Source organism: Lysinibacillus sp. A4, assembly GCF_024919535.1.
Classification (GTDB): domain Bacteria; phylum Bacillota; class Bacilli; order Bacillales_A; family Planococcaceae; genus Lysinibacillus; species Lysinibacillus capsici.
The window spans coordinates 288357-403699 of the sequence record NZ_JANWTB010000005.1; the positions used below are offsets into that span (position 1 = coordinate 288357).

A 115343-nucleotide genomic window follows, 5' to 3' on the forward strand; every position below is an offset into this window, starting at 1 on the left:
ACATTACTGGATGCTAACTATAATGAGATGGTAGGGATTCGTCGCCATTTACATGAATACCCTGAATTATCCTTTGAAGAAGTCGAAACGCCATCCTATATAGCTACTTTTCATAGAGAATTGGGTCATGTGGTTCGAGAAGGAGTGGGAGGACGTGGCGTCGTAGCGATATTACGTGGCAGAAAGCCTGGCAAAACGGTGGCATTACGAGCTGACTTTGATGCATTAGCGATACATGAAGAAAATGATGTACCTTACAAATCTAAAATAGCTGGAAAAATGCATGCATGTGGACATGATGGACATACAGCTACATTGCTTGGGCTAGCTAAGGCATTGAATGCGATGAGGGACCAAATTGAAGGCACTATCGTATTTATTCATCAGCATGCAGAGGAAGTGGCGCCAGGTGGAGCTAAGCCAATGATTGAGGATGGTTGTTTAGAAGGAGTAGATGTTATTTTTGGTACACATTTATGGGCACCTACACCATTAGGAGAAATATTAGTGAAAGATGGAGCCATCATGGCTACCGCGGATAAAGTAGAAATAACGGTTCAAGGAAAGGGTGGTCATGGCGCAGAGCCTCATCATTCTATTGATGCAGTTACCCTAGCCTCCCAATTTGTCGTCAATGCTCAACAGCTTGTTTCAAGACGAATTGACCCATTGAAATCAGCTGTTTTAACAATCGGTCATTTTGAGGCAATTAATCCGTTTAACGTTATAGCTGATCGGGTAGTTTTAGCGGGGACAATTCGTACATTTGAAGAAGAAGTACGCATACAAATGGAGCAAGAGCTAGAAGCAGTATTAAATGCGACTTGTCTGGCATTTGGGGCAAGTTACGAATATCGCTACACAAGGGGTTATCCACCTGTTTATAACCATCAGAGAGAAACTGAGTTTTTGGCACAATTGGCGTCGACTGTACCAGGGGTAGATCAAGTAATAACATGTCCGCCATTTATGATTGGGGAAGATTTTGCGTATTATTTAGAAAAAGTACCAGGCACATTTTTCTTCACAGGAGCTAAAAAGCCAGAATGGGAAACGGCCTATCCGCATCATCATGCACGCTTTGATTTTGATGAACGTGCTATGCTAATTGCAGCAAAAACCTTAGGTAAAGCAACCTTAACGTATTTAAATGAAAATTGAACATAGCGAAGGATAAAAATCCGCATACGCCCATCGACTTTTGGTCAGTGAGTGTATTGCGGATTTTTACTTAGAGATAGAATTATGGATTTTGATTAAAGTAAGCCATTTCCTCATCATACTCTGCAAAATCGAAATAAATCATAGGGAAAAGAAAACGATGATTAGACTTAAGCTCACGAATAATGACATGATCTCGACCAGCTGCTTCTACCACACCCCGAACAGTTTTTGTGTTTTTTCCCTGCTCTACTGCGTGCTCAAAAGAAAAATGGAAGGTAGCTGGTTTTCCACGGTTCAAACGTAAAATATTTTCTATATAGGACTCCTCACGGCCGGGTGGTCGTCCGCTCGGAAGTGTGACTGGGGGAGGAGTCATTTGTTGTTGCGTTGTTGGTGTCCAATAATAAGGCATCATCAATTATCAACCTACTTTCTTTTTAAATTTGAGGACAATCTTGTTCAGTTGGCGAGAAAAAACAATGGGATTTGAACCTGCCAGTATTCCATTGGCCATACCATTGTGCAGGACAATCACCTGCTGGCATGAAAAACCACAAAGAGCGGGTAGCTGGATGAAATCTTTCACCCTGAATCACCCTTTTAGCTAGTCGAATATCTTGATCACGTGCTCGTTGATAAAAATAACCCTTTTGTGTTGCCTCAAAGCCTCCCGGACGCTGATAAACCATTTGTTCAATTGTTCGAATATCACCAAAATCTAAACAATCACCTCTTACACGATTAACGCCAACATTCCCAACCATCAGCATGCCTAACTCTCCTTCGCCTTCTGCTTCGGCACGCATTAGTCTTGCGAGTAGGGCTGTCTGTGCATCATTCGTCTTAATAACAGCGATTTTCATACCTCCTCGCAGACAGTATATGCATGAAGGTATAGTAGTCATGTTCAATTTTGTTAAGAAAGACAATCACATATTAAAGTTACTATGCATATAGTAGTAATAACGACAAGTACGTAGAAAATACTTCAAATCCTGCAAGTCCCGATAGTTTTTATAGCAAAAAGGGTAAATAGAAAAAAATAGATTTAGGGGAACGTGAGATCAATGAATTGCATGTGTATCTAATACATGTGAGGTGATGGCTTATGGAAATTGGCGTTTGGTTTGGGATCTTATTAAGTGCAGTGCTGGCATTTTTATTAGGGGAGTTTTATGGACAGCCGCTCCATTGGTATCTCTTTATTGTTATAATAGTGATTGGTTTTTTTATTCAAACGGTCATCTTAATTTTAAAAGTAAAGAACGAGAGCTCTTAATGAAGTATGTAGAAGAAACGTGTTAGGGGGGAAGAAAGTGTCATCGCTAAAAGATGGCACTTTTTTATATTGTGAGTATAAATTTGCTAGTATGGAAAGCAAAGCATTAGCAAAAATGACTTTACAATGCTTGTTTTAGCTGCTATTCAATAAGACATAATTATTCTTACCTAGTAAGTATATTAAAAATATAGCGTGACATACTAAAAATGACTTTATTTTTGCTTTTATGAAGGAGCGTTTCCATGCGTATTTTTAGTATGTTTGTAGCAATCATCATCAGCGCTTTTCTGGCAGTTGGAATAGCAGAATATTATCATCAACCATATAATTGGTATTTAGTTTTTCTTATGATTCTAACTGGGATTTTTATTCATATTATTATTTTAATATTCGAATCCGAGAATGCAGAAGAAAACGAAATTTAAAAATGCGAGTCCGTCAATATGGACTCGCATTTTTAATTAGATTTTAAACAGTTAAGAATTTAACCAATTTATCTTTATCCAGAAGGTTTCCGACGAAAAATTCCCCGAACTCGCCATAGCGTGCTGACACTTCGTCAAAGCGCATTTCATATACTAATTTTTTGAATTGCAGTACGTCATCAGCAAATAAAGTTACGCCCCATTCGTGATCATCGAAGCCTACAGAGCCAGTGATAATTTGTTTTACTTTACCAGCATAGCCGCGACCAATCATTCCATGTGAACGCATTAATGATTTACGCTCATCCATTGATAGCATGTACCAGTTGTCGTTTCCTTGACGGCGTTTATCCATTGGATAGAAGCATACATATTTAGCGCGCGGAAGTTCAGGATATAGACGCGCACGTACATGCGGATTTTGGTAAGGATCTTCATTTGACTCGCCAGCTAAATAGTTTGAAAGCTCTACAACAGATACATAAGAATATGTAGGAATTGTAAAATCTGCAATAGCTAATTTATTGAATTCTGCTTCAAGCTCTTGTAACTCATCCATTGTTTCACGCAATGTCATAATCATAAAGTCAGCTTTTTGACCAACAATTGCATAGAAAGCATGAGCACCTGTTTTAGCTACGTCTGCTTCGTTCAGTTTTTCTAAATAAGCAATAAATTCCTCTACTGCTGCTTGACGTTCCTCAGCAGAAACAAGTTTCCAAGATGCCCAATCAATTGAGCGGAAATCATGTAAAGCGTACCAACCATCTAACGTAATTGCTGCTTCATTCATTATTGAAAACACTCCTTTATAAGTGAATACCATTCAAAAATAGTTTATCATAGTTTGTACAAAATCCCTAAGTTCATGATAGTAATTCACGAATTTGACACCATCTTAAGATCATGTATTCTAAAGAGAAGAGATGTAATAAGAGGAGTACCAATATGAAACATATTTTACAACAGCCAATTTGGCGTTATTATGATCAATCCATTAGTGCGAAGCAAAGATCACCGCTTGAATCTTTTGCGACGGACGATACATTGTGCCAATTAGTCGGCCAATTGATGTCCCCGCCAACAATTCGTACATGGGTTCATGAGGCATCTGTTGTGCTAGGTATTCAAGACCATCGTTTACCTTATGTTCAGCAAGGTATGGAATTACTAGAATCTAGAGGCTATCATCCTATTGTTCGTAATTCTGGTGGACTAGCGGTTGTGCTAGATGAAGGGATTCTTAATATTTCCATTGTATTGTCTGAACAAAAAGAGTCGCTCAGTATAAATGATGGCTATGATGTAATGGTGGACCTTGTGAAGGGGTTGTTCCCAGAAATAGCTGAAAAAATTGAGGCTTATGAAATAGTGGGCTCTTATTGCCCAGGTTCGTATGATTTAAGTATTGATGGGAAAAAATTTGCAGGTATTTCACAAAGACGCTTACGTCAAGGGGTAGCAGTGCAAATTTATTTATGTATTGAGGGGAGTGGCTCGCAACGCGCGGCACTTATCCGTGACTTTTATGAAGCAAGCTTGCAACAAGAGGAAACAAAATTCGCTTACCCTCAAATCGTGCCTGAAGTCATGGCTTCGCTATCAGAGCTTATAGACCCTCATTTAACAGTAGAAGCAGTTGTTATTCGTCTACAGCAACTACTTAATCAGTGGGCCGAGGAAGTACGTCCACAGTCCTTTTATGACGAAGAATTAACGTTGTATGGTTTTTATTTACAGCGCGTTTTTGAGCGCAACACCAAAATGCTTGAACGTAAGTAAGTTGGTTGATTATATGAAACAGAAAAAGCGATGCGGCTAATTTAGCGCATCGCCATTTTCTGGTTGATAAATAGAACTGCTAGTGACAAGATTTCCGTTCTTCTCCATTTTAAAAACAGGTGCAATTCGCTCTTCCTCTTCATCAAGCGTAACAAGACGTCTAGCACGATTCATAATTTGAACAAATTGCTCGTAATCTTTGCGAATCGCTCGATTTTCCTCTTCTAGTTTTGTAATGGTTTTCTCTAGTTTTTTATTTTTCTCAGATGTTACATGTACAAGTTGTCGCCATTTTGAAGATTCATTTCCTACTTCACCAGAATGCTGTAAACGTAGTAAATAAGCTATGACAATATCAAGAGAAAGGGCAGATAGCGGAATTGATTTTCCTTCTGCAGCACTATTATTTACGGTAAACATACTAGAAGCACGGCGTCTTGCTGGCGCTCCTAACACTCGCATTCTCTCTTTTCTTTCCTTTTTAGCTTCTGCTAATTGTTCCTCGTATTCTTTACGAACAACGGCATTCCAACGAAAACCGCATGCTGCCGCAGTACGATTTAATGCATCGCCCGCTTCCTCAAAGGCATTAAGCTGTGTGCTTCCTTCTGTTACATGACGGATTACAGCCTCTGCTAGTAATTCATCGTTTTCTTTTAACCAAGCATCTTGTCTTACTTTACTCATATTAAAATCCTCCCACCTTTATCTGGAACTTGTTATTTAAGACTAGCATGACCAATCTTTTAACCTTTTATTCATCTATGTAGAAGGAATTATGCTTGAATAGAAGGGGAAAAGTACGATACAATACCCGATGTAGGTTTGTGCACATGCTGCATACTTAAATATGTGAAGGTCATGTGTGCAATAGAGCGAGATTATGTTTGAAAAATACTATATAGAAAGGGTTGTTGACAAAATGGCAAACGAATTTAAAGTTTGCGATGAATGTCAGGCCGTTAACTTAAAGACGTTAATTCCAAAATTAAAGGAAATCGATCCTGATGCAACCATCGAAATTGGCTGTCATTCTTACTGTGGTCCAGGACGCAAAAAGACTTTTACCTTTGTAAATAGCCGACCTGTTGCTGCATTAACAGAAGATGAACTAATGGAAAAGGTTTTAGCAAAATTAAAAAAGTAAAACTAAAAGCTATCTCTACTTGGGGGATAGTTTTTGTTTTGCTTTTTTATATGTTGAGAAATTAGACCAATATAAATATAAAAATAATGATTAAGGTAATTGAAATAGGTTGTTAATATCTATAGAAAAATGGCAATAAGTATGCTAGTCCAAGATTTATCGCATATAATAGAACTATAACAAAATGGGGGTGCTATCAAAATGACATATGCAAACGCTAAATTAGAAGAAGAAAAGGTATTTAAAGATCCAGTACACCGTTATGTGCATGTTCGAGATCAAGTGATATGGGATTTAGTGGGTACAAGAGAATTTCAGCGTTTACGTAGAATTCGTCAACTAGGTACCACATTTTTAGTATTTCATGGAGCAGAACATAGCCGCTTTAGTCATTCTTTGGGGGTTTACGAAATTGTACGTCGCATAGTAGATGATATCTTTGTAGGGCGTCCAGATTGGGATGAAAGTGAAAGATTATTAGTGTTATGTGCAGCCCTTTTACATGATTTAGGTCATGGCCCATTTTCCCATGCCTTTGAAAATGTATTTGAGCTTGATCATGAATATTTTACAAGGCAAATTTTGCTGGGAGATACGGAAGTAAATGCGATCTTAAAAAAAGTGGCAGCTGATTTTCCTGAAAAGGTATCCCAAGTAATTGAAAAGACATATCCAAATAAGCAAGTAATTAGTTTAATTTCGAGCCAAATTGATGCAGATCGTATGGATTACTTACAACGTGATGCTTATTTTACAGGTGTAAGCTACGGTCATTTTGATATGGAACGGATTTTAAGAGTAATGCGTCCAAGAAAAAACCAAGTAGTCATCAAAGCAACAGGCATGCATGCGGTGGAAGACTATATAATGAGTCGCTATCAAATGTACTTACAAATTTATTTCCATCCTGTTTCACGAAGTGCAGAGGTAATTTTAAATAATATATTAAAAAGAGTAAAACAATTAAGCTTAGCGGGCTATACATTTAAGCATGAGCCTACTCATTTCCTAGCATTTTTCCGAAATGTTATTACATTAGAGGATTATCTTGCGTTAGACGAGAGTATACTTTTTACATATTTTCAGTTATGGATGCAAGAGGAGGATGCCATTCTAAGTGATCTAAGCCGTCGCTTTGTGAATCGTAAGCTATTTCAATACATTGATTTAGACCCGGGAGTAGAGCTCAATAAATATCAAAAACTCCAAGAGCTTTTCAAAAAGGCAGGATTAGACCCCGATTATTATCTTATACATGATACAACAGCAGATCTGCCATATGATTTTTACAGACCAGGAGAGGAAGAAGTGCGTGTACCAATTTTTTTAGAAATGAAAAATGGTGAGCTACGGGAGCTTTCACGTGAATCCATTATTGTGGATGCTATCTCAGGGCGTATGAAACGAGATCATAAAATCTATTTCCCATTAGATTTCTTAGAGGACGATTCTTCACATCCAACGATCAAACAGCAAATACTAATGATGTTAGGTAAAGATGAAAAATAAGTTGTGTCTGACAATATTACTCCCATGAAATCTTATAAAATAGGGTAGAGCGCTCTCTTGTGCTCTACCCATCTTACTATTATTTGTCGCTAAAACGAACGCCTGCAACGCCGTAATGGTTTTTAGACATTTCTTCAATAAAAACTGTTACATTTTCTGCAGGTGCATTAACGGTGCGAGATACTGCTTCTGTTACTTCTTTTACAAGAGCACGTTTTTGTTCCTCTGTACGACCTTCAAGCATTTTCACTGTTACGTATGGCATAATATTGCCTCCTTTATAGAATAATGTTGTATAGTTAGTTTATAAGAAAGTATAAACTTCTTACTTGCGTTGAGGCATATACGCAATGGTGAAAATAGTGATTGTTTCGACAAAATATGCGTGGATATGCTTTCCTTTATAATAGCAGAATGGAGGATATTTAAGTATGACAAATGAAGAAAAACCAAAACAAAAAATGGGTTTTACCATTATAAAAAATGATCCAACAGATGGACATAAAGGATTTGGTATCGGTTCACTTTCATTAGAGAATGTATCGCCTGTAATAGTGGATGTAGAAGAGGGGACAGCTTCTGTTGAAATTGGTGCCATGCATGCAAGAAGTGACGTAGAGCGTGGTATTAAATTTACAATGGACCGTGCTGATTCAGAGGGTGGAAAACCGTATTGGCTAGTATGGGTGACTATCGATCATAAAGAGGATGGGCCATATTATGCAGGTGTAACGGCTTGTGAAATGGTCGTTAATCGCGAAAAGCGTCGTGGTTATAAAATTTTAGCTGACCATGTAAACAAAATGGATAAATCTATGAAACGTCATATTATTGTAGAGCATATGGATGCACCCTCTAAAAAAGTGTTAGCTTCTTTCCTTAAGCAACTTAATCCAGAATTGTGGGAACGTAGTGAGGAGCAATTGAGTCAAGACTTATTTGTCGAATAGACTCGTAATGATTGAACAATCTGTGACATTTTGCAATCGCTTTCGATATTAGGTTGAAAGTGTGTTTGAAACAAAGTACACTTGAGGCAGAGCTTACATTTTAGTAAGCTAGGACACTTGGTATCGCGAATGTGATGAGCGCTATGCGGCATTTGAACAACCCAAACCCAAGCCAAATGCCCCATGATGCTCATACTTCGCGGACCATAAAAAAGAAAAGCTTTCTGTTCCCACGGACACGTCTCCGGGGAAGAGAAAGCTTTTCTTATTTTTCGTATATCAGTTACTTTGTCGAGAGCCTTCATTGCTTAAAACGTATTAGGTTTAAAAAGGTTTCCGACATTACTTTGTTTTTTAGTCCTTAAATATAGAGAACGGTAGCATATTCCAAAATTCTCCCCATGTATTACTGTCGAGAATATCGAAGTTTGTACATTTTTCAGTTGGTACATCCTTCGACTCTACATAGACTAGACGCTGTTTAGGACAAGCGTCAGTCGCTAATTTACCTGTTTCAATATCAATGACAACGCCCTCTACACCTTTAGGTTTTTTGAAATCCTCATTTTTTGTACCTTTGTTGACAGTTTCCATAAAGTCAATCCAGATTTGCTTTGTGGCAGCAGTATCTTCCTTCGTGGTAAGGTTTTTACCCTGATCATAGCCATTCCATACACCAGCAGTTAGTTTTGGTGTAAAACCAATTAACCATTGATCACTATTCGTAGAACCTGATTTAGCAGCATATGTGTGTGTCATACGTGAACGAATACTGATTCCTGTAGCGGGTGAATAGTCACTGAAAACCGGATCAAAAATACCTGTCATCATTTCTGTTAAGATGTATGCATTTTCTTTAGAAATGGCTGTTTCAGCTTTGCTTGCTACATCTTTGTTTTCATAGATAACATCTCCATGTGCATTTTTAATGGATACAATGGTTGTTGGTGTTGTTTGCTGTCCTTGCGACGCCAAAATATTATATGCATTTGTCATCTCGTATAATGTCGTTTCAATCGTTCCCAGTGCAATTGATAAATTATCCTTCGCGCCAATTCCTACATTAAAACGGTTTGCCATATCATGAAACTCTTTGAAGCCAATGTCCTCTAAGGTTTTTACTGCGTAAATATTATCTGAGATAGCAATAGCTTGTGCCATCGTCATATCATGATCTGCAAATTGACCGTTGACGTTTTTAGGTGCATAAGTGCCACGTCCATTATCATAAGTAAAAGTTGTTTCACCAACATCTAAAAAAGTTAGTGGCGTGTAACCATTTTCTAGCGCCGCTGCATATAAGATCGGCTTAATTGTAGAGCCTGGTTGACGTTTAGCTTGTGTAACTCGGTTAAATGAGCTTACTGAATAATCACGACCACCGACTAGCGCGGTGACAGCTCCTGTTTTAGATTCCATACTTACAAACGCAGATTGCAGATCATTGGCAGGCATATTTTTGGCTACTGCTTCTTCAGCTGCTTTTTGATGCTCCAGATTAAGCGTTGTTTGAATCGTCCAGCCACCTTCACTAATATCAAGGTTTTTGGATTTTAAGATTTCACTGGCTTCTTGCCAAGCCACATCCAGGAAATAAGGGGCAACAGATTTGGTTGCAACCCAGCTATCATTTTTTAAGACGAGCTGTTCATTTTCAGCGCGCGTTTTTTCTTCTTGTGTAATGGCTCCTTGGTCAGCCATAAGTTTTAAAATAACATGTTGACGATTGGTAGCCTTATCTAAATTGGCAATTGGTGAGTAAATACTTGGTCCTTTTGGTACGCCTGTTAGCATTGCTGCTTCAGCAAGCGTTAAATCACTGGCAGATTTTCCGAAATAAAAACGACTGGCAGCTTCTACTCCATACATGCCATGACCGTAATACACAGTATTTAAATAGCCCTCTAGTATTTCGTCCTTGTCATAAAAAACTTCTAATCTATAAGCATATAGGGCTTCGTTTAATTTACGTGTCCAAGACTTTTCATGGGAAAGATAAAGGTTACGAGCATATTGTTGCGTAATGGTACTAGCGCCTTGAACCTTGCCGCCAGCCTTAATGTCCACTAAAATGGCACCAGCAATACGTGAATAGTCGAAACCGCCATGTTGATAGAAATCTTTATCTTCAACAGCAACAACTGCTTCCTTTAAGTAAGGTGACATCTCATCGAGACCGACCCAATATCGTCGTTGATTTGTAAAGTGATCCCCAATTTGGTTCTCATTTTCATCTAAGAAAATAGAAGCCTTTGGTACGGTTAAAGGCGGTGCACCAGCCACTTGAACATAGATGCGGAGTGCGACAAACGCTACGACAATTGCAGATGTAAAGGCCACAAATAACGTAAGGCTTTTGCGTGTGCGCTTTACACGTTGTTGCTTTCGATGATAGCTTTTTCGTTTCATCCGACTTCACCTCGTTTTCTCACAACTTCGAACTTAGCTTTAGTATGTGTTCGAACATTCATCTTTAATCGAAATTCTAACTAAAAACTATTGCACTTTATTCAAAAACATCTATACTTTTTTTGTACTACTTGAAATGCTGGCATTCGACAAAAAATCGCACCTTGTAGATTTTAATCGAAATTTGCTAGACGTTCCAATAATGTATACGAGGATAAAAGGATACAGGTTTCATTACAATCCTGTAAGCCATAATAGAAGAAGACGAAAAATGATGATTAATTATATGGAGGGCTAGCAATGAGATTTGATGAAGCTTATTCAGGAAATGTTTTTATAAAAAGTCATCCTACATATGACGATGCACAGGCAGTAATTTATGGCATGCCAATGGATTGGACAGTAAGTTACCGTCCAGGATCACGTTTCGGTCCACAGCGCATCCGTGAGGTATCCATTGGTCTTGAAGAGTACAGTCCCTATCTAGATCGTGAGCTTGAGGAAGTAAAGTACTTTGATGCAGGAGATATTCCACTACCATTCGGTAATGCACAGCGTTCTTTAGATGAAATTGAGAAATTTATAGAGAAATTATTAGCGGATGGCAAGATTCCTGTCGGCATGGGTGGCGAGCATCTAGTGTCTTGGCCAGTAATGAAGGCTGTATCAGCTAAATATGATGACCTTGCTATTATTCACTTTGATGCACATACGGATTTACGTGTTGAATATGAGGGAGAGCCACTTTCGCACTCTACCCCAATCCGTAAAATTGCGGAACATATAGGACCTAAAAATGTCTATTCATTTGGAATTCGTTCCGGTATGAAAGAGGAATTTGAATGGGCAAAGGAAAACGGCATGCACATTTCAAAATTTGAAGTGCTTGAACCATTAAAAGAGGTCCTACCAACACTAGCTGGACGCAATGTGTATGTAACAATTGATATCGATGTTTTAGATCCAGCACACGCACCAGGCACTGGTACAGTAGACTGTGGTGGTATTACTTCGAAAGAATTACTCGCTTCCATCCATGCTATTGCAGCAAGTGGTGTAAATGTAGTAGGTTTCGACCTAGTTGAAGTAGCACCGATCTACGATTCTTCAGAAATGACAGCAAACACAGCTTCAAAATTATTACGTGAAATGATTTTAGGCTGGGTAAAATAAATAAGATTGGTTGAATGGGGTTTAGCTATGAGCTAGCCCCATTTTATATTTTTGAAATGAAGAATGAACCTTAGCATAAAATTGAAACTTATTTTACTTTGAAGCGTAAATAAGTTAGGTAAAATGTATGTTTCTTCAATTTTAATAAAGGGAGGAGGGGTATTATGATTTGGTCACTTCTCATGAATGATTTATTTATTTTTGTCAGTACAATGGAATACTTTTGGCTATTAGCATCTTTGGTTTTAACTGTATTAAGTGTTCATTTGCATCTGTATCTCGTCAATAAAATAACCGTTCAAGATGTGAAGGACGAGGAGTTTGAAGTTGACTATACTATCACGAATACTTGGACTCCACCTATGCTAACGTGGTTTGTACTGTGTATTAGAATGTCCGAAGACAATGAGGAAGAAAGTGTATCTCCTAGTTTGATTTAAACTTTAAAACTAGGAGGACAACCATTGTTAACATTTTTAGCACAACCTATTATTAACCTCATTCATTTCATCCATTCTTTTACAGGTAGCTATGCACTTAGTGTCATTGGCATTACGATTGCAGTCAGATTAATTCTTATGCCGTTATTTATTCGTTCAGCTAAGCACCAAAAGCACTCAAAAGAATTAATGACGACCATTAAGCCTGAATTAGATGTGCTTACAGACAAATATAAGAAAAGTCAAAGCGAATCTGAAAAAAGAATGGTACAGCAACAAATCCAAGAGCTAACTTCAGATTCATTGAAAAGCTCTTTACTAGGTTGTTTACCAATCATTATTCAATTACCGATATTATTTTCACTGTACTACGCAATTAAGCTAGATTCAGTGATTGCCAGTGAAAATTTCCTTTGGATGAATTTAGGGACGATTGATATTGGGATTTCGATGATTGCTTGTTTGATTTATTTCATTCAAAGTTGTATAGCCCTAGAGAAAAGTCAACCTTTAAATATGAAGATAATGGTATTTATTAATCCAATCATGATCCTCATTTTTAGTCTGTTCAATCCAGCGATTATCCCGATCTATTGGACTGTCAGTGCTTTATTGTTAATAGTTCAACAATTGATTATAAAAAAATGGTATAGATAAAATAAAAACCTTTCTTTCCGTTATTGGGAGGAGAGGGTTTTTATTTTCTCGAATAAACTTGTTGAGGCGCTTTACATCACTTCTATCTTGAAAAACCATAAGTATTCATCCTATAATAAAAAGGTTATAGTAAAAGACTAAAAAGGGGCATCCGTTATGGCGAACGAAGTAAGATCGCAAGTGAACATAAAGCTCATTTCTACTATTCGTCCAAGTGATGGGGAGTCCGAAAGTTATGAAATGTGGCTCAAAGGGCAGCTACTTGAAAAGGCAGGAAGCTTGTATTTGAAATATGATGAGGTGCAGGAGGATAAAATCGTCCGCACAACGATGAAGTTAGGTCATGAGAAGGCACTAATTATGCGTGCTGGAGCGGTTAATATGCGATTACCGCTGAACATAATCGAACAACAAAAAGGGCATTATGAAAGTGAGTTCGGTTCTATGCCCCTCGTGATTGATACGAAAAATATGACGTTTACAAAACTGGCAACAAGCGGAGATTTCCATGTACAGTACGATTTACTAATGGGTGGGCAATCCGTTGGCAACTATACATTAGATATTACATTTACGGAGGTACAATGATGAACGCAGTAGAACAAGTACAACAGGCTATTAAAGCAGCGATCGTGCAGGCTGTTGAAAAAGCTGGTCTCGTTGAGGCTGGCACAGAATTATCGATTCACCTAGAAACACCAAAGGATAAAGCAAATGGTGACTATGCAACAAACATTGCGATGCAATTAACGAAGTTAGCTAAAAAGCCACCACGTGCTATCGCCGAAGCTATTTTAGAAAATCTTGATACAACAGGCACAGATATTGAAAAGATTGATATTGCTGGCCCAGGCTTCATGAATATCACAGTGCGTAAAGATTTCCTAACAGAGGTAGTGACACAGGTGCTTGAGCAAGGTAAGGACTATGGCCGCTCAAATGCTGGCGCTGGAGAAAAGATTCAAGTAGAGTTCGTTTCAGCAAATCCTACTGGAGATCTTCACCTAGGACATGCTCGTGGCGCTTCTGTTGGTGATTCCTTATGTAATGTGTTGGATATGGCTGGTTACAGTGTCTCTCGTGAATATTATATTAATGATGCAGGCAATCAAATTAATAACTTAGCTTATTCATTAGAAGCGCGTTATAAACAAGCATTAGGAATGGAAGCTGAAATGCCAGAAGACGGCTATCATGGGCAAGATATTATTGATATTGCAGGTAAATTAGCAAAAGAGCATGGTGATGCAATTTTAGCAAAATCAGATGATGAGCGTTTTGCCTTCTTCCGTCAGCACGGTTTAGCTTTAGAATTAGATAAATTAAAAACAGACCTAGCAAACTTCCGTGTAAATTTTGATGTCTGGTATTCTGAAACGTCACTATATGAAAACGGGAAAATCGAAGTAGCTTTAGATAAATTAAAAGCTAATGGACATGTGTTTGAAGAGGATGGTGCTACTTGGTTCCGCTCTACAACATTTGGTGATGATAAAGATCGTGTGCTAATTAAAAATGATGGGTCATTCACATATTTAACACCAGATATTGCTTACCACGAAGACAAAATTGTCCGTGGCTTCGATAAATTAATCAATATTTGGGGAGCTGATCATCACGGATATATTCCACGTATGAAAGCAGCGATTCAAGCACTTGGTTATGATCGAGATACGTTAGAAGTGGAAGTTATTCAAATGGTTCAGCTTTACAAAAACGGTGAAAAATTTAAGATGTCTAAGCGTACAGGGAATGCAGTAACAATGCGTGAGCTTGTAGAAGAGGTTGGCCTTGACGCAGTTCGTTACTTCTTTGTAAAAACAGCTGGCGATTCTCATATGGACTTTGATCTTGACCTTGCAGTATCACAATCTAATGAAAACCCTGTGTACTATGCACAATATGCACATGCACGTATTTCATCTATTTTACGTTCAGCAAATGAACAAGGCTTTGCTGCTACAACAGAACATCTCAATTTGTTAACAGCAGAAAAGGAAATTGATTTACTGAAAAAGATTGGTGATTTTCCGAAAGTGGTAGCGGAAGCAGCGAAACACCGCACACCGCACCGTATTGCAAACTATATTCAAGAAACAGCAGCTGCATTCCACAGCTTCTACAATGCAGAAAAAGTATTAGATGCTTCAAACAAAGAGTTAACAGAGGCTCGTTTAGCATTAATTACGGCTGTCCGCACAACAATTGCGAACGCACTACGCTTAATCGGCGTATCTGCACCTGAAAAAATGTAATTAAACTTTAGGCTCCTAACATGAAAAGTGTTAGGGGCTTTTTTTAATGGATAGAAGGCTGAAGATGAGAGATAAAGTTCCGAATGTGTTGGATAGAAGGTCAAAAGAAACGAATAAACCGTGGGAAATTAGCTGTCCCAAACTTTATTTTTCTGTTAATTCCGAAAATTTTGTTGAAGTTTACGTTAACGTCAATGGTATACTGTTGCCAATTAGGAAAGGGGAGATGGTTTTGAAGACGATTCAGGAGGTAGCAAAGGAGTTTAATGTGTCTACGCGGACAATTCGTTATTATGAGGAACTTGGACTTCTTTGCCCCCATCGTTCATCTACCAACCAACGAACCTTTTCAAAAAAAGAATTAGCGAAACTCAAGCTTATTTTCAGAGGCAAGCGGTACGGATTTTCGTTGGAGGAAATCAAAGAGATGGTTTTACTATTTGATTTTGATCGCTCAGGAATTCAGCAATTAGAGCGAACGGTTGAATACGGGGAACAAAAAATTCAAGAGATTGACAGTAAAATAGCTGAGCTGACGCAGATGAAGCGTGAGTTACAACAAATGCATGGCATGTTTAGCGAAAAATTAGCGACTTTAAAGGGAGAGATGCAAGATGAATAGTTCCAATTTATTAGCACGTAATGCCCGTAAGTATTCGAAAAATGAAGCCGTTATTTGTCATGGCAGAAGAGTAACCTACCAAGATTTAGATAGGCAGGTGACACGTTTTAGTCATGCTTTACTAGAGCAGGGAGTAAAGCAGGGGGATAAGGTTTTAATTTTTATGCCAAACGTTTTAGAGTTTGTTGTCAGTTACTTTGCTATTCAGCGTATTGGAGCGATCGTTGTGCCAGTCAATGCAAAGTTTACATTGCAAGAAGTAGAGTACGTGGCGCAGCATGCCGAAGCGAAGGCAATTGTCGTACATGAGGTTATTTTTGCAGTAGTTGAACAGCTAGCTGGTATTCCGTTGAAAATTAAAACAGGTCAAGAAAAAGTGGGATGGTATCAGTATGAATCAATGCTTCAAAATGCAAGTACACAAACGATTGATTGTCAGTTACAAGAGGATGACCCTTCCACGATTTTATATACATCTGGCACGACAGGAAAACCAAAGGGTGTGTTATTTAGCTACCGTAATATTTTAACAGTGGCGCAAATGATAGCTGTTGAAATGGAGGTAAAGCCTGAGAGCCGTATTTTGCTTATGATGCCATTAACACACTCTGCACCATTACATTTATTTTTAATGGCGGGTGTATTGGTAGGCTCAACAAATGTATTAACACCAACTTTTACACCCGATTTATTCATTGATTCCATTGAAAAGGAGAAAACAACACATTTCTTTGGAGCACCTGTTGCTTATTTATTAACGGCACAGCTGCCAAGGCTACATTCGGCAGATTTGTCTTCTATGAAATGGTGGGTCTATGGTGGAGCACCGTTATCTCAAAGTGAGGTTCGATTCATTCAGCAGGCATTCCGCACAAATAATTTGACTTGTGTATATGGATTAACAGAGGCAGGTCCAAGTGGTTCATTATTATTTGGCAAGGAGCATGAAGCAAAGGCAGGAAGTATTGGCCAGCGGGCGCCACTTGGTACAGAGTTGCGTATTGTGAATGACAGTGGAGAAGATGTAAATGTAGGCGAAGTGGGGGAAATTGTCTTATTAGGTGAGGGTAACATGCTTGGCTACTATAAGGATGAAGTAGCAACTAATGAAGCCTTTATTGACGGTTGGTTAAAAACAGGGGATCTAGCTCGCAAGGATAAAGATGGTTTTATTTGGATTGTAGATCGTAAAAAGGATGTCATTATTTCGGGTGGTGTCAATATTTATCCGAAAGAAATTGAAGATTGTTTATTGAGTTTTGAAGGGATATTCGAGGTTGCAGTAATTGGTGTACCACATCCGCAATGGGGGGAAACTGTAAAGGCTGTGTATTGTGCTAAACAAGATATTGATGAGGAAGCTTTGAAAGCTTATTTAGAGGAACATCTTGCAAAGTTTAAAATACCACGTATTTTTGAAAAAGTGGAAGCGCTCCCACGCAATGCATCAGGCAAAATATTAAAACAAAATTTGAAGGGGCAAGAGGTGAGATAGCATGAAAGTATTACAACAAGAAGCAATGCGTACTACGAACTTTTTTACGGAAGATGACACGCTTCAAAAAATAGTAGAAATGATGTTAGATAAAGAGTTTTTATCCTATGCCCAACGAGAGTTAACAGATTTTGGTGAGCTATGTGCAGGTGATATTGATGCGAGGGCAAAACATACAGATCGACAGGGTGAGCCTCGCCTTCAAAGATATGATGCCTATGGTGAAGAGATATCGGAGGTTTGGGTTAATGATGGCTATAAAAAAACGATTGAAGAGACATATAATACTGGGATTGTAGGCTATGTACACAAGCATATTCCGCAGCTAGGCCACAAGGGGAATTATGTTTATAGCTTTGCACAAGGTTATTTGCTATCCCATGCAGAACCTGGTTTTTATTGTCCCGTAACATTGACGATGGCTACTGCCTATCTATTAGATCATTATGCAGATGAAGAGGTAAAGCAGCGTTTTTTACCACATGTTTGTGCAACAGGTGACACAGATTTATATGAAGGTGCGACCTTTTTAACAGAACGTCAAGGAGGCTCTGACGTTGGTGCAAATGTGGTGGAGGCGAGAAAGGATGGCACTGCGTATCGTCTATATGGTGAAAAATACTTTGCATCCAATGCGGGCATGTGTGGTGTAGCGATGGTATTGGCACGACTAGAAAGTGCACCAGCAGGTTCCAAAGGCTTAACGTTGTTTGCAGTTCCTTGGCGTAAAGAAGATGGAACAACAAATCATCTACGTATTCGCCGACTGAAAGATAAGCTAGGCGTTCGGGCAGTTCCCTCTGGTGAGGTAGAATTTGATGGTGCTCTTGCCTACGTTGTAGGGGAGCAAAATAAAGGGATTTATTATATGCTAGAAGCACTAAATCTCTCCAGAATTTGTAATGCAGTCGCTTCAATTGGTATTATGCGTCGCGGCTTCTTAGAGGCGAAACATTATGTAAGCAATCGACATGCATTTGGCAAGCCCTTAACACAATACCCTATGATTCAGGATACTTTAGGGAAATTTGCAGCTAAGTTGCACGTGGAAGTAGCGACAGTTTTTGATCTTATTCAATTATACGATAAAGTGACAAGTGGACAGGGCACACAGCAAGATCTTATTATGAATCGTTTATATATTGCCATTATGAAAAAGGAAACGGCAGAGCAAGCTGTTCACTATGCTAGTGAGGCAATTGAATTACATGGAGGTAATGGCTATATAGAAGACTTTGTAACGCCTCGCTTATTAAGAGATGCGCAAGTATTGACGGTGTGGGAGGGGACGGCTAATATTTTGGCCTTGGAACTCATTCGTTTAGTAGATAAGTTTCATGCCCATGAACTGTTTGTACAGGAGATGGAGGAACGATTAGACAAATTAGCTAACAGTTCATTAGTACAAATTGTTAAAGAACAATTGGCGAATATGTCTGTGAAACTTCAAATTTTTAGCGCTTTAGACGAAGCAACGAAAACTTTTGAAGCAAAAGGTGTGGCGGAAAAAATGGCGCACCTTTATGAAAGTGTCATAGCGGTTGAGTGGGCACATAAATTTGGTGGGAAATATGAAAAACTAGCGGACATTTATTTAGAGCAGACATGGTCATTAAGAGAAATGGGTGCACAAATGAAAACAGTTCAATACTTTTCTGAAATTGTATAATGGCCGGGGAGTCGTCTTGAATGGAGGCGACTTCTTTCATTTTCATGTATAATGAAATCAACTGAATATTATAAAGGTTCTTTACTTAAGTAAAGTGAAAAGGGAAATCGGTGTAATTCCGATGCGGTCCCGCCACTGTAAGTGTGAGTTTTTTCAAATGATGCCACTGAAGATTTCGGGAAGGCTTGAAAAATCGCAAGTAGCACTAGCCAGGAGACCTGCCTTTATAACGACATGACAACCTACGAGGATAGGGTGGTGGATTTTGTATCAGTTTTTTTGGTGCGATTTTGCCCCCTCATCGATCAAAGATGAGGGGTTTTATTTTGATGTAGAATAAAGCGAAATGTCGCACGGATCAACGAAGGAGGATTCACATGAAGAAATTTTGGAAAATAGGATTATCAGCATTTTTAGCAGTAGGCTTGCTAGCTGCTTGTGGGCAGGAAGCAAAAGATAACAAGCCATCTAACGAGCAGCAAACACAGCAAAAAACAGCCCAGGTGGATGAAGCAACATTCCCAATGACGATAACAGATGCCCTTGGTAAGGACATTACACTTGAAGCACCTCCTGAGAAAATTGTTTCACTTATTCCGAGTAATACGGAAATCCTTTTTGGACTAGGTTTAAATGATGAAATAGTTGGTGTTACGGACAACGACGATTATCCGCCAGAGGCAGCTGAGAAGGATAAGGTTGGCGGTATGGAATACGATATTGAAAAAATTATTGCCTTAAAACCAGATATCGTTTTTTCACACGAATCTAGCATGTCTCTTTCAGAAGAGGCTATTGCACAGCTTGAATCAGCAGGTTTGAAAGTATTTGTTGTAAAAAATGCACAAGACTTTAATGAAACATATACAACAATTGAGCAACTGGGACGTGCTACAGGGAAATTACCAGAGGCAGAAAAAATTGTCGCGAATATGAAGGCAAAAGTAGAAGAAGTTTTGTCTAAAGTCAAGGATGTTGAACCCAAAAAAGTGTTAGTTGAAGCATCAGATGAGCCAGATATTTATACAGCTGGCAATGGTACATTTATGAACGCGATGCTTGAAATGATTAATGCAGAGAATGTAGCTGTAGATGGCGATAATTGGTATAAAATTGATGCAGAACAAATTATCGCAAAAAATCCAGATGTCATCGTGGTGACATATCATTATGTACCAGATATTTTAACGAAAATACCAAAACGTGCGGGCTTTGATACGATTAATGCCGTAAAAAATAATGCGATTGTGCAGGTAGATGAAAGTACGACAAGTCGTCAAGGGCCACGTTTAGCTGAAGGTCTAGAAGAATTAGCAAAAGCAATCTATCCTGAGGTATTTAAGTGAAAAACATAGCACTAGCCTATACATTAACATGTACGCTTCTTCTTATTAGCATCTGGTGTGGCGTAGCGATAGGCTCGGTTCATATTCCATTAGAAGTATTGTGGAATAAGGCGGTTGATGAAACAGCCGCCAATATCTTTTGGAAAATTCGTTTGCCTCGCGTGTTATTAGCGGGACTAGTAGGCGCATCTCTAGCTATTGCTGGAGCAGCTTTCCAAGGTTTATTAAAAAATCCATTAGCAGATCCATATACACTAGGGGTTTCATCAGGGGCTTCTGTTGGTGCTGTTTTAACGATCTTTTTTAGTATTTCTATACCTGTTGTCGGTTTGTATGCGCTGCCAACCTTTAGTATGATTGGTGCTATCATTACGATGGTAGTTGTTATGAGCTTTGCTAGACTCGTAGACCGCTCATTAAAAATGGAAACGTTGATATTAACAGGTGTTATTTTTAGTTCATTTTTAGGTTCCCTCATTTCATTAATGATTGCCTTATCTGGTGAAGAATTACGTCAGGTAATAGGCTGGCTACTTGGTTCTGTTTCGATGCGTGGTTGGCCATATGTCCAAATGATCATTCCATTTGTGATTGTAGGTTCAATAATGCTATGGACACAAAGACGAGAATTAAATGTCTTGTTGTATGGTGAAGAGCGAGCAAAACATTTAGGTGTTAATGTAAAGCGTAGTAAATATTTGATATTAGCAGGTGGCTCCATGCTAACTGGAGCAGCTGTAGCAGTTTCTGGCACAATTGGCTTTGTAGGATTAGTGGTGCCGCATATGACAAGGATGATTTGGGGTTCTGATCATCGCCACTTATTACCATTATCTTTTTTCAATGGTGCAACATTACTCATTATTTGCGACTTAGTAGCACGAACAATCATTGTGCCAAGAGAGCTACCAATTGGTGTCATTACGGCATTTATTGGAGCACCTGTTTTCTCCTATATTTTTTATAAGCAGCGAAGAAGCAAGGGGGTACGGGCATGATTGTTGTTGAACATCTATCAGGTGGCTATGAAGATGTACCAATCGTCAGGGACATTAGTTTTACTGTTGAAAAAGGAAAAATTCTTGGCATTCTAGGGCCGAATGGTAGCGGGAAATCCACATTATTAAAAGTAATGAGTGGTATTTTACCAGCTACTGCTGGAACCGTTTCGATTGATGGACAAAATATTCTTTCTTATCATGCTCGTGCTTTGGCAAAAAAAATGGCTGTATTACCACAGCTTCATGCAAATGCTTTCTCGAACAGTGTGAGAGAGGCAGTTTCACTGGGGCGCTACCCGCATCAAACAGGCTTTTTCTCGAGTTGGTCTGCACAAGATGAGAAGGCAGTTCAACATGCAATGCTTCAAACAGGTGTAAAGCGATATGAGCATACACCGATGGAATTTTTATCTGGCGGTGAACAACAAAGAGTTTTTGTTGCACAGGCATTAGCTCAAACAGCTGAAATCTTACTGCTGGATGAACCAACGAACCATCTTGATATTGCACACCAACGTCAAATTTTAGATATGGTTCGGAAGGAAGCCATGGAGTGTGGTTTAACAGTCGTTATGGTACTACACGATATGAATTTAGCCTCTCTTTATTGTGATGAATTATTGCTGATGGAAAGCGGACAAATGAGAGCACTTGGTGCACCACATGAAGTATTAATTGCCTCCCAAATTGAAGAAGTTTATCAAGCACGGGTGACTACATATGCTCACCCTGAAATACCAAAACCTCAAATTACAATGATGCCCGCAGCTACAGACTATCAGCAGCGAGCTGTCATCAAAAAAGAGCACTTTACGATAACTGAACAATATATCCAACTTCAATCAGAGCTTCCTCTGAAGACCGTATCTTCTGCAGTTCATAACCCAGGTATTGGCTGGCATAATTGCTTATTAAATCGCTCAGTTCCTGGTGATTATGTCATTAGCGATGTGAAACGAGAAGTTAAAGAATTTTTGAAAAGGGAAAATTTTTCATCTACAAATACTGTTGTTATGCTAACAGCAGTACCAACAGCTCTAGTGGCCATCAATGAATTTTCTGCACCTTTTGGCAGTATAATCGTAGCTGTAACAGCTGGCGTAGGCAATGCAGTTGATGTATCTCGAGTACACGAAAGACAAGATGAACCATATATTGGTACTATTAATACATGGGTTATCGTTAATGGTTGTTTATCGGAAGAGGCATTTTTTCAGGCATTGATGACAGCAACTGAGGCAAAAACAAAGGCGTTGCAATCAGAAAATATTCGTGATGAGCGGAGTGGAACAATTGCAACAGGTACTGCTACAGATAGTCTGTTAATTGCTGCAACTCAAAAAGGAGTAGAAATGCTGTATGGTGGCCCAATTACGGAAGTTGGTAAAATGATTGCAAAGGGTGTCTATGAAACAACAGTTCAGGCGATTAGGAATTATAAAAACCATTTTTAGGAGATGAGAGAAATGAAGCTTTACACGAAAACAGGCGATACGGGGAAAACAAGTCTAATTGGAGGACGGGTTGATAAAGATAGTTTACGTGTGGAAACATATGGGGCAATTGATGAATTAAATTCCTTTATTGGAAAGGCTGTAAGTGAATTAGATCAAGCGCTTTTCAAGGATATTTTAACAGACCTAGAGACAATTCAGCATGAGTTGTTCGATGCTGGTGGAGACCTTGCTAATGTGATGAAAGAACGTCATTATAAATTAACAGAACAACCGATTGAAGTACTTGAAGCTCGTATAGATGCTTTATCAGACGAAGCGCCACCTTTACAACGTTTTATTTTACCAGGAGGTGCACCAGCAGCGGCAACTTTACACATTGCACGCACGGTTGCACGTCGAGCAGAACGTGAAATGGTGACACTTATGAAAGAAGTTGAAGATGTACCAAAGGTTGTACAAAAATATTTAAATCGCTTATCGGATTATTTATTTGCAGCTGCACGTGTTGTAAATGCTCGCTTAAACGTAGCAGATGTTGAATATATTCGCAGTGGGAATGTTTTTAAAAAATAAAGTTTGATTTAAAAAATGTTTTTGTACAAAAAGTAAATTGCCAGGTATTAAGCTACGGGGTGGTATAGTTTGTGTGCAATTTTAGCAGATGTTCAAATGTCTACTGAATATGCGACATCCTACTAAGTAAAATAGTTAAGGAAAGTAAAAAAATGCTACTTTGAAAAAATTCAGGGTGGCTTTTTTTCTTGTAAAATGTAAGAATATAAAATTATCAGAAATATTTCCGTTTTATGTTGACTGAATGCTCACTCATTTATTAGAATAGGAATATAATGATAAAGTGAAGTACATTTCTGTATGAACTAGCAAATTCGTCACAAAGAGAGAAAATTACGACAAACTAAAGGGGGGACCAACCATGAGTCCATTATTAATTGCTAACATTGTCTTAACAGTCGTGGTTGTGCTTTATGCAGTAGGATTGTTCTTCTACCTGTTGAAAACACGCTATAAGTATGTGCAATTGGGGAAAAAGGTTGAGTTTGATGAAAGTGTTAAAGAACGACTTCGTTATATTATGGTCAATGTATTTGGTCAAAATAAGCTATTAAAGGATCCAAAGAGTGGTTTAATACATGTTATGTTTTTCTATGGATTTTTGATGGTACAGTTAGGGGCCATTGATTTAATTTGGAAAGGACTAGCACCTGAGTCACATCTGCCACTAGGCATTTTCTATGGTGTCTTTACATTCTTCCAAGAGCTAGTAGTTTTAATGATTTTAATCGCGGTAGTGTGGGCATTTTACCGCCGCTATGTTGAAAAGCTAGTACGTCTAAAACGAGGATGGAAAAACGGCCTTGTATTAATTTTCATTGGTGGCTTAATGGTATCTACATTAATCGCTAATGGTATGGGATTAATTTGGCATGGTGAGGGATTAACTTATACGGAGCCAGTTGCTTCAAGTATAGCTGCCATTTTTGGCTTCCTACCTACATCTGTGGCCGCTGTTGTGTTTTATGTAATGTGGTGGGCACATCTTTTAATTCTATTAACATTCCTGGTATACGTACCGCAGTCTAAACATTTCCACTTAATTGTCAGTCCACTTAATGTTTACATGAATCGTTTAGATCGTACGGGTACATTAACACCAATTGATTTTGAAGCCTTAGAAGAAGCTGGAGAAAATGCTGAAAGCGAAGAGGATATGCCTTCTATTGGGGTAGGACGCATACAGGACTTCACACAAAAGCAAATGCTCGATCTCTATTCTTGTGTAGAATGTGGACGTTGTACAAACATGTGTCCAGCAACAGGAACAGGAAAAATGCTGTCTCCTATGGATTTAATCGTAAAATTGCGTGATCATTTAACATTTACGGGCGCAGTTGTAACAAAACAAAAACCATGGGTGCCTTATCAATTCTTTGCCAATACAAAGGGTAACCAGCTTGCAATGGCAGCTGGTGCTGAAGGTGCTGTAATTGACGATATCTACAGCCCATCTTTAATTGGCGATGTCATTACAGAAGAGGAAATTTGGGCTTGTACGACATGTCGTAACTGTGAGGATCAATGCCCTGTAATGAATGAGCATGTTGATAAAATTATTGATCTACGTCGTTATCTAACAATGACTGAAGGGAAAGTAAATCCCGATGCTCAACGTGCAATGACGAATATCGAACGACAAGGTAATCCTTGGGGCTTGAACCGCAAAGAAAAAGAAAATTGGCGTGATCTAGATCCAACAATCCAAATTCCAACTGTAAAAGAGCTGAAAAAATCTGGCGAGGAAATGGAGTATTTATTCTGGGTTGGTTCGATGGGAGCTTTCGACAACCGCTCTCAAAAAATCGCTTTAGCATTCTGTCGTCTATTAAACGAAGCTGGTGTGAAGTTTGCAATCTTAGGTAATAAAGAGAAAAACTCTGGGGATACACCTCGCCGTTTAGGGAATGAATTCTTATTCCAAGAGCTAGCTACAGCCAATATTGATGAGTTTGAGAAAAATGACGTGAAGAAAATTGTAACAATCGATCCTCACGCCTACAATATCTTTAAAAATGAATATCAAGACTTTGGCTGGAAAGGTGAAGTGTATCATCACACTGAGTTATTAAATCAGTTGATTGAGGAAAATCGTCTAGCGCTAAACTATGAGGTTCATGAAACAATTGTCTTCCATGATTCCTGTTATTTAGGCCGCTACAATGATGTGTACGATGCCCCACGTGAAATTCTTCGAGGAATCCCTGGCGTGAAGCTTGTTGAAATGGAACGTAACCGTGAAACTGCGATGTGCTGTGGAGCTGGTGGTGGATTAATGTGGATGGAAGAACATGTAGGAAATCGCATTAACGTAGCGCGAACAGAACAGGCTCTTGCAACAAATGCATCAGTTATTTCATCAGGCTGTCCTTACTGCCTAACAATGCTAGAGGATGGTACAAAGGCTAAAGAGGTTGAAGACTCTATTGGAACATTTGATGTTGCAGAATTACTAGAACGTTCGGTGTTTGGTGAAAAAGTAAAGGCAGTTAATCCTTCTTCCGAAGAAACAGAAGAAACATACGAAGAAGTGGTGGCGTCTATAGAAAATGTTCAACAAGACGAGAATACGGAAGCGAACGCAGGAAAATGATTGCTATTGCAGAAATATTTTAGTTATCTGAAAAATATAAATTGCACAATAAAAAATTGTTTTGTAGAATAAGATTAAATGGGAATGGGAGTTGAGATAGTAAACTCCCATTTTTCCTCGATAGAAGTCGAGCGAGCGTTCAGTCAATAATGCTTTGCAGCTTCATCGAGAACGTAAAACAAAAGGGGTGTTTTACTTGAATAGAGCTGTAATTTTAGCAGGAGCAAGAACTGCGTTTGGTAAATTTGGCGGTTCATTATCAGCATTACATGCAAGTGATTTAGGTGCGATTGCCATTAAAGGGGCATTAGAGAAGGCAAATCTTGCTCCTGAGCAAGTGGATGAGGTAATTTTAGGTTCTGTTTTACAAGGGGGACAGGGGCAAATTCCTTCTCGACAGGCTGCGCTGAAGGCAAATTTACCAACAGCAGTAAAAACAGAAACAATCAATAAAGTTTGTGCTTCAGGGATGCGTGCGGTGACATTAGCAGATCAATTGATTCGTTTAGGGGACGAAGAAGTGATTATTGCGGGTGGCATGGAATCTATGTCCAATGCACCATATTATCTTCTGAATGGTCGAAATGGGTTGCGTATGGGAGATTCTACAATGGTAGATGGCATGCTATATGACGGCTTAACATGTGCTTTCGATAAAGCAAGACCGCATATGGGTAGCTATGGTAATGCAACAGCTAAAGAGTTCTCGCTAAGTCGAGAAGAACAGGACACTTGGTCAGTACGCAGTCATGAACGCGCGCTAGCCGCAATTGAAGAAGGTTACTTTGCTGAAGAAATCGTACCAGTGGAGATTCCTCAACGAAAAGGTGCACCACTTATTGTTGATACAGATGAGGCACCAAGAGCAGGAACTTCTTTGGAAGTACTGGCGAAGCTAAAACCAGCCTTTGACAAGGATGGCACGATTACAGCAGGTAATGCACCTGGGGTTAACGACGGTGCATGTGCACTTGTCGTCATGAGTGAAGAACGTGCAAAACGTGAAGGTAGAGAACCATTGGCAGTAATCATTGGTCACGAAGAACTTGCGATTGAGCCAGAAAACTTCCCGCAAACACCTGGTCTTGTTATTAATAAATTACTGAAAAAGACTAACAAATCATTAGCAGATGTTGATTTAATTGAAATCAATGAAGCCTTTGCAGCGGTAGCTTTAGTCAGCAAGCAGTTGGCAGATTTAGATGCAGAAAAAGTGAATGTTAATGGCGGTGCAGTTGCATTAGGTCATCCTATTGGGGCATCTGGTGCACGTATAATATTAACACTTGCACAGGAATTGAAGCGTCGTGGCGGTGGCATTGGCATTGCCGCAATTTGTTCAGGTGGCGGCCAAGGTGATGCAATTATGATTGAAGTACCAAAAACAGGGGGACTGAACTAATGGGAATTCAAAAGGTAATGGTCATTGGTGCAGGGCAGATGGGCTCTGGTATTGCCCAAGTTTGTGCACAAGCAGGCTTTGATGTGAAATTGAACGATATCAAACAAGAATTTTTCGAGCGTGGATTAGGGGTTATTACGAAAAATTTATCACGTGATGTAGAAAAGGGTCGTAAAACAGAAGATGAGAAGGCTGCTGTTCTAAGTCGAATTAGTATGTCACTAGATTTACAGGATGCTAGTGATGTAGATATTATCATTGAAGCAGCTGTGGAAAATATGGAAATTAAGCAATCCATCTTTAAGCAACTTGATGGCATTGCGCCAGCACATGCTATTTTAGCTACGAATACATCTTCACTGCCTATTACAGAAATTGCAGCAGTAACAAAGCGTCCAGAGCAAGTAATTGGTATGCATTTTATGAATCCTGTACCAGTTATGAAACTTGTTGAAATCATTCGAGGCCTAGCAACAACAGATGAAGTGTACAAAGCTGTTGAAGAGATGACGGTTAAATTATCGAAAACACCAGTAGAAGTGAATGATTTCCCAGGATTTATTTCAAACCGAATCCTACTACCGATGATTAATGAAGCGATTTATGCACTTTACGAAGGTGTGGCGACAAAAGAAGCAATTGATGATGTGATGAAGCTTGGTATGAATCATCCGATGGGGCCATTAACATTGGCAGACTTCATTGGTTTAGATACTTGTCTTTACATCATGGAAATTTTACATGAGGGTCTTGGAGACAGTAAATATCGCCCTTGCCCACTGCTACGTAAATACGTTGCAGCTGGCTGGCTAGGTAAGAAATCAGGAAGAGGTTTTTACGTTTACGAATAATCCTATGGGGATGGGGTTATTTAGATGTTTCGGGACAACTTAGAGGGGTGACATTATAGATGCATTTGCAATTTACAGATGAGCAAATTATGATGCGCGATATGGTTCGTCAATTTGCTCAGGAAAAAATTCAACCATGGGTGGAGCGAATGGAAGCAGGAGAATTTCCACGTGAGCTTCTACAGCAAATGGGTGAACTTGGCTTAATGGGGATTACGACTCCAGAAGACTTAGGTGGCTCTGGCATGGATTTTACATCTTATATTATTGCGATTAATGAACTATCAAAAGTAAGCGCTGTAATGGGTGTTATTTTATCCGTCCATACTTCAGTTGGAACGAATCCAATTATTTACTTTGGGAATGACGAACAAAAGAAACGTTATGTACCAAAGCTTGCAACAGGCGAATATTTAGGCGCATTTTGTTTAACAGAACCAAGTGCAGGCTCAGACGCTGGCTCTTTACAGTCAAAGGCAGTGCGTGATGGCGATGAATATGTGATTAACGGCTCCAAAGTATTTATTACAAATGGTGGAGAAGCTGATGTGTATATTGTATTCGCATCTACTAACCCAGCTGAAAAAACAAAGGGTATCTCAGCATTTATTGTTGAAAAGGGAACATCTGGTTTAATCATCGGAAAAGATGAGCATAAGATGGGCTTGCACGGCTCACGTACAGTTCAGCTGACATTCGATAATTGTCGCATTCCAGCCGACAACCTACTTGGGGAAGAGGGAGAAGGCTTTAAAATTGCGATGGCCAATTTAGATGTTGGACGAATCGGCATTGCTGCACAGGCGTTAGGAATTGCTGAGGCGGCACTAGAGGCGTCTGCTGCTTATGCTAAAGAACGCATTCAATTTGGCAAGCCGATTGCCGCACAACAAGGTATTGGCTTTAAGCTTGCGGATATGGCAACGGCTGTTGAATCTGCAAAACTGTTAGTCTATCGTGCAGCTGATTTACGTGCAAAAGGTTTACCATGTGGAGCAGAAGCTTCAATGGCTAAACTTTTCTCATCACGAACAGCGGTACAAACGGCAATAGAGGCTGTTCAAATATTTGGCGGCTACGGCTATACGGAGGATTATCCAGTAGAGCGCTATTTCCGCGATGCAAAGGTGACAGAAATCTATGAAGGTACAAGTGAAATTCAACGACTAGTCATTAGTAAACATTTACTGAAATAAAGCCTGATATAAAGCGATGGGAACCGTTCCAGAGTGAGGGGAAAACGTTTCTAGAGGGTGTAGAACTGCTCTGAAATAAGGCAAATCTTCCTAATCCAAACTAACAATAATCAGGTAACACAAAACAGAGTCTAACTAAAAAGGGGAAATGGACAATGAACTTTCAGTTAACAGAAGAGCATGAACAATTACGTGAAATGATTCGTGATTTTGCTATAAATGAAGTGGCGCCAACAGCTGCTGAACGTGACGAAAATGAAGAATTTGACCGTGCGATTTTCGACAAAATGGCGGAGCTTGGGCTTACTGGTATTCCATGGCCTGAGGAATATGGTGGTGCAGGATTTGATTACCTTGCATATGTCATAGCTGTTGAGGAACTTTCACGTGTTTGTGCTTCGACTGGGGTAACTTTATCTGCACATACTTCACTGGCAGGTTGGCCACTCTACAAGTTCGGTACAGAAGAGCAAAAACAAAAATACCTTCGTCCAATGGCTGAAGGCAAACATATTGGTGCATATGGTTTAACAGAACCAGGCTCTGGCTCTGATGCGGGTGGCATGAAAACTTATGCAAAACGTGATGGCGATGATTATATTTTAAATGGCTCAAAAATCTTTATTACGAACGGTGGAGTAGCAGATACATATATTGTATTTGCAGTAACAGATCCAGAAGCAAAACATGGCACATCCGCATTTATCGTGGAAGCTGGATTTGAAGGTTTCTCTGTAGGGAAGAAAGAAAAGAAATTAGGAATTCGTTCATCTCCAACAACAGAGATTATTTTTGATAACTGTCGTGTTCCAAAGGAAAATCTATTAGGGGCTGAAGGAGAAGGCTTTAAGATTGCCATGACGACACTAGATGGTGGACGTAATGGTATTGCGGCTCAAGCAGTAGGAATTGCACAAGGAGCACTCGATGCAGCAGTTGACTATGCCAAAGAACGTGTGCAATTTGGTAAACCGATCACTGCAAATCAAGGCATCTCCTTTAAATTAGCCGATATGGCAACTCAAATTGAGGCTTCTCGACTACTTACATACCAAGCGGCATGGTTAGAATCTAATAACCTACCATATGGTAAGGCATCTGCAATGGCGAAATTAATGGCTGGCGATACAGCGATGAGTGTGACGACAGAGGCGGTTCAAGTATTTGGTGGCTATGGTTATACAAAAGATTACCCTGTAGAGCGCTTTATGCGTGATGCTAAAATTACACAAATTTACGAAGGTACGCAGGAGATTCAACGTCTTGTTATCTCGCGTATGCTAACGAAATAATTGATGACTGATAAAGATAAAAGGCCCCAAGTACAGTCAACCGTAAAAGATGAAAATCTAATCGCCATTCGTCGTGAACAAATGATCCAAGGAGCTATTAAGCTATTTAAAGAAAAGGGCTTTCACCGTGCCACGACGAGAGAGATTGCAAAAGCTGCTGGCTTTAGTATCGGTACTTTGTATGAATACATCCGAACGAAAGAAGATGTTTTATACCTTGTTTGTGACAGTATCTATCACCATGCAATGGAGCGTCTTTCAAGTTATGAGGTTAAAGCAGGAACAATTGATGAGTTAAAAGAAATGATTCGGGAATACTTCCTGCAAATCGATAGTATGGTTGATGAGCTAACAATCATGTATCAAGAAACAAAATCATTGTCAAAAGAAGCACAACGCTATGTTTTTAGTAAAGAGTTTGAAATGGTTGCCACATTTGAACGCTTGTTACAGCGATGTGTGCAGTCTGGCGAACTAACTATGACAGATAAGCAAATCCATTTAGCAGCCAATAACTTAGTTGTTTCAGGACAAAGCTGGGCGTTTCGCAAATGGGCTTTACATCGTCAGCATTCTATTGACGAATTCATTGACATGCAAATCACCTTGTTCATTTCAGGCATAAAGGGGTTTTAATATTTTGTAAGGGGTTTGTCGGCAATTGCATATAGCGATATTGCAATTGCTGGCTTTTTTTATTCAAAAAGGGGAGAAAGTGGGGATTTCATATGACAAAGGTAGAAGTATATCGTCCAAAAAATCACGTACGTTTTGTGACAGCATCGAGTCTTTTTGATGGACATGATGCTTCAGTCAATATTATGCGACGCATTTTACAATCGAGCGGTGTAGAAGTAATACATCTAGGTCATAACCGCTCTGTTGAAGAAGTCGTGAATGCTGCGATACAAGAAGATGCACAAGGGATTGCTGTTTCTTCCTATCAAGGCGGACATATGGAATACTTTAAATATATGTATGATTTACTGCGTGAAAAAGGAGCACCACATATTAAAATTTATGGCGGTGGTGGAGGAGTCATTTTACCTCGTGAAATTAAAGAGCTTCATACGTATGGCATTGCAGGGATATTCTCACCAGAGGATGGCCGTGTTTTAGGGCTACAGGGAATGATTAATGAGCAAATTAAAGGAACAGATTTCCCGACTGCAACAGGTAATTATTTAGAGAAATTAAAGGCTTTAACGACAGAGACACCTGAAATTTTAGCCAATCTAATAACAGCAGCTGAGTCAAATGACGATGAAGCTACGAAAGAAATGCTAGCAGAGGCAAGAAAGCTTTCAAAAGGTACGCCTGTAATGGGGATTACGGGAACAGGTGGTGCAGGGAAATCATCCTTAACGGATGAACTGATTCGCCGCTTCCTAAAAGAATTCCCAGATAAACGTGTAGCCATTCTATCAGTCGATCCAACAAAGCAAAAAACGGGTGGAGCATTGCTTGGGGATCGTATTCGCATGAACGCTATTTTTAATAACCGTGTTTATATGCGTAGTTTAGCAACACGTGGCTCACGTACAGAATTATCTGCATCAATTGGTGATGTGCTAGATGTAGTACGTGTAGCAGGTTATGACTTAATCATCGTAGAAACAAGTGGAATCGGTCAAGGTGATGCCGAAATTACAAAATACACGGATCTATCTATGTATGTCATGACAAGCGAATTCGGTGCACCTACACAACTTGAGAAAATTGATATGATTGACTTTGCAGATGTTATTGCGATCAATAAATTTGAGCGAAAAGGCTCAGAGGACGCCCTTCGACAAGTACAAAAACAATATCAACGTTCCCGCGAGCTTTGGGATGAATCACTTGATAACATGCCAGTCTACGGTACAATAGCTAGCCAATTTAATGACAAAGGCACAAATGCGTTATTCGCCGCCCTCGTTAAAATAATTAACGAAAAAACAGGTTTTAATTGGGAAACAAGCTATGAGCAATTTGCGAAAACGCAAAAGCAAGATGTTATCATTCCAAACGATCGCCGTTATTATTTACGTGAGATTACGGACACTGTCCGTGGCTATCATAAAAAAACTGAGCAGCAGGTGGCATTTGCGCGTCGACTATTCCAATTAGAAGGTGCTATTGCAGCTGTCCAAGAAAAAGCGCCAGATGATGTGCTTGTGGCATCGCTTACTTCTTTAGCAGAAGGTGTTAGAGATGAATTAACAGCAGAATCCAAGCGTATATTGGATAATTGGCAGGCATTAAAAGAAGCGTATGCTGGCGATGAGTTTGTGACTAAAGTTCGCGATAAAGAAATTCGTACCATCTTAAAAACAACTAGTCTTTCTGGCACGAAAATTCCAAAAGTAGCATTACCGAAGTTTGAAGACTATGGGGAAATCTTGCGTTGGGTTTATAAAGAAAATGTTCCTGGCGAATTCCCATATACGGCGGGTGTATTCCAATTCAAACGTGAGGGTGAAGATCCGAAGCGTCAATTTGCTGGCGAAGGCACACCAGAACGTACAAATAAACGCTTCCATTATTTATCCAAAGATGATGATGCAAAACGTTTATCTACAGCATTTGATTCTGTAACCTTGTATGGGGAAGACCCAGATTACCGTCCAGATATTTACGGTAAGGTTGGAGAATCAGGTGTATCGATCTGTACACTAGAAGATATGAAAAAACTTTACGCAGGCTTTGATTTATGTGCACCGTCTACATCTGTATCAATGACTATTAATGGACCAGCACCTATTATTTTAGCAATGTTTATGAATACAGCAATCGATCAACAAGTCCAATTACGTGAGCAAGAGCTAGGACGAACTTTGACAGTTGAAGAGTTTACCGAGACACGTGAAAAAACATTGCAAGTCGTACGTGGAACAGTACAAGCTGATATTTTAAAAGAAGATCAGGGCCAGAATACATGCATTTTCTCAACAGAGTTTGCTTTGCGTATGATGGGCGATATTCAGCAATACTTTATAGACCATAAAGTACGTAACTATTATTCTGTTTCCATTTCTGGTTATCATATTGCGGAAGCTGGAGCAAACCCTATTTCCCAATTAGCCTTCACCTTAGCTAATGGCTTTACGTATGTAGAGTATTATTTAAGTCGTGGCATGAATATTAATGACTTTGCACCAAATTTATCATTCTTCTTCTCAAATGGACTAGATCCAGAGTATACAGTAATCGGCCGTGTGGCACGACGTATTTGGGCTATTGTAATGCGTGATAAATACGGTGCTAATGAGCGCGCTCAAAAGCTAAAGTATCATATTCAAACGTCTGGGCGTAGTTTACATGCACAAGAGATTGATTTTAATGATATTCGTACAACATTACAGGCTTTAATGGCATTACAAGATAACTGTAACTCATTGCATACAAATGCCTACGATGAGGCCATTACTACACCTACGGAGGAATCTGTAAGACGTGCTATGGCAATTCAAATGATTATTACAAAAGAGCATGGTCTAGCAAAAAATGAAAACCCACTACAAGGTGCGTTTATTGTTGAAGAATTAACAGATCTTGTGGAAGAAGCGGTTCTTGAAGAGTTTGATCGTATCAATGATCGTGGCGGTGTGTTAGGTGCTATGGAAACACAATACCAACGTGGTAAAATTCAAGAAGAATCTATGTACTACGAAATGTTAAAACATTCAGGGGAGTTACCAATCATTGGTGTTAATACTTACTTGAACCCAAATCCACCTTCAGATGCTGATATAGATAATATGGAAATTGCACGTGCATCTACAGAAGAAAAAGAGACGCAAATTCAAAATTTACAAGCTTTTTGGAAAGCACATGAAGAGGAAAGTGAAGCTGCAATTGCACGTCTACAAGAAGTGGCTGTCAATAATGGTAATATTTTTGCTGAGCTGATGGAGTCAGTAAAAGTAGCAAGTTTAGGGCAAATTACAAAAGCTTTATATGAAGTTGGCGGACAATATCGACGTAATATGTAAGCAAGGTTGATCAAAACTTCTTGTTTTCTATTTCAAGTATCCTGCTTCTCTAATTTCTAGTGTCTAGTCTTAAGATTAGGCACTTCTTTTTATTTTCGTTATAATAGAAATGTAAAAAAAGGGGAGGCGCAGTAGAGGATGAAATCAGCTATTCACTACATAATTATATTAGCTTTAGTATTGGGAGCCTTTTTCCTGTATAATAAGCAAATTGGCGCTATTCCTTTACTACTATTATCTGTCTATTTGTTTTATCTTGGAATAAAAAAAATGCGTAATATAAAAAACAGTAATTGAAGCTAGCAAAGGGGCTAAAACTTTGTATATAATGGGTATTATGCTTATTGTATGGAAAGAACCTTTTGCGTGGCCTTTTTTGCTGCGCTTGGAGAATAAAGCACCATGTAATTTTAAAACGTCCATTGTGATGAGGGAAAGGAAGTGCACGAATTGAATTTTCGTGAAATGACAAAGGAACAATTAACAGAAGAATCGTTAATTAACTTAGCTTATGCAATTTTAAATGAAAAACGTGCCTCAGTGTCTTTTAATGATTTATTAAAATTAATTCAAGAGCTTGTGGGCTATAGTGATGCAGAAATGAAATCCCGTCTGTTACAATTTTATACAGATATCAATATTGATGGTCGCTTCTTATATAATCAAGAAGCAGGCTGGGGCTTACGTGAATGGTTTAAAGTAGAGCAAATCGAAGAAGAAACAGCTCCTTCTGTTAAGACTCAAAAGAAAAAATCTAAAGCTGCCTTTGATGATGAAGATCTTGATGAAGAGGTAGACTTAGATGAAGAAGATATCGACTTTGATGAAGACTTTGAAGAGTTCATTGATGAAGAAGAACTTGATGAAGAAGAAGATGATAAAGAAGATATTGACTTTGACGATGAAGATTTAGAAGAAATTGATGAAGAAATCGATGAAGAGTTTATTGATGAAGAGGAAGAAGAATTTGAAGAAGAAGAGGAAGAGATTTAATACAGTACTCTTAGAATTTTCTTTCTTTTAAGCTAGAAGCAAAAAATCTTGACTTCTATCACGGTTACGTTTAATCTTTTACTTGGGCTCCTTAAAAGAAGGAGAAAGACCGTGTATATAATACGCTCCCCCTGCAAACCTATGCAGGAGGAGCGTTTTTTTGTTTTTAACTTTAATCATTTTAGTTCTCCCATACTTTTAATATCGATATGAATATAAATGTTTTTAATTATTCATGATGTATAGTAAAAGGTGACTGAATAGTTATTAGAGTTTTATGGTTTAAAGGAAAGTGGAAAAGAGATAGAACCGATTACAGCTTCGAATCGACTACATTGTGTAGACATTCTCGGCTTTTCTTTTTTTAGGGTATTAGAATGTAAATGGTTCTGATCCCCCCTAAACGCACTAATATTTTAGAACATCATAAGGAGGAATTTATTCATGACGAAGTATATTTTTGTAACAGGTGGGGTTGTATCATCACTTGGAAAAGGGATTGTTGCAGCATCTTTAGGCCGTTTATTAAAAAATCGTGGGTTAGAAGTGACGATTCAAAAATTTGACCCATATATCAATATTGACCCAGGTACGATGAGTCCTTATCAACATGGTGAGGTTTTTGTAACAGATGATGGTGCTGAGGCTGATTTAGACTTAGGACACTATGAACGTTTTATTGATATTAACCTAGGGAAACATTCTACAGTAACTTCAGGTCGTGTTTACCAATCTGTATTACAGAAAGAACGTCGTGGAGATTATAATGGTGGAACAGTCCAAGTAATTCCTCATATTACAAACGAAATCAAAGATCGTATCCAACGTGCTGGTCGTGAAACAAATGCAGACGTTGTAATCACAGAAGTTGGTGGAACAGTAGGTGATATTGAATCATTACCATTCCTAGAAGCCATTCGCCAAATGAAAACAAATTTAGGGCATAACAATGTAATGTATATTCACTGTACACTTATTCCCTATATTAAAGCAGCTGGTGAACTTAAAACAAAACCTACACAGCATTCTGTTAAAGAATTACGCTCTTTAGGTATTCAGCCAAATATTATCGTAGTTCGTACTGAACAAGAAGTACCACAAGAGATGAAAGAGAAATTAGCATTATTCTGTGATGTTCAACCACATGAAATTATTGAATCTCGTGATGCTGAGCATTTATATGAAGTACCATTAAACCTACATGCGCAAGATATCGATGATATCGTTTTGGATCATTTTGGTATGGAAGCTCCAGAAGCAGATATGGAAGAATGGCGTGACCTTGTAGAAAAAGTGAAAAACTTACCAAATAAAAGAAAGGTAGCATTAGTAGGGAAATACGTAGAACTACAAGATGCTTACATTTCTGTAGTTGAGGCATTAAAGCATGCTGGATATGCATTTAATTCTGATATTGAAATTGACTGGATTAATGCAGAACACGTTGATGCTAACAATGTGGCCTCTCTATTAAAAGGTGCTGACGCTATTTTAGTACCAGGCGGCTTTGGTGATCGTGGTGTTGAAGGTAAAATCTTAGCAACACAATATGCACGTGAAAATAATGTTCCTTTCCTAGGCATTTGTTTAGGTATGCAATTAGCAACAGTAGAATTTGCACGTAATGTACTTGGCCTAAAAGGTGCTCATTCTACAGAGCTTGATGCAAATACGGAGTATCCAATTATCGACTTCCTACCAGATCAAAATGATACTGTAGATATCGGTGGTACTTTACGTTTAGGTTTATACCCATGTAAATTAAAGGATGGTTCAAAAGCTAGCCAAGCCTATGGTAAAGAGCTTGTTTATGAGCGTCATCGTCACCGCTATGAATTTAACAATGAATATCGTGAGGCAATGGAAGCAGCTGGCCTTGTCTTCTCAGGTACAAGTCCTGATGGCAAATTGGTTGAAATTATTGAGCTACCAGAAAACAATTTCTTTGTAGCATGTCAATTCCACCCAGAGCTAGTGTCACGTCCAAATCGTCCACAACCATTGTTCCGCGATTTTATCGGCTCAACATTTAAATAATTAAAAAGAGTTGTCTCGTTATATACGAGACAACTCTTTTTAATTTGATGACTACAATTCTTCTTCATCCAACCCAAGCATTTCATCATAAGCAATTTTGACAGCTTCATATACAAAGAGTCCTGCAAGTGCATGTGGTACAACAATACGTTGACCTAGATCATTTGGTATTAAACCGCCTTTAATGCGTGTAGAAACATACGTATAGGCTAAATCTGCAAGAGGGTTCTCTACATTAGCTGCTTCACTAGCTATAGCAGCAAAGGGAATAAATTGAGTATTTAATTTTTGTGCTAAGACGAGTGCTTCCTCATCATATGCACTACGAGTAAAAATGCAAACCCGATCAGCTTCTGTTAAGCTTGTGTCTGTAGTCCAAGGTGCTAACTTGCTAAAGGGTTCGATTGCTTGAAGTGCATTTAATGCCACAACCTGCATTTCTCCAAAGCAAGCAAAATAGACATTTCCTTCGCCGATTGCGGCTTGTGCTAATAACCTTGCTGTTTCCTCGATAGCATCTTCTTCATTTTGTATAATTCTTTGTAATAATCCACTTAATTGTGTTGTTAGAATTTTTGACATGTTCCCACCTCTATTCATATTATAGGGGGGTAAAAGGTAGAAAGCAAAAGCAGATAATTTATAATACTAGAAGGTATTAAGCTGAAAAAGGAGAATTATACATAATAAAGAAAGTTTTTGTGTAAGAATAAAACAAAAAAAGGGCGGAATGCGATGTGAAACGATTACTAATTGTCGATGATCAGCAGGGAATTCGTTTACTTTTAAATGAAGTGCTGAAAAAGGAAGGATATATTACATATTTAGCAGCGAATGGTTCAGAAGCATTAAAGTATGCAGACGAACAAGAGATGGATTGTGTTTTACTGGACATGAAAATTCCAGGAATGGATGGTATTGAAATTTTGAGACGTTTAAAAAAGAAGTTTCCGAAGCTGCCTGTTTTTATGATGACAGCATACGGAGAATTGGATGTTGTGCAAGAAGCGTTAGAATTAGGAGCCATTCGTTACTTTACAAAACCGTTTGATATTTTCGAAGTGCGTGATGAAGTAAATAAAGCTTTACAAGTTTAAAAAGCAGGCAGTGGACACACGGCCTGTTTTTTTATGTAGATCAATTTTCAAGTGAGAGGACTTCGTTGCGTTATACTTCACTTCTCGCCCCTGCCGCTACGTTCCACTCCGCTTTCGGGTAGAAAATAATAGCCCCTGCTTTTCAGGGGCTATTATTTTTGCTATGATTGAGGAGCATGTTTATGTAGAAAGAATAGTCCTATGAGGAGGATTTTTAGTATGGCATTAGTATCTATGAAAGAGATGTTAATTAAAGCAAAAGCAGAAGGTTATGCTGTTGGTCAATTCAACATTAATAACCTTGAATGGACTCAAGCAATTTTACAAGCAGCTGAAGAAGAAAAGTCTCCAGTGATTCTTGGTGTTTCTGAAGGTGCAGGTAAATATATGGGCGGATTTATTTCTGTTGTTCATATGGTAAAAGGTTTAATGGAATCTTACGGTACGACAGTTCCTGTAGCAATTCACCTTGACCATGGTTCTAGCTTTGCAAAATGTAAAGAAGCAATTGATGCAGGCTTTACTTCCGTGATGATTGATGCATCACATCACCCATTTGAGGAAAATGTGAAAATTACTTCAGAAGTAGTAGAATACGCACATGCTAAAGGCGTTTCTGTGGAAGCAGAATTAGGAACTGTTGGTGGAGATGAAGATGGCGTAATCGGTGGTATTATTTACGCTGATCCAGAAGAGTGTCGCAAAATGGTTGAACTAACTGACATTGACTGCTTAGCGCCAGCACTTGGCTCTGTACACGGTCCTTACAAAGGAGAGCCAAACTTAGGCTTTAAAGAAATGGAGGAAATCTCTAAATTGGCAGACCTTCCACTTGTTTTACATGGTGGTACTGGTATCCCAACAAAAGATATCCAACGTTCTATTTCATTAGGTACGGCTAAAATCAACGTCAATACTGAAAATCAAATTGAAGCAACAAAAGTAATTCGTGAAATTCTGGACAACGATAAAGTTGTTTACGACCCACGTAAATTCCTTGGTCCAGCACGTGAAGCCATCAAAGCTACGGTTATTGGTAAAATTCGTGAATTTGGAAGTGCACAAAAAGCATAATTTTTGCATTTAATATGTTACAAAAGCATAGATAAATACACATAATAAGAGAAGTGTTGATGCTTTCAATCGACCTTCTCTTGTTTTTGACATAAAGAAATTTTGGAAAATATTTAATAATATAAGAAAAATGATCAGGAGGAAATAATATGAAATTTTTCATTGATACAGCAAACTTTGAAGAGATTAAAGAGGCACATGCATGGGGTATTTTATCAGGAGTGACAACAAACCCATCGTTAGTGGCTAAAGAAGAGAATGTTTCTTTCCATGATCGTCTTCGCGAAATCGCTGAGCTTGTTGATGGCTCTGTAAGTGGGGAAGTTATTGCACTTGATGCAGAAGGTATGATTAAAGAAGGTTTGGAATTAGCTGCGATTGCACCAAACATCACCGTAAAGCTTCCTATGACACCAGCTGGATTAGAGGCATGTCGTTTCTTTGCAAACAAAGGTATTAAAACAAACGTGACATTAATTTTTAGTGCTAACCAAGCATTAATGGCTGCGCGTGCAGGTGCTACATACGTATCACCATTTATCGGCCGTTTAGATGACATTGGTCAAAATGGTGTTGAGTTAATTGAAACAATTGCAGATATTTTTACAATCCATAATATCGATACTCAAATTATTGCTGCCTCTGTCCGTCACCCGCAACACGTTACAGCAGCAGCTTTAGCAGGTGCACATATCTCAACTACTCCGTTTAAAGTATTAAAGCAGCTTTTCCACCATCCATTAACTGAAAAAGGAATTGAAGGATTTTTAGCGGATTGGAATAAGAGAAAAGGCGAATAATAAGATTATAAAGTGTGCAAATTGCAAAAATACTACTTTCCAATCATGAGGGAGAACGCAAAATGGATGTTTATAAAATTACTGGCGAAAATCGTCTACAAGGTACAATTAAAGTTAGTGGTGCAAAAAATAGTGCAGTCGCCTTAATTCCTGCATCAATTTTGGCGAACTCTCCAGTGACTATTGGAGGGATACCCGAAATTTCAGATGCTTGGACGTTAAAGGCTCTACTAGAGGAAATTGGTGGGGAAGTTTCATTTGAGAATGGGAAAATGACAATCGATCCAACAGAGATGATTGCATTGCCCTTACCAAACGGCAACGTTAAAAAGTTACGCGCTTCCTATTATTTAATGGGTGCTATGCTTGGACGTTTCAAAAAAGCAGTTATTGGTTTACCTGGAGGCTGTTTTTTAGGACCTCGACCTATTGATCAACATATAAAGGGCTTTGAGGCTTTAGGAGCCAAAATTACTAATGAACATGGAGCCATTTATTTACGTGCAGATGAGTTGATTGGGGCAAAAATTTATTTAGATGTGGCAAGTGTTGGGGCTACTATTAATATCATGCTTGCTGCTGTCCTTGCTAAGGGACGTACTGTCATTGAAAATGCTGCAAAAGAACCTGAGATTATTGATGTGGCGACACTTCTAACAAATATGGGTGCCAATATTAAAGGTGCAGGTACAAGTGTTATTCGTATCGAAGGAGTAGAAGAGCTACATGGTACTGAACATACGATTATACCTGATCGCATTGAGGCTTCCACATTTTTGATTATGGCTGCAGCAGTCGGTGATGGTATAACAATTGATAACGTTATTCCACTGCATTTAGAAGCAGTTATTGCCAAGCTTCGTGAAATGGGTGTGAAAATTGAGATTGGTGAAGAAAGTATTTATGTACCAAAAACAGACCTCTCAACATTACAGGCAGTGGATGTCAAAACATTGGTATACCCTGGATTCCCAACGGATATTCAACAACCACTTGCTGTGTTAATGTCACAAGCATTCGGTTCCTCAAAAGTAACAGATACTATTTACACAGCTCGTTTCAAGCATATTGATGAGCTTCGTCGTATGAATGCAGATGCTCGTGTAGAAGGAAACACAGCAATTATTAAAGGGCCGAGTAGATTACATGGCTCTACTGTAACAGCTACAGATCTTCGTGCTGGAGCAGCTTTAGTGTTAGCTGGACTCTTAGCAGAAGGAGAAACTGAGATTCAGGATATCTATCATATCGAACGTGGCTATAGCTCACTTATTGAGAAATTACATGATTTAGGCGCTGATATTCGACGTGAAACAATTGTGGCACGTGTAGCTGAGACAAAGGAATAATGAGAGCTAAAAGTTTTCAACCAATTATGTTACAATAGAGGTAATTTGAATGTTTTGGCACGAAAAGGTGCCGATAACGGGAGGCAAAGCAACAATGGAACGTAGTTTATCGATGGAAGTAGTACGAGTAACAGAAGCAGCAGCAATCGCATCCGGGAAATGGATGGGGCGCGGTTTGAAAATTGAGGCAGATGATGCAGCAACAACAGCGATGCGCAAAATGTTCGATACAATTCCAATGCATGCTACAGTAGTAATTGGTGAAGGCGAAATGGATGAAGCACCAATGCTTTATATTGGTGAAGAACTTGGTTTACGAAATGGTGGTCCTAAAGTAGATATTGCAGTGGATCCTTTAGAAGGTACAAATATTGTAGCCAAAGGTACAAATGGTGCTATGACAGTTCTTGCTATTGCAGATAAAGGGAATCTGTTAAATGCACCAGATATGTACATGGAGAAAATTGCTGTAGGACCGGAAGCGGCGGGCAAAGTGGATATCAATGCTTCCGTCACTTATAACTTATTACAAGTAGCAAAAGCTAAAAATAAAGATATTTCTGATGTTGTAGCTACTCTTTTAGATCGACCACGTCACCAAGCGATTGTTGATGAAATTCGTGAGGCTGGTGCACGTATTAAGTTTATCCAAGATGGCGATGTTGGTGCAGCAATCAATACGGCCTTTGATGAAACAGGCATTGATATTATGTTTGGAACAGGCGGTGCACCTGAGGGTGTTATTGCAGCAGTAGCTTTAAAATGCCTTGGTGGTGACTTCCAAGCAAAACTAGTACCAGAAGATGAAGAGCAATTAGAACGCTGCACAAAAATGGGTGTGGATGTTGAAAAAGTTCTTTATTTAGATGACCTAGTAAAAGGTGACGATGCTATTTTTGCAGCGACAGCTGTAACAGATTGTGAGCTTTTAAAGGGTGTTCAATATAAAGGTGCTTATGCCTTAACTCATTCAGTAGTTATGCGTGCTAAATCTGGTACGGTTCGCTTTGTTGAAGGCCGTCACGCTCTTGAGAAAAAACCTAGATATTAATGTTATTTTCTTCTAAAAGATACCTAGTACATCTATTGTGCTAGGTACCTTCTTCTTTAAATAACCATCCCATATTTTTAAGGCAATGTTTAGTTATATGGTGGAAGTATTTCAATAGATATTATTAAAGGCAACCATATAAGCGTTAGCAGAGCCAAGCGTAAACTTCAATGATAACCCCTTTAAATTGAATTATATTTTGAAAAAGACTGGAGTTGTGCATATGTCTGCATTGACAATCGCTCAATTAGAAAACATGACGTTAAAAGAGCTTTACGCCCTTGCACGCCAATATAAAATTTCTTATTATAGCAAGCTAACGAAAAAAGAATTGATATTTGCTATTTTGAAAACGCGTTCAGAGCAAGAGGGCTATTTCTTTATGGAAGGCGTACTAGAAATTGTTTCGCAAGAGGGCTTCGGCTTCCTTCGACCAATCAACTACTCACCAAGTAAAGAAGATATTTATATTTCTGCATCCCAAATCCGTCGCTTTGATTTGCGTAACGGGGACAAGGTGTCAGGAAAGGTGCGTCCACCGAAGGAAAATGAGCGCTATTATGGCCTATTACAAGTAGATGCTGTCAATGGCGAAGATCCTGAAGTAGCGAAAGAACGAGTTCATTTCCCAGCACTAACACCTTTATATCCAAATAGACAAATTAAACTAGAAACAACACAACGCAATTTATCTACACGTATAATGGATTTAGTGGCACCAGTAGGCTTTGGACAACGTGGATTAATTGTAGCTCCGCCAAAGGCAGGGAAAACGTCTTTATTAAAAGAGATTGCGAACGCTATTACAACCAATCATCCGCAAGCGGAGTTAATTGTCCTACTGATTGATGAACGACCTGAGGAAGTGACAGATATTGAACGTTCTGTCAATGCAGATGTTGTCAGCTCCACATTTGATGAAGTACCTGAAAACCACGTAAAAGTGGCTGAAATAGTATTAGAACGCGCACGACGTTTAGTTGAACATAAGCGTGATGTAATTATTTTAATGGACTCTATTACACGTTTAGCTCGTGCTTATAACTTAGTAATTCCACCAAGTGGACGTACACTATCAGGTGGTATTGATCCTGCTGCATTCCATAGACCGAAACGTTTCTTTGGTTCGGCTCGTAATATTGAAGAAGGCGGTAGTTTAACAATTTTAGCGACGGCTTTAGTAGATACAGGTTCTCGTATGGATGAAGTTATCTATGAAGAATTTAAGGGAACAGGGAATCTAGAGCTTCATCTTGATCGTCAGTTAGCAGAACGCCGTATATTCCCTGCGCTTGACATTCGACGTTCGGGTACACGTAAAGAAGAGCTTCTTTTGGAGCCAGAACAACTTGAAAAGCTATGGGCAATTCGTAAAACGTTTTCTGATGCACCGGATTTTGCAGAGCGCTTCCTGAAAAAAATACGTACAACAAAATCAAATGAAGAATTTTTTGAAAAGCTAAACGAAGATATGAAAAAAGCAACAAAGGGTAAGGGGCTTTTATAAATGGCATCACCATTGACAAACAAATTGTCAGTGGTGATTTTTTTTTGTATATGTTTATTTTATAAATGTGTATTGAAATTGATAATCATTATCAATATAATGGTAAGTAAATATATTCTGAAGGAGACGAAGATGAATTATGATGCCTATATGCTTCTTTGGCAAAATGCATTTATCCAGTTGAAGCAAATCGATTACATAAATAAATCAGACATTCATGTGTCAAAGGTTTTAACATATAGCTCGTTACTTATTGTCACAGCAGGCGGTGCACAGATTGTCATTGACGATCAATCTTATCATGTGCAGCGCTTCAGTATTTTTCATATAGGTAAATCTCAATGTCTTCACATTAGGGCACAGCAGAGTGTAAGCTATTTTCTTATTAGCTATAAGGGAGATGTCATATACAAAGACGCCTTTATGCAGCATTTGCACATGCACTATCAACCATTCCAAACACATTTCTCTTGTGTACCCGCAAATCCGATAGTCATTCACAACATCCTTCAAGATATGTTTGGCAAATGGCAATCTGGCTCTATACAAGAGCATTTATCTGTAAGGGCATCCTTCTATGAGCTTATCTATCATGTCTTTCGAGAATTAGCAGAAGGACAAGGGAAACCACATGAAATGGATAAGGCAGAAGCCGCACGATTATTTATAAAGCAACACATTCATCAACCATTATCTATCCAGACATTAGCAGATATGCTTCAGATTAGTACACGACATTTATTACGCATCTTTAAAGCTCGCTATGAAATAGGTCCACAAATATATTTACAACAATTGAGAATAGAGCAGGCTAAGCAGTATTTATTAACCAATCAATATGGCATAAAAGAAATTGCCATATCTCTTGGATTTGAAGATGAATATTATTTTAGTCGTGCTTTTAAAAAAGCAACAAAACTGGCTCCAAGTAGCTTTAGGCTGAAATATGCATCTAATATGTCCGAAATTGCCATTACAAATGAGAATCATTTTCAATACAATAATAATCAGCTCGCGCAAGCAAAACGATTTGAGAATGGAGAAAATGAAATCATGATGAAGAAGAGGATTCACCATATAAAGCTACCTTTTTTATTAAGCCTGTTCGTTTTACTGGCAGCGTGTAATGAAGAGACAAGCCAATCTAAGGTTGATGAACCAACTTCGCCCGAGAAGGCAGAGACTAGAACCGTAACAGATGATAGTGGACGCGAAGTAGAAATTCCAATGCAGGCAGAGAGAGTCGTAACTGATTGGTATCTGGGGCAAATTTTAGCGTTAGATGTTGTACCAGTTGGAGGCGTAACGGCTAACCTTGATTATGCTGCTTTCTTAAAGCAACACTATAAGGATGGTGAAATTACGAATATTGGTACAGATGGTAAGGTGTCATTAGAAAAAGTTTTAGAGTTAAAGCCAGACTTGATTATTACTTGGAATATTGAGGATGTAGCGAAATATGAAAAAATTGCCCCGACAATTGTATTCGCTGAAGATGCACATCAATCAGCGATTGAGGAGATTAAGGCAATGGGGAATTACTTAGGAAGACAAGAAGAGGCTAAGGCTTTTACAAAAGAATTTGAAGATCGGATCGCAAAAGCTAAAGAAAAAATCATGGGTGTGATTCCAGAGGGAGCCACATTTACTATTTATGAAATGTTTGAAAAAAATGCAACGATTGTAGGGCAATCAAGTGTATCGGGCGGTAGAGCGCTCTATCAAATTTTGGGCATGAAACCTCAAGAAAAGGTGCAGGAGATTTTTGATACAAAGGAAGCAAGTAATGGACGCTATGAGATTTCCTATGAGGTAGTAGGTAACTATGTAGGTGACTATAACTTCATGATTAATTTCTTTAACAAAGATGGCCAGTTGCCAGCAACATGGACAAACTTAGATGTCGTTAAAAGTAATCAAGTATTAGTGCTTCCATCTGAATATTATTTTGCTTCTGATCCGCTCTCTGGCTTACACCAAGCTGAAGAACTAGCTGACAAAATAGTTGAATTTACAAAGGCTCATCAACAATAACTGAGATAACAGGAGAGCTATTGTAGATAGCTCATTTATAGATACGTAAAACGAGTTCACGATAGGAGGCTACACCATGTTATTACGGCGATTTTTTTCATATTATAAGCCCTATAAAGGCTTATTTATTTTAGATTTTAGCTGTGCCATATTAGTGGCACTAATAGAGCTTGCGTTTCCGATTGTTTTAAATAAAGTAATTGATGATATTCTGCCAGATGGGGAATTGAAATGGATTATTATGGCGAGTTTATTGCTGTTTGGATTATACATTTTTAACTCCATTCTTCATTTTATCGTTTCATATTGGGGACATATGCTGGGCATTAATATTGAGACGGATATGAGAAAAGAATCCTTCAGCCATGTACAAAAGCTATCCTTTAGATATTTTGATAACAACAAAACAGGGCATCTTGTTTCTCGTTTAACAAATGATTTGATGGATATTGGTGAACTTGCTCACCATGGTCCAGAGGATATCTTTATTGCAGCGATGACGATTATTGGATCATTTGGTGTTATGTACTATATTGATCCAACCTTTACGATTCTTATTTTCTTGCTTGTACCGATTATCTTATTCTTAACTATTATTTTCGGGAAATTAATGTCCAAGGCATTCCGTCAAATGTTTGGAGATATTGCAGATTTCAATGCACGTGTTGAAAACAATGTAAGTGGTATTCGTGTTGTGCAAGCTTTTACAAATGAAGATCATGAGATTAAACGCTTTAAAGTAAATAATGAAAGATTCCGTATGACAAAGCTGTTTTCCTATAAAGTGATGGCTTGGAATGAAGCTATTTCAGGCATACTCACGAAGGTATTATCACTCTTTACTTTATTTGTTGGGGCTTATTTTGTATTAAATGGGCATTTAACAAATGGCGATTTTATCGCATTTATTTTACTTTCAGGTATTCTCTTAGGCCCAATTAACAAAATCAATATGTTTATAGAAAGCTATCCAAAGGGCATGGCAGGATTTAGGCGCTATATTGAATTCCTCGAAACGGAGCCCGAAATTGCGGACCGTTCAGAAGCGAAAACAATCGATGAAATTGATGGTGAAATTACTTTTTCTAATGTATCGTTTGGCTACGCTGCCAATAATCGTGCCTTACATCAAATTAATTTAAAGGTACGTCCTGGTGAAACGGTTGCCTTAGTAGGCCCTTCTGGTGCAGGGAAATCTACGATCTGTAGCCTATTGCCCCGTTTTTATGAGGTGAATGAGGGTTCCATTAAGATTGATGGTGTTGATATACGAGACTTTAAACTGCAATCTTTACGTTCGCATATCGGGATTGTCCAGCAAGATGTCTTTTTATTCGATGGTACCATTCGTGAAAACATAGCCTATGGTGATTTAAATGCCAGTGAAGAAGATATTTGGTATGCCGCACAACGAGCACAACTGACGGATGTAATCAATGCTTTACCAGAGGGCATGGATACACGCATTGGTGAACGTGGTGTCAAATTATCAGGTGGACAAAAACAAAGATTATCAATTGCACGTATTTTCTTGAAAAATCCAAAAATCTTAATACTAGATGAAGCAACATCTGCATTGGATACAGAAACAGAACAAGCTATCCAGCAAGCCTTAAACGAGCTTTCTATCGGTCGTACTACATTAGTAATTGCCCACCGTTTAGCAACGATTAAGGATGCAGACAGAATTGTTGTGGTATCGAAAAAGGGCATTATTGAAGAAGGCACACATGAGCAATTAATGGAACGCCAAAATGCTTACTATGGCTTGTATACAGCCCAATTTGGTTTACAAATTTAAAAGTAATAGCATTCTCAAAAGTGAAAGGAAGTTAAAGATGTCAGTACTTGAAATAGATCATGTTGCGATTGGTTATTCTTCAGCGCTCATCGTCAATGATTTAAGTGTGGAGATTCCAAAAGGGGAGATCTCCACGATTATCGGTCCAAATGGTTGTGGCAAGTCTACTTTATTAAAGGCTGTAGCACGTGTATTACGCACACAAAATGGAGCTGTCTATTTAGATGGCAAAGCTATACATCAATTAAAAACAAAAGAAGTGGCCAAAAGAATGGCTATTTTACCTCAAACAGCAACAGCACCAGGAGGATTAACGGTTTTTGAACTGGTATCCTATGGTCGTTTTCCTCATCAAGTAGGGTTTGGTTCATTGCAAAAGGAAGACTATGAATATATCCATTGGGCTATTGATGTTACGGGGCTAAGAGAATTTAGTGATCGACCAATCGAAGCATTATCAGGTGGGCAGCGTCAGAGAGTATGGATTGCCATGGCATTGGCGCAAGGCACGGATATTTTAGTACTGGATGAACCAACAACTTATTTAGATTTAGCACATCAGCTCGATATTTTATTGTTGCTACAAAAGCTAAATAAGGAAGAAGGACGAACAATTATCATGGTATTACATGATTTAAATCATGCATCACGCTTCTCTCATTTTATGATGGCCATGAGAGACGGCAATTTAATGGTGAATGGCAGTCCAAAAGAAGTGATGACAAAAGAAAATTTACAAAGGGTATTTAATATCGATGCAGAAATGGCTGTATGTCCCTATAGTGAAAATCCAATCTGCCTATCTTATCAGTTGTACGATATGAAAAAATAAAAGCTAGTTGGAAGTTATGAGGAGGAAATAAAATGACTACGTCGACAGGAGTAGGAGAGCTCCACGATTTAGAAGAGCTACAGAAGCGATCTCATCCGATCCGTGGAGTAGTGGCTTTAATCGTAGGAGTAATTGGATTAATAGTTGCCATTGGCTTATCAATTTCTTTTGGTGCAGCAGATATTTCATTGGGTACTGTTTGGACAGCGGTTACCCATTTTTCACCAGAATTAACAACACATCAAATTATCCATGATATTCGCTTACCACGGGTACTTGGAGCAGCATTAGTCGGTGCAAGCTTTGCGGTAGCGGGTGCGATTATGCAGGGGATGACGCGTAACCCTTTAGCAGACTCAGGGTTATTAGGCTTGAACTCAGGAGCTGCCTTTATGTTAGCCGTATGTTTTGCCTTTTTCCCTGGGTTGCCTTATATGTATTTAATTTTATGGTCCTTTGTAGGTGCAGGGCTTGGTGTGGCCATCGTTTATGGTATTGGCTCGCTTTCTAAAGGTGGCTTAACACCTATGCGACTAGTTTTAGCAGGAGCTGCTGTTAGTGCGTTACTTGGGGCGCTCGGAGAAGGAATTGCTCTTTATTTTCGGATCGGACAAGACCTCGCATTTTGGTATGCGGGTGGTGTTTCGGGCACAAAATGGAGCCATCTACAAATCTTATCTCCATGGATACTTGTTGCGATGATAGGAGCTCTTATCCTATCGCGTTCCATCACCGTACTAAGCTTAGGTGAAGAAATTGCAGTTGGGCTAGGGCAACGTACTGCTGTGGTAAAAGTATGGGGAATGATCATTGTTTTAATTCTAGCGGGTGCAGCAGTTTCTGTTGTCGGTGCGGTTGGTTTTGTAGGGTTAATTATCCCTCATTTAACCAGATACATAGTTGGTCATGATTATCGCTGGATCATCGCTTGTTCCTTGGTATATGGAGCATTGCTTGTTGTGTTAGCTGATTTAGTAGCACGTGTTATTAATCCACCTTATGAAACACCCATCGGTGCGCTCATAGCCTTTATTGGAGTACCATTCTTCCTTTATTTAGCGCGAAAAGGAGGGAAAGAACTATGAGTAACAGCTATTTAACACCAAGTCAGCTAAAGGCGAAAAGGAAACATTTTTCCATTCTTGCTACGCTCATTGTGTTAATCGTTATTACCTTTGTCATAAGTATGAATACAGGTGTCATTAAACTGACACCAATGGAGGTTCTTCGGACTCTTTTTGGTCAAGGTGATGCACAACAGCAGCTTATCTTATATGAATTCAGACTTCCAAGAATTGTAATTGCTGTATTAGTAGGTATGGGGTTAGCTATATCAGGCGCTATTTTACAGGGCATTTCTAAAAATGCCTTAGCAGACCCAGGAATCTTAGGGATTAATGCGGGAGCAGGACTAGCGGTTATGCTCTATGTGTCATTTTTTCCAACTACGAAAGCAGCACCTGTTTATTTACTGCCTATACTGGCTTTTGTAGGAGCAGGTTTGACAGCTGTACTGATTTATTCACTTTCTTATCGACGCCATGAGGGGATTACACCAATGCGTTTAATCTTAACTGGGGTAGCTGTGGCAGCAGGGATTAGCTCGGCTATGATTGTGCTAACACTACGTCTATCGCCAGAGAATTATCAATTTGTAGCAACATGGCTAGCAGGTAGCATTTGGGGCTCAAATTGGAGATTTGTTCTGTCGTTATTACCATGGTTAGTTATCTTATTGCCATTCGTCTATTCAAAATCACGTGTATTAAACATATTGAATTTAGGTGAATTAACAGCAGTAGGACTAGGTGCCTCGATAGAAAAAGAGCGACGCTGGTTGTTGGCTGCTGCTGTTGGATTGGCTGGAGCTAGTGTTTCAGTAAGTGGTGGAATTGGTTTCGTTGGCCTTGTTGCGCCACACTTAGCTCGACAGCTTGTTGGGGCTAAACACCAGTTTTTATTGCCAACCGCAGCATTATTAGGAGGTTTTTTAGTGTTAATGGCTGATACAATCGGTCGTTCCATTTTAGAACCTTCAGAAATTCCAGCAGGGATTGTGGTAGCAGTTTTAGGAGCACCTTATTTCTTGTATTTACTAGCACGATTAAAAGAGTAAATGGCACTTTTTCCTTTGTGTGTGAATAGTATTGCCATGAGGGAAAGAATAGACGGTTATTAGATTAATTCTTGTCAAATAATTTACGTTTGAATAGATTAGAAGGGGATGGAGAAGAGGAAATGTCAGAGGAACTATATGATGTAACAATTGTTGGTGGTGGTCCAGCAGGGCTTTATACTGCCTTTTATAGTGGAATGCGAGATTTAAAAACGAAAATTATCGAGTATAGCTCACAGCTAGGTGGTCGTATGCTAATATATCCTGAAAAAATGATATGGGATGTAGGTGGAGTAACACCTATTTTAGGTGGTCAGCTTATTAAACAACTTGTGGAGCAAGCTGAAACCTTTGATCCAACGATTGTCTTAAATCAAAAAGTGGAAAAATTAGATAAGCAACAGGATGGAACATTTATTTTAACATCCTCTACAGGAGAAAAACATTATTCCAAAACGGTTATTTTAGCAGTAGGCTATGGCGTCCTTTCTATGCAAAAGCTTGAAATTGAAGGAGCGGATCGCTACGAAGTAACGAATTTACATTATACAGTTCAGGAATTAGAAATCTTCCGAGACAAGCATGTGTTGATTTCAGGTGGTGGTAATTCTGCGGTTGATTGGGCAAACGAGCTAGAGGCAATTGCCGCAAGTGTCACGATTGTTCATCGTCGAGATGATTTTGGTGGACATGAAAAAAATGTCTTACGTATGAAAGAATCCTCAGTTCATGTAAAAACACCCTATGAAGTCGTTCAATTGCATGGGGACGGAGATTTAATTCAATATGTATCTATTGTCAATAAAGATACCGATGAAATGGAACGAGTGAAGGTAGATGCTGTCATTGTAAATCATGGTTTAAAATGTGATTACGGTGCGCTTGAAGAATGGGGATTAAACATTCAGAATGGCGTAGCGATTGTTAATGAGAATCGGGAAACGAACGTAGCAGGTATCTATGGAGCTGGTGATTTTATTGATCATCCTAGTAAAGTTAGATTAATAGCTGGTGCATTTACCGATGGAATACTAGCATTAAATAGTGCAAAACTATACTTGGAGCCAGATGCACCGAAAGTAGCCTATGTATCTTCACATAATATTCGCTTTAAAGAGCGAAATGAGAAAATTGGGTTAGTAGACAATGATTATCGTGAAGTTCGCGGTTAGGTATTAGGGATGGTTTACTTTTAATATTTTTTACTTGAAAATGATAAAATATCTATGCTATACTTCAAAAGTATGCAACGTGTACATATGTAGCTGACGTTCCACTTCGACACAAATTTTGTAGTCGACATATTCGGGCTATGTAAGGTACAGTTCGATAATACTCTGTTCCAGATGGTTCAGGGCGAGAGGAGAAAACGAATATGAAACAAGGAATTCATCCAGACTACAAAGAAGCAACAGTAACTTGCTCTTGTGGGAACACTTTCAAAACTGGTTCAGTAAAAGAAAACATCGTTGTCGAGTTCTGCAACGAATGTCACCCATTCTACACTGGCCGTCAAAAATTCGCGTCTGCTGATGGTCGCGTGGATCGTTTCAACAAAAAATACGGTCTTAAAAACTAATGTTAGTTTAATACCTGCCAAGCATGCGCTTGGCAGGTATTTTTTTCAGTAAATAATACACGTTGATGCAAGTCTTTTCAAAATCCAGATTGACACAAAGAAAGGGAGAAGACAAAATGGCACAGCTATATTTTAAACATGGTGCAATGAATAGTGGGAAGTCAATAGAAATTCTAAAAGTTGCCCATAATTATGAAGAACAACAAAAACCTGTAATGATGTTTACTTCAGGTCTAGATACGCGTGATGAGGTGGGCTTTGTTTCCAGTCGAGTAGGTTTACGACAACAAGCCATTCCTGTTTATGAAGATACAAATATTTTTGAAATAGTGAAAACTAATGCTGTCAAACCTTATTGTGTGCTTGTGGATGAAGTTCAATTTTTAAAAAAAGCACATGTTTTACAGCTAGCTAACATTGTGGATAAATTGGACATTCCCGTAATGGGCTTTGGTTTAAAAAATGATTTTCAAAATGAGCTATTTGAAGGTAGCCAGTACATGCTTACATATGCAGATAAAATTGAGGAAATGAAAACAATTTGCTGGTTCTGTCATAAAAAAGCAACCATGAATTTGCGCGTAGATGAAAGTGGAAAGCCAGTTTACACAGGAGATCAAATTCAAATCGGTGGCAATGATTCGTATTATCCTGTTTGCCGAAAATGTCATGCAAATCCACCGCTATAAAGCTAAGTAGCTTTGTTACAGCGCTAAGAAAAAGTAGCATACATGTGAAAATTTCCTTATACTAAGTAGTGGAATAAGAAATGAAAAAACCATTACGCCTTAGCGTAATTTTGATGAAAGCGGCTTCTCTGTAAAAAAGGAGCAATTTAAAAAACTAAATAGAGGTGAAATCCATGTTTGATCGATTACAGGCAGTGGAAGATCGTTATGAAAGGCTTACTGAGCTTTTGAGCGATCCGGATATTGTTAATGATAGTAAGAAATTACGCGAATATTCTAAGGAACAATCAGATATCCAAGAGACAGTAGATACTTATCGTGAATATAAAAGTGTGAAAGAACAGCTAGTAGATACACGAGAAATGTTAGATAGCGAAAAAGACCCTGATATGCACGAAATGGTAAAGGAAGAATTTAACCTTTTAAAAGCACAGCAGGAAGAGCTAGAAGAGCGATTACGTATTTTATTAATTCCAAAAGATCCGAATGATAATAAAAACGTTATTATGGAAATCCGTGGGGCAGCTGGTGGTGACGAGGCTAATATTTTTGCAGGTGACTTGTTCCGTATGTATTCTCGCTATGCAGAAACGCAAGGCTGGAAAATTGATATTATGGAAGCTACACCAAACCCAATGGGCGGCTATAAAGAGGTAATCTTTATGATTAATGGACAAGGAGCCTATTCAAAATTCAAATTTGAAAATGGCGCACACCGTGTACAACGTGTCCCTGCTACAGAATCACAAGGTCGAATTCATACATCAACAGCAACAGTTGCTTGCTTACCTGAGGTTGAGGAAGTAGATGTTGAAATCCATGAAAAAGATATCCGTGTAGATACATTTGCATCATCTGGTGCAGGTGGTCAATCTGTAAATACAACGATGTCTGCTGTTCGTATGACCCATTTACCGACAGGTGTTGTGGTTTCGATGCAGGATGAACGTTCACAAATTAAAAACCGTGAAAAAGCAATGAAAATTCTTCGTGCTCGTGTTGCAGATATGTATATGCAGGAAGCACAAAAGGAGATTGATGCTACGCGTAAATCAGCTGTTGGATCTGGTGATCGCTCTGAGCGAATTCGTACTTACAATTATCCACAAAACCGCGTAACCGACCACCGTATCGGTTTAACGATTCAAAAGCTAGATCAAATCGTTGAAGGCAGACTAGACGAGATTATCGATGCTCTTATTTTAGAAGAACAAGCATCGAAGTTAGAGCGTTTAAATGATGACTTATAAAAATGTGATGGAGGCCCTTGAGTGGGCTTCTTCTTTTTTAGTGGATAATGGTTGTGAACAAACAGCAGCGCGGATTGTTATGCAACATGTGCTTGGTACTAGTTATGGAGAAGTTATGTTGCATTTGCAAGATGAATTAACAGCAGCGCAGCAAATGAAATTTAATGAGCTCATAGAAGAACATGCCAATGGTCGACCTGTCCAATATTGTGTTGGGTATGAGGAGTTTTATGGTCGTTCATTCTTAGTCGATGAATCTGTCTTAATTCCACGACCTGAAACAGAGGAATTGGTGCTTGGAACAATTAATCGACTACCTAAAATATTTACAAAGCAAACATTGAAGCTGGCTGATATCGGTACAGGTAGTGGAGCCATTGCTATTTCAATGAAGCTGGAATGTCCAGCATTAACGGTCATAGCTACCGATTTATCAGAAGCTGCACTAGCAACTGCTCAAAAAAATGCAAAGCAATTAGAGGCAGATATTGATTTTAGATTGGGAGATTTAGCTGCTCCACTTGCAGGAGAAAAATTTGATATTGTTTTATCGAACCCGCCGTATATTGCATTTGATGAGGCACAAGCAATGTCAAGCGTTGTGCTAGAGCATGAGCCGCATAGTGCCCTCTTTGCCGAGGAGGATGGTCTTATTTTATATAGAAAATTAGCCGAACAATTACCAGCTTATATGAATAGGCCAGCGTTGATTGGATTAGAAATCGGTTATACACAGGGAGAGAAAGTAGCTAAATTCTTCCAAGATAGTTTTCCACAGGCAACAGTTTCAGTAGAAAAAGATATTAATGGTAAACCTCGAATGATTTTTTGTGAGCTACATGTATAAAGTTTCTTGATCTTGCCAACAATGTTGAGCAAGGAGGGATTTTTATGTTAAACGAATACAAGATTATTAGATTACCTAAACAAAATATCTTTCTAGCTTTTGCTAGACTAGTATTAATTGCGATTGTTTTACAGTTATGTGTTTTATATATTCCAACATTAGTAGGTTTGGCGAAGGAATCTTCCAATGATGTGCAAGAAAAAGATTTTCGTATACGTGTTATTGCAAACAGTAATACAGCACAAGATCAGCTAGAGAAACAGCAGCTTGTTCAAGATTTGAAGCCATACTTTTTACAAGTTGGTACCGCTGGATTTGCTGGGAATGAGCAAATTCTTTTGTTAAAACAACAAATTGAAGCTGAACTGAGCGAAAATTATCCACAATTGGATACACAGGTTGTTGTTGGGGATAATTTATTCCCACCAAAAAGACAAGATGCTGTACTTTATCCTCAAAATGTCTATCAATCAATTGTTGTAAAAATTGGTGATGCACGCGGAGATAACTGGTGGTGCAGTATCTTCCCATCGATCTGTGAACCTGATAAAGAAGAGGTAAAAGAAGAAGTAGAAGTAGAAGTAGAAGAAAAAGAACAAGTTACATTCTTTATATGGGAATGGATTAAAGGACTTTTTGAATGAATTGTGCACAAATTCAGACAACTTATACACATTTTTTAATAAGTTATAAACAATATGTGGATAATTCAGTGAAAACGAATAATTGAAGGTAGGTATTAATCATGAAAACTGTTTGTAAGGTTGTGGACAGTAATGTGAATAGTCAGATTAATTATACACAAGCTGTGGATATCTTAAATGCAGGAGAGGTAGTGGCATTTCCCACAGAGACGGTTTATGGCTTAGGAGCGATTGCCACAAATGATCTGGCTGTTAAAAAGATATTTGAAGCAAAAGGTCGACCTTCAGATAATCCTTTAATTGTCCACGTTGGTACAAAAGAGGAAGTAGCGATCTATATCGACCATATTTCTGACATAGCTAAACAATGCATGGATTTATTTTGGCCAGGACCATTAACACTGGTGATGCCAGCGAAGCCAAATGTATTAGCTAAAAGTGTCACAGCTGGGTTATCAACAGTAGGCATTCGAATGCCTGATCATCCAGTAGCGCTTGCCTTACTACAACAGCTCCAAAAACCGCTTGCTGCACCGAGCGCTAATCGTAGTGGAAAGCCCAGTCCTACAGAAGCCGTTCATGTTTTAGATGATTTAGAAGGGTACATACCTTATATTTTAGATGGAGGTTCTACAGGCATTGGGCTTGAGTCTACTGTACTAGATGTGACACATGAACCTCCAGTAATTTTACGTCCAGGTGGCATTACGAAGGAAATGCTTGAGGCTAAGATTGGCCCCGTGATTCAACCAACTAAAATAGAACAGAAGCTAGACGCAACGCCTAAGGCACCGGGAATGAAATATACGCATTATGCACCAAATGCTCCCGTGTATTTAATAGACTGTGATGTTGAGAAAGTCAACGAAGCTGTTCTACATCTACAAAGACAAGGGCATAGTGTAGCACTACTGGCACCTGAGAACTTTGAGGGAATTAAAGTGGATTTTTACTTCTCTATTGGTGAAGCGGGAAGTAAAGAAGAAATGGGTGCGGCCTTATATAATGCACTTAGAGCATGTGATAAAACTACCGCTACCGTAATATTAGCAACAACTACTTCAATAGAAGGAGTAGGTGCAGCTATTATGAATAGACTTGAAAAAGCCTCTGGAGGTAAATGGTATTCATTATAATAGAATAATTATAGGCAAAAGACATTGAAGAACCACATGTTTTTTGTCTTTTTTTGTCTAATTATTATATGTTAAAAACGAAAAACAAATAGTAAACAGTTATGATAATAATGTATTTTCGAGCATAAAATGATAAAATATTAGGGAGTGAAGGAGTGCGTTCTTGCAGGGAATTCTTGCAGGTATATTAACGTCTGTTGATGTGATTGGTCTATATGTTTTGCTGCCAAATGTTAGATATCGATTATTTTTATCATTATGGACGGCTGCATTACATATGCTTTTTCCTTTATTAGGGTTTGAATTAGGAAGCTATTTAGTTCGATTTCTATTAGAATGGGGACAATGGATTTCAAGTATTTTATTATTTTGTATCGGTATGCATTTATTATTATTTTCTCACAGAGATGAAAAAGTAACGATTTCACCTGTACTTTTAGCAGTGACTGCAAGCCTAGACACCTTTTCAGTTAGTGTTTCTTTTGGTATGCTTAACTTAGAAAAAACGATTTTTATTATGAGTGCAGGCTTAAGTGCATTAATTTGTGCTTATGGGTCATTAGTTATAGCACGTAGGAGCCAAGTCTTTTTTGGCAATAAAATTCAAATCGTTGCCGGCATTATATTTATAATCATGAGTATTCTAGCTATTCAACAATAGATAAAATTGGAGAGTGATAAGTGTGAAAATATTATTTGTTTGTACAGGCAATACTTGTCGCAGTCCGATGGCAGAAGCTATTTTAAAACATAAACAAATAAACAATGTAGAAGTGCGTTCAGCTGGTATTTATGCGATGCCTAATGCACAAATGTCAGCACTTGCACAACAAGTGTTGAATGAAGCCCAAATGTCCCATCAACATTTTGCGACGCAATTATCCCAAGCTGAAATGGCATGGGCAGACTTAATTTTAACAATGACGACTGCTCACAAAGATACCGTCATTTCCAATTATCCAGAAGCTGAGCATAAGGTATTTACCTTGAAAGAGTATACAAATGAGGGCAGTTTAGAAAATGTAGTGGATCCTTATGGTGGTAATAGAGCAATTTATGAAGCAACATTTGCAGAATTAAAAGAACTGGTCAATCAATTAATACAAAAACTCGAAAAGAATTGAGGGGTCCTATGAAAAAACAATTTGGTTTACGCCTAAAGTTGGTGTTATTTGTTAGTGTTCTTGCACTAATCACCTACAGTGTCAGTTTTATATTCATTGAGTTTTTACAACCTACCTTCTTCCCTGACACAAATCGAAAAGTTTTTGAAGTGATTACGTATGCGTTAGGGATAACTTGGTCAGGGATATTAGCTGCCTTTTTAAGTGTAATCCTCATCAAGCCTTTACAGCAGCTTGAGCATTCAGCAACACTTGTGGCGGAAGGAAAAATAGGACAGGATGTACAAATGCCTAATACAAATGATGAGATTCGATCTGTGGCAGAGGCATTCCAACAAATGGTGTTAAATTTACGTCAAATGGTGGAAAGTATTGATCACAACTTCCAACAAACAAATCAATCGATTATCCAGCTTTCAGATGAAGCAGGAGTGGCAACTAGAAAGGCAGAAGGCATTGCGTCTACTGTAAAGCATATTTCTACAGGAGCAGAAGCATCTGCAACAGCTGTACAAGATACTGCTGAAGCGATTGAAGATGTAAGAACGCTTGCAACAGAGGTAAATAGTAGGGCAGAGGCATCAGCATCACAAACTAAAGAGATTCTACATAATTTATCGACAACAACAAAAGCCATTGAAACATTAGTGAATAGTATTCAACAAATTGCGACAGGTAATAATGAGGCATTAAAAAGCATTCATGCGCTAGAAGAGAATGCTGGACAGGTAGAACGAATAATTAGCTTAGTTGGTGACATTGCAGCACAAACCAATCTGTTGGCACTAAACGCCTCTATAGAAGCTGCTCGTGCTGGAGAACATGGAAAGGGCTTTGCAGTAGTAGCTGAAGAAGTTCGTGGTTTGGCTGATGAAAGTGCAAAAGCAGTGCAAGGAATTACTGCTTTAATTCAAACTATGCAGCAAAACGTAGAAGTAGTTGTGAAACAAATGAACGAACAAGTTGCCTTTGCAACAAAGGAGGCCGATCGAGTTTCTGAAACAACGACAGCAGTAGAAAATATGGCTTCTAATGTACATGAAATGGCAACATCAATTGTTGAGATTTCTTCTTTAATCGAACAGCAAATGCATAATATTGAAACGACAGCTCGACAGTCACAGGAAGTTGCTGCCATTGCGGAACAAACGTCAGCAGGTGCACAGGAAGTTCGTAGTGCAGCTGAAGAGCAAGCCTATGCAATTGAACAAGTCGAGCATCTAGCTCAAAGTTTGAAAAAGCAATCGGAAGCATTGCATAAAATGATCCAACAATTTGATAGACAAGCATAGTCCTGAAGGTTATACATAAATCCCATGAAAAATCGGATTTATGTATAACCTTTTTTATTAAAGGACAATTTATGTCCACTGTAAGTAAAAAGCTAAAAAAACTTCAGTAGATGGAATATTACAACAAAAGACCATTATCCGAACTTATTAACATGATATTCACATTATCCACAAAAAATAAGTTTAAAAGTGAATAATTTTGTGTTAACATACAATTAATGTTCGTCTTTCAGGAAAAATCAACGTAAAAACATAAGAAAAATCGTGTTATTCTTCAGAAAGAAGTGGTACACTAAGGTTGACTATAATTCGAAAAGAGGGAACCCAGTGAGAATAGCAATTTCTTCTGATCACGGAGGCAATAACTTACGTCGTGAGATTATGCAGCTATTAGATGAACTTCAAATTAGCTACGAAGATTTTGGTCCACAATCTTCGGATTCAGTAGACTATCCAGACTATGCAAAACCTGTATCTGAGGGTGTTGCTAACGGAGAATTTGATAAAGGCATTTTAATTTGTGGCACAGGAATTGGTATGTCCATTGCCGCTAATAAGGTCAAGGGCATACGTTGTGCATTAGTACATGATGTATTTAGTGCCAAGGCAACGCGTTGCCATAATGATTCAAATATTTTAGCAATGGGCGAACGTGTAATTGGCCCTGGCCTTGCACGTGAAATCGTACAAGCATGGCTAGAAACCGATTTTGAAGGTGGCCGCCATGTACGCCGTATTGAAAAAATTACTGAACTAGAGCAATAATAGTTTTGTTATTCCATATATGGCATTCGTATAGGATGTCATATATGGCATGATTTTAATGGATATAGATGAAGGAGCTGAGCTTAATGGTTGTAAAACAAATACGAACACATTTGACTCAGTTACTCAGTGAATTTGAAGAGCAAGTAACATTACGACCCCATACAATTTTTGTAGTAGGGTGCTCTACATCTGAAGTGATTGGTCAGAAAATTGGCACAGCGGGAGCATTGGAGATAGCAGAAGCCATTTTTGAGCCGTTACAAGAATTTGCAGCAAAGCATCATTTGCTTTTAGCATTCCAAGGTTGTGAGCATATAAATCGCGCCATTACTATGGAAGCATCAACAGCTGAAAAATTTGGCTATGATCCAGTAGCGGTTGTCCCAGTACGTACGGCAGGCGGCTCAATGTCAGCATATGCCTATACGCAATTTGATAATCCAGTGATTGTTGAAACAATACAGGCACATGCAGGTATTGATATTGGACAAACATTAATCGGTATGCATTTGAAAGCAGTAGCTGTACCTGTTCGAACATCGGTAAAAATGGTAGGAGAAGCTGTTGTGACGATTGCAACAACACGTCCTAAGCTAATTGGCGGAGAACGTGCAGTATATAAATAATTACCACCCTATTTAGTGGTAGAGATGAATAACGATACTTTAGGAGGCTTTTTCAAACATGGCATATGAAAAATTAGCAGTACAAGACAAAGCAGTACTAGATGGAATTCTTGCAGAAAAAACACGTCAGCAAGCAAATATTGAATTGATTGCATCAGAAAACTTTGTATCCGAAGCAGTGATGGAAGCGCAAGGATCAGTACTGACAAATAAATACGCTGAAGGTTATCCTGGTAAACGCTATTATGGTGGCTGTGAGCATGTAGACGTAGTAGAGGATATTGCACGTGATCGTGTAAAAGAACTCTTCGGAGCAGAATATGCGAATGTGCAACCACACTCAGGTGCACAAGCAAACATGGCTGTTTACCATACGATTCTAGAACCAGGTGACACAGTTCTGGGTATGAACCTTTCACATGGTGGTCACTTAACACATGGTTCTCCAGTAAACTTCTCTGGTATTCTATATAATTTTGTAGAGTATGGTGTAACACAAGATACACAAGTGATTGATTATGAAGATGTACGACAAAAGGCTTTAGAGCATAAACCGAAACTGATTGTTGCTGGTGCATCTGCTTATCCACGTGAAATTGACTTCTCTAAATTCCGTGAAATTGCAGACGAAGTCGGAGCCTATTTCATGGTGGATATGGCACACATTGCTGGACTTGTAGCTGCTGGCGAACATCAATCACCAGTGCCATATGCTGATTTTGTTACATCAACTACACATAAAACATTACGTGGACCACGTGGTGGATTAATTCTTGCTTCAAAAGAATGGGAGCAAAAACTAAATAAATCTGTATTCCCAGGCATTCAAGGTGGCCCATTAATGCATGTTATCGCTGCAAAAGCTGTAGCATTTGGAGAAGCTTTACAACCAGAATTTAAAGACTATGCAAAACAAATTAAAGCCAATGCAAAGGCTTTAGCAGAAGTATTAATTGCTGAGGGAGTTGAAATTGTTTCTGGTGGTACAGATAATCATTTATTACTGCTAAATGTTAAATCTCTTGGTTTAACTGGTAAAGTAGCAGAGCACGCACTAGATGAAGTGGGTATTACAACAAATAAAAATACAATCCCTTACGATACTGAATCTCCATTTGTCACTTCTGGAATTCGTATTGGTACTCCAGCGGTCACTTCTCGTGGCTTTAAGGAGGAAGATATGAAAGAAGTAGGAGCGATTATAGCAGCTGTTCTTAAAAACCCTGAAGATGAAACAGTTAAAGCAGATGCAAAAGATCGTGTGAAGGCATTAACTGATAAGCATCCACTATATGTATAATCAATAGAATAATAGCTGTGTTTAAAGTACAAAATTTACTTTAAATACAGCTTTTTATTTTGGAAATCGAGGATTAAACTGTAAAAAACATCTTTTTTCTAACAAAGTAGAATAATCCTCTTATTTTTGAATAAATTTACATAAAAACGGTATAAAGGGATATATTATAGAAGGCAGAGGACAGATAGTGTCCTAGAAAAGAAGTTTTTTTAATAAAAGTGAAAATTTAATTAAATTTTATGTACAATGGAAATGAGATGAAGTGATAGAAAAGGAGGGGTTGGATGGTCACTAAATCGTTAAACACAGATTATGATGTATTATTAAACAGCATTCGCAAATTAGGGAATAATTCGAAAGAAAGCTACGTTATTTTTGATGCAACGAAGCATCATTACATAGTAGAGTGTAATGATTCATTTTGTATGCTTACTAATGCTGCACGTTCACAAATCTTAAATACTGAGTATTTTTCATGGCTATCAATGGACGAAAAAAAGACAACCATTGAAATGATGAAAGAAAAAATACATAACGGCATAATGGTGCAGGCGAAGCTATATCATAATGGCATCGATAAACCTCCCTTTTGGGCAGAAATACAAGCATTACCTTTTTGCAATGAGGCAAATATAACGCAATTTGTTTTAGTATTTGTGAAGGATGTTACATATTATCATACGGAAGACTTCTTAATGCGTTTAGAAAATGATATGTATAGGGCGATTGAGAAGGAGTTTTCTTTTGAGCAAAAGATGAAGCTTATTTGTCAAGGACTCGATGAATTTTTTATGCCAAATATTGCAAGTATGGTGCTCATAAAAACAGAAGTAAACCAATTACAAGTTTTCATAGGAGGTAATCAAACAGAGAGCGTACCAAGATGTTGTGCAAACAATGATTTCTTTAAGAAGGTCATGCAATCAGAAACGTCTACTTTCATAGAGAATTTAGATGAAGTGAATATTCCTAAAGAACATAAGCAATATGCTTCGCTAGCTAAAAAGTCACATGGATGGTTTATCCCTATACGTAATCAACAGCGGCAAGTAATAGGTGTTTTTTCGATATTTAGCCAAAAAACACAAAGTGACCAAATGCTTAAAAATATGTTTCGAAAAATGGGTGCTCTTGTTGCATTGGCTTATTCATATGCAAGGACGCAGAAAAAAATTTGGGATTTAGCCTATACAGACATTACAACAGGTCTGCCTAATCGTCACAGCTTTGTTAATACGATTGAAAGGGAAGTCCAGCAGGGGCAAAGCGGCTTTATTAAAATATTAAAACCTAGTGAATTTCATCAAGTAGTTGAATTGTACGGTCGTGAAATTGGTGATGAACTTTTAAGACAACTTGCCAAACGTCTTGAGCAAGACAAGTCAGAAAGTAATGAGTATGTTGCTAGATTTACTAGCTCTAGTTTGATTATGACTACAATGTCACTTCATGAAGATTTGAATGATTATGAGATGAGAATAAAAGAAACGATTCGCCAGCCTTTTATCATAGGAGGAAAGCAAATCTATATTACATTAAAAACAGGAATTGCTTCATATAATGAAGACATAAATATTAATGATGCGATTCGTTTTGCAGATAATGCGTTATCCTTTGCAATCGATAGGCCAGGCACACATACAGAAATATTTACAACAGAGAAAAACGATGTGCTGGTACAGAAGATGACGATCTTAAATCATTTGTCAGAAGCCATCAAAAATAAAGAAATAACAGTCCACTTACAGCCTAAAGTAGATTTACGCAATGGGGAAATTCAAAGTATTGAAGCACTTGCGAGGTGGATTTCTCCAAAATTGGGCTTTGTTTCACCAGCACTCTTTATTCCAGTAGCAGAGAGTGCTGGTAAGGTGCGAGAAATTGATGTGCTTATTTTAGAGACGGTACTCTCATGGCTTTCAGAACGACAACGCCTGGGAAAGAAATTAGTGAAAATTGCTGTCAATATTTCGCCTGATCATTTTTACTACACGCATTTTGTTCAAGATACACTGAAACTTGTACGGAAGTATAATATTGACCCTAGCTATATTATCTTAGAGGTGACAGAAAATATTGGTTTAGTAGATTTTCAATCAGCCTATAAGATCATTCAAGAGCTAAAGAGCTATGGCTTTAAAACATCCGTAGATGATTTTGGAACAGGTTTTTCTTCATTAAGCTATTTGCAACAGCTACCGTTTGCTGAACTAAAGATTGATCGAAGCTTCATCAATGCTATTGAAGATCCAGCAACTCTGGCTATTGTTCGCTCTATCATTCAGTTAGCATTAAATTTAGGAATGATTTCAGTGGCAGAGGGCATAGAGACAGAGGAACAGGTTGAGATTCTACGTGCGCTAGGATGCACAGTAGGACAAGGATATTTCTATTTCAAGCCAATGCCAATTGAACAATTAGATATAATTCTTGATCAATAACTTAGTTTTGACAAAAGAATAGATGATAAAGGGAGTTGTCCTAAATTTATTTTTGAGGCAACTCCTTTTTTCTGTTATACTAGTTGAGATAAAAATGAATCCGAACGGTGAGGAGAGAATCCCTTTGAGCAAAGTCTATGTATTTGATCATCCACTAATCCAACACAAATTAACTTATATTCGCGACAAGAATACAGGAACAAAAGAATTTCGTGAGCTAGTAGACGAAGTGGCAACACTCATGGCATTTGAAATTACACGTGATATGCCAGTAGAGGAAATTGAAATTGAAACACCTGTAACAATTGCAAAAACAAAAGTACTTTCTGGTAAAAAACTTGCAATCGTACCGATTTTACGTGCAGGTATCGGTATGGTAGATGGCGTATTAAAGCTTATCCCTGCTGCAAAAGTTGGTCATATTGGTCTTTACCGTGATCCAGAAACATTAAAACCAGTTGAATATTACGCAAAACTTCCTGCAGATGTTGAAGAACGTGATTTCATCATTGTAGATCCAATGCTTGCAACTGGTGGTTCTGCAGTGGAGGCAATTCATTCACTGAAAAAACGTGGAGCTAAAAACATTAAATTCATGTGCTTAATCGCTGCACCAGAGGGTGTGAAAGCTATTCAAGAAGAACATTCGGATGTAGATATTTATATTGCTGCTCTTGATGAAAAATTAAATGACCATGGTTATATTGTACCGGGCTTAGGTGATGCTGGAGACCGTCTATTCGGTACAAAATAAAAATCCATACATGAAATTTCCTCATTTAGGAAACTAATAACTTGTGAAAGCGTCCTTCAAATTGAAGGGCGTTTCATAGTATGTGTAGGTAAGTAATCCTTCATCAACAGGAGATTGGTCTTACCATACAATAACAAAAAGGACGGTGCAGATCGTTTTGACAAAAAAATGGAAAGTAATGACGATTTTTGGTACAAGACCAGAAGCAATTAAAATGGCTCCTCTTGTTTTGGAGTTACAAAAGTATCCTAAGCAAATAGAATCTATTGTAACTGTAACAGCACAGCATCGCCAAATGCTCGATCAAGTATTAGAAACGTTTAGTATTACACCAAACTATGACTTAAATATAATGAAGGATCGCCAAACATTAATTGATGTAACGACAAACGCATTACAGGGTTTAGATCAAGTAATGAAGGAAGCACAACCAGATATCGTTTTGGTACATGGTGATACAGCAACGACTTTCATTGCAAGTCTCGCTGCGTTCTATAACCAAATCGCTATAGGCCATGTAGAAGCTGGACTTCGAACATGGAACAAATATTCACCATATCCAGAGGAGATGAATCGCCAACTAACAGGTGTGATGGCAGATTTACATTTTGCGCCAACTGAAGTATCTAAAAAGAATCTTTTAGATGAGAATAAAAATCCAGCGACGATTTTTGTTACAGGTAATACAGCAATAGACGCATTAGCAACAACAGTCAGTGAACACTACACACATCCTGTTTTAGATAAAATCGGGAAAGATCGCATGATTTTATTAACAGCACATCGTCGTGAAAATCTTGGTGAACCAATGCGCCATATGTTTAAAGCGATTACTAGAATACTCGCAGAACATGAGGATGTTCAAGTTGTTTATCCTGTTCATATGAATCCGGCTGTAAGAGAAATTGCTAATGAAATTTTAGGGAATAATAAACGAGTGCATTTAATTGAGCCTCTTGAAGTATTTGATTTCCATAACTTTGCGGCTAATTCCTATATGATCTTAACGGATTCAGGCGGTGTACAAGAAGAGGCACCTTCATTAGGAAAGCCAGTGCTTGTTCTTAGAGATACGACAGAACGTCCAGAGGGAATTGCAGCAGGAACATTAAAGCTAGCAGGAACAGAAGAGGAAACAATTTACGCCTTAGCAAAGGAATTACTAACAGATAATAATGCCTATGAAGCAATGGCTAAAGCATCAAATCCATATGGGGATGGACATGCATCTAAGCGTATTGTTGAAGCATTGCTAGGATTTTTACAAAAAACTAATTAATATACTATATTTTATATTAAAAATAAGTCTAATGTACCTGTTGAAATGGGTAAGCTAATTTACGAGCATAATCTTGTCGTAAATTAGCTTTTTTAATGCGTGAGAAGGTTGAGAAATTTTGAAACTATGAAATTTCATACACAAATTTGTCAACAATTTGACAAGAGTATAGAGGCTGTGAAGTTTTTCTCCTTTACCAATTGACTTCAAATATCACCTATTGTATGCTTACAAAGGGTAAGAATGATAAGGGTTTCTGTTCATAAATAGGACGTTGAAACACTTGTTATATCAACTTTCTACTAAATTGACAGTTCAAAATAAGACTGTCGATTTGCAACGTTTTGTGCGTTTCGGTTTTTACCGAGTCGGTAAGGGGTGTAAGTTATTTTTTGGGCATTTACACCTGTAATTGAAATGACTCTCCCATTACTATTCCGCTGTGAGTAGTGCTTTTCACTGCTCTTTTCTGATTTCACATAGTGGTCAGCAAACGTTTTCATTACTCGAAAAAATGATTCAGGAGATTACAACCAATGCTAGATTTGCATCACATTTTTGCTGTGCAGAAGAGGGCGTTATTTTTTTTGCTTGCACTCTGCGCATTAGGCTGGGGATTTACCCCCTATCAAACTGTTTTTGCGGGCATCGCAGTCGGTGCATTCTTTGGTACGTATAATTTTTGGATTTTAGTTCGACGTATGGAGAAGTTTGACAGATCCATTAGTGAAGGGAAGAAAATAGGCTCACTTGGTACAGCGCTTCGCTTTGGATCAGGTGTTGCGGCAGTCGCAATAGCCATTTCGTTGCCAAACTATTTTCACTTAATTAGCACGGTTATAGGGCTAATGATTCCGTACGTTTTTCTCTTTGTCGAGAGAATTGTGTCACATGTAAGGAACCGCTAATGTGCTTTAAATTAGAAAGAGAGGTGAAAAATAACAATGAATCATGAAGCTCCGTTACTAGAAGTCGGTTTTTTAACATTTAACTTATCAACAGTTATGATGTTACTAGTTGCAGCAATTATCGTATTTTTAATTGCCTTTATTTCAACTAGAAGCCTAAAGTTAAAACCTACTGGTATGCAAAACTTTATGGAATGGATTATGGATTTCGTTAAGAATATCATTAAAAGCAACATGGATTGGAAAACTGGTGGTCGATTCCACGTTCTAGGCATCACACTAATTATGTTTATCGCAGTATCTAACTTACTAGGTCTTCCTTTCTCAATTGTCTATGGGCATGAGCTATGGTGGAAATCACCAACAGCTGACCCTACAGTAACGATGACATTAGCAGCAATGATATTAGTCTTAACGCATTTCTATGGTGTAAAAATGAAGGGTACAGGTCATTATGTTGGTACATTCTTCAAACCAATGTCATTCATGTTCCCACTTAAAATAGTAGAAGAATTTGCAAACACATTAACATTAGGTTTACGTCTTTACGGTAACATTTATGCGGGTGAGATTTTACTTGGCTTACTTGCAGGTTTAGCATCATCAGGTGCTGTGGGATTCATCGGGGCAATCGTTCCTATGATGGCATGGCAAGGTTTCTCAATTTTCATCGGCTTTATCCAAGCCTTTATCTTCACAATGTTAACAATGGTTTACATGGCTCATAAAGTGAGCGATGACCATTAATATAAAGCATATACCCTATGCTTGAACAACAAAAACAAACAATTCCAAGGAGGAAATTTTCAAATGACAGGTTCATTAGGTTTATTAGCAGCAGCAATCGCAATCGGTTTAGGTGCACTTGGTGCAGGTATTGGTAACGGTCTTATCGTATCAAAAACAGTAGAAGGTATCGCTCGTCAACCAGAAGCTCGTGGCGTTCTTCAAACTACAATGTTCATCGGGGTTGCATTAGTTGAGGCCCTACCGATCATCGCAGTAGTAGTAGCATTCATCGTAATGAACAAATAATTCAGTTGAACACTGAATTTTACTAGTGGCGAAGCAGGATTCTCCAGATGAAACTTCGCCCTTCATTTTGGAACTGATAAAAGCTATGTGTAAATATAGCTTTTTAAAATAGGTAGTTTTTTAGTCACTAAATTATGTTGAAGTTAAAGCTCTTGAAGGGAGTGAAACAATCGTGTTTTTAGATAATCTTGTACTAGGTGCAGGCGGTGCTTCGTTAAATAGTGGAGATATCATCGCAACATTAGTTATTTTCATCGTATTAATGTTACTACTTAAGAAATTCGCTTGGGGTCCACTTATGGGCATTATGCAACAACGTGAAGAATTAGTAGCGAGTGAAATCGAAGCAGCTGAAAAAGCGCGCAAAGAATCGCACCAATTTTTAGAAGAACAAAAGAGCCTTCTTAAGGAAGCTCGTACAGAAGCACAATCGATTGTTGAGGGCGCTAAGAAGCAAGGCGAATTACAAAAAGAAGAAATTCTTACTGTAGCTCGTAATGAAGCAAATCGCTTAAAAGAATCGGCTTTACGTGAAATTGAGTCTGAAAAAGAAAAAGCTATTGCAGCTGTACGTGATGAAGTCGTTTCATTATCTGTACTTGCAGCATCTAAAGTCCTTAGCAAAGAGATTTCTGAGGCAGACAACCGTGCTCTAATTGAAGAGACGATTGCGAAGGCAGGGGAAGCTCGATGAGTAATTCAACTGTAGCAAAACGTTACGCTCAAGCGCTTTTTGAATTGGCGCAACAAAAAAATATTCTTACTGAAGTTGGAGCAGACTTAAGTGAACTAACAAAAGTAGTAAAAGAATCTCCTGATTTTTTAACGCTTTTAAATGCACCTAAGTTCTCCGTTGAACGAAAAAAACAAATGGTAGCTGATATCTTTAACGGTGCAACACCAGAAGTTTTACACACTGTTCAACTTCTAGTTGAGAAAAAACGTGTAAACGAGATGACACAAATTGCTAAGGCATATGCTGAACTTGCTGCGCAAGCACAAGGCACTGCAGATGCAACAGTATTTTCAACACGTGCACTTTCTGCAGAAGAAAGCGCTAATATTTCAGCAGCGTTCGCGAAACTTGTTGGAAAACAATCATTAAATATTACAAACGAAGTTGATCCATCTTTACTTGGTGGTATTCGTGTTCAAATCGGTAACCATATTTATGATAGCTCAGTAGCAAACAAACTAGAGCGTCTAAAACGTGAATTAATCGGTTAATAATTTAGAAATGTGAGAGGTGACATACATGGGCATCAAGGCTGAAGAAATCAGCAGTCTGATTAAACAACAGATTGAGAATTATGAATCTGAACTTAAAGTAAGCGAAGTTGGTACAGTTATCCGTATTGGTGACGGTATTGCTCTTGCTCATGGCCTCGACAACGCCATGGCTGGAGAACTACTAGAGTTCTCTAATGGTGTTATGGGTATGGCTCAAAACCTAGAAGAAGGTAACGTTGGTATCGTAATCTTAGGTCCATACACTGACATCAAAGAAGGCGATGAAGTTCGTCGTACAGGTCGTATCATGGAAGTACCAGTTGGTGAAGAACTAATTGGTCGTGTTGTAAACCCACTTGGACAACCAGTGGATGGACAAGGTCCAATCAACACTACAAAATCTCGTCCAATCGAAAGTCCAGCTTTCGGTGTAATGGCTCGTAAATCAGTACACGAACCACTACAAACTGGTATTAAAGCGATTGACGCATTAGTGCCAATCGGTCGTGGTCAACGTGAGTTAATCATCGGTGACCGTCAAACTGGTAAAACATCTGTAGCTATCGATACAATTCTTAACCAAAATGACCAAAACATGATTTGTATCTACGTAGCAATCGGTCAAAAAGAATCTACTGTACGTGGTGTTGTAGAAACTCTTCGTAAACATGGCGCTTTAGATTACACAATCGTTGTGACAGCTTCTGCTTCTCAACCAGCTCCATTATTATTCTTAGCACCATTTGCAGGTGTATCTATGGCTGAAGAATTCATGTTACAAGGTAAACACGTATTAATCGTGTATGATGATCTTTCTAAACAAGCATCAGCTTACCGTGAACTTTCACTTCTTCTTCGCCGTCCTCCAGGTCGTGAAGCATATCCTGGTGACGTTTTCTACTTACACAGCCGCTTACTTGAACGTGCTGCGAAGTTAAATGAAACATATCAAAATGGTTCAATTACAGCTCTTCCATTCGTTGAGACACAAGCTGGGGATATCTCTGCATACATCCCAACTAACGTAATCTCAATCACTGATGGACAAATCTTCTTACAATCTGACTTATTCAACTCAGGTGTACGTCCAGCGATTAACGCCGGTCTTTCTGTATCACGTGTAGGTGGATCTGCTCAAATTAAAGCGATGAAAAAAGTTGCGGGTACACTACGTCTTGACTTAGCTGCATTCCGTGAGCTTGAATCATTTGCTCAATTTGGTTCAGATTTAGATAAAGTAACACTTGCTAAACTTGAGCGTGGTAAACGTACGGTTGAAGTTCTTAAACAAGACCTTAACAAACCACTAAAAGTTGAAAAACAAGTTGCAATCCTTTACGCATTAACTAAAGGTCACTTAGATGATATTCCAGTACAAGATATCGTTCGCTTCGAATCAGAATTCTTAAGCTGGTTAGATTCAAACCACACAAACGTTTTAGATCATGTTCGTACTACTAAAGAGCTTGCTCCTGATGCGGATTATGAAGCAGCAATCAATGCATTCAAAAAAACTTTCGCTAAATCAGAATAAGTCTTAGCTAGTCACTTGATTAAAAAACAGAAGGTGGTGAAATACCAGTGGTAAACTTACGCGAAATTAAAGGTCGTATTACTTCAACAAAGAGTACGAAGCAAATTACAAAAGCAATGCAGATGGTTTCTTCTTCTAAGTTACGTCGTGCAGAGCAAAATGCTAAAGCTTACGTTCCTTACATGGAAAAAATTCAGGACGTAGTAGGCGCGATCGCTTCAGGGACAAAAGACAGCGGACATCCAATGTTAACTGCTCGTCCTGTTAAGAAAACGGCTTACTTAGTCATTGGTTCTGACCGTGGTCTTGCAGGTGCTTACAATTCAAGTATCCTGCGTCAAGTACAACGTACGATTAACGAGCGTCATAAATCAAAAGACGAATACGTTATCTTAGCAGTAGGTCGTGTAGTTCGTGACTACTTTGTGAAACGTGATCATAATGTCATCAGTAATGTTGTCGGTCTACCTGACCAACCAACTTTTGCTGATATTAAAGAAATCGCTCGTAATGCTGTTGGTATGTTCATTGATGGTACGTATGACGAACTTTATATGTACTATAATCACTTTGTCAGCGCTATTGCTAGCGAAGTGACAGAGAAAAAACTTCTTCCATTAACAGATATTGCCCCTGCAAGCGGTACTGCTTCTTATGAATTCGAGCCATCTGGCGAAGCAATTCTAGAAGTGTTACTTCCACAATATGCGGAAAGCTTAGTTTATGGCGCATTATTAGATGGAAAAGCAAGTGAACATGCTTCTCGTATGACGGCTATGAAAAATGCAACAGATAACGCAACTGATCTTATTTCAGACCTTTCTTTGCAATATAACCGTGCACGTCAAGCGGCGATTACACAAGAAATTACAGAAATCGTTGGTGGAGCTGCAGCCTTAGAATAGGCAAGCAGCTTCCCAATGTCGTATAAGAATACGATAGGAGGGTACACAGTAATGAATAAAGGACATGTTATTCAAGTAATGGGTCCAGTTGTTGACGTTAAATTCGACAATGGCCAATTACCAGCAATCTATAACGCTTTAACAGTTAAGATTGAACGTCCTAATGAAGAACCAACAATTCTTGCATTAGAAGTTGCGCTTCATTTAGGTGATGATTCTGTTCGTACAATTGCGATGTCATCTACTGATGGCTTACAACGTGGAGCAGAAGTAACAGACTTAGGAAAAGCTATCTCAGTACCAGTTGGTGAAGTTACACTAGGTCGTGTATTCAACGTACTTGGAGAAGTAATTGACTTAGGTGAAGAGATTCCAGCAGACGCACGTCGTGATTCAATTCACCGTGAAGCACCAACTTTCGAGAATCTTTCAACTACAGTTGAAATTCTTGAAACAGGTATCAAAGTAGTAGACTTACTTGCACCATATATCAAAGGTGGTAAAATCGGTCTATTCGGTGGTGCCGGTGTAGGTAAAACTGTATTAATCCAAGAATTAATCAACAATATCGCACAAGAGCACTCTGGTATCTCTGTATTCGCTGGTGTAGGTGAGCGTACTCGTGAAGGGAACGACTTATTCTTCGAAATGAGCGATTCAGGCGTTATCAAGCAAACAGCGATGGTATTCGGTCAAATGAACGAGCCACCTGGTGCACGTATGCGTGTTGCTTTAACTGGTCTTACAATGGCGGAATACTTCCGTGATGAGCAAGGTCAAGACGTACTTTTATTCATCGACAATATCTTCCGTTTCACACAAGCAGGTTCTGAGGTTTCTGCCCTATTAGGTCGTATGCCTTCTGCGGTAGGTTACCAACCAACACTTGCAACTGAAATGGGTAAACTACAAGAGCGTATCACATCTACGAACAAAGGATCTGTAACTTCTATTCAAGCGATTTATGTACCAGCCGATGACTATACTGACCCGGCTCCAGCTACAACTTTCGCTCACTTAGATGCAACAACTAACCTTGAGCGTAAATTATCTGAAATGGGTATCTACCCTGCGGTTGACCCATTAGCTTCGACTTCTCGTGCATTATCACCTGAAATCGTAGGCGCTGAGCACTACGCAATTGCTACTGGTGTACAACGTACAATCCAACGTTACCGTGAATTACAAGATATCATTGCAATCTTAGGTATGGATGAATTATCTGATGAAGATAAACAAACAGTAGAACGTGCTCGTCGTATTCAATTCTTCTTATCACAAAACTTCCACGTAGCGGAACAATTCACTGGTCAAAAAGGTTCTTATGTACCTGTAAAAGAAACTGTTCGTTCATTCAAGGAAATCCTTGATGGCAAATGGGATCACCTACCAGAAGATGCTTTCCGTCTAGTTGGTTCAATTGATGAAGTAGTTGAAAAAGCGAAAAGCATGGGCGTAGAGGTTTAATACTAGGGACGAGGAGGAAAAAATATGAAGACAGTTCTAGTCAATATTGTCACTCCCGACGGCCCAGTATACGATTCTGAAGTATCAATGGTAATCGCTAAAACAACTTCAGGAGAAATCGGTGTTCTTGCAGGCCATATTCCAATGGTGGCTCCACTTGCAATTGGTGCAGTGAAGCTTAAAAAAGAAAACGGTTCGACTGATATTGTTGCTGTAAGCGGTGGTTTCATTGAAGTTCGTCCAGAAAAAATCTCAATTTTAGCGCCGTCTGCTGAAATTGCTGAAAACATCGATGTTCAACGTGCTAAAGAAGCCGTTAAACGTGCTGAAGGACGTCTTCAAAGTAAACAAGACAACATTGATTTCAAACGTGCTGACCTAGCATTAAAACGTGCGTTGAATCGTATCAACGTTCATGAGGGTAATATCTAATTCATTTTTAACGGGCAGATATCGCATCTGCCCGTTTTTTAAGGTGAACAAACATATTGAAGGAGAAATGGAGGATGCTATATGGAGATATATGAAGCAATTGGACAAGAAGCTTTATTGGGTATTTTATCCCACCTATTTTTTATTGCTATTACTTTTTATGCTTTACAAGCTTTTATGATCGAAAAACTCTTTAAAAAGAATCGAGTTTTTCAAATTCAACTCATTTATATTTTACTTAGTATTGCGATAGGCTCAGCAGTATCTAATTTCTTTCTTCAAATATCTAGTTGGTCAGGTAAACTTCCTTATTTATTTTAAAAGAATTCGTTTCTTTCTTTCATAAATTTATAGGTCTACATACTTCAAAGGACTTTATAATACCATTTGTGTGGCCCTTTGAACTATGTAAAAAGACGCTAATACATTAAATTCTTATGAATTTTACGCTATTAGCTATCAAGATACCCATTGATAAATGTACGATAATAGGTACCTTCCACTTCATTTTTTATAGAAAAAAGTGAAAAGTTGTTTTTTATTCATATATCTTTGGGTATGTATTAGAAGCGAACGGGTTATTGGTCATTCACAAAAAAAATTTAGCAGCGTACAATAAATAAATAGCAAAAAATCTAATAATGGCTTAAAATAGTGATTTGGACGCTTGAACGAGCGTTAGAAAAGTTGTACTATAGAGTTGTTTGTTTACTGATTATGACATTATACTTCTTTATTAAAATAAAAATTTGGTAGGTTAATAGATTGAATTCGGAGGGACATAGGGTGGATAAAATAATAGTGACTGGCGGCCAAAAACTACAGGGAAAAGTACGTGTAGAGGGCGCAAAAAATGCAGTGTTACCAATCCTTGCAGCAGCTTTACTTGCTTCAAAAGGAGAAAATGTAATTAAAGAAGTCCCTAATTTAGCAGACGTCTTTACAATAAATGAAGTACTTAAAAGTTTAAACGCAGCAGTTACATATATACCTGAAGATAATGCCGTATATATAGATGCAACAAAAGAACTTTCAAGTGAAGCTCAATTTGAATTTGTTAGTAAAATGCGTGCATCTATTTTAGTAATGGGATCTCTACTTGCTCGTAATGGCTATGCTCGTGTAGCACTTCCTGGAGGCTGTGCAATTGGATCACGTCCGATTGAATTACACTTAAAAGGCTTTGAAGCAATGGGTGCAAAAATTTCATTTGGCCATGGCTATGTTGAGGCGAAGACAGAGGGTCGCTTAAAAGGGGCTAATGTGTATTTGGATTTCCCAAGTGTTGGGGCAACTGAAAATATTATGACAGCGGCATCTTTAGCTGAGGGGACAACTGTAATTGAAAATGCAGCGAAAGAGCCTGAAATCGTGGATCTTGCAAACTTTATTAATAGTATGGGTGGCCGTGTAATTGGTGCGGGGACAAATACGATTCGTATCGAAGGAGTCGATACATTATATGGTGTAGAGCATCATATTATTCCTGACCGTATTGAAGCTGGTACATTTATGGTAGCAGCAGCTATTACGAGAGGAGATGTGGTGATTGAAAACGCAGTTCCTGAGCATATGACTGCTTTAATAGCTAAAATGCGTGAGATGGGCGTAGAAATTACTGAGTTGGATGAAGGAATCCGTGTACGAGTTCCTCAAACACTAAAAGCAGTTGATATCAAAACAATGCCTCATCCTGGTTTCCCAACAGATATGCAATCACAAATGATGGCGTTAATGCTTACTGCTGAAGGTACGAGTATTATTACAGAAACGGTATTCGAAAACCGTTTTATGCATGTTGAGGAGTTCCGTCGCATGAATGCTGGTGCTAAAATAGAGGGACGTTCTGTGTTTATCGAGGGGCCTGTGGATCTTCAGGGAGCTGAGGTAATGGCAACGGATTTACGAGCTGCGGCTGCATTAATTTTAGCGGGTCTTGTATCAGAAGGAATGACACGTGTCACAAAACTTCATCATTTAGATCGTGGTTATGTTGATTTCCATGGAAAATTAGCATCTCTTGGTGCTAATATTGAACGTATTACAGAAGAAGTAGTGACAATTGAAGATGTAACAGTTGAATTGCCTACAAACTAAATAGATTGTAAAACCCTTTGCTTTTTGTGCAGAGGGTTTTTGTTTTCTCATAACTACAAGAAATCTAGCATATTATTTCTTATGAAAAAATGGATGATTAGTATAGGTGTCATTTGCTTGATTGGGGCATTATATATGCTTCCTATAGTAGGGTTCAGTGAAAGACAAGAGGCTATCATACCTCAAGCTAGTGATAAGAATGCTTGTGAAATATTTATAGAAGTGGAGGGGCAAGAAGAAAAAATCCCTTTGGAAACGTATATTACAGGGGTAGTTGCTGCAGAAATGCCCGTTTCTTTTAAAAAAGAGGCACTGAAGGCACAAGCTATTGCAGCCCGCACATATGCGTTGAAAACGACAAATTACGGTAAAATTGCGATTGCTCCAACTGTGGCAAAGCAAGTCTTCTATGATGAAGAACAAAGAAAGGCGAATTGGGCTAGCAATTTCCTGGGAAATGAAAAGAAAATTGTCGAAGCTATCAATGAAACAAAAGGACAAGTTATTCTTTATAATAATGAATTGATTACAGCCATGTTTCATTCAACAAGCAATGGTAAAACAGAAAGTGCTTATGGATATGGTGGAAATGATATTCCATATTTGCAAAGTGTTACAAGTATATCTGATCAAACATCTCCTAAGTTTGAGGCTGAGCAAGAATGGACATTATCTCAATGGAATAAGCTCTGGCCTATACAATGGCAACCTAGTGATTTTAACCGTATCCAGTTATTTTATAATGATTCTGGGCGAGTAGAACGTTTACAGCTAGGGAATAACGTCTGGACAGGGAGAGAGGTAAGAACGCTCCTTGGTATTCCATCAACTGATTTCACAATCATCTTTAATGCCAATAAAAGAAAGGTTCATGTGAAAACCCAAGGCTATGGGCATGGAGTGGGCATGAGTCAGTATGGAGCTGAGGCAATGGCAAATGAAGGGAAAACAGCTGCCGAAATTTTACACTATTATTATCAAGATATTGAAATAAAAAAAATAGATGCATGTTTAAAATAACTTCTAGTTGTTCACACTGCAACTAGAGGTGATGAAAATGAGAGAGGATAAAAATAATAAAGCTTCTCAAAACCAAGATCCAAATCAAAAGGAAAATGGCCAATTACAAAAGAAACCGTGGTTTTGGCCAGTAGTTTACACAGGTGGTGCACTTGTTCTAGCAGGATTGTTATTTGGTTACAATAGTCTCGTATCAAAAGTAGAAGAGGCTCCTTTACCAGATTTAGCTGAAGTAGATCCAGGTCCTGTAGTGGAAACTAATGCACGAACTGAAAACATGAAGTATCCATTCAAAGAAGAGAATTTTAGTAAAGTACAAGTCTTACAAGAATTTTACGAGTTAGAGGCAAATGAAGAGTCTCGTGAAAATGCACTAATGGTATTTAATCAAACATTTACTACATCTTCTGGAATCTCTATTGCTATGAATGGTGAAGAGTTTGAAGTACTAGCTGCTATGAGTGGTAAAGTACTAGAGGTAAAACTAGACGCATTTACAGGCAATAAGATCGTGATCGAGCATCCAAATGGTATGCAGACACATTATAGCTCTGTGAAGGATATCGCTGTTAAAGAAGGCGATGAGGTTACACAAGGTCAAGCATTAGGAAAAGCGACAGACAACGAGTGGAATCAAGCGGCTGGCGTCCACATGCATTTCGAAATTCTTGAAAACGGAAAATATATCAATCCGAAAAAATTACTAGCTTTTTAATGAGAAAAGCTAGTAACGCATAAAAAGTCAGCATTTTATCAAGAAAATGCAAAACGTGTTCTGAATAGCTTTGTCCTAACATAAGGTGAAGAAATGCGCAAATGTGCATCTGATTGCCAAAGCATTTTGTGAAATTGTGTGGAAAGGACGAAGAACGTGCATGAGCACATTCGGAAGCGCTGCATACGCCTCGGTGAATTACTGATTGAGACGCGTGAGACTGTGCGTGTCCTCGCGAAAATGACTGGTTATTCAAAAAGTACGGTGCACAAGGATTTAACAGAGCGATTACCAACAATTCATGAAGGATTAGCTGACCAAGTGAAAGAAATACTCGCCTACCATAAGGCCGTACGTCATATTCGCGGAGGAGAAGCAACGAAAAACAAGTGGAAAGAAAGAGCGAGTCAAGAATGATTCGTTCTTTTTTGTTGTGTTGGACAAGCATAAGTGGTGATTTTCTAAGGAATAGTAATTCTATATTATAGCCGTTCACTGCCTAAAAAGAAAACAGTCTTATTCACTAAATTTAGGTGAAATTACCAATAGAATATGATAAAATATTCTAGATAAAGAGATAAAATGAACGTTATGTAGTTGGAACTGGCGGGAAGGAGAAATTATAAAATGTTTTCGAAAGATATTGGCATTGACTTAGGGACTGCGAACGTATTAATCCACGTTAAAGGAAAAGGGATTGTCCTCAATGAACCATCTGTTGTGGCGATCGATAAAAAGACAAATAAAGTATTAGCGGTAGGGGAAGAAGCCCGCCAAATGGTAGGGAGAACGCCAGGTAATATCACAGCTATTCGTCCACTAAGAGACGGAGTCATTGCAGATTTTGATGTGACAGAGGCGATGTTAAGACATTTCATCAATAAATTAAACGTAAAAGGATTTTTGGCGAAGCCACGCATATTAATTTGTTGTCCAACGAATATTACGAGTGTTGAACAAAAGGCAATTCGTGAAGCTGCTGAAAAATCCGGCGGTAAAAAGGTATATTTAGAGGAAGAGCCAAAAGTAGCAGCAATAGGTGCTGGAATGGATATCTTCCAACCAAGTGGAAATATGGTAGTCGATATCGGGGGCGGAACAACAGATATCGCAGTTTTATCAATGGGTGATATCGTAACAAGTGAATCCATTAAAGTAGCAGGCGATGTGTTTGATAACGATATTTTGCAATATATTAAAAAAGAATATAAATTGCTGATTGGTGAACGTACTGCAGAGGCAATCAAAATGACAATAGGTACAGTTTTCAAAGGTAGTCGCAATGATACAATGGATATTCGTGGCCGTGATATGGTAACAGGTTTACCACGTACAATTACAATTGAGTCTGAAGAAATTGAACGTGCACTACATGAATCAGTAGCCATGATAGTCCAGTCAGCTAAAAATGTCTTAGAAAAAACACCACCTGAACTATCAGCCGATATCATTGATCGTGGAGTGATTATAACTGGTGGCGGGGCATTGTTACATGGAATGGACCAGCTATTAATAGAAGAGTTAAAGGTACCGGTTTTCATTGCAGAGAGACCTATGGATTGTGTAGCCATTGGTACAGGTATCATGCTTGAAAATATTGATCGTGTGCCAGCATCCTTATAAAAATAAAATGAGGTGATTTCTTTGTTTAAAGGATTTTATACAGTTGCAACAGGTATGATCACGCAACAAAGAAGAACAGAATTACTTACCAATAATTTATCAAATGCAAATACACCAGGATTTAAGGCAGATCAATCTACGATTCGCTCATTTCCAGATATGCTAATGTCTAGCATTGGAAAAACAAATGCTCCTGCTCACCAACAAGCTGGCGCTGAATATATGAGTCAAGTAGGAGCTTTAAATACAGGGACATATTTACAAGAAACATTGCCAAATTACATACAAGGCCAAATCTATAACACTGATTTTACAACAGATATGGCATTGATTAATGGAAACTTACCACAAAATGAAGATGGGGTTATGGGTTCAATTTTCTTCCGACTAGAACATCCTGCTGGTGGTGAGGCTTACACACGTAATGGTAATTTCACGTTAGATGGGCAAGGCTATTTAGTTAACGGTCAAGGATTATATGTACTAAATGATGCTGGGCAACGTATCCAGCTACCAAATGATGATTTCCGATTAGATGAAAGTGGCGCTATCTTTGTAAATAATCAGCAAGTGGCTCGTGTTGGTGTATCATTTGCCGCAAACCCGAACATGCTACAAAAACAAGATAATGGTCTTATTCGTACAGAAAATGGTGAGAACTTGCCAACAGCTTATGGAGCGAATGGAGTTTCCTTTACACTACGCCAAAACTTTTTAGAAGGGTCAAACGTAGATTCTAGTCGCACCATGACAGATTTAATGACGGCCTACCGTGCATTTGAAGCAAATCAAAAAGTATTACAAGCTTATGATCGTAGCATGGAAAAGGCTGTGAATGAAATCGGAAAAATTTAATGGGCGAACAGGAGGCTTTTATCAATGCTACGTACAATGATTACAGCTACAAACACAATGGGGCAATTGCAAAACAAACTGGATACAATTAGTAATAACATTGCTAACAGTAATACAACGGGCTATAAAACAAAAGAAGCATCCTTTAATGAATTACTTTATCAGCAATTTAATAATGATAAGCAGGATCGAGCAGAACGTCAAACGCCTGTTGGTATTCGCTATGGATCTGGTGCAATGGTTGGGCAAATTAAATCCAATGAAAAGCAAGGTTCATTACAAACAACTAATCGTGATTTAGACTTAGCTTTCACAAAAGCAAAACAATATTTCAATATTTTGATGCCAGATGGTGAAAATGGAACTAAAACAGTGTATACTCGACAAGGTGACTTTTATTTATCTCCATTGAATAATGGAACAGCTATGCTTGTAACAGCAGAGGGTTATCCAGTAGCGAACGCTGCAGGACAAGCTATTACATTACCAGACACGGTTCAAAAGTTTGCTGTTCGAGATGGTGGCGTATTAGAAGCATCTTATCCAAATGGGGATATTATTCGTACGGATTTAGCTGTAACAGAATTCCAAAAACCGCAATTAATGGAACATGTTGCTGGTTCTTATATGGAATTACCAAATAATTTAGCTGAACTTGGCTATACGCAGGCAGAAGTTTTGACAGAGCTTGTGGGAGCCAACCGTCAGCAAATTGGCATGCAAAGTGGTACACTAGAAATGTCCAATGTTAACCTCTCAAAAGAAATGACAGAACTCATTCAAACACAACGTTCTTATCAATTCAACGCAAGAGCGGTGACATTAGCAGATCAAATGCTTGGACTAATTAATGGCATTCGATAGGAAGTTATCCAAAAACGCATAGTTAGGAATGAAGAGGAGTACAATCTATGACAAACGATTCACGTCGACGTTCTGTGCCGACACAAGAAACCGATACGCAACCGCAACCAGAAAAGAAAGAACGCCGCTCTACTGGAGAGCAACGCGAGGTTCGATGGGTGCAAATCCGACTGATTCCGATTTGGTTACGCATTGTAATTGTTCTCATTTTAGTCGTTGTTGCCGCAGCATTAGGCGCAATGTTTGGCTTTAGCGTTATTGGAGAAGGCAATGCTATGGATATTTTTAAACGAGAAACATGGCAGCATATATTTGATATTATGAATGGTAAAGAATAACATTATTCTTTACCTTACTTTGTGTATACATACTTAATTTTTGAGGGGGAAATGACATGTTAACAGCAGAACAAATTCAAGCAATTTTACCACACCGCTATCCTTTTTTATTCGTAGATCGCATCATTGAATTAGAAGACGGGAAACGTGCAGTAGGATTAAAAAATGTTTCAATTAACGAAGATTTTTTTAATGGGCACTTCCCAGGTTATCCAGTTATGCCAGGTGTATTAATTGTGGAAGCTTTAGCTCAAGTAGGTGGAGTGGCTTTATTAAATGCTGAAGAATTTAAGGGTCGTTTAGCGTTTTTAACGGGTGTTGATAATTGTCGTTTCAAGCGTCAAGTTGTACCTGGCGACCAACTTAAATTGGAAGTAGAATTTGTAAAACTTCGTGGTGCAATGGGGAAAGGTCATGGTGTAGCAACTGTAGATGGAGAACTTGTATGTGAAGCCGATATTCTATTTGCAATTGGGCCTGAACAGCCTAAACAAGCTTAATTTGCATTTGTAGACCAAAAGATATAAAATAGATAAAGTCAAGTCAAAAATTGATTAGTAGGTTCTTAAATTGCGATGGTAAATAAGCGATTGTGAATTGAAATAGATGTAATTTTTAGGTTTTACAAACGTAGGAGGATTATTAAGATGTATAAGGAATTGTCTTCAGGTATTAAAATTAGCATTACTCGTTCGATTTCAACATCTTTTGAAACATACTTAGCAAGTATTGGTTGGGATGAAGAGCGCTTTTCCATGGAAGACTTCATTGCAAGCTGGCAGACTTATTTTCAGGAGAATGCCGCATGGATCGAAAAAATCCCTGCTGATACATTGATGAGTGCACAGTTTCATGAAGAAATGGCACAAAAAATCGATGAGGTTATTGCCAAAATTTTAAATGAAGAACCAACAGCACAGCAAGTCGAAACAATCGAGGCATTGCAAAAAGAGCTAGGCACAAACTATAGCTACGACTGTAAAGCAGAGGCAGCATATATTGAACAGTTATTAAAAGAAAAACAAAAATAGTTTGTACAAAAATCGGATAGTTCCCTCCTTTCTCGGGCAATCTATGTAGGATCACAAATACAGTAGATGTATTTGGTGACATAGTACCCAAGAAAGGAGGTTTTTTACTATGTGGAAAATGTCATTTTTAACCATCATTCTTGCAACTGCATTCCTTGGAGGTTGTAACTGGGGAAATAATGCAGTAGAAGATCACCCTGTTCGAGAAGTCGAGAATGACGTACGTCGAGGAGTCGACGATGTCGAGGACGCATTAGATCCGAATAATCGTGACGATGCATACGATCGCAATAATGTAAATGGGAATGGTGTAGATCGAGGTACTGTTAACGATAATACAACATTACCTGAAGCAACAACACCTGGTTCAAATGCCGATATCAACAGCACAAACGGCTATGACAACACACCAAATGCAAACGGTGTAAATGGTGTTGAACGTAATGACAACATGAACGGTAACAATAATAATGATGTTGTCGACGATAAAGTAAACAACACTGAAAAATACCGTGATGGTATGAATAACCGATAACATAAAAAGAGTGTTTCCTCTGCGGAAAACACTCTTTTTTATACCCATGGAAGCGGGAAATGCCAGAAGCAGAATACTCATGAAGGGTAACTAATCACTAATCAAGCATGGCCCTGAGAAAATTCCTATACTCCTATAATGACAAAACGAACATCTCCAACAGCCTTAAAGGCCTCCCTCTCATAGCAATAACCAAATGTAACCCAGCATCTTTAATTGTATTGTCCAGTAAACATAACAGTTGTCCAACAAAAAAACGATGCAAAAATTCGCATCGCTAGTCATTTTTTAATTTGGGCCGCTTTTTCATATCTTGTGTAAAGCGATCCAGTAAATCCTCTAAAGAAACACCCTCAGCAAGTAGCTCGGAAAGTAATTGTTCTGCATATTTTGATCGTTTAATTTTAAGCGTACCTTTTAATAGGACTGAAACATGATCACCGATTTCTTCAACCGTATGTACGATTACCTGAAAAGGAGCGGGTTCATTATCTGGAAATGAAATAACTGCACGTACATTGAAGACGGTAGCATTCGCTAAGAGCTCATCAAAGGTTGAGCGATATTGTTTTTCCATAAACAATTCAAGTACCCAAGATTGATGGCTATTTTCCTGATTAATAATGATGCCATCGATTAAAGGGAATGGTTGCACGCCATCTTTCGTGACAAGGTCAAAGGAAAGCATTTTAAAAGTTTTCAATATGTATATTCCTCCTAAGTCTGTCATTCTTTTAGTATAACACATGAGGCAGCAGTTGTTTGTGATGCGCACCTGTGACGGTTTTTCAAAAACTGCGAAATTGCAGATTTCATGAAATAGCATTTGCCATTACAGCCTAAAGCATTCAGCTAAAAAATGAACAAAAAATAGAAAAATAAAAATGGTAATTTACCCAATTTATGCACAAAAACTGAAGGAAATTAACAATACTGATTTTTGCGAATGCTGGAATCATTTTGTAAGATGAGAGCAATCAAAAGCAAAGGAGGTGAATGAATGAATCAAGTCGGATTGGTTGGAAGGTTTACAAAAGATCCGGTGTTACGTTACTTATCTGGAAATCGTGTGCAAACTCATTTCTCACTAGCCATTAATCGTAATTTTAAGAACAATCAAGGAGAAGTAGATACAGATTTTGTTTTCTGTACAGCTTGGGGAAGGCTTGCAGAGAATATCGTTAAATATTGCGGTAAAGGTTCATTAGTCGGTGCCACTGGCCGTATTCAAACAAGGTCATTTGTAAATGAGGAAAGCACTAAGATTTTTATGACAGAGATAGTGGTTGAAGATGTTAGATTTTATCAACTTAAACAAAGAGATAGTGACGAAGCAGTTACGGTACCACCGCAGCCACCGAATGAACAGGAACACTTAAAGGATTTTGTTTTACCTTAGCAAGTATAGTTTACATACGGGGCAAGAGAACATTCATTGTCTGATCCGCCATTCTCCTTATATTTCTTGCACCGTAACAAACAGAAAGGAGTGATGTGTAACCCTAATAAAAATTGCTGAAGACCGCACAGCAATGAAATTTTCAACACAACTAAATACGAATAATGAAGTAAGTAGGGAAAAGAAGTAGCAAGTTCCACTAAAAGAGCGCCAAGAACTATTTGCTCTTGGCGCATCTCATTTATTATAGATCTAATGTTATTAAATCGCGGAGTTCTTGATCTTCTAACTCGGTCAACCATTGGCTTGATTGAATAAGCTCCTCAGATAATGCAGATTTCTGCACCAGCATCTTATCAATTTTTTCCTCGATCGTGCCAATTGTCACAAACTTATGGACCTGCACAAATTGTGTCTGTCCTATTCGATATGCTCGATCTGTCGCTTGGTTTTCAACAGCAGGATTCCACCAGCGATCTGCATGTAAAACATGATTAGCTGCTGTTAAATTAAGTCCTGTTCCACCAGCTTTCAAAGAAAGGATAAATATAGGAAAATCTCCTGCCTGGAAAGCCTCTACTAAGCGGTCTCGCTGCTGCTTAGGCATGGCACCAGTTAAAAACGGTGCATCTACATTATATATTTCACTAAAGCAATGTTGTAGCAATTGTCCCATTCCAATATATTGTGTAAAGATGAGGCATTGCTCTCCATTGTCCACAATCTCAGCTGCCATTTGTACAATGCGCTCTAGTTTAGTCGAACGCGCAAGCATTGTTTCGGCATCCTCGAAAGGTTCCTTTAAATATAAGGCAGGATGATTACATAGTTGCTTTAATTTACTGAGCATCTTTAAGACGCGACCCTTTTTTTGAAAGCCTGTTAACTGCTCCAGCTGATCAAGCGTCTCTAAAATATAGCCCTCATAGAGTGAGGCTTGCTCTGTTGTTAATGGACAATATTCATTTGATTCTAGCTTATCTGGTAAGTTCAGCTGTAAATGTGGATCTCGCTTTGTACGACGCAATAAGAATGGCTGAATTTTAGCTCGAAGCTTCTGCTTATGCGACTCTGATTCATCCCGTTCAATAGGCAAAATAAATTCTTCATTAAAGCGACCAAAGCTACCTAGATAGCCCTTATGAATGAAATCAAAAATAGCCCATAACTCAGATAAACGATTTTCTACAGGAGTCCCAGTAAGAGCAATGTGATGGTTACCTAGCAATTTACGAATGGCTTTCGATTGTAAAGTTTGCATATTTTTTATGTTTTGTGCTTCATCAAGTACTACCGTTGCCCATTCGATATCCTGTAAAAATTCAGTATCCTGTGACACAGTACCATAGGTTGATAAAATGACATGTGGCCTTTCTGCAGTCACTAGCTTTTTAAACTCTTCATCCTTTGCTCGATTTGCTTGATAATGTGTATGCACAATCAGGGACGGGGCAAATCGAGCAAGTTCTTTTTGCCAGTTCCCAAGTACTGAAGTGGGACAAATAATGATGGATGGCTTTGTGTAAGTTGATGACTCATAAATATGAAGCAAATAGGTAATCAATTGAACCGTTTTTCCAAGGCCCATATCATCAGCTAGACATGCACCGAAACCTTGTTGGCGCATAAAGACTAACCATTCAAAGCCCTCTAATTGATAAGGGCGTAATTCGGTTTGTAGGGACAATGGAATCGAGACGGCAGGCAAGCCTTTCTTCTCCAAAAGTTGCTCCATGTATGATTTTAATGATTGTTGTATTTCCAATGCAAAGATTGGATCATCTCTCAGTGCATCATCTGCATCTTCTTCCTCAAGAGGGGCAGACAGGTCTTCTGGTAACTCCCTAAATAATAATTCTCGAACAGTCCAACTTTCATCTTCTGCCTGTTGCATCAATTCACGCATTTCTTGCATCCAATTAGCATCTACTCGGAACCATTCAGTGCCAATACGAATAAATTCACGTTTCTCATCCACAAGTTTTTTAAATTGCTCAGCTGAAATCGTTTGTCCGTTCATAGAAAACTGCCATTTAAACGTTAAAATATCATCTAAACCTGCTACCTTCCTTGTAGAAACATTGCTAGTTGTAACGCGTACTCGAATTTTGGATTGTTTTAAATCCTTTAGCCATGCTGGCAGTACAACATCAAAACCAAGTGCCTGCAATCTAGCAAGATCCTCACGTAAAAAAGAGCGAACTTCTAAATCTTCCAGTGTCGCACGAATAAAGATATCACTATTGATTGTATCGGTGGATAGAAGTTCTACAATTTGCTGTTGTTGCTGCGTAATTTCAGTCGCAAACATTCGCCACTTTGTAGGTAGTGCTTCTTCTATAGGTAAGGATTGTTTACGAATAGCAGGTGTCCAGTAGTTTTTTGTTGTAGCAGTGCTTAGGACTGTTTCTAATAACCATACATCGGCATCTTCTTCTGGCTCACTTAACCGTAAAGAAACGGAAACGGCTCCAGCTTGACGAGCTTGATCCAATGGCCAGCCTCCACGTAGGAAAAAGGGAAGTAACTTTGGTAAATCAGCTAGTATTAGCCCAACCTGTGAAAGCTTCTGCTGTACAGCTGTTTCCAATAATGCTGAATCTACATGATCAATAGGGAAAGTTAATGATGAAAAATCATCTGCAATCACAGCATGTGACCAAAGTGATGGCTCTTGCCAGTATGCTTGTAATGCGTAAACTTTTTTTAACCATTCTATACTTTCTTCATTTGCACCACTCCAATTGATGAAAGGGTGCTGGAAGCTTGTTGAAAAAATATCGAGTAACTCAGCTGTAGAAACTTCAATTGTAAAATCAGCTCGATTTGTTAATAATCCATAAACATTTGCCTCATAAGTAAAGAATAGCGAAGAAATTAATGTATCAACATCGATTGTTGTACCATTTGCAGTAAAACCCTGCAACGTAAAATATCCTTCCCGAGCTACTTCAATACGGAGCTGTTGTGTTTTGGAAAAAGGGGAAGGAGCATTTATTGTCATCATACTAAGTTTCCTTTCTCAATTTCTTCTTGTAACGCACGCAGTCGTTTATATTCTGCACGAATGGTTTGCATATATGTTTCAAAATAAGCTGCTTTACCAGCTCGCTTCGCAGCGCTACGCATACTTTTCCAAATACGCACAGCCTGTTTATAATTTAAGCGTGATTTTTGCGCAATTTCAGCCATTGCATAGACATGATATAAAGGTAAAACAGTTGCAGGTTCAACCTGTAATACATCCTTTAATCCACACATTTCTAAGTAGGAGAGGGATGATGGGTTTAGTTGATGTAGAGCTGCCCATTCCCGATAGCGACCTTTTTTAATTAAAAAACTTGAGAACGGCTGTAGTCCATACACACCAAAGGCACTATACAGCATTGCTTCCTCTTCCTCCGAAAGCTGAATCTCGTCAAATAAAAGTTGAAATTGCCTTACGTATTGGGCACGCTGAACGACTGGAACGACCTCCTGTAGAAATACTTCAGTCAAAGGTAAGATTGCTCGTAAAATGACTGCTAATGAATAGAACTCTCCGGCACGCTGAGCAAAAGTAGCTAGTTCAAACAAATCCTGCATTTGTGGTAAATCAATCTGTGCCAAACTTTCAAGCAATAAATCCTCTTTCTGTAATAGCACATAAAATAATAATTTTAGTGATTGTAGAGAAATTTCTGCTGAAGAGTGAACAAGATTATTTATAAATGCCAATTCCTGTTCACGTCGAGGCTTCTCATAAAAAAGCACTGCCCATAGTAGCATGTATAGACGAAGGCGATTCGCGAAAAGCCCTTGTCTTTCTAATAAAAATTCCCTTACTAGCTCTTGGATGGCATCATAAAATGGATCTGTCGCAAATAGTCGTGATCGATTAGAAAGCTCTGTAAGAATGCTCTCAAAAGATTGTGTGCTTTGCTCGATAAAATATTTCATATAAGATGAATCTAACGAATGTCCAGGTGTTTCGTTTAAATGCCGCCATATCGAATTAAAAATGGCTAGCTCCATATAGAGCTTATAAAGAGGTTGCCATTCACGCTCAAAGGGCATATGTCGACGAAGACGATCCAAAGCATCGGTTCTTACAGCGGAAAGCCCATAGCCTTCTAGTATGCGCCCAGGTGGTAATAATCGTTTCATCACCTCATCCACCATCATTGACCAGCTTTGCGGGCTGCGTTCATCTGCTAAAGATTTTAATTGAACTGATTTTTGTGCACGCCAAGCACTCGACCAATTTTGAACCGAGTCAAAATATTGGTAGAGAGCGAGTAAAGCACCTACTTGATGTCGACACCATTTTGCTTGAGGACAGCTACAATGTAGCTCTTCCTTTGAAAAATCAATTTCAACAGAAGCGGGTCTGACATCTTGAACACTTGCATATAATATAGAACTTGCTCCATTAAATCGTTCAAAAACAATGGATTTATTTCTTACTGAAAAGACAGCACGGCGCACTAGTTCCTCATCTTCGGTAGAGGAAGGATGTAACCCTTGTTCAGCTTCTTTTAATTTTGTCAGCACAAATGCTTGATGCTCCTTAGCTAATTGCGATATAGACAATGCCATAACCTCACTCCTTTCATCATGTATGGCTATAGTTAACATTGTTAAATGTAAAAAGGAAAAAAAGACTGTCCTTCCATTATACGATTAAAATGCAGTAATGATAAGCTGAATGATCAGAAAGAAAAAAATGAGGTAAAGATAGTTAACAAGACTTTTAATTTGTGTTAAAATCTGAATAATCAGATAACTAAGGAGGGATGAAGGATGATGCAAGTTCAATACATGAAGCCGTTTTACACAAAAGTTACGGGAGATAAATTACGTCTCGTATTTGCTTATCAATATTTCTCTATTTTAAAAGAGAATGAGATTTTCCATTTCATTCCCATAGAAGGTAAAGAGATGATCATCAACATGAAGACACAGCAGATTGAAAATTTATCTGAGGTTTTTGTTTTCCAAAAAGGAAATCGCTTTATTCGGTTACCACTTTATCAACTATTGCTTATTACCAATGTTCATGAGCATTTAGCACCAATACTTGAAAGCGCTACACCAAAGCAACAAATTCCGATGGTTTCTACTGTGACAGTCGGTGAAATCGATCAGCTTATTGCAGAGCTAGAGGAGAAAAATTTGGATCATTTGATTGATCAGGCATTACTAGAGAATGATAAAGAACTCTTTTTCGAATTGCTACAGCAAAAGAGCCATCAACTTGGGGGTTTCAAAATTGAATAGATGGAATGTCCAGTAAGCACCTACTTATCATAAATGACAAGCAGGTGCTTTTATTTTGTATACGCTGATGTGATTAATCTTACTATAGCTATTAATAGCGAATTGCCAAACAGGACTGGCTAACAGTGTTGAATGCGCCACTTCAGAATGTTTCTTGAGCGAAATGGAAGCAATATATGACGTAATTATCAATGTTCTTGTTAAAACTCAATAATTTTTACTATGGAAATACAATTGTCACAATACAAAAGTTAGTCGCAAAAAAAGATGAAGTATATTGTAAAGCATGTTAACCATTAGGTCTTAACTTTAATAAAAGAAACGAATTAAATTCCCCTTATTATGTTGTCTTACATATTAATACGCTCATTTATTGACTAAGATGTTCCATTTTATAGCGCATAGTAAATTAATATTATAATACATATGTATTATAATATTAATTTACATATGTATTAAAATATGATAGTATGAGAGTATAAAATGATATAGGGGGCTTTAATATGGTTAATTCACTCCAAGAAAGTATAAGAAGGAAATTGAGTGCAGGAAAAGAAGAAGGTGCTAATAAGCAAATTTCTCTTACACTTAATGAACACACACTGCAAAAGGCAGATGCTATTGTGGAACAATTTAAAATATTAACAGACGGTAATGGAGATTTACCTTCTTCTCGTAATCAACTAATTGAAGATGCTATTGAAGAATATGTAAATGCTGCATCAGATGTATTATTAAAAGATTATATGATCAACATAGAGGAAACTATGGATAAAGATGCCGATGATAATGAAGATTCAGCTGTAAGTACAGATTGGGATTTATTCTTTTGCCCAGCAAGAAATGAGGGATTTGAAGAAGTATTTTTAGGAAAAAATCAGTGGTATTCGGTTCGAATTGCATCTTGGCGCATTCCTCAAATAAAATATATTGCTTGTTATCGAGGGGCTCCTTATAGTGCAATCACCCACTATGCGAAAGTAAAAGAAATCAAACTATACGATGATGGAAAGTATATTATTTATTTTGATGGAGAAGCAATCCCTTTGGAAAACCATGTTATTCTTGGGAATAGTAATGTTATGACAGTAAGAAAAACACGATATACAAGTTTGGAAAAACTGAGAAGTGCTACAGAAGTATCTGAACTTTGGTTAGACTAATAAAAACGGTTTAATAATTCAATTGACGAAAAGGCTATCAAAAATTAAGTGATAGTCTTTTTTGCCTTCTAAGAAATATTTAAGGATTTATATAAAATAATTCATTTCAAATTTCCAATTGCCTTAGATTAAAATTCATTTAGTTATATTTTCACTTTCGATTATACCAATTACTCTTTTTTAGAAAAAAATTACAGTCCATTGATTAGAAGAGTAAAGAATAGAATGATATATAAGTCAAGAAGGTGGTGAAATCATGCTTGGTAAGTGGTCGGCAACAGGGATGGCAATCCTGAATAATATGAATCGTCATTATGGGGCGATGAGTAAAGCTATGCTCCGAATTTCTTCTGGATATCGAATTAATAGTGCCGCGGACGATCCAGCTGGACTGGCGATTTCTGAAAAAATGCGTGCTCAAATTCGTGGCTTGAATATGGCAGCTAAGAATATACAGGATGGTATTTCGCTTGTGCAGACGGCAGAGGGGGCACTGAATGAGACACATGCCATGATTCAGCGAATGCGTGAGTTAGCAGTGGAGGCAGCCAAGGATACATTAACCGATGATGATCGTAAAAAATTAGATTTGGAATTTCAGGAATTAAAAAAGGAAATCCAGCGCACATCGACCGATACCGAATTTAATACGAAGACATTACTCGATGGGGATTATGAAACAACTGGCATCAAGATCCAAGCAGACGCCAATGCAGGGCAGAGTATCGAATTATTTATCAACGGGATGGGGTCCGAGGCACTTGGGTTGAAGGATGCTTCCATTACTACTCGTGAGGAAGCGGAAAAAGCCATGTCTTCGATGGATGAAGCCTTAAAACGTGTTTCTAATGAGCGCTCACGTCTTGGGGCCTATCAGAACCGCTTGGAACTATGCCTATAATGCCAATGTGAACACGGCTGAGAATTTACAAGCAGCAGAGTCTCGTATTCGAGATGCAGATATCGCAAAAGAGATGATGAATATGGTGAAGGCGCAAATTTTAATGCAAGCAGGTCAATATGTTTTAGCCATGCATATGCAACAGGCCCAGTCCATTTTAAAATTATTAGAAGTAGGAAAAAAATGATGAATTTCAATTAACATTGAAATTCATCATTTTTTAATATTTATTTTGACAAAGCATCAATTGCTAATTTAGCAGTTGCAGTTGCTTCATCTTGCAATGGGATGACGGCCTGGCGCATTTTTTCTTGAACTGCTGTATAGGATTCAAGAATTGCTACAGCTTGTTCAAACAATGTTACACCATTCCAATCATCAACCTCGACATGACCGATGACAGGCTGATCAACGATATCAGCAAAAGCATCAATTTTCGGATCATACGAAATGGCAATAAACGGTGTTGCATAGATTGCCGAGAAAATTAAGGAATGTAGTCGCATACCTATTAATAGTTGAGATTGACCAATCACTGCGATTTTTTCCTCAATAGATAAATCAGCAGGAGCAATCAAGCTCTTTTCCTTCATAAGTGCTGCTACTTCCTGTGAAGTCATAAAATCATGCTCACCATGCATAGGCAGGAAAACGATTTGCTCACCCTGACGTACTAATTCATCTAGGCTGTGTGCAATTTTTTCCTTATAGGCAACCGCGGAAGGCCAATCTCGAACGCTTACAGAGATATAGCTATCGGCTGACAAAGATACATTTTCTAGCCAATCACAATGAAAGTCATTACCGTTAAGTCCCATAACAGGATCTGGTACGATCTTGGTTTCTTTTCGTACACCGATCTCTGTTAAAAGAGCTAGAGAGGCTCTATCTCTAACTGTAATTTGCTCGACCTTATTAAAGACTGTACGAACAATGAATTTACTAAGCGGGTGATTGATTGGACCCATGCCTTGGGCGTAAACAAATACTGGCTTCTTCAACCATTTTGCGATTTGAATAACGCCCGCATAGTAAGGAATCGTTTTCATGCCTGTTTGATCCTGCATGAGACTACCGCCACCACTAATCAGTCCATCCGCTGTTTTAAGTAATTGACGAATTTCTTTCATTTTCCATCGGTTGATGGCTTTGACACCATATGTTTGCTCAGTAGCTGCTGGGTTATTAGATAGTACCGTGATTTCTATATCACTTTGCCACTTTTTTAAAGATTGGATAATGGACAGTAGAATGGCATCATCTCCGACATTATCAAATCCATAATAGCCAGATAAAACAACGTGCATTATGACCACCTCGCGATTGCCTTAGAAACCCAACGATAACCGATTTTGAAGATTAGGATAAACACAAGTCCTACTACAAGACCTAGAGATACACTGTATAGTGTACGTAATACAGAAACAGCTACTGGGATGTGTAGGTGAGTAAATGTATTCATGATGGATAAGAAACCGATAACACCTGGTACTAGGAGAATACTTCCCCATTTGCGATTAATACCCATTACATACAACGCTAAAATGAAGAATGGGAAACCAATTAAAAATTCCTTTGTTCTTGGTCGAACATACAATGTATTTTCTAGCCATTGTCTAAAGGCTAATTCCATATCACTTACAGAGCCAGAGTTCCCTGTTCGGCTAATGTAAAATAATCCGACACCTGCCAACACAACGAGTAGTAGCACATGCCAATATTTTAACTCTTTATTTAACAATGTTACCGTATTCGATAAAGAGTTCTTAATGTTTTGTTCAGCTAGTCGGTTTACCTCAATCACTGTAAATAGTAAAACACCCATAATTGGAATAAGATAAACAAGCTTAACCCCTTTAAATACAGCAAAGCCTGTCATAAAGGCATTACCATTCAATAAGCCAATGACAATAACAATGCCAATTACACTAATTGCTACTGCCTTTAAGTATTGGACCAATATGTTAGACACCTTCGTAGAACCTTGCGCTGATTTGATGACTGCATAGGTTGGTGCAAGGACTGCAATAATGAGTGCAAATGCTTGTAAGAATAGAGTACTTTTCAGAATAAAGTACGCAATTGCTAGTACAGCCATAAAGCCAGCTGCCGCGATACGAAGAGGCATCCATTTTACTAATTCTGAAATGATAAAGGTAAATAAAATACCTGCTACTAATACGGCTGCTGTGACCCAAGCTGGCACTACTACTTTATCAAATAGCTTTGGTTCACCTGCTTTGAAATGATCTGGCATTGTGTCATGCACACCATTTAAATAATCAATCGTCTCTTCTACATTTTCTTTGGCATTACCTGTTGTTTTAATATGATAGAAGATGGAGCGAATATTACGCTCTTTGACAGCTCGTGTAGTACGATCAATACTTGCATTTAGCTTTAATTTAGTCTCTCTGTTGACATTGATACTATGCAAACGAATCATATTGTAATCCGTCATTTGAGCGATTTTACTTTCGCCCTTAAGTGGGTTACTTTCAATTGTGTAGAAGTAATAGCCAGCCTCATTTAATTTTTCAACTAATTGATGGCCGTCTTCTTGTCCAAAACCAATAGCTTCATCACCTTGACCAAGTAAGCGGCCTGCCGAAGCCTCTTTTAAAGCGACTAATTGATTAACTAACTTTTCATTAGCTACTTCATTATCTGCATTTTCCACCTTAAAGATGTGGGCTAGTCCATGCTTACTAATCATGTCAATAGCAGGCTGATCATAGCCAATTGGTGTTTTTAAATCAAAATTGTGGTTAGAAGTAGGGAGGAAATAAAAAGGCTCTTCTCCTATTTGTACTTCCTCTGGTTCAACGCTCTCCATGATCAGCTTTTGGTAGCTTTCATTTTCAGGCACTCGAATATAATAGCCGCTATTAGAGATATCAACAGCATCTTTATAGGGTGTAAACAATAATTGGGCTGCTAACTCACTTTCTTTATAAACAGTAATTAAGTTTTGCTTTTCCATTTCCTTTAATGTTAAGGGCTCTAGACTCACAGTATTCAGCCCAGCATCCTTTAAGGAGGAAAGAATTTCATCCATTGTTAGGTCGCTATTTTTTTCTGCGGTTTGTATTTCATCATAGGGAATAACAATCTCATAAGCATCATTCGATTGCTCCGCATTCCACCTCTTCATGATACCTGTAGAGGAAACGACGAGTAAAAGAACAATGATTCCCCAAAGCCATTTCTGTTTTGACATAAGTGTCCTACCTCTCTTATTTATGAAAATCTTTTTCCGATAACAGGGATTTTCTTTAAATCTTGTTTATGAATAGCTTTCATCAGCCATAGTAGAAGGAAGTAAAGAGCTCCACCAACTACGATTGCGACAGTAAGATAGCCCATTGCCGACATTCTTGACCAATGTGTAAAGTCAAGCCAAAGTGTTGGTAATCCAACTGCTGCTCCCATTACAATGGAAGACACAATCATTTTCACCGTATCTTTTCCAAGGACAGTAAAGCGAATCATACGATAAATGAAGACAGAATTCACAATAAATAACACAAAATACACTAGTAAGGTTGCATAGGCAGCACCATCTAAACCAAATGCCTGAATGAGGAAGATGTTAGAAAACACCTTAAGGACAACACCGCTCAAAATAATGAGAGCTCCTGTTTTGGCAGCATTCATACCCTGTAGAATACCTGTTCCAAGCAAGGTCAGTGATGTAAAGACAGAGCTTAGATTGATGATGGCTAACATTAAGCTTCCCTCTAAGTCTTTAAAAAGAGCTAGATTTAAAGGCAAGGTTAAGGCTAGTAGCCCAATCGCAGCTGGCCATGAAATAAGGTGTGTCATACGATGAGTTTGCTCAATAATAGTGCGTGTTTCATCCAATTTACGCTCAGCTAGCTTCGTTGTAATCAACGGCACAAGCGGCAAGATAATTGAAGAAGCAAAAACAGTCGTAATTTGAACTAATGTTAGTCCTCGACCATAAATACCATAAAGGTAGCTAATTTCACTCGCATCTGCACCAGCACTTCTTAAGCCATATGTAACCGTAAAGGAATCAACAAAGTTAAAGAGTGCCATTGTCACAGAACCGATCGCAATGGGAATCGAAATTTTTAAAATGGTTTTACTGTATTGAGAGAAATCCTTACCAGAATATTTCTCCTTACTCGTCACTTTTACAGAAGAACGGAAATATTTAAAGAGTAAATAGAAAAGTGATCCGAGGGCTCCTAATACAGAGCCTGCCATAATTCCACCAGCTACGATATCATTTGAATAATCCATTGCTACGAGGAAATACGCTACAATTAAAATTAACGCAACACGTACTAACTGCTCAATCACTTGAGAGATGGCAGTAGGGCGCATATCCCCAAAACCTTGGAAAAATCCACGATAGACAGCCATATAAGGAGCTACCAGTAATGTAAGGGCAACAATAATTAAGGCAATCTCTGTGGAGGGCCCACCAAGTGCATTCGCTATCTGCTCTGAAAAGCCGTAAATGATTGTAAAACTAATGACGCCAAAGGATAATGCAAGGATTCTTGCAGTCACATAAATTTTCTTAATTTTGGCAGTATCATGACTCGTCCTAGCTTCCGCAATCAGCTTAGAAATAGCGATAGGGATACCCGCAACGGATAAATATAGTGCTACCATATAAACAGGATAGACAAGACTAAAAATACCAAGTACTTCATCACCAGCAATATTTTGAAGTGGTATACGGAAGATACTACCGATTACTTTTGAAAGTAAAGTGGCAATCGTTAGGATGAGTGTGCTTTTAACAAATGTTGACTGACTCATTTTGTTTTGCCCTGACCTTTAAGCTTTAATGCAAATACTTTTAAAGCAAAGCGAGGGAGTACAAGCATTCTGCCAAATCGACTTGGCTGGCGTAACAGTCGATAGAGCCATTCAAGATTTAACTTTTGCCAAAGTACTGGTGCACGTTTTACAGTACCAGCGATGACATCGAAGGAGCCGCCTACGCCGATAAATACACCCTTTGAAAATTTTTCAAGGTTTTCGGTTATCCATTTTTCCTGTCTTGGTACACCTAATGCCACAAATACAAGATCAGGCTGTAAAGTTGCAATTTCATTTGCAAAATCATTATTATGCCAGTCGAAGTAGCCATCATGATAGCCAACAACATCAACGTTTGGATAGTTCTTATGAATATTGGCAACCGTCTTTTCGATAGTTTCCTTTTGCGCACCTAATAAATAGATTTTAAAGTGCTTTTGCTGACCAACTTCCAACAGACGTACCATCGTATCATAGCCAGTTACACGCTCAGGAAGTGAATCACCAAGGATTTGTGCAGCCTTAACGACACCAATGCCATCTGCACAAATGTAAGTTGCCTGCTTTAAGTAATTCATGACAGTTGGATTTTCATTTGCCTGCATGACAACTTCAGGATTGGCTGTCACAACGAAAGTTTTTTCTTGCTGTTCAATACGATTAACGAGTAAATCAACAAACCCTTGCTGACCAATATGTAAAAAGGGTACGCCCATAATCGTTACATGCCTCATATAGTGTTCAAACCTTTCTGTAATTCCATTTTCACTGCAATCTATCATACCACAAAAGCAATATTGACAGGAAATTTTCGATAATGGGTTTAACGATGATTACCTAAAGTATAGCTCTGTTCAGTAACGATTTTTACATTGTCCTATTAAGCTTTTTTAGGACACTATTTCGACGCAGAATTTACTAAATTTTAGGGGGATAGTTTGAAAATTATATCCTAAAATTTCGAGTTTCTTCTATTATATAGCGCTTTCATCTCGGTGATAAAAAGAGATGAACAAAAAGAGTGCGAATCATCATCGCACTCTTTTTTTGCGCATCCTATTAAAATCATTTTTTTACAATATAATCACCATGTACCCAGCCTGTTTTTCCATTGTAAAGCACCTGATACCAGGCACCATTTTTTATGAATTCACCTTTATCGTCTACAGCCCCGATAATAAAGCCATTTGGTTTAACAGTACCTAAAATAGCACTTGTCGTAGATGGTTCGCTTCGAACATTAAGTGTAATATTCATATTAACAATTTGTAAGCCATTTTCAAGACTTACATAATCATCAATCACCCAGCCCTCTTGTCCATTGACATTTACTTTCAACCAACCACCATTTTCACCAAGAACTTTAAAGGAGGTATCCTTTGGCAAATTCGTCATAATCGAAGCATTATCTGCTGTATTCGGATACGTTCTCATATTGAGATTAATCGTCGTCTTCCCAGTTGCTCCAGCTAACCCTAAATCCAATGCGTATTGCTTCGATGGACTCGGTAATGAAGGAGCGGAAGATTGGCTTTGATAGGCAGGCACATCAAACACTAGATTTGTTGTCGTATGAGCACCAATTAATTCATAAATATCATAGATCTTTTTCGCTTGAATGACAGCCCACATCACATGTGTTGCATACTGGTGAACTGTCGGATTATCAGGATTCCAACGCATTTTATAGAGCGTATCCTGACCCCTGCTAATATACTGATCCTTGACAAATTGGGCACCTCCGATAATGGCATCCTGAATAGTAAACCAGCCATTTGTATAAGCGCGCTCCGCACCATACTTATTAGCATCTGCATCAATAGCGCCAATACCGTAAGCATTGTAGGTTGTCTTAATAGCAGTTAATTTATCACGATTTTCTGGTGTTGCTACCATCGGCTTGCCATTTGTATCTAAGCCAACCTCGATCCCTTTAATTAGTGCAGAACCACCATTCGCTGTTTCATGTAAGGCATGGGAGACTAAATAAATAGCATTGATCTTATTGTCTACACCAGCTTGAATGAAGGCATCCGCTGTACCTGCTAAGCTTCCTTTATTGGCAAGTACTTTATCATTTAGCTCTTTTGCACTCAGATTATTGACGACAGTAGATAATTTTAGGAATTGATAATAAGATGGGCTATCCTGCATAAAGCTTTTTGGGTGTACATAGTATGACACTAGTGCCTCGCTAGCCGTGAAATTGCCCGCACCATCGACCTTTGGATTATTCATGGTTTGTTTACTCACTACAGAGGAGTAATCATGTGAGTAATTCGTCGTCATATATTGCTTACCACCTGTCCCAGGCGCCTCTAAATGGATTAAACGATAGAGCACGGTAGCTGCCTCAGCGCGAGTTGTTTGAGCAAGAGGTGCAAATTGATTATTTGGCTTCCCAACAAGTAGTCCTGTTGTGACGACAGCTTGTACATCTGCATAGGCCCATTTGGCAATACGCGCACTATCACTAAAAGCAATAGGGGAGGAAGATGTATTGATGTTTTGATAAGTAAGAGCTCTTTTTAACATAGCCGCCATTTCCTGACGATTAATGTGGTTATTCGGATGGAACTTGCCTTGCTCGTCACCTTTAATTAGCCCGTGATAGCTTGCTTGTTCAACTACCCCATAATACCAGTCACCTTTTTTAACATCTGTAAAGGTTGCCTGACTAGAAGCTACTGGCAAGTTCAGTGTTCTAACAAGAAAGGCTGCAAATTCAGCACGAGTGACAGCATCATTCGGACGATAATGGCCGAATTCGTCACCCTTCATTAAATCGTTGGTAATAAGATAGTTCATTTCATGGTAGGCCCAGTGCTTCGAAATATCTTCTGCTGAAGCAGAAGTTGGCGCAAGATATAACATGCCTGCTAGCACGGCCCCGTAAAGAGGAAATTTACGTTTCATTTTTTAAGCTCCCTTCCATAGCTGATATGTTCTATCAAACTATCAAAAGTGTAGCATAAAAAGTGGCAATCTATTATTACAACATGGGGACATTATTTACTTAATAAAGAAGAAACTCATAAAGTTGGTGAGGAAGAGACAGAATTCGCTAAGAAACGCCTTCTATATTTCTGTTTCTTTACAATTATAACTAAAATATTACGGGAGTCTTTAATTTTTGACAATTTAGTAACCATTCCAGAAAATGCTTGGTTATTATTGAGAGTAAGGTATAATAGGTAACGGAACTATATGTTACCAATACATTTTAGACAATAAATAGATGGTAGCTTATTGGTATCTATTATATACCATAATAGGTATGGTAAAATAAGCTTTCATAACTAAATTTATGTCCCAGTGCTTGAATTTAGGAAAAGTTAGTGTTATATTATTGTAGAAAGTGAATAAACTTACTAGAATGGTATTCTACTACTCTTTTTCTAGTAAATTTACTAACAAATTTGCTTTAGTTTTGTATTATTCAAGAAAGCTATAATACATACATTTAGGTAACTAATAAGGCGGTACTATAGTTTTCGTTGGATTAATATCAATTTAAGGAATTTTAGGGAGGAATACATTAATGGCAAAGCAAAACAAAGGCCGTAAGTTTTTCGCGGCATCAGCAACAGCTGCATTAGTTGCATCAGCAATCGTTCCTGTAGCATCTGCTGCTCAATTAAATGACTACAACAAAATCTCAGGTTACGCGAAAGAAGCGGTTCAATCACTAGTTGACAACGGCGTAATCGAAGGTGATGCTAACGGAAACTTCAACCCACTAAAAACTATTTCTCGTGCAGAAGCTGCAACAATCTTCACAAAAGCATTAGAATTAGAAGCTGATGGATCTGTAGATTTCAAAGACGTTAAAACTGGCGCTTGGTACTACGATGCAATCGCAGCAGCTGTATCAAACGGAATTTTTGAAGGTGTTAGTGCAACTGAATTCGCACCTAACAAATCATTAACTCGTTCAGAAGCAGCTAAAATCCTAGTTGACGCTTTCGGTTTAGAAGGTAGCGAAAGCCTAAGCCAATTCGCTGATGCTTCTTCAGTAAAACCATGGGCTAAATCTTACCTAGAAACAGCTGTAGCTAACGGAATCTTCACTGGTTCTGAAACAAACGGTAAATTAAACCTTAACCCTAACGCATCAATCACTCGTCAAGACTTCGCAGTAGTATTCGCTCGTACGCTTGATCTAGCTGTTGAAACAGTTGACGCTTCAATCAAAGCTATCAACAACACAACTGTTGAAGTAACATTCGACGAAGAAGTGAATGTTGATGACGTAAAAGCTTCAAACTTCAAAATCGATGGTTTAGAAGTTAAAAACGCTTCTGTTAAACAAACAAACAAAAAAGTTGTTGTTTTAACTACTGAAGCTCAAACTGCTGACAAAGAATACGTTTTATCTTATAAAGAAGAAGAAATCGGTAAATTCAAAGGTATTGCAGCTGTAATCCCTACGAAAATCGATGTAACAACTACATCAGTACAAGGAGTTATTGGTAAAGAAGTAACTCTTAAAGCTCAAGTTACTGTAGCTGAAGGTCAATCTAAAGCTGGTATCCCAGTAACATTCAACATCGTAAGCGATAACGCTAACGTGAATGCTAAAATCGAAGTTGAAGCTTTAACTGATGAAAACGGTGTTGCTTCTTACTCTTACACTCGTTACTACGAGCACAACGATAACGTAGCAGCTTACGCTACTAGCAAATCTTCAGTTTCTTCTACTGGTAAAGTATACTGGGCTAACAAAATTCAATTAGCAGTTTCTGAAATCACAACTGGTAATGAATTAGCTAACAATACTAAAAAATCATACAAAGTAGTTGGCGCTAAAAACACAACTTACTATGTAGCAATTAAAGAAAACTTAGAAGTAAATCCAGATAAAATTGTTGACGTTAAAGTACAAGATCATAACAACAGTAACTTTGTAACTCCTTATGAGTTAACTACTGGTAAAGATGAATATGCTAAAGTACAAACAAACGCTAACGGTGAAGCAACATTTACTCTTTGGGGTTCTAACTTATCTGCAACACCTATCGTTTACTTACCATCATCAGTTAACAAAACTGTAACTGATTTATCTTACTCTAAACTTGCATTACAATCAGAAGCTCCAACAGTGAAATTCTCAAAAATCGATAAATTAGCGATTACTGTTGCTGCTGAAGGTACTGCAGAATCTGCAGAGTTCCTAGCAGAACCAAAAACTTACGATCAAAACTCTGTAGGTGGCCGTAACTACACTGTTACTGTAACAGACAAAGATGGTAAATTAGCACCTGAAGGTACAGTTGCATATGTAACATTTGAAGATGGTAACTTCAAAGGTGATGTTTACTTCTCAACTGCAAAAGAAAACTTTGTAAAAGTAACAGCAGATACTCCATACAAAGTAACTGTAGGTAAAGAAGGTAAAGCACAATTCCACGTAGCTGGTAAAGGTGCAACTACTTTCGCAAAACCAACTGTATTCCTAAATACATCTGGTGACAAACTAGCACTTGACAAAAACGATGTGCAAGCTGTAGCTGAAGTAACTTACTTCAAAGCACCAGTTGTGAATAATGCAAAATTAAAAGTAACTGATGAGTATGGTCGTACAATTTCATCTACAACTGCTGGTAAAGATGCGTTCTTCACTTACCAATCTGTAGACCAAAATGGATTTGACTACCGTCCAACAGGTTATAAAATTACAGGCGACACAACTCAATTAATTTGGGAAAAAGTAGTAGCTCCAGATGGTACAATTGCTTACATTCCTAAATACGTAACAGTTACAGGAGAAACAGTTTACGAATACAACTTAGCGTTTGATGTAACTTCTACATTTGGTAATGCAACTGTAAAAGATGCTTCTGGTAAAGTATTAGCTGCTTCTCAAAACTTAGGTAATACAAAAACTTACCAAGTAAAATCAGATGCATATGGTCAAGCAATTGTTCGCGTTACAACTGACACTGCTGATACAGTAAGTGTTAACGTAACAGGTGCAAGCAATATTCTTCCAACTCAAACTGCTTCTGTAACATTTACAAATTCATCAGTTGTACCTTCACTTTACACTGGTGTAGTAGATTCTTATGATTCTATTAAACGTACTCTTAAATTTGCAGGAAAAGATGCAGTATCATACGCTGGTGAGAAAGTTTACTACCGTAACCTAAACAACACTCCAATCGCAACTGCTGAAGACTTCGAAAAAGCTTTAGCAAATGCAACTGGTACTGTTCAAGTAACTTATGAAGTAAAAGATGGCGTAACAACATTCTACATCTACAGCGTGGCTACTACTGGTAACAAACCAGTTGATACAGCTGCAGCACAACCAGGTGCAGAAGCTTTAGCAACAGCTATTAAAAATGCAGAAAATGCTAACCTTAAAGAAGCTGATTACACTGCAGAATCTTGGAAAGTATATAACGATGCATTAGTAGCAGCAAAAGCTGTAGCTCCTACAGCAGCTGACTCTGTAAAAGCAGCAGCAGCAAAAGCTTTAAATGATGCTCGTACAGCACTTAAATCAGTTGTACCAGTTGGCGTAACAGCTATTACTTCTGCAACTGCTGTAGCTGACGAAACTTTCTTAGGTCAATTATTAGGAAACTTTGACTACACAGTAGCTGGTACAGTTGCTGACGTAAAAGCTACTTCTATTGAATTAGAACTTACTTTAGCAGACGATTCTGTAGTTGCTCGCACAGTAACTATTACTCCAGATGCAAGTGGTAAATTCACTGTTACATTCAGTGACAATGATTATGACCACAAAGTAAAAGCTATTAAAGCAAAAGGCACTGAAGGCGCAGCAACTAACGTAGAATTTAAATAGTTCATAGAAACTATTAATATCTGTATAGACCTAGATTAGAAAATCTAGGTCTATACTATAAGTTTGGGAGGAAATTATAGATGAAAAAGGGTAAAATTGTGAAATTCTCTGCAGCAACAATGGTTGCACTATCAGCAATCACTCCAGTAGCAGCATTTGCAAACGAAACTGAAACTACGGCTCCAGGTTTTTACACAGGAAGCACTTTTGTTCCAGTAGCTGACTTTGCAAAACTTTCAAAAACAGCTAAGAAAGCATTTTTAGCAGAAAATATTAAAGATAATGCATTAGTACTTGTTCAAAACGGTAAAGTTTATGACATGACTAAAGAAGAAATTCAAAATGCACCAGCTAGCGAAGTTGAAGGCTTGGGTAAAACTGTAGAAGAATACACTGCAGAAACTGGTAAAAAACTTACTCCTAACGGAATCGTTGACAATGAAGCAGGATTAACAGTTTCTTCTGTTAGTGCTATTGAAACAACATATGTTGAAGTTACATTCCCAGCAACAACTGATGAAGTTAAGGGTGCTACTGTTGAAGTTAAAGATAGCAAGGGTAATGTAATTGAAACAAAAGCTACAGATATCGCTAAAGGAGCAACATTTGCTCAATTTGATTTCGTTAAATCAATTACAGCAGATGACCAAAAAGGTGTTTGGACTGTAAACGGTGTTGAATATAGTTTTGTTGCTAAAGAGCAACTAGATAAAATTATTACTACAGCTGGTGGAACAAATAATGTTGCATTCCGAGATGCTCTAGATGCAGCTGCTATTAAAAATGTTGATAATGCATTTTTAGCAGATTATAAAACGGTAATCACTACTCCAGCAACTGCTCCAAAAACACTAGTTGACGTTCAAAAAATCGTTGACGATGTTAATGCTAAAAAAGCAGATTCAGATGCAGTGGTTAAACCTGTTCTAGATGCTAAAAACCAAATCGACCTTCTAAAAGCTTTAGAAGCAAACTTTGACCGTGTCAATAGAGACTGGATTGAATCTTATATTACTGCGGACGGTACAGTAAATCCAGGTATTGAAATTACAGTAGCTAACACACCGAATACTGTTCATCCTACAGCAGCAGCGGCTGTAACTCCAGTTACTGCTGAGGCTATTCAAGCAGCAATTGATGCTGTAAACTTAGTTAATATCGGAACTGCTGATTTAGCTGTTACTGGCGCTAACCTAAAAGCTTCTGAGCAAGCAAAAGTTACTGATTTAATTCAAGCATACCAAAAAGATGATGTAGCTCCAGCAAAAACTAAGGCTATCGCAATTAAAGCTTCTCAAGTTAAAGAAGCAGCATTAAAAGTTAAAGAAGCTGGAACACAAAACGCTGTATATACAGCGTTAGTTAACCTAGCAAATGTTGACTCTGATAACTTAAAAATTTCTGAGTTAAACTCTAAATTAACTTCATTCTATTATGACAAACAAGACACAAATAATGCTTCTTTAGACAAAACTACTGCGAATGTTAAGACACATGTAGTGGTTGCAGCTGACACGGCAGCTCTTTCAGCTGCTATGGGTGATGTTGTAACTGCAACAGGTAAAGTAGTTGGTAGCGATACTGCAGCAAACCTTGCAGAATTGAAAGCAGCATTACAAAAAGTTGCTGATTACACTAGCCATAAAACTGGTACTTCTAAATTTGATGTTAGCATTGTTAAAGAAGCAAACCTTGTGAAATATGCTACAGCATTCGATACTGCGGCAAAGATTACTGCAGCGAGTACAGTTGCTGATCTAGTTGCTAAAATTACACCAGTTAACTCAGCACAAGGTCTAGATGCAGCACTTGATACAATTAACGATACAAAATCTACAGCGGTACAAGTTGTTTCTGCTTTGACTGATATTGCGGTTGGAACTACTCTTACAACTGGTACTACAGATGCTGACTTTATTAATCTTTCTCCGCAAGCTAAGCTAGAAGTAGCAGAGTTTGTAATTGAAGCAAGACCAGCTTCAGGCTATCCTGACCTAGATGCAGTACTTACAGCTGCTGATGGAACAGGTGCACTTGAAACTGCAATTTCTGACCATGCAACTCAAGTTGCTAAATTTAATGCGATTGCAGATTTAGCATCTGCTACAACTTCAGCTACTAAAGGTGAACTTGATAAATATGCTTATGACGCATATATGGCTCTAACTCCATCACAAAAAATTGCTGTAGCTGAGGAAATCAACAAGTTAGTACATGTTGATAAAGATGGTAAAGAAACTTCATATGATTTCTCTGGAGCTGATGCAGTTAAAACATTGAAAGCTGCAAATGATATTATTGATGCTGCAATTGCAAAGATTACTGCTCAATAATCCTGCTTAGAATGTATTAATCTACTGAAGTAGATTATCAGGAAGAAAGGACTAGCCTATGGGTTGGTTCTTTCTTTTTTGCTTAGTAAAATAGATTAGAAAAATATGAAGAATTAATTTAAATAGAAAGTTTATATTATTGAAGAATTATAAATAAAGCCTTGTTTATTTATGTTAGCTCGTTTATTGCTGCAATTTTTAAAATGGTAATATGTTGAAAAATAGCTCGATCTATGTAGATATTTATTTAATCTAGAACAAATTCCTTTATAATAGAAAGGAGCAAGAGGAGGTTTATGAAAATGAAATTTGATGCTCTACCTGGAACAGTTGCAACTAATGAAGAATTCGCTGTACCTGAGATTTTAAACGCAGGACAATTTATTGAAGCTGTAAATGAAATGGCTCTATACCAACAATTATCTAAACAATTAAGTGAATTAGAAGTAGTGGTTGATTATAAGACTTTACAAGTGAAAAGTATTAAAGTACAAGTTGAAAAAATGATAATTAGTTTAGATGAAAAAGAAGAATTATTAATGCGTTGTGATTGGTTGATAACAATGAAGGACATCGAAGGACGTTTAGATCAGCTGACTACACTAGAGGTAATAAAGGCTAATCATGCAAAACTATCACGTGTACAAACTTGTCCGTTGAAAAAGGAATTGCAACAGAAACTAGAAGCACTAGAAGCGCAATTAACACCGGTTGTAAAACAGCTTTCATCGAAGGAAGCACTAGTAGAGGCTATTTTTGCGACAGGAAATGAATCGTTCATTAACCTAGGTAGTGCTGGACGTAACTATGTTGTAGAGGAAGTAGTAAAAGGTGATGGCAAAGTAGAAACAGCGATTGCCAAAGTAAAAGAATTAGAGGCATCTGTACAAGCTGCAAAGCAATCAGGTTCTGTAGTGTTACTTCGCCAAGCTCTGCAAACATTGCCTCTACATAACTTTAAAACTATCCCTGTGGAATATGAAGAAGAGGTGCTTCAAACGCTTCTCAACAATGCCAACTGGAATGGACTATTCCAATTGGATCTTCAAATTAAACATACAGCCGCGCAAGTACATCGTAAGCATAATCCAGTACAAGAAGGTGCGATGACAACGCTTGTGATAGATAAAAAGGTGATGGAACAACTAGGTGTACAACAACTGTAATGGTTGGAAAATCAAATATTTATTATACCCTTGAATAAGCTCAAATGACTAACTGATGGTCATTTGGGCTTTTTGTATTTTTAAACCTTCAAGAAAGTAATTCTCTAAAAAACAGATAAAGCAATGAGTAAGTCTAATGTATTCTCTGATAAATTTGCTAGATTAATTATTATCATCCCAAATAAAAAATTTATACGCTCATTGCCAATGATTTGGATTATAATGAAAATATATACTGTATAGGAGGAATTTAAATTGAAAAATATGTTAAGAATTATAGTGGTTGCTGTACTACTATTTAGTATTTCTTTATCAGCACCTGTAAAAGAAAATGCCTTGGCAAGTGAGAAAAATGTCGTGGCTGGTTTCTATATTAAGAATGAGTTGGTCTATAATTTAAAAGATTTCCAAGCATCTTCTAAAAAGGATAAAAAGAAAATTATCAAAGACGTATTTGGCTATCAAACCTATTTAGTGATGGGTAATCAAGTATATGATTTTCAAGCAGCAGCTAAATTGCCAGCGGGCCAAAATCCTAAAGGTGTTTCTGTTAGTGAGTATGAAAAAGTAAATGGAGAATTAAAGCAACCAAATACTACTACAACGTTTACAATCCTTTCTATTGAGTAGTTAATACTTAAATTATATTGTGCATTATAGCTCTAATAAAATTAATAGAGAAGACCACTGTAGTAAAAAGCGAAAACTCCTCATATGTTTTGTTTGAGCAACAGAACGGTTGAAGTGTTTTCGTCTTTTCTGTCTTAAGACAAGATTTTCAAAAATTTAGTTGAAATAATTAATAGTTCCTGAATTTACTAAACTATTCATAGTAAATCTTTTATTTCTACTTTAAATGAATATAGACTGAATAATATCAATGAATGGAGATGTTTGAGTGAAAAAAACTATTCAATTAATGGGATGCCTACTATTTTTATTATGTTTTACTAAAACCGTTTATGCTAGCGATACAGAATGGATAGCTAAAACAAATATAAATGTCGAAAAAGAATGGACCATTACTTTTAATGAGCCAATTGATGTTTCTACTGTAAGTAATGACACTTTCTATATTGTTGATACGAATGGTAATCGTTATGAAAGCTTAGTAGTATCTTTAGATGAATACCGTGTATTAGTCACACCAATTAATCAAGGCTATAATCCTAATACTACATATTCACTAATTGTTAATAATGTTAAAAATTTTAAAGGTAAATCATTAGAAGGTAAAGTTAAGATGAACTTTACAACGGAATCATTTTTTACAAATGAATTATCCAGTTCAGAGTATCTTCTTCTTGCAAAAGAAGTTCAATTAAAAATTGATAAAATAAAAATTTATTATCCTATTGGAAGATTAAGTGATTATGAATTCAAACGTTCTTATAACAAGCTATTGAAAGAAATTAAACTATTAAAAGAAAATATCGCTTTATATGAATTGGATAATTCATATGAAGGTAAGTTGAATTTAAAAAATGCTAAAGAACAGCTTGGAAAAGTGAAGAGTGAGTTAGATGATTTTCTTATAGCGAGAAGAGCGCAGTTACAACTAAGATCATTGGAAAATATTCTAATCGAATACACTGCAAAATATGATAATGATAATAATCATTCCATTATTGATAAAAAAATAACAGAGATACATAGACAATTTCCAGTAGGTGATTATTCAGATTATGAATATGAAAAACTTATAAAAGAAAAGTCAGCTGAAATTTCGACAACAAATTATAATATTTCTATCTTGGCTCTTGATACATCTGCAAAAGCAGATAAGAAAAGAAAAGAACTACAAGCTCAATTAGCAGAACTTGAGTTAGATTTGGAGGAGATTAGAACTAAGAGAAGTGCACAATTACGAATCCGCTCTCTTGAAAGTCTTAGGGACTAGGGAAGAACTCCAATAATAAAACGAGGTTTAACTTTACAATAACTGTCTATTTTTGGACAGTTATTGTTTTATATGATTTTAAGGAATCTCTAGATTTAAAATCTTACTTATTATATACATACATGAGTGGTAATTATATTCGATTTAATCTTACTTTTTAGCTTTATGAACTATATTATTTTACCGATAAAAATATATAACTGGGATTAGTATATTCATTTTCAATAGATAAAATCAGAAAATTAAGGCATTTGTTTTATAACTTAAAGGAGGATACTTCCATTGAATAAACGAAAATTAGCACTATCTGTCTTTATGGCTGTACCAATTGTAGCAGTATCAGTAGTTCATCCTATAGAGAGTCTTGCCGAAAATCAGGATTGGGTTAGTGAAGAAAGTGGATTAATCGCGAATCCTGACATGAATGGTGTTAACGTTAATGTTTATAGCGATGTACAAGTATTAGCTGAAAGTGTACCAACTTTAACAGCAACGACTGTGCAAGAGCTTGCTGCGCTTATTGAGAGTGAAATGAATCAATTTCAGACAAATGTGTCTATCCAATACACGGGCGATAGCTCAATGATTATGGAACAAATCAATAGCATCATAAAAAACAACTTACATAACAATGATTATTTAAATGGAACAGTTGCAAGTTGGAAATATGGCTATAAGGGTACTGCTAATAATGTTGTCATTAGTATAAATTTCAACTATCATACGACAGCAGAGCAGGAGGCCTTTATTCAGTCAGAGGTGAGACGGATTGTACAAAAAGAAATTAATCCATCAATGTCTGATTTTGAAAAAGTAAAGGCTATCAATGATTATATTGTATTAAATTCAACATACTCCTATAATTCATCGACAACACCCCATGCAGCCTATGCCATTCTTAATGAAGGGAAAGGGGTATGTCAGGCATACGCACTACTAGCCTATCGTTTATTGCAAGAGGCTGGAATGGAAGTACGCTATGTTACGGGCTGGGCTGGTGAGGCACATGCATGGAATATCGTAAAGGTAGATGGTCAATGGTATCATCTAGATACAACTTGGAATGATCCAGTATTCTCCACAAGTGCGGGAGATATGTCTGATTATGTTAGCTATAAATACTTTTTAATCTCAGATAATGCTATTTTCCAAGACCATCAAATTGATGATTTAGGCTATCCAAGTGCAACAAGTGAGCGTTTTGTGGCAATGAGAAATGTAGAAAGCCCAATACAAATTAATAAAGTTTTATATTATCCAAATGGCGCTGACAACCAAAAATTATATAAGATCGATTTAGGGAATATGAATTTACAAGAAGAGAAGGTATCTGATACCCGTGTACAACATTTGTTTTATGCAAATGATTGGTTATATTTTAGTAACTATTCAAATGGTGGATATCTCTATAAAATGAAGGCTAATGGCTTAAATAGTACGATGCTTGCAAACAAACGAGTGACAAAGATAACACGTGAGGATAGCGATTTAGTAGCTTATAATAACAATGTTGAAATCTATCGTGAAAGACTACAAGAGAATCCTATTGATGATACGAAAATCAACCAAGTTACAGAATTGACGAATCAAATCGTATTTCTCAGCAAAGATTTTAAAATGAAGGCAGAGCAATTATTTTCATTATTTGGTGATCTCTCGCAATCTGAGCAATCCCGACTTTCAGATGGAGTACAGCAGCGCATTAAGCTCATACAAGAGAAGTATCAAAAAATGGAGTCACTTACCTTTAATGATACAACAGCTTGGATATCTGTGCCGAAGGTGAATGATGTAAAGAAGCCTTGGACAATTCAGTTAAGCCAAGAAGTGTTAAACACACCTGAAAACTTAAAGCACATTGTATTACTTGATATGTTTGGCGACCCAATAGATATTTCTGTTCGAATAGATGGCAAAAAAATTACGGTGACGCCAACAAACAATTATATAGAAGGTATCCCCTACACGCTTGTCATCAATTCCAAATTAAAAAACGCAAATAATCAAACGTTAGATAAAGGCATCCATTTACAATTTAACTATCAAAAATGATTGAATTAAGAGAGAACAAAAATAAGAGCTCCGTAGACCAATAAGTCACGAAGCTCTTATTTTTAATGAAACTATTGTAAAGTTACTCAATTCTGTTTCAAAGGAAATTAGTCCAATATCTTTGACTAATATTAGATAAGTGGATGAAGCGAAGTAAAATTTAATATTTTTATAATTATTAACCTTTTAATATTTTGTACCGTTTGTTCTTTGTGCTAAAAAGTGCATCCCTAATTTAGAGGCTCAGTTGTATAAGTTGTAACCTTCGTATCCTTCATTAATCAGATAGTAATAACCGATATATCCCAAAGTATGGAGCATATCGATTATTTTTTTAAAACGATTGGTTTCCTCATAATATACGACTTTAGAATGTGTTTGAGTGTTTTTATTCCAACTTTTCAATAGTTACTGTACTTGATTTTTTTGATTAGATGCCATTTTATTCATTACATTACTGAATCATATATCATTTCTGTACTTCGAATTCTTTAGACGAAACTTTGGCTCTAACGAACGGGCAATAAATGTAGCAAATTCTGCGCGTGTTAAAGCATTGTTTGGATAAAATTTACCTGATGCGGCTGTGATGTCATTCGAAACTAATGCCTGGATATGCTTATAATATGGATGTTTACTTGGGACATCAGAAAACGCCACTTTTGAAGTACCACTAAATTCAAACGCTTTCGTTAGAATAGCTGCAAATTCACCTCTAGTAACTGCTTTATCCCTATTAAAATTCTTTTCCTTTTTAAAAAACCCTTTTTCAGTGGTAATGGCTATAGCTGAGAAATCATAATCACTTTCATTTACATCGCTATACCCTGGGTTAGAGTAAGATTCATTTTCTAAACTTAATGCCTGAACTAATGCAAGGGCAACCTCATTTTTTGTCATTGTATTTGAAGGTGAAAAATGTGTGGCACCATAGTATATCTTTCCCTTGACAACTAATACAATGGGAGTGTGCATAAGCCCATTTTCAATCAAATACATAATTGTGTCATAATGTGGATCCCCTTTCTTTACATCCTCATATTTTTCGGATGCAAAACTGCTTGGTGCTACCAAGGTAATAGTTAATATAAATATTAACAAAGATAATAATATTTTTTTCACTGTGAATCCTCCAATATTTTTATATAAATAATACTATACAATTAGTATATTTCCAATTTGATTATTTTTTCCCATATACGATAAAAATAATCTATAAATAATATATCTACAACTTTTTTTGCATTGTAATTACATTTTTATGCAAGTGAAGTTAATATCCTACAAAGAACGTAATTAATCTCACTTTGATGCTTACCTTATATTTCAAGAGATTTCTGTGATAGCGGCAGAGTTTTTTGCTATCGCTAGTCTAAGGTATTAATAACGAACCAATTTTTTTCAACCCGTTCATATTGTCTCAATCAGTATAAACCTCGTCCACCCTAGCGAATTTTATGAAGACAACAATCCTCACATTATTCATTTTCTTTTATGATTACCCAAAAGTTTATGTAACTTTTTTAATATAAATGAGTCTACTTAAGAAAATAGCGTTACTGGATGTACTAATGAATTCAGATAATGAAGTTTACTATCAAATACGTCTCATATATAGGTCGATTTGAGTTTGATAAAAGTTAGCTTCAACCCTTTAAAATTCAGTGGGATGGTGATTATATAAAAGGATTCAGAGGGAGGCAATAAGTTTTATAGAAAATAATCATGGTATTTTAGAATATCATTTGTTCCATATGAAGCTTTTGAAGGAGAAAGGCTAGCACTCTAGTACCGAATTCTACTTTATTCGATAAAAATCCCACATTTTGGGCTTTGTTCATGTTAAGATGGTAGAGACGATTTTAAGAGGAAAAAAGGAGATTGAGATGTTTAGAAAACTAAAGACTACATGTATTGTATCAGCAGTTGCGTTGGCTACGATTTTGCCAGGACAAGCGTCTGCATCAGCTACTAGTAACAATGGAATTCAGATAAAAAACAATGTTTCGATTACGATTAATGGAGAGACGATTCAAGTCAATGATCCTATTTTAAATAAATCGGATTTCTTATTATTACCAATGCGTGCATTGTATGAAGCGGTTGGTGCAAGTGTGGATTGGGATAAGGAAACGTTGACGGCATCGGCGATTCGCAATGGTAAGATGGTTGATTTAACGATTGATTCGAATACGGCTTTAGTAGATGGTCAAGAGGTTGCAATGGATGTTGCGCCATTTATGTATAAGGATCGTACCTACATGCCATTACGTTTCGTCAGCGAAAACTTTGATGGTGTTGTTAATTGGGATGAGACTACTCAATCGGTAGATATTACATTATCAGATGAAACAACAGCACCACCGCAGGAAGACCCATATATCTTACATATCAATAACAAACGTATTGTCATGAAAGATCCGATTGTTACAAAGGATGGAAGAACATATCTACCTGCTAGCTATATTTATGATTATTTAGATGATTCATCTGGCACTTGGCAACCTGATGGTTCCTTTGAATTGCTAATTGGTGGTATGAGTTTTATTTTCAATGATAACAGCAATCAGGCTTTGATTAACAATGAGGCAGTGACAATGATCGAAAAGCCATTTATACAAAAAGGCAAAATGTATGTTCCTGCTAAGTTTCTAGTGGATGCATTAGGCGGGAATTTGCGTTATATCACAGAAAAAAAAGAAATGTATATTTATGTATATCGTTATATGTATACAAGCTCTTTCCTTGAAAAATCATACGGCACTACGTCATCGCCAGAGGTTATTCCTTCTGCTCGTTTAGAAGGGGATCGTGATCTATTTATTAGTGATAATCCAGAAACATTAACACGCAAGCTTGTACCAATAAATAATGTAACACTTGCACAATACGACGTGAAGCCAACGAAAGCAATGAACAAGCACCGTGTCTTTGGCTGGCACTATAACACGCTAGGAACAGATGTCAATATTGGTATTACTGTTCAAAACAAGTCTATGACAGAGAGCATTAAAGTGACTGATTCGAAAGGCATTAACCAAAAAACAGGTAATAGCTGGGTAGGTCATGATATTGGTTTAACAATTGCTGATGCTGAATTAAATAATAAACTAAAAAAATCAGAGAGTAGTGGCATTGTTATCGCACCAGGTGAAACGAAGCTAATTGAAACATATGACCTACACTATGATTATATTATTGGTTTTTTACATGATTTAGATATTCAAGCAGTCAATGGTGGAAAGCCAGAATATACAATACGTACAGTGCTTTCAAAGGATAATACGGATTTAACAACCATCCATTCGGACCAGGTTGCGGTTGATGAGTATGCGAAACACCCAAGAGGTGCGTGGCCAAGTGCTTCAATTCTAGCAGAGCTACCAGCCTATACTGTAGATTCGCCTGAAGTAGGCTATAACATTTCCAATGGCCGTACAGACCATCTTCAAACGGCTGAAAATTCACTTTCTCAAATCAATGGAGCGGTTGGGAACCCAGGTCACTTCGGTATGAACTATAAAGTATCTATTCCTGTTGTCAATCCAACAGGCTCTACAAAAACGATTAAGCTGAAGTTGGCTGGTCGAGGAGGTTTATACAGCGGAGCGATTAAGGTGAATGGCAAAGTGTATTTAGTGCCTTCTTTAAGAGTCGGGGCAGAGTATGTTGAATTACCAGATTTTAAGATGAAGGGCTCGAAAGACACAATTGAATTAGAGCTAATGCATGCTGGTGGTGTCAACCTTCCAGTAGCAATCTATGTAGAAACAAAATAAAAAAGTCACTGGCACGGGCCATGTGACTTGGTACGTGCCATACTTTGAATTAATTCGGAGTGAAAAATGGCAAGAAAACTAATAACGATTATTGTAGTCCT

General features: G+C 37.9%; 103 protein-coding genes, 1 pseudogene and 1 riboswitch (2 of these 105 cut by a window edge). Of the genes and pseudogenes, 88 read left to right on the forward strand and 16 right to left on the reverse strand.

The features are described 5' to 3' along the window. Nucleotides 1-1161, forward strand: the 3' portion of a protein-coding gene (locus NY607_RS12555; protein ID WP_310794747.1) for an amidohydrolase. Its footprint begins 15 nt before the window's first position; the window shows 1161 of its 1176 coding nt (coding positions 16-1176); its start codon lies off the left edge, out of view; the stop codon is at nucleotides 1159-1161. 82 nt (nucleotides 1162-1243) lie between these two features. Here NY607_RS12555 and gerQ read toward each other — a convergent pair whose 3' ends face one another. Together gerQ and NY607_RS12565 are read right to left on the reverse strand one after the other, a co-directional pair. Continuing rightward, nucleotides 1244-1579 carry a spore coat protein GerQ gene (gene gerQ / locus NY607_RS12560; protein ID WP_004227629.1) on the reverse strand — a complete coding sequence of 112 codons (336 nt, stop codon included), beginning with the start codon at nucleotides 1577-1579 and terminating at the stop codon, nucleotides 1244-1246. A 22-nt stretch (nucleotides 1580-1601) separates the two neighbouring features. Further along, on the reverse strand, nucleotides 1602-2027 hold the full coding sequence (locus tag NY607_RS12565; RefSeq protein WP_004227631.1) for a cell wall hydrolase: 426 nt from the start codon (nucleotides 2025-2027) through the stop codon (nucleotides 1602-1604). 245 nt (nucleotides 2028-2272) lie between these two features. Here NY607_RS12565 and NY607_RS12570 point away from each other — a divergent pair, with 245 nt between their 5' ends. After that, nucleotides 2273-2443 carry a hypothetical protein gene (locus NY607_RS12570; protein ID WP_004227634.1) on the forward strand — a complete coding sequence of 57 codons (171 nt, stop codon included), beginning with the start codon at nucleotides 2273-2275 and terminating at the stop codon, nucleotides 2441-2443. A 245-nt stretch (nucleotides 2444-2688) separates the two neighbouring features. Continuing rightward, nucleotides 2689-2871 (forward strand): hypothetical protein, encoded by a 183-nt coding sequence (locus NY607_RS12575; protein ID WP_004227636.1) that lies wholly within the window; start codon nucleotides 2689-2691, stop codon nucleotides 2869-2871. Between the two features lie 43 nt (nucleotides 2872-2914). Here NY607_RS12575 and hemQ read toward each other — a convergent pair whose 3' ends face one another. Further along, nucleotides 2915-3664, reverse strand: a complete 750-nt coding sequence (hemQ, locus tag NY607_RS12580; protein WP_004227638.1) for a hydrogen peroxide-dependent heme synthase — start codon at nucleotides 3662-3664, stop codon at nucleotides 2915-2917. A 155-nt stretch (nucleotides 3665-3819) separates the two neighbouring features. Between hemQ and lipL the strand changes: the two genes are divergently transcribed. Continuing rightward, on the forward strand, nucleotides 3820-4653 hold the full coding sequence (lipL, locus tag NY607_RS12585) for an octanoyl-[GcvH]:protein N-octanoyltransferase (RefSeq protein WP_237899234.1): 834 nt from the start codon (nucleotides 3820-3822) through the stop codon (nucleotides 4651-4653). Between the two features lie 36 nt (nucleotides 4654-4689). Here lipL and NY607_RS12590 read toward each other — a convergent pair whose 3' ends face one another. Continuing rightward, nucleotides 4690-5340 carry an RsfA family transcriptional regulator gene (locus NY607_RS12590; protein WP_004227650.1) on the reverse strand — a complete coding sequence of 217 codons (651 nt, stop codon included), beginning with the start codon at nucleotides 5338-5340 and terminating at the stop codon, nucleotides 4690-4692. A 235-nt stretch (nucleotides 5341-5575) separates the two neighbouring features. Between NY607_RS12590 and NY607_RS12595 the strand changes: the two genes are divergently transcribed. Beyond that, nucleotides 5576-5800 (forward strand): YuzB family protein, encoded by a 225-nt coding sequence (locus NY607_RS12595; protein WP_004227652.1) that lies wholly within the window; start codon nucleotides 5576-5578, stop codon nucleotides 5798-5800. 201 nt (nucleotides 5801-6001) lie between these two features. Beyond that, the gene (locus NY607_RS12600; RefSeq protein ID WP_131520767.1) at nucleotides 6002-7309 is read left to right on the forward strand and encodes an HD domain-containing protein; all 1308 of its coding nucleotides are present in this window, start codon (nucleotides 6002-6004) and stop codon (nucleotides 7307-7309) included. A 79-nt stretch (nucleotides 7310-7388) separates the two neighbouring features. On the opposite strand, the gene NY607_RS12605 is transcribed toward NY607_RS12600, so the two are convergent. Then, entirely contained in the window at nucleotides 7389-7574 is a 186-nt protein-coding gene (locus NY607_RS12605) for a 2-hydroxymuconate tautomerase (RefSeq protein ID WP_004231516.1), read from the reverse strand. Between the two features lie 166 nt (nucleotides 7575-7740). On the opposite strand from NY607_RS12605, the gene NY607_RS12610 reads away from it, so the two are divergent. Then, nucleotides 7741-8259, forward strand: coding sequence for a YwhD family protein (locus tag NY607_RS12610; protein ID WP_259419817.1), 519 nt, complete (start codon nucleotides 7741-7743; stop codon nucleotides 8257-8259). A 354-nt stretch (nucleotides 8260-8613) separates the two neighbouring features. Here the strand turns inward: NY607_RS12610 and NY607_RS12615 are convergent, their stop codons facing one another. Further along, nucleotides 8614-10668: a transglycosylase domain-containing protein gene (locus tag NY607_RS12615; RefSeq protein ID WP_048393764.1), complete on the reverse strand. Its 2055-nt coding sequence runs from the start codon at nucleotides 10666-10668 to the stop codon at nucleotides 8614-8616. A 300-nt stretch (nucleotides 10669-10968) separates the two neighbouring features. On the opposite strand from NY607_RS12615, the gene speB reads away from it, so the two are divergent. From speB to NY607_RS12720, 21 genes are all read left to right on the forward strand, one after another. Next, nucleotides 10969-11841, forward strand: a complete 873-nt coding sequence (gene speB, locus NY607_RS12620) for an agmatinase (RefSeq protein WP_004231519.1) — start codon at nucleotides 10969-10971, stop codon at nucleotides 11839-11841. Nucleotides 11842-12005: 164 nt separating this feature from the next. Then, the gene (locus NY607_RS12625) at nucleotides 12006-12281 is read left to right on the forward strand and encodes a hypothetical protein (RefSeq protein ID WP_004231520.1); all 276 of its coding nucleotides are present in this window, start codon (nucleotides 12006-12008) and stop codon (nucleotides 12279-12281) included. A gap of 24 nt (nucleotides 12282-12305) precedes the next feature. After that, entirely contained in the window at nucleotides 12306-12938 is a 633-nt protein-coding gene (gene yidC, locus NY607_RS12630) for a membrane protein insertase YidC (RefSeq protein ID WP_131520769.1), read from the forward strand. Between the two features lie 156 nt (nucleotides 12939-13094). After that, complete coding sequence (locus NY607_RS12635) at nucleotides 13095-13526, forward strand: YwiB family protein (protein ID WP_259419818.1); 432 nt, start codon at nucleotides 13095-13097, stop codon at nucleotides 13524-13526. Then, nucleotides 13526-15193 (forward strand): arginine--tRNA ligase, encoded by a 1668-nt coding sequence (gene argS, locus NY607_RS12640; RefSeq protein WP_259419819.1) that lies wholly within the window; start codon nucleotides 13526-13528, stop codon nucleotides 15191-15193. Before NY607_RS12635 ends, argS begins: the two co-directional genes overlap by 1 nt. Nucleotides 15194-15425: 232 nt before the next feature. Further along, a complete protein-coding gene (locus NY607_RS12645) occupies nucleotides 15426-15815 on the forward strand; it encodes a MerR family transcriptional regulator (protein ID WP_054548583.1) in 390 nt (129 codons plus the stop codon). Beyond that, nucleotides 15808-17310, forward strand: coding sequence for a class I adenylate-forming enzyme family protein (locus tag NY607_RS12650; protein WP_259419820.1), 1503 nt, complete (start codon nucleotides 15808-15810; stop codon nucleotides 17308-17310). The genes NY607_RS12645 and NY607_RS12650 overlap by 8 nt, the downstream gene beginning before the upstream one ends. A 1-nt stretch (nucleotide 17311) precedes the next feature. Then, nucleotides 17312-18979 carry an acyl-CoA dehydrogenase family protein gene (locus tag NY607_RS12655; RefSeq protein ID WP_131520774.1) on the forward strand — a complete coding sequence of 556 codons (1668 nt, stop codon included), beginning with the start codon at nucleotides 17312-17314 and terminating at the stop codon, nucleotides 18977-18979. Between the two features lie 57 nt (nucleotides 18980-19036). Next, nucleotides 19037-19219: riboswitch (cobalamin riboswitch) on the forward strand. A gap of 137 nt (nucleotides 19220-19356) precedes the next feature. Further along, entirely contained in the window at nucleotides 19357-20325 is a 969-nt protein-coding gene (locus tag NY607_RS12660; RefSeq protein ID WP_259419821.1) for an ABC transporter substrate-binding protein, read from the forward strand. Beyond that, a complete protein-coding gene (locus tag NY607_RS12665; protein WP_237899238.1) occupies nucleotides 20322-21323 on the forward strand; it encodes a FecCD family ABC transporter permease in 1002 nt (333 codons plus the stop codon). The genes NY607_RS12660 and NY607_RS12665 overlap by 4 nt, the downstream gene beginning before the upstream one ends. Further along, complete coding sequence (locus NY607_RS12670; RefSeq protein ID WP_237899242.1) at nucleotides 21320-22780, forward strand: adenosylcobinamide amidohydrolase; 1461 nt, start codon at nucleotides 21320-21322, stop codon at nucleotides 22778-22780. Before NY607_RS12665 ends, NY607_RS12670 begins: the two co-directional genes overlap by 4 nt. A gap of 12 nt (nucleotides 22781-22792) precedes the next feature. Further along, nucleotides 22793-23356, forward strand: a complete 564-nt coding sequence (locus NY607_RS12675) for a cob(I)yrinic acid a,c-diamide adenosyltransferase (RefSeq protein ID WP_004231536.1) — start codon at nucleotides 22793-22795, stop codon at nucleotides 23354-23356. Between the two features lie 361 nt (nucleotides 23357-23717). After that, the gene (locus NY607_RS12680) at nucleotides 23718-25949 is read left to right on the forward strand and encodes a heterodisulfide reductase-related iron-sulfur binding cluster (protein WP_237899243.1); all 2232 of its coding nucleotides are present in this window, start codon (nucleotides 23718-23720) and stop codon (nucleotides 25947-25949) included. A 196-nt stretch (nucleotides 25950-26145) separates the two neighbouring features. Further along, a complete protein-coding gene (locus tag NY607_RS12685; RefSeq protein WP_131520777.1) occupies nucleotides 26146-27351 on the forward strand; it encodes an acetyl-CoA C-acetyltransferase in 1206 nt (401 codons plus the stop codon). Next, the gene (locus tag NY607_RS12690; RefSeq protein ID WP_004269435.1) at nucleotides 27351-28202 is read left to right on the forward strand and encodes a 3-hydroxybutyryl-CoA dehydrogenase; all 852 of its coding nucleotides are present in this window, start codon (nucleotides 27351-27353) and stop codon (nucleotides 28200-28202) included. Before NY607_RS12685 ends, NY607_RS12690 begins: the two co-directional genes overlap by 1 nt. Before the next feature lie 59 nt (nucleotides 28203-28261). Then, nucleotides 28262-29398, forward strand: coding sequence for an acyl-CoA dehydrogenase (locus NY607_RS12695; protein ID WP_131520778.1), 1137 nt, complete (start codon nucleotides 28262-28264; stop codon nucleotides 29396-29398). Between the two features lie 155 nt (nucleotides 29399-29553). Further along, nucleotides 29554-30690: an acyl-CoA dehydrogenase gene (locus NY607_RS12700; protein WP_016993589.1), complete on the forward strand. Its 1137-nt coding sequence runs from the start codon at nucleotides 29554-29556 to the stop codon at nucleotides 30688-30690. A gap of 3 nt (nucleotides 30691-30693) precedes the next feature. Continuing rightward, nucleotides 30694-31326 carry a TetR/AcrR family transcriptional regulator gene (locus NY607_RS12705; RefSeq protein ID WP_131520779.1) on the forward strand — a complete coding sequence of 211 codons (633 nt, stop codon included), beginning with the start codon at nucleotides 30694-30696 and terminating at the stop codon, nucleotides 31324-31326. Between the two features lie 92 nt (nucleotides 31327-31418). Beyond that, entirely contained in the window at nucleotides 31419-34667 is a 3249-nt protein-coding gene (icmF, locus tag NY607_RS12710; RefSeq protein ID WP_131520780.1) for a fused isobutyryl-CoA mutase/GTPase IcmF, read from the forward strand. A gap of 450 nt (nucleotides 34668-35117) precedes the next feature. Beyond that, entirely contained in the window at nucleotides 35118-35660 is a 543-nt protein-coding gene (rpoE, locus tag NY607_RS12715; protein WP_131520781.1) for a DNA-directed RNA polymerase subunit delta, read from the forward strand. Nucleotides 35661-36104: 444 nt separating this feature from the next. Continuing rightward, complete coding sequence (locus NY607_RS12720) at nucleotides 36105-37697, forward strand: CTP synthase (protein ID WP_048393729.1); 1593 nt, start codon at nucleotides 36105-36107, stop codon at nucleotides 37695-37697. Nucleotides 37698-37748: 51 nt separating this feature from the next. Here the strand turns inward: NY607_RS12720 and NY607_RS12725 are convergent, their stop codons facing one another. Further along, on the reverse strand, nucleotides 37749-38279 hold the full coding sequence (locus NY607_RS12725) for a DUF2529 family protein (RefSeq protein ID WP_237899245.1): 531 nt from the start codon (nucleotides 38277-38279) through the stop codon (nucleotides 37749-37751). Between the two features lie 155 nt (nucleotides 38280-38434). On the opposite strand from NY607_RS12725, the gene NY607_RS12730 reads away from it, so the two are divergent. The 48 genes from NY607_RS12730 (at nucleotide 38435) to NY607_RS12965 (ending at nucleotide 83676) form a co-directional block, all read left to right on the forward strand. Next, complete coding sequence (locus NY607_RS12730) at nucleotides 38435-38794, forward strand: response regulator (protein WP_004269444.1); 360 nt, start codon at nucleotides 38435-38437, stop codon at nucleotides 38792-38794. Nucleotides 38795-39013: 219 nt separating this feature from the next. Further along, entirely contained in the window at nucleotides 39014-39868 is an 855-nt protein-coding gene (locus NY607_RS12735; protein ID WP_004269446.1) for a class II fructose-bisphosphate aldolase, read from the forward strand. Between the two features lie 149 nt (nucleotides 39869-40017). Continuing rightward, nucleotides 40018-40668 (forward strand): fructose-6-phosphate aldolase, encoded by a 651-nt coding sequence (gene fsa, locus NY607_RS12740; RefSeq protein ID WP_004269447.1) that lies wholly within the window; start codon nucleotides 40018-40020, stop codon nucleotides 40666-40668. 62 nt (nucleotides 40669-40730) lie between these two features. Then, complete coding sequence (locus tag NY607_RS12745) at nucleotides 40731-42017, forward strand: UDP-N-acetylglucosamine 1-carboxyvinyltransferase (RefSeq protein ID WP_259419822.1); 1287 nt, start codon at nucleotides 40731-40733, stop codon at nucleotides 42015-42017. Nucleotides 42018-42111: 94 nt separating this feature from the next. Further along, a complete protein-coding gene (gene glpX / locus NY607_RS12750) occupies nucleotides 42112-43068 on the forward strand; it encodes a class II fructose-bisphosphatase (protein ID WP_004269449.1) in 957 nt (318 codons plus the stop codon). 223 nt (nucleotides 43069-43291) lie between these two features. Continuing rightward, the gene (gene rho / locus NY607_RS12755) at nucleotides 43292-44575 is read left to right on the forward strand and encodes a transcription termination factor Rho (RefSeq protein ID WP_016992739.1); all 1284 of its coding nucleotides are present in this window, start codon (nucleotides 43292-43294) and stop codon (nucleotides 44573-44575) included. Nucleotides 44576-44707: 132 nt separating this feature from the next. Further along, complete coding sequence (locus NY607_RS12760; protein WP_259419823.1) at nucleotides 44708-46609, forward strand: AraC family transcriptional regulator; 1902 nt, start codon at nucleotides 44708-44710, stop codon at nucleotides 46607-46609. 76 nt (nucleotides 46610-46685) lie between these two features. Continuing rightward, nucleotides 46686-48410 (forward strand): ABC transporter ATP-binding protein, encoded by a 1725-nt coding sequence (locus NY607_RS12765; protein WP_131520785.1) that lies wholly within the window; start codon nucleotides 46686-46688, stop codon nucleotides 48408-48410. 37 nt (nucleotides 48411-48447) lie between these two features. Then, nucleotides 48448-49242: an ABC transporter ATP-binding protein gene (locus NY607_RS12770; RefSeq protein ID WP_237899250.1), complete on the forward strand. Its 795-nt coding sequence runs from the start codon at nucleotides 48448-48450 to the stop codon at nucleotides 49240-49242. Nucleotides 49243-49274: 32 nt separating this feature from the next. Beyond that, complete coding sequence (locus NY607_RS12775) at nucleotides 49275-50327, forward strand: FecCD family ABC transporter permease (RefSeq protein ID WP_259419824.1); 1053 nt, start codon at nucleotides 49275-49277, stop codon at nucleotides 50325-50327. Next, nucleotides 50324-51358 carry a FecCD family ABC transporter permease gene (locus NY607_RS12780; RefSeq protein WP_009371943.1) on the forward strand — a complete coding sequence of 345 codons (1035 nt, stop codon included), beginning with the start codon at nucleotides 50324-50326 and terminating at the stop codon, nucleotides 51356-51358. Before NY607_RS12775 ends, NY607_RS12780 begins: the two co-directional genes overlap by 4 nt. A 122-nt stretch (nucleotides 51359-51480) precedes the next feature. Beyond that, entirely contained in the window at nucleotides 51481-52530 is a 1050-nt protein-coding gene (locus tag NY607_RS12785; RefSeq protein WP_131520787.1) for an NAD(P)/FAD-dependent oxidoreductase, read from the forward strand. Nucleotides 52531-52733: 203 nt separating this feature from the next. Beyond that, the gene (gene rpmE, locus NY607_RS12790; protein WP_004269457.1) at nucleotides 52734-52937 is read left to right on the forward strand and encodes a 50S ribosomal protein L31; all 204 of its coding nucleotides are present in this window, start codon (nucleotides 52734-52736) and stop codon (nucleotides 52935-52937) included. A 116-nt stretch (nucleotides 52938-53053) separates the two neighbouring features. Further along, on the forward strand, nucleotides 53054-53626 hold the full coding sequence (locus tag NY607_RS12795) for a thymidine kinase (RefSeq protein WP_048395608.1): 573 nt from the start codon (nucleotides 53054-53056) through the stop codon (nucleotides 53624-53626). A gap of 173 nt (nucleotides 53627-53799) precedes the next feature. Further along, nucleotides 53800-54876 carry a peptide chain release factor 1 gene (prfA, locus tag NY607_RS12800; protein ID WP_004269459.1) on the forward strand — a complete coding sequence of 359 codons (1077 nt, stop codon included), beginning with the start codon at nucleotides 53800-53802 and terminating at the stop codon, nucleotides 54874-54876. Next, the gene (gene prmC / locus NY607_RS12805) at nucleotides 54863-55723 is read left to right on the forward strand and encodes a peptide chain release factor N(5)-glutamine methyltransferase (RefSeq protein WP_131520788.1); all 861 of its coding nucleotides are present in this window, start codon (nucleotides 54863-54865) and stop codon (nucleotides 55721-55723) included. Before prfA ends, prmC begins: the two co-directional genes overlap by 14 nt. Before the next feature lie 44 nt (nucleotides 55724-55767). Then, a complete protein-coding gene (locus NY607_RS12810; protein ID WP_259419825.1) occupies nucleotides 55768-56367 on the forward strand; it encodes a stage II sporulation protein R in 600 nt (199 codons plus the stop codon). A gap of 101 nt (nucleotides 56368-56468) precedes the next feature. After that, nucleotides 56469-57503, forward strand: coding sequence for an L-threonylcarbamoyladenylate synthase (locus NY607_RS12815; protein WP_131520790.1), 1035 nt, complete (start codon nucleotides 56469-56471; stop codon nucleotides 57501-57503). A gap of 163 nt (nucleotides 57504-57666) precedes the next feature. Beyond that, on the forward strand, nucleotides 57667-58164 hold the full coding sequence (locus NY607_RS12820) for a manganese efflux pump MntP (protein WP_131520791.1): 498 nt from the start codon (nucleotides 57667-57669) through the stop codon (nucleotides 58162-58164). A 22-nt stretch (nucleotides 58165-58186) separates the two neighbouring features. After that, the gene (locus NY607_RS12825) at nucleotides 58187-58627 is read left to right on the forward strand and encodes a low molecular weight protein arginine phosphatase (RefSeq protein ID WP_131520792.1); all 441 of its coding nucleotides are present in this window, start codon (nucleotides 58187-58189) and stop codon (nucleotides 58625-58627) included. 8 nt (nucleotides 58628-58635) lie between these two features. Beyond that, nucleotides 58636-59919, forward strand: coding sequence for a methyl-accepting chemotaxis protein (locus NY607_RS12830; protein ID WP_004269465.1), 1284 nt, complete (start codon nucleotides 58636-58638; stop codon nucleotides 59917-59919). 327 nt (nucleotides 59920-60246) lie between these two features. Beyond that, nucleotides 60247-60684 carry a ribose 5-phosphate isomerase B gene (gene rpiB / locus NY607_RS12835; protein WP_237899254.1) on the forward strand — a complete coding sequence of 146 codons (438 nt, stop codon included), beginning with the start codon at nucleotides 60247-60249 and terminating at the stop codon, nucleotides 60682-60684. Nucleotides 60685-60770: 86 nt separating this feature from the next. Continuing rightward, complete coding sequence (locus NY607_RS12840; protein ID WP_237899256.1) at nucleotides 60771-61313, forward strand: TIGR01440 family protein; 543 nt, start codon at nucleotides 60771-60773, stop codon at nucleotides 61311-61313. A gap of 58 nt (nucleotides 61314-61371) precedes the next feature. Further along, nucleotides 61372-62613, forward strand: a complete 1242-nt coding sequence (glyA, locus tag NY607_RS12845) for a serine hydroxymethyltransferase (protein WP_237899257.1) — start codon at nucleotides 61372-61374, stop codon at nucleotides 62611-62613. A gap of 284 nt (nucleotides 62614-62897) precedes the next feature. Beyond that, nucleotides 62898-65054 carry an EAL domain-containing protein gene (locus NY607_RS12850; RefSeq protein WP_259419826.1) on the forward strand — a complete coding sequence of 719 codons (2157 nt, stop codon included), beginning with the start codon at nucleotides 62898-62900 and terminating at the stop codon, nucleotides 65052-65054. A 124-nt stretch (nucleotides 65055-65178) separates the two neighbouring features. Beyond that, on the forward strand, nucleotides 65179-65808 hold the full coding sequence (upp, locus tag NY607_RS12855; RefSeq protein WP_004269470.1) for a uracil phosphoribosyltransferase: 630 nt from the start codon (nucleotides 65179-65181) through the stop codon (nucleotides 65806-65808). A 157-nt stretch (nucleotides 65809-65965) separates the two neighbouring features. Then, entirely contained in the window at nucleotides 65966-67087 is a 1122-nt protein-coding gene (gene wecB / locus NY607_RS12860) for a non-hydrolyzing UDP-N-acetylglucosamine 2-epimerase (RefSeq protein ID WP_310794748.1), read from the forward strand. 536 nt (nucleotides 67088-67623) lie between these two features. Then, entirely contained in the window at nucleotides 67624-67995 is a 372-nt protein-coding gene (locus tag NY607_RS12865; RefSeq protein WP_004269472.1) for an ATP synthase subunit I, read from the forward strand. A gap of 36 nt (nucleotides 67996-68031) precedes the next feature. Continuing rightward, a complete protein-coding gene (atpB, locus tag NY607_RS12870) occupies nucleotides 68032-68742 on the forward strand; it encodes a F0F1 ATP synthase subunit A (RefSeq protein WP_004269473.1) in 711 nt (236 codons plus the stop codon). Nucleotides 68743-68805: 63 nt separating this feature from the next. Next, a complete protein-coding gene (atpE, locus tag NY607_RS12875) occupies nucleotides 68806-69030 on the forward strand; it encodes a F0F1 ATP synthase subunit C (RefSeq protein WP_004269474.1) in 225 nt (74 codons plus the stop codon). A 172-nt stretch (nucleotides 69031-69202) separates the two neighbouring features. After that, nucleotides 69203-69724 carry a F0F1 ATP synthase subunit B gene (gene atpF / locus NY607_RS12880; RefSeq protein ID WP_016992759.1) on the forward strand — a complete coding sequence of 174 codons (522 nt, stop codon included), beginning with the start codon at nucleotides 69203-69205 and terminating at the stop codon, nucleotides 69722-69724. Continuing rightward, nucleotides 69721-70257: a F0F1 ATP synthase subunit delta gene (locus NY607_RS12885; protein ID WP_036076089.1), complete on the forward strand. Its 537-nt coding sequence runs from the start codon at nucleotides 69721-69723 to the stop codon at nucleotides 70255-70257. Before atpF ends, NY607_RS12885 begins: the two co-directional genes overlap by 4 nt. Nucleotides 70258-70285: 28 nt before the next feature. Beyond that, entirely contained in the window at nucleotides 70286-71794 is a 1509-nt protein-coding gene (gene atpA / locus NY607_RS12890) for a F0F1 ATP synthase subunit alpha (protein WP_004269477.1), read from the forward strand. 47 nt (nucleotides 71795-71841) lie between these two features. Then, nucleotides 71842-72699 carry an ATP synthase F1 subunit gamma gene (atpG, locus tag NY607_RS12895; RefSeq protein ID WP_004269478.1) on the forward strand — a complete coding sequence of 286 codons (858 nt, stop codon included), beginning with the start codon at nucleotides 71842-71844 and terminating at the stop codon, nucleotides 72697-72699. Nucleotides 72700-72750: 51 nt separating this feature from the next. Beyond that, nucleotides 72751-74166: a F0F1 ATP synthase subunit beta gene (gene atpD, locus NY607_RS12900; RefSeq protein WP_004269479.1), complete on the forward strand. Its 1416-nt coding sequence runs from the start codon at nucleotides 72751-72753 to the stop codon at nucleotides 74164-74166. 24 nt (nucleotides 74167-74190) lie between these two features. After that, entirely contained in the window at nucleotides 74191-74598 is a 408-nt protein-coding gene (locus tag NY607_RS12905) for a F0F1 ATP synthase subunit epsilon (RefSeq protein WP_016992762.1), read from the forward strand. A gap of 81 nt (nucleotides 74599-74679) precedes the next feature. Continuing rightward, nucleotides 74680-74919: a DUF1146 family protein gene (locus NY607_RS12910; protein WP_004269481.1), complete on the forward strand. Its 240-nt coding sequence runs from the start codon at nucleotides 74680-74682 to the stop codon at nucleotides 74917-74919. A gap of 465 nt (nucleotides 74920-75384) precedes the next feature. Next, nucleotides 75385-76695 (forward strand): UDP-N-acetylglucosamine 1-carboxyvinyltransferase, encoded by a 1311-nt coding sequence (gene murA / locus NY607_RS12915; protein ID WP_036076091.1) that lies wholly within the window; start codon nucleotides 75385-75387, stop codon nucleotides 76693-76695. A gap of 81 nt (nucleotides 76696-76776) precedes the next feature. Further along, nucleotides 76777-77715 (forward strand): stage II sporulation protein D, encoded by a 939-nt coding sequence (gene spoIID, locus NY607_RS12920; RefSeq protein WP_237899270.1) that lies wholly within the window; start codon nucleotides 76777-76779, stop codon nucleotides 77713-77715. A 37-nt stretch (nucleotides 77716-77752) separates the two neighbouring features. Continuing rightward, entirely contained in the window at nucleotides 77753-78430 is a 678-nt protein-coding gene (locus NY607_RS12925; RefSeq protein ID WP_048395635.1) for a M23 family metallopeptidase, read from the forward strand. A 156-nt stretch (nucleotides 78431-78586) separates the two neighbouring features. Beyond that, nucleotides 78587-78847 carry a sporulation transcriptional regulator SpoIIID gene (locus NY607_RS12930; protein WP_004269485.1) on the forward strand — a complete coding sequence of 87 codons (261 nt, stop codon included), beginning with the start codon at nucleotides 78587-78589 and terminating at the stop codon, nucleotides 78845-78847. A 210-nt stretch (nucleotides 78848-79057) separates the two neighbouring features. Then, a complete protein-coding gene (mreB, locus tag NY607_RS12935) occupies nucleotides 79058-80053 on the forward strand; it encodes a rod shape-determining protein (protein WP_004269486.1) in 996 nt (331 codons plus the stop codon). A gap of 21 nt (nucleotides 80054-80074) precedes the next feature. Continuing rightward, nucleotides 80075-80908, forward strand: a complete 834-nt coding sequence (locus NY607_RS12940) for a flagellar hook-basal body protein (RefSeq protein WP_237899271.1) — start codon at nucleotides 80075-80077, stop codon at nucleotides 80906-80908. Nucleotides 80909-80932: 24 nt separating this feature from the next. Next, complete coding sequence (locus NY607_RS12945; RefSeq protein WP_237899273.1) at nucleotides 80933-81772, forward strand: flagellar hook-basal body protein; 840 nt, start codon at nucleotides 80933-80935, stop codon at nucleotides 81770-81772. A 47-nt stretch (nucleotides 81773-81819) separates the two neighbouring features. Continuing rightward, nucleotides 81820-82110, forward strand: a complete 291-nt coding sequence (locus NY607_RS12950; protein ID WP_004269489.1) for a DNA-directed RNA polymerase subunit beta — start codon at nucleotides 81820-81822, stop codon at nucleotides 82108-82110. Nucleotides 82111-82166: 56 nt separating this feature from the next. Beyond that, nucleotides 82167-82610: a 3-hydroxyacyl-ACP dehydratase FabZ gene (gene fabZ, locus NY607_RS12955; RefSeq protein ID WP_131520801.1), complete on the forward strand. Its 444-nt coding sequence runs from the start codon at nucleotides 82167-82169 to the stop codon at nucleotides 82608-82610. Nucleotides 82611-82757: 147 nt separating this feature from the next. After that, on the forward strand, nucleotides 82758-83141 hold the full coding sequence (locus tag NY607_RS12960; protein WP_004269491.1) for a hypothetical protein: 384 nt from the start codon (nucleotides 82758-82760) through the stop codon (nucleotides 83139-83141). Nucleotides 83142-83250: 109 nt separating this feature from the next. Continuing rightward, entirely contained in the window at nucleotides 83251-83676 is a 426-nt protein-coding gene (locus NY607_RS12965; RefSeq protein WP_048395642.1) for a hypothetical protein, read from the forward strand. Between the two features lie 277 nt (nucleotides 83677-83953). Here the strand turns inward: NY607_RS12965 and NY607_RS12970 are convergent, their stop codons facing one another. Further along, the gene (locus NY607_RS12970) at nucleotides 83954-84379 is read right to left on the reverse strand and encodes a YwpF family protein (protein WP_131520802.1); all 426 of its coding nucleotides are present in this window, start codon (nucleotides 84377-84379) and stop codon (nucleotides 83954-83956) included. A gap of 297 nt (nucleotides 84380-84676) precedes the next feature. On the opposite strand from NY607_RS12970, the gene NY607_RS12975 reads away from it, so the two are divergent. Continuing rightward, nucleotides 84677-85075: a single-stranded DNA-binding protein gene (locus tag NY607_RS12975; RefSeq protein WP_131520803.1), complete on the forward strand. Its 399-nt coding sequence runs from the start codon at nucleotides 84677-84679 to the stop codon at nucleotides 85073-85075. 244 nt (nucleotides 85076-85319) lie between these two features. Here NY607_RS12975 and NY607_RS12980 read toward each other — a convergent pair whose 3' ends face one another. Both NY607_RS12980 and NY607_RS12985 read right to left on the reverse strand, forming a co-directional pair. Beyond that, complete coding sequence (locus NY607_RS12980) at nucleotides 85320-88082, reverse strand: DEAD/DEAH box helicase (RefSeq protein ID WP_259419827.1); 2763 nt, start codon at nucleotides 88080-88082, stop codon at nucleotides 85320-85322. Beyond that, nucleotides 88079-89653: a hypothetical protein gene (locus tag NY607_RS12985; RefSeq protein WP_259419828.1), complete on the reverse strand. Its 1575-nt coding sequence runs from the start codon at nucleotides 89651-89653 to the stop codon at nucleotides 88079-88081. Before NY607_RS12985 ends, NY607_RS12980 begins: the two co-directional genes overlap by 4 nt. A gap of 204 nt (nucleotides 89654-89857) precedes the next feature. Between NY607_RS12985 and NY607_RS12990 the strand changes: the two genes are divergently transcribed. From NY607_RS12990 to NY607_RS13000, 3 genes and pseudogenes are all read left to right on the forward strand, one after another. Continuing rightward, nucleotides 89858-90334 (forward strand): IDEAL domain-containing protein, encoded by a 477-nt coding sequence (locus tag NY607_RS12990; RefSeq protein WP_004269498.1) that lies wholly within the window; start codon nucleotides 89858-89860, stop codon nucleotides 90332-90334. A gap of 503 nt (nucleotides 90335-90837) precedes the next feature. Next, nucleotides 90838-91497 carry a ribbon-helix-helix domain-containing protein gene (locus NY607_RS12995; RefSeq protein WP_131520806.1) on the forward strand — a complete coding sequence of 220 codons (660 nt, stop codon included), beginning with the start codon at nucleotides 90838-90840 and terminating at the stop codon, nucleotides 91495-91497. 256 nt (nucleotides 91498-91753) lie between these two features. Continuing rightward, a pseudogene (locus tag NY607_RS13000) lies at nucleotides 91754-92585 on the forward strand (flagellin N-terminal helical domain-containing protein). 40 nt (nucleotides 92586-92625) lie between these two features. Here the strand turns inward: NY607_RS13000 and csaB are convergent. The 5 genes from csaB to NY607_RS13025 form a co-directional block, all read right to left on the reverse strand. Further along, nucleotides 92626-93705 (reverse strand): polysaccharide pyruvyl transferase CsaB, encoded by a 1080-nt coding sequence (csaB, locus tag NY607_RS13005; protein ID WP_259419829.1) that lies wholly within the window; start codon nucleotides 93703-93705, stop codon nucleotides 92626-92628. After that, complete coding sequence (locus NY607_RS13010) at nucleotides 93705-95618, reverse strand: DUF5693 family protein (RefSeq protein WP_237899279.1); 1914 nt, start codon at nucleotides 95616-95618, stop codon at nucleotides 93705-93707. Before NY607_RS13010 ends, csaB begins: the two co-directional genes overlap by 1 nt. A 20-nt stretch (nucleotides 95619-95638) precedes the next feature. Beyond that, a complete protein-coding gene (locus NY607_RS13015) occupies nucleotides 95639-97195 on the reverse strand; it encodes a putative polysaccharide biosynthesis protein (RefSeq protein ID WP_131520809.1) in 1557 nt (518 codons plus the stop codon). Beyond that, a complete protein-coding gene (locus NY607_RS13020) occupies nucleotides 97192-97932 on the reverse strand; it encodes a WecB/TagA/CpsF family glycosyltransferase (RefSeq protein WP_259419830.1) in 741 nt (246 codons plus the stop codon). The genes NY607_RS13015 and NY607_RS13020 overlap by 4 nt, the downstream gene beginning before the upstream one ends. A 331-nt stretch (nucleotides 97933-98263) precedes the next feature. Further along, nucleotides 98264-100114: an S-layer homology domain-containing protein gene (locus NY607_RS13025; protein ID WP_259419831.1), complete on the reverse strand. Its 1851-nt coding sequence runs from the start codon at nucleotides 100112-100114 to the stop codon at nucleotides 98264-98266. A gap of 625 nt (nucleotides 100115-100739) precedes the next feature. Here NY607_RS13025 and NY607_RS13030 point away from each other — a divergent pair. From NY607_RS13030 to NY607_RS13055, 6 genes are all read left to right on the forward strand, one after another. Then, nucleotides 100740-104012, forward strand: coding sequence for an S-layer homology domain-containing protein (locus tag NY607_RS13030; RefSeq protein ID WP_259419832.1), 3273 nt, complete (start codon nucleotides 100740-100742; stop codon nucleotides 104010-104012). A gap of 80 nt (nucleotides 104013-104092) precedes the next feature. Then, nucleotides 104093-106345: a hypothetical protein gene (locus NY607_RS13035; RefSeq protein WP_259419833.1), complete on the forward strand. Its 2253-nt coding sequence runs from the start codon at nucleotides 104093-104095 to the stop codon at nucleotides 106343-106345. A gap of 302 nt (nucleotides 106346-106647) precedes the next feature. After that, nucleotides 106648-107511 carry a hypothetical protein gene (locus tag NY607_RS13040; RefSeq protein ID WP_259419834.1) on the forward strand — a complete coding sequence of 288 codons (864 nt, stop codon included), beginning with the start codon at nucleotides 106648-106650 and terminating at the stop codon, nucleotides 107509-107511. 255 nt (nucleotides 107512-107766) lie between these two features. Continuing rightward, nucleotides 107767-108141 carry a hypothetical protein gene (locus NY607_RS13045; RefSeq protein WP_259419835.1) on the forward strand — a complete coding sequence of 125 codons (375 nt, stop codon included), beginning with the start codon at nucleotides 107767-107769 and terminating at the stop codon, nucleotides 108139-108141. Nucleotides 108142-108409: 268 nt separating this feature from the next. Continuing rightward, nucleotides 108410-109411 (forward strand): Ig-like domain-containing domain, encoded by a 1002-nt coding sequence (locus NY607_RS13050; RefSeq protein WP_259419836.1) that lies wholly within the window; start codon nucleotides 108410-108412, stop codon nucleotides 109409-109411. 282 nt (nucleotides 109412-109693) lie between these two features. Further along, nucleotides 109694-111463, forward strand: coding sequence for a transglutaminase domain-containing protein (locus tag NY607_RS13055; protein WP_259419837.1), 1770 nt, complete (start codon nucleotides 109694-109696; stop codon nucleotides 111461-111463). A gap of 462 nt (nucleotides 111464-111925) precedes the next feature. Here the strand turns inward: NY607_RS13055 and NY607_RS13060 are convergent, their stop codons facing one another. Next, nucleotides 111926-112585, reverse strand: coding sequence for an S-layer homology domain-containing protein (locus NY607_RS13060; protein WP_259419838.1), 660 nt, complete (start codon nucleotides 112583-112585; stop codon nucleotides 111926-111928). 764 nt (nucleotides 112586-113349) lie between these two features. Here NY607_RS13060 and NY607_RS13065 point away from each other — a divergent pair. Both NY607_RS13065 and NY607_RS13070 read left to right on the forward strand, forming a co-directional pair. Beyond that, nucleotides 113350-115242, forward strand: a complete 1893-nt coding sequence (locus NY607_RS13065; RefSeq protein WP_131520816.1) for a stalk domain-containing protein — start codon at nucleotides 113350-113352, stop codon at nucleotides 115240-115242. Nucleotides 115243-115308: 66 nt separating this feature from the next. Continuing rightward, a protein-coding gene (locus NY607_RS13070) for an S-layer homology domain-containing protein (RefSeq protein WP_259419839.1) crosses the window boundary here: on the forward strand, nucleotides 115309-115343 show its 5' portion. The gene runs 2458 nt beyond the window's last position; the window shows 35 of its 2493 coding nt (coding positions 1-35); its start codon is at nucleotides 115309-115311; its stop codon lies beyond the right edge, outside the window.

Coding starts and splice junctions, on each gene's coding strand:
- gerQ (WP_004227629.1), bottom strand. CDS start 1,579: ATGATGCCTTATTATTGGACACCAACAACGCAACAACAAATGACTCCT.
- NY607_RS12565 (WP_004227631.1), bottom strand. CDS start 2,027: ATGAAAATCGCTGTTATTAAGACGAATGATGCACAGACAGCCCTACTC.
- NY607_RS12570 (WP_004227634.1), top strand. CDS start 2,273: ATGGAAATTGGCGTTTGGTTTGGGATCTTATTAAGTGCAGTGCTGGCA.
- NY607_RS12575 (WP_004227636.1), top strand. CDS start 2,689: ATGCGTATTTTTAGTATGTTTGTAGCAATCATCATCAGCGCTTTTCTG.
- hemQ (WP_004227638.1), bottom strand. CDS start 3,664: ATGAATGAAGCAGCAATTACGTTAGATGGTTGGTACGCTTTACATGAT.
- lipL (WP_237899234.1), top strand. CDS start 3,820: ATGAAACATATTTTACAACAGCCAATTTGGCGTTATTATGATCAATCC.
- NY607_RS12590 (WP_004227650.1), bottom strand. CDS start 5,340: ATGAGTAAAGTAAGACAAGATGCTTGGTTAAAAGAAAACGATGAATTA.
- NY607_RS12595 (WP_004227652.1), top strand. CDS start 5,576: ATGGCAAACGAATTTAAAGTTTGCGATGAATGTCAGGCCGTTAACTTA.
- NY607_RS12600 (WP_131520767.1), top strand. CDS start 6,002: ATGACATATGCAAACGCTAAATTAGAAGAAGAAAAGGTATTTAAAGAT.
- NY607_RS12605 (WP_004231516.1), bottom strand. CDS start 7,574: ATGCCATACGTAACAGTGAAAATGCTTGAAGGTCGTACAGAGGAACAA.
- NY607_RS12610 (WP_259419817.1), top strand. CDS start 7,741: ATGACAAATGAAGAAAAACCAAAACAAAAAATGGGTTTTACCATTATA.
- NY607_RS12615 (WP_048393764.1), bottom strand. CDS start 10,668: ATGAAACGAAAAAGCTATCATCGAAAGCAACAACGTGTAAAGCGCACA.
- speB (WP_004231519.1), top strand. CDS start 10,969: ATGAGATTTGATGAAGCTTATTCAGGAAATGTTTTTATAAAAAGTCAT.
- NY607_RS12625 (WP_004231520.1), top strand. CDS start 12,006: ATGATTTGGTCACTTCTCATGAATGATTTATTTATTTTTGTCAGTACA.
- NY607_RS12635 (WP_259419818.1), top strand. CDS start 13,095: ATGGCGAACGAAGTAAGATCGCAAGTGAACATAAAGCTCATTTCTACT.
- argS (WP_259419819.1), top strand. CDS start 13,526: ATGAACGCAGTAGAACAAGTACAACAGGCTATTAAAGCAGCGATCGTG.
- NY607_RS12650 (WP_259419820.1), top strand. CDS start 15,808: ATGAATAGTTCCAATTTATTAGCACGTAATGCCCGTAAGTATTCGAAA.
- NY607_RS12655 (WP_131520774.1), top strand. CDS start 17,312: ATGAAAGTATTACAACAAGAAGCAATGCGTACTACGAACTTTTTTACG.
- NY607_RS12660 (WP_259419821.1), top strand. CDS start 19,357: ATGAAGAAATTTTGGAAAATAGGATTATCAGCATTTTTAGCAGTAGGC.
- NY607_RS12670 (WP_237899242.1), top strand. CDS start 21,320: ATGATTGTTGTTGAACATCTATCAGGTGGCTATGAAGATGTACCAATC.
- NY607_RS12675 (WP_004231536.1), top strand. CDS start 22,793: ATGAAGCTTTACACGAAAACAGGCGATACGGGGAAAACAAGTCTAATT.
- NY607_RS12680 (WP_237899243.1), top strand. CDS start 23,718: ATGAGTCCATTATTAATTGCTAACATTGTCTTAACAGTCGTGGTTGTG.
- NY607_RS12690 (WP_004269435.1), top strand. CDS start 27,351: ATGGGAATTCAAAAGGTAATGGTCATTGGTGCAGGGCAGATGGGCTCT.
- NY607_RS12695 (WP_131520778.1), top strand. CDS start 28,262: ATGCATTTGCAATTTACAGATGAGCAAATTATGATGCGCGATATGGTT.
- NY607_RS12700 (WP_016993589.1), top strand. CDS start 29,554: ATGAACTTTCAGTTAACAGAAGAGCATGAACAATTACGTGAAATGATT.
- NY607_RS12705 (WP_131520779.1), top strand. CDS start 30,694: ATGACTGATAAAGATAAAAGGCCCCAAGTACAGTCAACCGTAAAAGAT.
- icmF (WP_131520780.1), top strand. CDS start 31,419: ATGACAAAGGTAGAAGTATATCGTCCAAAAAATCACGTACGTTTTGTG.
- NY607_RS12720 (WP_048393729.1), top strand. CDS start 36,105: ATGACGAAGTATATTTTTGTAACAGGTGGGGTTGTATCATCACTTGGA.
- NY607_RS12725 (WP_237899245.1), bottom strand. CDS start 38,279: ATGTCAAAAATTCTAACAACACAATTAAGTGGATTATTACAAAGAATT.
- NY607_RS12735 (WP_004269446.1), top strand. CDS start 39,014: ATGGCATTAGTATCTATGAAAGAGATGTTAATTAAAGCAAAAGCAGAA.
- fsa (WP_004269447.1), top strand. CDS start 40,018: ATGAAATTTTTCATTGATACAGCAAACTTTGAAGAGATTAAAGAGGCA.
- NY607_RS12745 (WP_259419822.1), top strand. CDS start 40,731: ATGGATGTTTATAAAATTACTGGCGAAAATCGTCTACAAGGTACAATT.
- glpX (WP_004269449.1), top strand. CDS start 42,112: ATGGAACGTAGTTTATCGATGGAAGTAGTACGAGTAACAGAAGCAGCA.
- rho (WP_016992739.1), top strand. CDS start 43,292: ATGTCTGCATTGACAATCGCTCAATTAGAAAACATGACGTTAAAAGAG.
- NY607_RS12760 (WP_259419823.1), top strand. CDS start 44,708: ATGAATTATGATGCCTATATGCTTCTTTGGCAAAATGCATTTATCCAG.
- NY607_RS12765 (WP_131520785.1), top strand. CDS start 46,686: ATGTTATTACGGCGATTTTTTTCATATTATAAGCCCTATAAAGGCTTA.
- NY607_RS12770 (WP_237899250.1), top strand. CDS start 48,448: ATGTCAGTACTTGAAATAGATCATGTTGCGATTGGTTATTCTTCAGCG.
- NY607_RS12775 (WP_259419824.1), top strand. CDS start 49,275: ATGACTACGTCGACAGGAGTAGGAGAGCTCCACGATTTAGAAGAGCTA.
- NY607_RS12780 (WP_009371943.1), top strand. CDS start 50,324: ATGAGTAACAGCTATTTAACACCAAGTCAGCTAAAGGCGAAAAGGAAA.
- NY607_RS12785 (WP_131520787.1), top strand. CDS start 51,481: ATGTCAGAGGAACTATATGATGTAACAATTGTTGGTGGTGGTCCAGCA.
- rpmE (WP_004269457.1), top strand. CDS start 52,734: ATGAAACAAGGAATTCATCCAGACTACAAAGAAGCAACAGTAACTTGC.
- NY607_RS12795 (WP_048395608.1), top strand. CDS start 53,054: ATGGCACAGCTATATTTTAAACATGGTGCAATGAATAGTGGGAAGTCA.
- prfA (WP_004269459.1), top strand. CDS start 53,800: ATGTTTGATCGATTACAGGCAGTGGAAGATCGTTATGAAAGGCTTACT.
- prmC (WP_131520788.1), top strand. CDS start 54,863: ATGATGACTTATAAAAATGTGATGGAGGCCCTTGAGTGGGCTTCTTCT.
- NY607_RS12810 (WP_259419825.1), top strand. CDS start 55,768: ATGTTAAACGAATACAAGATTATTAGATTACCTAAACAAAATATCTTT.
- NY607_RS12815 (WP_131520790.1), top strand. CDS start 56,469: ATGAAAACTGTTTGTAAGGTTGTGGACAGTAATGTGAATAGTCAGATT.
- NY607_RS12830 (WP_004269465.1), top strand. CDS start 58,636: ATGAAAAAACAATTTGGTTTACGCCTAAAGTTGGTGTTATTTGTTAGT.
- NY607_RS12840 (WP_237899256.1), top strand. CDS start 60,771: ATGGTTGTAAAACAAATACGAACACATTTGACTCAGTTACTCAGTGAA.
- glyA (WP_237899257.1), top strand. CDS start 61,372: ATGGCATATGAAAAATTAGCAGTACAAGACAAAGCAGTACTAGATGGA.
- NY607_RS12850 (WP_259419826.1), top strand. CDS start 62,898: ATGGTCACTAAATCGTTAAACACAGATTATGATGTATTATTAAACAGC.
- NY607_RS12865 (WP_004269472.1), top strand. CDS start 67,624: ATGCTAGATTTGCATCACATTTTTGCTGTGCAGAAGAGGGCGTTATTT.
- atpB (WP_004269473.1), top strand. CDS start 68,032: ATGAATCATGAAGCTCCGTTACTAGAAGTCGGTTTTTTAACATTTAAC.
- atpE (WP_004269474.1), top strand. CDS start 68,806: ATGACAGGTTCATTAGGTTTATTAGCAGCAGCAATCGCAATCGGTTTA.
- NY607_RS12885 (WP_036076089.1), top strand. CDS start 69,721: ATGAGTAATTCAACTGTAGCAAAACGTTACGCTCAAGCGCTTTTTGAA.
- atpA (WP_004269477.1), top strand. CDS start 70,286: ATGGGCATCAAGGCTGAAGAAATCAGCAGTCTGATTAAACAACAGATT.
- atpD (WP_004269479.1), top strand. CDS start 72,751: ATGAATAAAGGACATGTTATTCAAGTAATGGGTCCAGTTGTTGACGTT.
- NY607_RS12905 (WP_016992762.1), top strand. CDS start 74,191: ATGAAGACAGTTCTAGTCAATATTGTCACTCCCGACGGCCCAGTATAC.
- NY607_RS12910 (WP_004269481.1), top strand. CDS start 74,680: ATGGAGATATATGAAGCAATTGGACAAGAAGCTTTATTGGGTATTTTA.
- spoIID (WP_237899270.1), top strand. CDS start 76,777: ATGAAAAAATGGATGATTAGTATAGGTGTCATTTGCTTGATTGGGGCA.
- NY607_RS12925 (WP_048395635.1), top strand. CDS start 77,753: ATGAGAGAGGATAAAAATAATAAAGCTTCTCAAAACCAAGATCCAAAT.
- mreB (WP_004269486.1), top strand. CDS start 79,058: ATGTTTTCGAAAGATATTGGCATTGACTTAGGGACTGCGAACGTATTA.
- NY607_RS12945 (WP_237899273.1), top strand. CDS start 80,933: ATGCTACGTACAATGATTACAGCTACAAACACAATGGGGCAATTGCAA.
- NY607_RS12950 (WP_004269489.1), top strand. CDS start 81,820: ATGACAAACGATTCACGTCGACGTTCTGTGCCGACACAAGAAACCGAT.
- fabZ (WP_131520801.1), top strand. CDS start 82,167: ATGTTAACAGCAGAACAAATTCAAGCAATTTTACCACACCGCTATCCT.
- NY607_RS12960 (WP_004269491.1), top strand. CDS start 82,758: ATGTATAAGGAATTGTCTTCAGGTATTAAAATTAGCATTACTCGTTCG.
- NY607_RS12965 (WP_048395642.1), top strand. CDS start 83,251: ATGTGGAAAATGTCATTTTTAACCATCATTCTTGCAACTGCATTCCTT.
- NY607_RS12975 (WP_131520803.1), top strand. CDS start 84,677: ATGAATCAAGTCGGATTGGTTGGAAGGTTTACAAAAGATCCGGTGTTA.
- NY607_RS12980 (WP_259419827.1), bottom strand. CDS start 88,082: ATGATGACAATAAATGCTCCTTCCCCTTTTTCCAAAACACAACAGCTC.
- NY607_RS12985 (WP_259419828.1), bottom strand. CDS start 89,653: ATGGCATTGTCTATATCGCAATTAGCTAAGGAGCATCAAGCATTTGTG.
- NY607_RS12990 (WP_004269498.1), top strand. CDS start 89,858: ATGATGCAAGTTCAATACATGAAGCCGTTTTACACAAAAGTTACGGGA.
- NY607_RS12995 (WP_131520806.1), top strand. CDS start 90,838: ATGGTTAATTCACTCCAAGAAAGTATAAGAAGGAAATTGAGTGCAGGA.
- csaB (WP_259419829.1), bottom strand. CDS start 93,705: ATGCACGTTGTTTTATCTGGCTATTATGGATTTGATAATGTCGGAGAT.
- NY607_RS13010 (WP_237899279.1), bottom strand. CDS start 95,618: ATGTCAAAACAGAAATGGCTTTGGGGAATCATTGTTCTTTTACTCGTC.
- NY607_RS13015 (WP_131520809.1), bottom strand. CDS start 97,195: ATGAGTCAGTCAACATTTGTTAAAAGCACACTCATCCTAACGATTGCC.
- NY607_RS13020 (WP_259419830.1), bottom strand. CDS start 97,932: ATGAGGCATGTAACGATTATGGGCGTACCCTTTTTACATATTGGTCAG.
- NY607_RS13025 (WP_259419831.1), bottom strand. CDS start 100,114: ATGAAACGTAAATTTCCTCTTTACGGGGCCGTGCTAGCAGGCATGTTA.
- NY607_RS13030 (WP_259419832.1), top strand. CDS start 100,740: ATGGCAAAGCAAAACAAAGGCCGTAAGTTTTTCGCGGCATCAGCAACA.
- NY607_RS13035 (WP_259419833.1), top strand. CDS start 104,093: ATGAAAAAGGGTAAAATTGTGAAATTCTCTGCAGCAACAATGGTTGCA.
- NY607_RS13040 (WP_259419834.1), top strand. CDS start 106,648: ATGAAATTTGATGCTCTACCTGGAACAGTTGCAACTAATGAAGAATTC.
- NY607_RS13065 (WP_131520816.1), top strand. CDS start 113,350: ATGTTTAGAAAACTAAAGACTACATGTATTGTATCAGCAGTTGCGTTG.